Consider the following 105,250-nt stretch of genomic DNA (forward strand, 5'->3'; position numbering starts at 1 on the left):
AGACGGAGCCGGCTCCCGCGGGAGCACGGCAGCTCGCGTCGTGAGGCGTGCCCATTTCCCACAGTCCAGCTGAAGCCCCACAACCCCAAGAGCAGCTCCACCCCACCCGCTGATACCCGCTATGTCCGAGTCCACCTATCGATTGGCTGATCACACCTGCGTCGCACCACTCGTTCAGAGCTGGACCGCGTGGTGGATGAATGTGGCCCCCATTCCGGCCAGCCTGCACGTGCACAAGTCCCAGGTGCCGCTGCTCAAGGCCTACCTGCAGACGCCCGACTTCCACGCGCGAGCGGCGAAGGACCAGGCCCTCAGCGGCGGCACCTTCGTCGGCATCGCCCCTGAGCGAGCGGGCGAGGTGAAGGCCCTGCTGCAGCAGATGCAGGAGGCCCAGGCCGACCGGGCTCGGCTGGCCGAGGCCCTCGAGGAGTTCCAGGGCTGGCTGGTGGATGAAGCGAAGGGCCAGTCACTCGAGCCGCTCTACGAGAAGCTGCCCGAGCCGCTGCGCGGGCTGGTCGAGCTCTCGTACGACTACATCAACCGGCCCTTCGTCCGGGTGATGGAGGGCGCGCTGTACCGCAGCCCGTACCACAAGCCGCAGCTCCAATCGCTGCGCCTGCTCCCGCTGGCGTCGGACTCCAGCCGCCCCCACCTCTTCACGACGCCCTACCTGATGGAGCCCGGGCAGATTGACTGGGCGGTGCCCTTCTCCGAGGAGCGGGTCAGCCGCCTCTTCGAGACGGACCTGTCGCCCCGGCCGCTCGGCTACCTGCGCGATGTGCTGGGCCAGGCCGTCACCTCTGACGAGCAGCTGCTGCCGCTGCTCACCGAGGCGCCGCCCTCGCGGTACACGCCGTGGGAGGGCCCGGGGCCGCGCGTGCGCTACCTGGGGCACGCCTGCGCCCTGGTGGAGTGGAAGGGCATCACCATCCTCGTGGACCCGGTCGTCAGCGCGAAGCCGAGCGGCGGAGGCATGTCGCGGCTCACCTTCCACGAGCTGCCGCCGCGCATCGACTACGCGCTCATCACGCACAGCCACCCGGACCACCTCGCCATCGACACGCTGCTGCGGCTGCGCCACCGCATCGGCCACCTGGTGGTGCCGCGCTGCAATGGCTTCCTGGTGGGTGACTACTCCCCCAAGCTGCTGGCCCGCTCGCTGGGGTTCCAGAACGTCCTGGAGCTGGACACCTACGAGTCCATCCCCCTTCCGGACGGTGAGCTCATCGCCGTGCCCTTCCTCGGCGAGCACGGTGACATCGGCCACGCCAAGTCGTCGTACGTCGTGCGCACCGGCAAGGAGCAGCTCCTCTTCGCCGCCGACTCAATGTGCGTGGATGACGCCGTCTACCGGCACATGCGCCAGAACCTGGGCCCCGTCCAGACGGTGTTCATGAACACCGAAATCGAAGGCGCCCCGCACACCTGGACGCTCGAGGCGCTCTTCCCCAAGAAGCGCGACCGCAAGCTGGAGAAGAACCGGCGCTGCCGTGGCAGCAACACGGGCGAGGGCCTGCGAATCCTCGAGCTGTTGGGCTCCACGCGGCTCTACAACTACGCCATGGGGCTGGAGCCCTGGATGGAGCACATCATCGGGCCGGCCAGTCCTCCCGAGGCTCCGCGCATGAAGGAGTCGGAGCGGCTGCTCACCGAGGCCCGGGCCCGAGGCCTCACCGCGGAACGGCTCCACGGACCCACCGAGCTCCTGCTCGGGTCCTGAGGACGGCCAGGAAGAACGCCATGCCCTCCGCCACGCACGACAAGACGCCCCCGATTCAGGCGCTCAGTGGACTGCGCTTCGTGATGTCACTCGTCGTCCTGGGGTGCCACTACCTTCCAGTCCTTGCCGTCCCGCCCCTGGTGAAGACGCTGCTGTCGCAGGGCACGGCCGCCCTCAACTGCTTCTTCATGCTGAGCGGTTTCCTCCTCACCTATAACTACCGCGACGCTCTCGCATCCGGCCAGCTGCGGTGGCGCGACTTCATGCGGATGCGCCTGACGCGCATCTTCCCGGTCCACCTGGTCACCCTGCTGCTGGTGACGCCCATCACCCTCTACCTGCTGGACGTGTACCCGGCGCTGATGGCGCGCGACCTGGGCATGGAGGTCACCCAGGCGCAGGTTGCCGGCTCCTGGCTGTCCAACCTGCTGATGGTCCAGGTCTTCATCCCCCACCGGCTCTCGCACATCTGGAACGGGCCCTCCTGGAGCATGGGGGCCGAGCTGTTCTTCTATGTCCTCTTGCCCTTCTTCGCGCGGTACGTGCTGGCGCGCCTGCACGACGTGAGGAGCATGGCGCGGACGGCCGCCGTGCTCTTCGCCATCCAGGTGGTGGCGGTGATCGCCACTGCGCTGGCGATCTTTCTCCTCAGCCCTCCCGGCAAGGAGATGGAGAGCCGCATCTACCACATCGTCTGTATGTCGCCGCTGCTGAGGGTGTGGGAGTTCTTCCTGGGCTGCGTGCTCGGAGCGTTCTTCCTGCACCACCAGCGGCAGGGGGTGTCCCCCCGGCTGACCGCGGTGCTGACGCAGGCGAAGGCGCACTCGTGGGCCCTGGGCCTGGTGATGCTGGCGGCGCTGCTGCTGGCGCTGCCGTCGTCCCGATTCGCCGGCGGGGTGCTGCAGCTGTTCCGGTGGTACGTGCTCTACACGCCTTTGTGCGGGCTGTTGATACTGCTGCTGGCCTCGCGGCGAAGCTTCGTGAGCAGGCTGCTGGAGCACCGCTGGATGGTGTTCATGGGGGACGCGAGCTACTCGCTGTACATGATCCACTGGCTGCCGTGCATCCTGCTGGTGATGTACAAGCGCAGCGGGGGGGAGATGGTCGCCTGGTGGCCGTACGCCGCCATGGCGGGCACCCTCGTCGCCACGGTGGGCTTCTTCCAGTTCGTCGAGCGCCCGGCCCGCAAGCTGTTCAGGCCTGGCGTGCCGGCACCGGTGCCGGGCACGCTGCTGGCGGCAAGCGCGGCGGAGTAGGGCCCAGGCCGCGCGAGTGCGCGGCCCGGGCTGCCCGCCGGCACCAACGTGCCGGCCTACCCGGCCTTCTGCAGCGCATCCCCCGAGCGGGCCCGAGCCAGCAGGGCCCGCAACCGCGCGGCGAGGTGCTCCACGTGCGGCAGGGCCACGAGGCTGAAGTGGTCGCCCGGCACTTCGAACACCTCCACCCCACCCCGCGCGAGCCCGCGCCACCCGAGGTCCTCCTCCTGTCCCGGAGGGCCTTCCGCGGCGCGCAGCAACACCAGTGAGCCCTCGAGAGGCTGGGGCACGTACCCGCGAGATGCCCGCCGGTTCCGCGCGAACACCGTCCAGAGGGTCCGCAGCTCCGCGCACGCCTCCGCGTCCAGGGCGGAATCCGCGCCGGGCCGCTCCTCCAGCACCGCCGCCAATTCCGCCGCGTCCACGTGGTCCAGCACCTCCGCCGCCCTCGGGTGGAGGCTGGAGAGCCGGGTCAGGTGGCTGGCGAACTCCAGCACGACCTCCGCTTCCATCTCCTCGGCGGGGACTTCGTCGCGGCCTCGCGCGTCGATGACGACGAGCAGGCCCACGTCCTCTCCACGCTCCCGGAGCTGCCGCGCCATCTCGTACGCCAGCCGGCCGCCCATGGACCAGCCGCCGAGAAGGTACGGGCCTTCCGGCTGCACCGCGCGCACGGCCTCCAGGTAGCGCGCGGCCATCTGCTCCACCGTGTCGCCGGAGCCGCCCGTGGGGACCTGCAAGCCATAGAAGGGCTGGTCCGCGTCCATCCGCTTCGCCAGCTCCAGGTAGGCCAGCACGCCACCACCCACCGGGTGCACGCAGAAGAACGGCCTCGCGTCGCCGCCCTTCCTCAGCGTCACCAGCGGCGAGTCCGATGTGGTGCCCGCTTCGATTCGCGCGGCCAGCCCCTCCAGCGTCGGCGCCTCGAACAGGTCGATGACGGCGAGCTGCACGTCGAACAGCGAGCGGACGCGCGCCACCACCTGCGTGGCCAGCAGCGAGTGGCCACCCAGGTCGAAGAAGTCGTCGCGCACGCCCACGCGGGGCACGTTGAGCAGCTCCTTCCACAGCCCGGCCACCCGCTGCTCCGTCTCCGTGCGCGGCGCCATGTACTCCGCCTCCGAGCCCATCCGCGACGGCGCGGGGAGCGCCTTGCGGTCCACCTTTCCGTTGGACGTCAGGGGCAGCGCCTCCAGCACCACGAAGGCCGAGGGCACCATGTAGTCCGGCAGCCGCGTCCCCAGATGCTCGCGCAGCGCGGGCTCCTCCAGCGTCCGGCCCGCCCGGCCCACCGCGTACGCCACCAGGTGCTTGTCACCGGGCACATCCTCGCGAGCCACCACGACACACTCGCTGACGCCCGGATGCTGCGCGAGCGTGGCCTCCACCTCGCCCGGCTCCACGCGGTAGCCGCGAATCTTCAGCTGGTGGTCCACGCGGCCGAGGAACTCGATGCGCCCGTCCTCCAGCCAGCGCACCCTGTCTCCCGTACGGTACAGGCGCGCGCCGGCCTCACCGCTGAAGCCGTCCGGAAGGAAGCGCTCCGCTGTCCCGTCCGGCCGGCCCACGTAGCCACGGCCCACGCTCTGGCCGCCGACGAACAGCTCGCCCGGCACGCCCGGAGGCACCGGTTGCCCGTACCCGTCCAGCACGTACACGCGCACGTTGCCCAGCGGCCGGCCCAGCGGCACCGAGCGTGTCCCCGGCACGCGCTCGCCGCGCTCCACCTTCTGCGCGAGCACGCCCACTGTCGTCTCGGTGGGACCGTAGTGGTTGAACACCTCGCACTCTGGCGCCAGTGCGTGGACCCGCTCCACCAGCGACCACTCCGCCCGGTCTCCACCCAGCACCAGCCGGCGGCGTGGCAGCAAGTCACGCGCGCTCTCGTCCAGGAGCAGCGCCTCCAGGTGCGTGGGGACGATTTTCAGTCCCTCCACCCCGTGCTTCCGCCCGTAGGCCCACAGCCGAGCGGGGTCCGACGCCGCCGCGGTGCCCACCAGGTGCACCGTGCCTCCCGCGCACAGCGTGGGGAACAGCGCCGTGTGTCCCAGGTCCGCCGCCAGCGTGGACACCGAGGCGAAGCTCATGCCCTGGGGCAGCTCCAGCCGCCGGCTCACGCCCGCCACGTAGCAGGCGAGCTGTCCGTGCTCGATGCACACGCCCTTCGGCTGGCCGGTGCTCCCCGACGTGTAGATGACATACGCGGCATTGCCCGGCACCACGCCGCTGTCGGGCGCGTCCTCGGGCTGCGACTTCAGCAGCCCGTCTTCCGCGTCGAGGCTGACCAGGAACTCGCCCTGCGAGGGCAGCTCGCTGGCCAGTGCCTCCTCGGTGACGATGACCTGCACCCGCGCGTCCTTGAGGACGTGCCGCACGCGCTCGCTCATGTGCGCGTGCGCCGGGTCCAGCGCCACGTAGGCGCCGCCCGCCTTGAGGATGCCGAGCAGGCCCACCAGCGCATGCGCCCGGCGCTCCACGAACAGGCCCACCCGCGCCTCCGGCTCCACGCCCAGCGACTTCAGCCAGTGCGCGAGCTGGTTGGCCCGCCGCTCCAGCTCCGCGTAGGTGAGCCGCTCGTCGCCAGCCACCACGGCCACCGCGTCCGGCGTCCGTGCCGACTGCTCGGAGATGAGGTGGTGGATGCAGTGGCGCGCGTACGGCGCCGCGGTGTCGTTCCACTCCACCAGCACCCGCCGCCGCTCCGCGTCCGTCATCAGCGGCAGCGCGGACAGCCGCTGCCGGCCCTCTTCGGCCACCACGGCCTCCAGCACCCGCTGGAAGTGCAGCGACAGGCGCTCCATCGTGGAGGCCTCGAAGAGGTCCGTGCTGTACATCCACGAGCACACCAGCCCCTCGGGCATGGGGCTGACCAGCACCGTCAGGTCCAGCTTGGACGCGGCCGCTTCGGACTCTCCGACGTGCAGCTTCAGGCCGGGCAGCTCCGGCGGCTTCAGCGGCATGTTCTGCAGGACGAACTTCACCTGGAAGAGCGGCGCGTGCGCCAGGCTCCGCTCCGGGTTGAGCGCGCGCACCACCTCCTCGAAGGGCAGGTCCTGGTGCGCGTACGCGTCCAGCGACACGCGCTTCGCCTGCTCCAGCACGTCACGGAAGACGGGATTGCCCTCCAGCCGCAGGCGCAGCACGAGCTGGTTGATGAAGAAGCCGATGAGCCCCTCCGTCTCCCCGTGGTTGCGGTTGGCCACGTCCGTGCCGACCACCACGTCCGTCTGACCGCTGTAGCGGTGCAGCAGCGACTGGAAGCCCGCCATCAACACCATGAAGAGCGTGGCCCCTTCGCGCCGGGCCAGCGCCTCCAGCTTCTCCGCCAGCGCGGGGCTCAGCGTCGCGACATGCCGCGCGCCCCGGTACGTGCGCGCCGCGGGACGGGGTCTGTCGGCGGGCAGCTCCAGGACGGCGGGTGCGCCCTCCAGTTGCTGGCGCCAGTACGCGAGCTGCGCCTCCAGCACATCACCCTTCAGCCACTCCCGCTGCCAGGCGGCGTAGTCCGCGTACTGCACCGTGAGCTTCGGGAGCGGCGCGGGCCGGCCCTCGCGGTGCGCGGCGTAGAGCGTCACCACCTCGCGCACCAGCACGCCCATGGACCAGCCGTCCGAGGCGATGTGGTGCATGGTCAGCAGCAGGAGGTACTCCTCCTCCTGGAGCCGCAGCAGCGTCGCGCGCAGCAACGGCCCCCGGGCCAGGTCGAACGGGCGCAGCGCTTCCTCCGCCTCCAGCCGGCGCGTCTCCTGCTCGCGGGCCTCCACCGGGAGGATGCTCAGGTCCGCGCCCGCCAGCAGCAGCTCGACGTCGGAGACCACCGTCTGCGCGGGCCCCTCGGGTGTGTCGACGAAGATGGTCCGCAGGGCCTCGTGCCGCCGCACCACCTCCTGGAAGGCATGCTCCAGCGCCGGCACATCCAGCGCGCCCTCGATGCGCAGCGAGATGGGGATGTTGTACGTGGGGCTGCCGGGCTCGAGCTGGTCCAGGAACCACAGCCGCTGCTGCGCGAAGGACAGCGGCATGCGCTCCTGACGAGGCATGGGCCGGGGGTGCGCCGCCTGGAGCCGTGCGTCGTGCTGCGTGAGGGCCGCCACGCGCGCCGCCTGCTCCGCGAGGGTGCGCGCCTCGAAGACCGCCTGCAGCGGCAGGTCCACGGAGAAGGCAGCCCGGATGCGGGACAGCAACTGCGTGGCCAGCAGCGAGTGGCCGCCCAGCTCGAAGAAGTCGTCGTGAATGCCGACGCGCGGCGTGTGCAGCACCTCCATCCAGAGGGAGGCGAGCTGCGCCTCCACGGGCGTGCGCGGCGCGACGAAGCGCGCTTCATCGGAGACGGGGGCTTCCGGCGCGGGCAGGGCCTTGCGGTCCACCTTGCCGTTGGCGTTGAGGGGCAGCGCCTCCAGTCGCACCATCGCGGAGGGCACCATGAAGTCGGGCAGCTTCCGCCCGAGGAAGGTGCGCAGCGCACGGAAGTCCTCCGCCGCCGGACCCACGACGTACGCCACGAGGCGCTTGTCGCCAGGCACGTCCTCGCGCGCCAGGACGACGGCGTCCTCCACGCCGGGCGCCTGGCGCAGTGTGGCCTCCACCTCGCCCGGTTCGATGCGGAAGCCCCGCACCTTCACCTGGAAGTCGAAGCGGCCCAGGAACTCCAGCGTGCCGTCCGAGCGCCAGCGGGCCTTGTCGCCGGTGCGGTAGAGCCGCTCGCCGGGGATGGTGCTGAAGGGGTGCGGGATGAACGCCGAGGCCGTGAGGTCCGGGCGGTGGAGGTAGCCCCACGCCAGGCCGTCACCGCCGACATACAGCTCACCCGGGACGCCCACCGGCACGGGGCGCAGCGAGGCATCCAGGACGTAGGCCGTCGAGTTCCCGATGGGCCGTCCGATGGGCACCGAGACACCCACCGTGTCCCCGCGCCGCAGCGTGTGCGTGGTGGAGAAGGTGGTGTTCTCCGTGGGGCCGTAGCCGTTGACCAGCACCGCGCCCTCGCCCTCCGGCAGGCGCGCGAGGTGCTCGCGCACCGTCTGTGCCGGCAGCACGTCGCCACCGGCGAGGACCTGGGACACACGGGCCAGGGCCTCGCCCTGGTGCCGCGCCATCTGCTCGAACAGGGCCGCCGTCAGCCACAGCGTGTTGACGCGGTGCCGGGTGAGCAGTGCACCCAGTTCCTCCAGCGACAGCTCGCCGGGCGGTGCCAGCACCAGCCGTGCGCCGTGCAGCAGCGCGCCCCAGACCTCCAGCGTGGACGCGTCGAAGGCGACGGGCGCGAGCTGGAGGAAGACCTGCTCGCTACCGAAGTGGATGAACGGGTCGGACTTCACCAGTCGCACCACGCCCCGGTGGGGAATGCAGACGCCCTTGGGCTGGCCCGTGCTGCCCGAGGTGAACATGACGTAGGCCAGCGCCTCGCCACCGAAGTCGAGCGCGAGGTCCGTGTCCGGCCAGGTGGAGATGAGCGCGGCCTCCGCGTCCACCAGCACGAGCAGGCTGGAGACGGTGGGCAACGCATCCGCCAGCGCCTCGCGCGTGACGAGGACGCCGGCATCCGACTCCTGGAGCAGGAGCGCCGAGCGCTCCGCGGGCAGGCCCGGGTCGATGGGCACGTAGGCCGCGCCCGCCTTGAGGATGCCGAGCAGCGCCACCATCAGGTCGACGGAGCGCTCCAGGCAGACACCCACGCGCGCGCCGCGCCGCACGCCGCGAGAGCGCAGGTGCCAGGAGAGCTGATTGGCCCGACGCTCCAGCTCCGCGTAGGTGAGCTGGACGTCTCCCGAGACGAGCGCCACCGCGTCCGGTGTCCTGCCGGCCTGGGCGGAGAACAGCGCGTGGATGCTCGTCCCCACCGGGTGGGACGTCACGCGGGTGCTCCACCGTCCGAGGATGCGCTGCCGCTCCGCCTCGGTCATCAGCGAGAGCTGGGACAGGCGCTGGTCGGGCCGGGAGACGGCCTCCTCCAGGAGCACGCCCAGGTGCTCCACCATCCGCGAGACAGTGGCCGCGTCATACAAGTCGGTCCGGTACTCCAGCATTCCGCGCAGCCCGGCCGGCGTCTCGTTGAAGACGAGGGAGAGGTCGAACCGCGAGGAGCCGTTGCCCGTCTCCAGCTTCTCCATGCGCATCCCGGGCAGCTCCAGCTTCGCCTCGGGCATGCTGAGCATCGCCAGCACCACCTGGAAGTACGGCGTGCGGCCCGGTTGTCTCGGAGGCTGGAGCGCTTCCACCAGCTTCTCGAAAGGCAGGTCCTGGTGCGCATACGCGCCCAGTGTCACATCCCGCACGCGACCGAGCAGCTCGCGGAACGTCGGGTCTCCCTCCAGCCGCGTGCGCAGGACCAGCGTGTTGACGAAGAAGCCGATGAGCCCCTCCGTCTCCGCCTGCGTGCGGCCGGCGATGGGCGCGCCCACGCAGACGTCGTCCTGTCCCGAGTAGCGCGACAGCAGCACCTGAAGCCCCGCCAGCAGCCCCATGAAGAGCGTGGCGTCCTCGCGCTGGCAGAGCGTCGCCAGCGCCCGCGTCAGCCTCGGCGGCAGGTCGATGGGCAGCGAGGCCCCCGGGCTTGCCGTGTCCGCGGTGCGCGGCCGGTCCGTGGGCAGCTCCAGCGTGGGCGGTGCGCCTTCGAGGTGCTTCCGCCAGTAGCCGAGCTGCGTCTCCAGCACCTCGCCCTGGAGCCAATCGCGCTGCCACGTCGCGAAGTCCGCGTACTGGATGGGCAGCGGCGGCAGCGGCGAAGGCCGGCCGGCCACGAAAGAGTCATACAGCGCGGCCATCTCCCGGATGAGCACCGCCATGGACCAGCCATCCGTGACGATGTGGTGCATCGTCACCAGCAGCAGGTGCTTCTCTCCAGAGAGACGCAGCAGCCGCGTGCGCAGCAACGGGCCGCGAGCCAGGTCGAACGGCAGTCGCGCCTCCTCGCGCGCCCGCCTCAGTGCCTCCCCTTCCCGCTCCGCTTCCGGCAGGTGTCCCAAGTCTTCGAGGTCGAAGTGACGGGACGAGGCGGGAGCGATGACCTGGACCGCCCTCCCCTCGTGGGTGCGGAACGTGGTGCGCAGGGCCTGATGCCGGCGGACCAGCTCGGTGAAGGCCCGCTCCAGGGCCGCCACGTCGAGCACGCCCTCCAGGCGCAGCGCGGACGGCATGTTGTAGAGCGGCGTGCCCGGCTGCAGCTGGTCCAGGAACCACAGCCGCTGCTGCGCGAAGGACAGCTCCGCTTCCACGGTGCGCGGGACAATCACCGGGGCCGACATCCCCCGCGCCTCGGTGGAGACCTTGCCTTCGAGCCGGCGGGCCAGCGCCTCCACGGTGGGCGCCTCGAACAGCTCGCGCAGCGGCACCTCCAGCTTCAGCACGCCGCGCAGGCGCGAGACGACCTGCGTGGCCAGCAGCGAGTGGCCGCCCAGGGCGAAGAAGTTGTCGGTAACTCCGATGCGCGGGACGCCCAGCACGCTGGCGAAGACGTCCGCCAGCGACTGCTCCAGCGCGCTTCGCGGCGCGATGAAGGGGGCCTCGCCACGCAGGCTGTCGGCGTCCGGCGCGGGCAACTGGCGACGGGCGAGCTTGCCGCTCGGCGTCAGCGGCAACACGTCCAGCCGCACCAGCGCGGAGGGCACCATGTACTCGGGCAACCGGCTCCGCAGCGCTTCGCGCAGGGACTCGGGCGCCCAGGGGGCGTCGGGCGGGAGCACCACGTAGCCCACCAGCCGCTTGTCACCGGGCACGTCCTCGCGCACCACGGCGGCGGCGTCGCGCACTCCGGGCGCATCTCGCAGGGCCGCTTCCACCTCGCCCAGCTCGATGCGGAAGCCGCGCACCTTCACCTGTCCGTCCAGGCGGCCGAGGAACTCGAGGACGCCGTCCGCCTTCCACCGCACCCGGTCTCCGGTGCGGTAGAGGCGCGCTCCCGGATTGGAGGAGTACGGGTCCGGCACGAAGCGCTCGGCGGTCAGCTCGGGGCGTCCGGGGTAGCCATGCGCCAGCTGCTCACCGCCGATGAACAGCTCTCCCTGCACGCCGACGGCGCAGGGCTGGTCCTTCGCATCCAGCACGTAGAGCCGCGCGGCCGGCAGCGGCGCGCCAATGGGAGGCAGGCGCGGCCAGGAGGCTGGCGCCCCCTGCAACCGGTGCGCGCTCACCGCGTGTGTCTCGGACGGGCCGTACTGGTTCTCCAGCTCGCATCCGGGCAGCCGCTCGAAGAGGGACACCAGCGCGGGCGTCACCTGGAGCTGCTCGCCCGCCGTCAGCACTTCGCGCAGCTGTCGCGGCAGTGGCGCGCCCTGGGCCACCGCGTCCGCCAGGGCCTGGAGCGCGACGAACGGAAGGAACAGTCGTTCCACGCCCCGCCGCTCCATGAGCCCCAGCAGCGCGGGCATGTCCCGCCGCACCTCGGCCGTCGGCACCACCAGCGTGCCGCCGGCGCACCACGTGGAGAACAGCTCCTGGAAGGAGACGTCGAAGCTGAGCGCGGCGAACTGCAACGTGGTGGCGTCGGGCTTCACCGACTGCCCGAGCTGCCACGTCAGCAGATGGAACAGCGCGCGGTGGGGCATCGCCACACCCTTCGGCCGCCCCGTGCTTCCGGAGGTGTAGACGACGTAGCAGGCGGACTCGGGCGACACGTCGAGCGCCGGAGCCTCGGAAGGCTGGCGGGCAATGGCCGCCGCCTCCGTGTCCAGCAGCAGGCGAGCACCCGCCGGGAGCACGGGAGCCAGGCGCTCCTGCGTGACGACCACCGGCACGGCCGAGTCCTCCAGCATGAAGGCCAGCCGCTCCACGGGATAGGCCGGGTCCAACGGCAGGTAGGCGGCCCCCGTCTTCAGGATGCCCAGCACGCCCACCGCCAGCTCCAGCGAACGCTCCACGCACAGCCCTACCCTGTCTCCAGGGCGCACGCCCCGCGCGAGCAGGTGGTGCGCGAGCTGATTCGCCCGGCGCTCCAGCTCCGCGTAGGACAGCTGCTCCTCCTCGAAGACCACGGCTGTTGCATCTGGAGCCCGTGCCACCTGGGCCTCGACGAGCCCATGCACACAGGCCGCGCGAGCGGTGTCCGCTGCCGTGTCATTCCACTCCACCAGCACCTTGCGGCGTTCCGCCTCGGTGAGGAGCGACAGCTCGGACAGGCGGCGCTCGGGATGAGCCACCGCGTCCTGCAGCAGCGTGCGCAGGTGCTCCATCATCCGCGCGGCAGTGCGGTCCTCGTACAGGTCGGTGCGGTACTCCAGCGCGCCGCGCAGGCCCTCGGGCGTCTCGCTCACCGTGAAGGTGAAGTCGAACTTCGCGGTGCCGCTGTCCAGCTCCATCAGCTTCAGGGTGAGCCCGGGGACGGTGAGCTCCGTCGTGGGCGTGTTGAGCATCACCAGCGCCACCTGGAAGAAGGGCGTGCGCTCGGGCTGCCTCGGGGGCTGGAGCGCCTCCACCAGCTTCTCGAAGGGCACGTCCTGGTGCTCGTACGCTCCCAGCGTCACGTCCCGCACGCGGCCGAGCAGCTCGCGGAACGTCGGGTCCTTGTCGAGCCGCGTGCGCATCACCAGCGTGTTGACGAAGAAGCCGATGAGCCCCTCCGTCTCCCCCTGCGTGCGGCCGGCGATGGGCGCGCCCACGCAGACATCGTCCTGCCCCGAGTAGCGCGACAGCAGCGCCTGGAGTCCGGCCAGCAGGCCCATGAACAGCGTGGCGCCCTCGGCCTTGGAGAGCGCCGTCAGCGCCTGCGTGAGCTCCCGCGACAACTCCACCCGGAGCCACGTGCCCGGGTTGTTCGTCTCCGCGGTGCGATGCCAATCCGTGGGCAGCTCCAGCGCGGGCGGGGCCCCGTCGAGCTGCTTCCGCCAGTAGTCGACCTGCGAGCCCAGCACCTCGCCCTGGAGCCACTCGCGCTGCCACACCGTGTAGTCGGCGTACTGGATGGGCAGCGGAGGCAGCGGCGAGGGCCTGCGAGCCAGGGCCGCCTCGTACAGCGCCACCATGTCGTGCGTCAGCACGGCGATGGACCAACCATCCGAGATGATGTGGTGCATCGTCACCAGCAGCAGGTGGTGCTGCTCGGCCAGACGCAACAGCCGCGTGCGCAGCAGCGGCCCCACGGTGAGGTCGAAGGGACGGCGCGCCTCCTCGCGCGCCTGCGTCATCGCCTCCTCTTCCCGCTCCGACGCCGGCAGCCAGGACAGGTCCTCCACCTCCAGCGTCCAGTCCGGCGCGGAAGAGATGACCTGGACGGGGCGGTTGTCCCCGGCGTCGAAGGTGGTGCGCAACACCTCGTGCCGGCGGACCAATTCGGTGAAGGCCTGCTCAAGGGCCTTCACGTCGAGCACACCCTCCAGTCGCAGTGCGGCCGGCATGTTGTAGAGCGCACTGTCGGGCTGGAACTGGTCCAGGAACCACAGTCGCTGCTGGGCGAAGGACAGCTCCACGTCGCCGGTGTCCTTGCGAGGGACAATCCTCGGAGCGGACGCCTTGCGAGGCCCCGCCGGAATCCGCGCTTCGAGCCGCCGTGCCAACGACTCCACCGTGGGCGCCTCGAACATCTCCCGCAGCGCCACCTCCACGCCCAGCGCGGTGCGCACCCGCGCAACCACCTGTGTGGCCAGCAGCGAGTGCCCGCCCAGGGCGAAGAAGTTATCCGTGACGCCAACGTGCGAGAGGTTCAGCACGCTGGCGAAGGCCTCCGCCAGCGCCTGCTCCAGCGGGTTGCGCGGCGTGACGAGGGGCGCCTCGCCGCGCAGGCTCTCCACGTCCGGCGCTGGTAGCAGGCTCCGCACGAGCTTGCCGGTGGGCATCAGCGGCAGCGCGTCCAGCCGCACCAGCGCGGACGGAAGCATGTACTCGGGCATCCGGCGCGCGAGCGTCTGGCGCAGCGCCTCCGGCTCCCACGCGGTATCCGGCTGGAGCACCACGTAGGCCACCAGTCGCTTGTCGCCCGGCGTGTCCTCGCGGACCATCGCCGCGGCCTCGCGCACGCCCGGGGCGTCGCGCAGCGCGGCCTCCACCTCGCCCAATTCGATGCGGAAGCCCCGCACCTTCACCTGTCCGTCCAGCCGGCCGAAGTACTCGAGGACGCCGTCCGCCTTCCAGCGGGCACGGTCCCCCGTGCGGTAGAGCCGCGCGCCCGGCACGCCGGAGAGCGCGTCCGGGACGAACTTCTCCGCCGTCAGCTCCGGCCGGTCGTGGTAGCCGAGCGCCACCTGAACGCCGCCCACGTACACCTCGCCGGGCACGCCGATGGCGCAGGGACGGCCGTGCACGTCCAGCACGTACAACCGCGTGCCGGGCACCGCGCTGCCCACGGGCGGCAAGAGCGGCCACGTGGACGGCGCACCGCTCAGCCGGTACGCGCTCACCACGTGCGCTTCCGAAGGGCCGTACTGGTTCTCCAGCACGCACTCCGGCAGTCGTTCGAAGAAGGACACCAGCGCGGGCGTCACCTGGAGCTGCTCGCCCGCCGTCACCACCTCGCACAGGCGCGGAGGGAATTGTTTCGCGTGGGCCACCGCCTCCACCAACGCCCGGAGCGCGATGAACGGAAGGAACAGTCGTTCCACGTCATGGCGCACCATGAAGTCGAGCAGCGCCGGCATGTCCTGGCGCACCTGCTGCGTGGGCACCGCCAGCGTGCCGCCGACGGACCAGGTGGCGAACATCTCCTGGTAGGACACGTCGAAGTTGAGCGAGGCGAACTGCAGCGTCGTGGCCTTCGCACGCACGGAGCGCGCGCGCTGCCATGCCACCACCGTGGACAGCGTGCGGTGCGGCACCGCGATGCCCTTGGGCCGGCCCGTGCTGCCGGACGTGTAGATGATGTAGCAGAGGGCATCCGGCGACAGCGGCCAGTACGGGGCGTCGTCCGGCTGGCGGGCGAAGGCCTCCGCCTCCGTGTCCACGCAGACCACGCGCGCCTTCATGCCCTGCGGCAGCGACGGGAGCAGGTGCGACTGCGTGAGCACCAGCGGCGCGCTGGAGTCCTCCAACATGAAGGCCAGGCGCTCGGTGGGGTACTGCGGGTCCACGGGGACGAAGGCCGCGCCCATCTTCAGGACGGCCAGCACGGACACCAACATCTCCGACGAGCGCTCCAGGCACAGCGCGACGCGGTCCCCGGTGTGCACGCCCAGGGAGCGCAGATGCCAGGAGAGCTGGTTGGCGCGGCGCTCCAGCTCCGCGTAGGTGAGCTGGCCACCGTCGAAGACCGCCGCCACCGCGTCGGGCGTCCGCGCGGCCTGGGCATCGAAGGACTCGTGGACGCAGGGCTCGTCGTTGGAGTCTTCCGCCGCGGCGTTCCACTCCAACAGCACCCGGCGCCGCTCGGCCTCCGGCATCAGCGCCAGCTCGGACAGGCGCCGCTCCGGGTGGGCCACTGCGTCCTCCAGCAGCGTGCGCAGGTGCTCCATCATCCGCGCGGCCGTCGAGGCCTCGAACAAGTCGCTGCGGTACTCCAGCACGGTGCTCAGGCCCCGGGGCGTCTCGGTGCACACCAGGGTGAAATCGAACTTGGACGTGCCGCTGTCCACGTCCACCGGGCGGAAGGTGAGGCCGCGCGCGGCCAGCTCCGTCGAGGGCGTGTTGAGCAGCACCAGCGTCACCTGGAAGAAGGGCGTGTGCCCTGCCTGCCTCGGCGGCTGGAGCACCTCCACCAACTTCTCGAAGGGCACGTCCTGGTGCGCGTACGCGCCCAGCGTCACCTCGCGCACGCGTCGCAGCACGTCCAGGAAGCTCGGGTCTCCGTCCAGCTGCGTGCGCAGGACGAGGGTATTCACGAAGAAGCCGATGAGCGCTTCCGTCTGCGGCTGCGTGCGTCCGGCGATGGGCGAGCCCACGCACAGGTCTTCCTGCCCGGTGTAGCGGAACAGCAGCCCCTGGAGCCCTGCCAGCAGCCCCATGAACAGCGTGCTCTTCTCCCGCCGACCCAGCGCGCGCAGGCCCTGCATCAGCTCCAGCGGCAGCTGCACGCGGTGCGATGCACCGGGGCTGCTCGTGTCCGTGGTGCGGGGTCGGTCGGTGAACAGCTCCAGCGCGGGCGGCGCGCCTTCGAGCCGGCCCTTCCACCAGGAGAGCTGTTCCTCCAGCACCGGGCCCTTCAGCCAATCGCGCTGCCAAACTGCGTAGTCCGCGTACTGGATGGGCAACGCGGGCAGCGGCGACGGCCTGCCGGCCACGAAGGCCTCGTACAGCGCGACGACCTCGCGGATGAGCACGCCAATGGACCAGCCGTCCGAGACGATGTGGTGCATCGTCACCAGCAGCAGGTGCTCCGACTCCGACAGGCGCACCAGCCGTGCGCGGAGCAGCGGCCCCTTGGACAGGTCGAAGTGGCGGCTGGCCTCTTCACGCGCCAGCCTCAGGGCCTCCTGCTCGCGCGGCTCCGGCGGCAGGTGGTTCAGGTCCTCCAGCTCCAGCGTGGTCGCCACGCTGTCGGGAGCGAGCACCTGGATGGGCTCACCCTCCCGGGCCTGGAAGGTGGTGTGCAGCGCCTCGTGGCGGCGCATCAACTCGCCGAAGGCGCGCCCGAGCGCGTCCACGTCGAGCTTGCCCTCCAGCCGCATCGCGGAGGGGATGTTGTAGAGCGCGGTGCCCGGTTGGTACTGGTCCAGGAACCACAGCCGCTGCTGCGCGAAGGACAGCGGCAGCGCGCCGTCTCGCGGCACGCGGGGAATCAGCGCGTCCGCTCGCACGGGGGCGGCAGCGGGGCTGCTCGGTGCCGTCCGGGGGCGCGCGGTGGGGGTGAGGCTCCCCACGTTCCCATGCGCGGGGACGGGGGACGAACCGCTCCGGACCGACGCAGGCGTGCTCCGGCGGATGGTGGGCGTGAGGACCTCCACGGCCCCGTCCGCGCGGTAGCGAGCGGGCGTGCCCGTGCCGAACAACTGAACACCCGCGCTCTCGGGCGACACGCGCAGCCGTGCACGCGACACCTCCGGCGCCTTCCAGAAGCCCAGCGGCACGGCGTCTCCGCCGAGGAACAGCTCACCCACCACGCCCACCGGGACGCGGCGGCCGGCGCCGTCCAGGACGACGCGAGGCGCCTGCGTCGAACCCTCACGGGCTTCCGGGAACACGGACACAGGAGAGACCACGCGCGCCGACGTCGCGGCCTTCAGCGCGGCGGCGAGGTCCACGAGGAGCCGCTCCGCGTCCTCGAGCACCAGCGTGCGGACGGGCGCGAGCACCGTAGCCGCATCCGGCATCCCCGCGAGCGTCCAGGCCAGCGCGGCCGTGAGCCGCAGGTGGCTCGGAGTCTCGCTGCGAAGCGCCTCCTCCAGCGACGAAGCCGTGAGGCCATGGGCCGCGGTCCGCTCCAGTTCCTCCCGCGACGAAGCCGTGCGCACCTGCCCGCGCTGGCTCTCACGGCGCAGCACGTCCAGATGGCGCAGTCCCTCCATCGCGACCTCGTGGCCGAGCCCGAAGTCGACGAGGCAGGCCACCTCGTCCACGTCGCACTCGCGCAGCTGCTCCACACGCGCGGCGAGCGTCTCCGGCGTGCCGAAGAGTCCGCCCGCTTCCAGGTAGCGCGTGACGCCCTGCTCCAGCAGCACGTCCATGTCCGCGGGCGTGAGGCCGCGCACGTCGAAGCCCGGGCCCTGGCTCGCCACCAGGCTGTTGAACAGCTCCACCGAGCTGCGGAAGTAGCGGATGAGCGGCTCGCGCGCCTGCCGCTTCACCTCTTCCACGCTGTCAGCCACGAAGGTGTGCAGCATCAACACCACGTGGCCCCGGTCGTGTCCCGCCTTGCGACGGGCCTCGCGGTACAGCGCAATCTTGCGCGACAGCTCCTCGAAGTCCTGGCCAAGGCCGAGCACGTTGGTGAGCAGGCCCGCACCCAGCTCTCCGGCCAGCCGGAAGGTCTCCGGGTTGAAGGCGGCCGTGAGCCACATGGGCAGCTCGGGCTGCACGGGCCGGGGGCGGATGGAGATGTCCACCTCGGCGCCGTTGCCGTTGGTGCGGCGCACGGTGCCGCCCTTCCACAGCGCGCGCACTTCCTCTACTCCACGCCGCACAGCCTCGGGGCGCTGGTGGAAGTTCTCCGGCGCGAAGACGAAGTCGTTGACGTTCCAGCCCGTCGCGAAGGACACGCCCGCACGGCCGTTGGAGAGGTTGTCGACGACGGACCACTCCTCCGCCACGCGGATGGGGTCATGCAGTGGCAGCACCACGCTGCCGGCGCGGATGGCGATGCGCTCGGTCACCATGGCCAGCGCGGAGCTGGTGGCGACGGGGCTGGGGTACGGCCCGCCGAAGGCGTGGAAGTGCCGCTCGGGCGTCCACACCGCGCTGAAGCCATGGGTGTCCGCGAACTTCGCGCCCTCGATGAGGAGCTGGTAGCGACCCCGGCCGGACACCTCCGTGTCATTGGCGAAGTAGAAGAGGCTGAAGTCCAGCGGCCTCCGGGCGCTCTCCGCGCGCGGTGCCACGGTGAGCCCCGAGGACTTCGAGGAGAACACCACCGTGAGCCCTCGCGTGAGTGCCCACAGCAGCTCCAGGTCTTCCTCGGCCGCGCTGAGCCACGTCTCCCCCGCCTTCGCACCCACGCGCGAGTCCAGCGCGGCGAAGTGGTGCACGAGGTTGCGGTGGCTGAGCATCACCCGCGTGCGCTGTCCCGCCTCTCCTTGCGGCACCAGGCAGGCCAGCGTGTCCGCGTTCACGGAGGGAAGCGCGGAAGCCGGGCGTGGCTCACCGGAGAGGGCCAGCCGCAACACACGCGCCGCCTCCACGCCGGGAGGAACGGTCAGCGACTCGGAAGCAATCAGGAGCGAAGTGCCCAGCGCCGACAGCCCACTGAGGTCCTCCGTCGTGACGGGCGCGAAGGCGCCACCGGAGGCCAGCACGGCCCATAGGGCCACGGCCCGCTCGGGCGAGGACTCCAGGCACACGGCCACCGGGACACCGAGTCCCACGCTCCTGGCGCGCAGCTCCGTCGCCAATGCGTGCGCCCGCGCGCGCAGCTCGCGCCAGCTCAGGCTCCGAGCCCCCGCACGGAGTGCCACCGCGTCCGGCACCTCTTCCGCCCGCGCCGACAGCAGCGCCGGAGCGAAGCCACTGTCTGCCACAGCCGTGTAGGAGGACCGGCGGTCCTCGGCCGCGTCCTCAACGGAGCGCCGCGACGGCGACTCGCGCGACAAAGACCCTGCATCCGCCGCAGAGGACCGGCGCTCCTCGACCGTGCCCTCCAGCGAGAGCTGCGACAGCGGCCGGTCTGGCGAGGCCACCGCGTCCGACAGCAGCGCCTCCAACTGGGACAGCAGGCGCTCGATGGTGGAGACGTCGAACAGGTCGACGGCGTACTCCAGGGTGCCCGAGAAGCCGTGCTCGTCCTCGCGCATCAGCAGCGTGAGGTCCGCGAGCGAGGTGCCGTACTGCGCGGGCAACCCGGTGACGTCGAAGTAGCCCAGGCGCAGGCCGGGGAACTCCAGCATGGGCGCGGACACGTCCTGGGTGTGCAGCAGGAAGATGGCGTCGAAGAGGCGGGAGAGCCGGGACTCCTCGCCGGGCTCCAGCTCGCCCAGGAGCTGCTCGTAGGGCACGTCCGGGTTTGCGAAGGCGGACAGCGTGGTGTCGCGCACGCGCAGCCCCAGCTCGCAGAAGCCCGGGTCTCCCTCCAGGCTCGTGCGCAGTGCGAGCGCGTGGGCCACGTAGCCAATCTGCGGCTCCAACTCGGGCCGCGTGCGGTTGCCGATGGAGGTGCCGACGAGGATGTCCTCCTGCCCCGAGCAGCGGGCCAGCAGGGCCTTGAAGCCCGCCAGCAGCGTCATGTACGGCGTGAGCCCCTCACGCTGGCTGAACGCCTTCAGCGCCGCGCCCAGCTTCCGCGAGAAGGCGAACGAGTGCCGAGCACCGCGCCGCCGCGCACCCTCGACGCGAGGCCGGTCCAGCGGCAGCGGGAGCGGACCGGGACGCTGTGCGAGCCGCTGGCGCCAGTACGCTTGCTGCGTCGCCAGCGAGCCATCCGCGAGCGCCCGGCGCTGCCACACCGCGAAGTCGAGGTACTGCACGGACAGCTCCGGCAACGGCACGGAGACGCCGAGCGTGAAGCCCGTGTAGAGCGCCACCGCCTCGCGGATGAAGTTCACCAGCGAGAGGGTGTCCGCAACGATGTGGTGGATGGTGACGAGCAGGACGTACTCGGTCTCCGCCAGCCACAGCAGGCGCACCCGTGCCAGCGGGCCCCGGTCGAGCGAGAAGGGCTCGGCGGGCTCCAGCCGCGCGCGGCGCATCGCCTCGGCCTCGCGGTCTCCCTCGAAGTCGCGCAGGTCCACCACGGGGAGCGGGATGCGCACCTCCGACAGGATGCGCGGCGCGGCCCTGTCACCGGCCTGCTGGAAGACGGTGCGCAGCGACTCGTGCCGGCGGATGACGCCGTTGAAGGCGCGCTCCAGCTCCGCGACCTGGAGGGCGCCGGAGATGCGCACCGCCAGCGGCTCATTGAAGATGGAGCTGCCCGGCGCCTGGAGCTCCAGCTCCCAGACGCGCGCCTGAACGTAGGACAGGGGCAGCTCGCCCGTGCGCGGGACGGGCTGCATCGCCGTCACGGCGGCGCTGCTCCCGGGCCGCTCGGCCTGGAGCCGCAGCTCGATGCGCTCGGCGAGGCTGGCCACCGTGGGCGCCTCGAACAAGTCGCTGAGCGGAATCTGGACGCGGAACGCCTCGCGCAGCCGCGTGAGGAGCTGCGCCGCCATCAGCGAGTTGCCGCCCAGCTCCAGGAAGTTGTCGTCCAGTCCGATGTCCGCGACGCCCAGCCGGTCGCGCCACAGCTCCACCAGTCGCTGCTCGATGTCGCTCCGGGGCTCCACGTCCACCGGCGCCGCGACGGGGCGCTCCACCTCCTCGGCGGGAGCGACGGGCGCGGGAAGCTCCGAGGGCAGCAAGGGCCGCGCCGCCACGGGGAAGCTCCGCTCCTCGAAGGGGTAGCCCGGCAGCGAGATGCGGCGGCGCTGCTCGTGGGCGTAGAAGCCCTCCCAGTCGACGGCCGCGCCGGCACGCCACAGCGCGCCCAGCGACTCGAACAACGTCCTCCCGTCCGAGGTGGTGGACCCGCTCTTCGGGAGCGAGGCGACCACCAGTGCATGACGCTCGGTGCGCAGCCGGATGCGCGCCAGCGAGCTGAGGTGCTGGTCCGGGCCGGCCTCGATGAACCAGCCGCAGCCCCACTTCATCAGCGAGTCCATGCCCGCGGTGAAGCGGACGGGCTCGCGCATCTGCCGGGCCCAGTAGCGCGGCGACATCGCCTCGTCGGCGTGAATCCACGTCCCCGTGAGGCTGGAGACGTACGGGATGGACGGGGCCCGCAGCGTGAGGCCGGATACCGCCCGCTCCAGCTCGGGCATCAGCGGCTCCACCGCGCGCGAGTGGAAGGCATGGGCCGCGGAGAGCCGCAGCATGGCCACGCTGCGGCCGGCGAGCTCACGCTCCAGGTCCTCCAGCGGCGCCAACGGACCGGAGACCACGCAGCGGAACGGGCCATTGAAGGCGGCCACTTCCAGCTCGGGGGGAAGCTGCGGAATCAGCTCCTCCGAGGACAGCCCCACCGCGAGCATGCCGCCGGGCGGCAGCCGCGACATCAGCTCACCGCGAACCACGGCGAGCCGCAGCGCGTCCTCCAGGGACAACACCCCGGACAGACACGCCGCCGTGTACTCACCGAAGCTGTGCCCCAGCATCGCGGAGGGCCTGAAGCCGAAGACCATCCACATCCGCGCCAGCGCGTACTCCACCGACAGCAGCGCGGGCAGCGCGAAGCGGGGCTCGACGAGCTTCGCCTCCGCGAGCGCCTCCGCGCCCGGCGCGGGGAAGAGCACCAGCCGCAAATCTTCTTTCAGTCCCGCGCCCGGTAGGAGCGCGAGGCAGGCGTCCAGCTCCTGCTGGAAGGCGGGCTCGGACGTGTAGAGGCCCTGCGCCATGCGGACGGACTGCGCGCCCTGGCCGGGGAAGAGGAAGGCCACGCGCGCGGAGCGGGCCTCCTCCAGGTCCTTCACCTGGAAGACGGTGCCCGTCTTGCGCAGCGTCCGCGCCAGGCCGGCGGTGTCCCGGGCAATCACCGTGCGGCGGAACTCGAAGCCCTTGCGGCCCATGGCCCGGGTGAAGGCCAGGTCCGCGAGGTCCACCTCCGGGCGCGCCTCCACGTGGTCCGCGAGTTCGCGCGACATCGCCTCCAGCGCGGAGGCGGTGCGGGCGGACAGCGTGACAAGCTGACGCTCACGCGGGCTGTCCTTCCCCTTCGCGCGCAGTGGCGCCTCTTCCAGCACGAGGTGCGCATTGGTGCCGCCGATGCCGAAGGAGCTGACGCCCGCCCTGCGCGGCTCCGTGCCCCGCTGCCAGGGGCGCAGGGTGGTGTTCACGAAGAAGGGGCTCTTCTCGAAGTCGATCTCCGGGTTGGGCCGCTCGAAGTGGAGGCTCGGGGGCAGCTCGCCGTGGTGCAGCGCGAGCGCCGTCTTGATGAGGCCGGCGATGCCCGCCGCCGTGTCCAGGTGGCCGATGTTCGTCTTCACCGAACCGATGGCGCAGAAGCCCGTCCGGTCGGTGTGCGTGCGATAGGCGCGGGTCAGCGCGGCAATCTCTATCGGGTCCCCCAGCGGGGTGCCGGTGCCGTGCGCTTCCACGTAGCCGATGCTGGAGGCGTCCACGCCCGCGGCGGACAGCGCCCGGGCAATCACCTCGCGCTGCCCCTGCACGCTGGGCGCCGCGTAGCTGACCTTCGCGTCCGCGTCGTTGTTGAGCGCGGAGCCCTTGATGACCGCGTAGACGCGGTCCCCGTCGCGCAGCGCCTCGTCGAGCCGCTTGAGCACCACCACGCCCAGGCCGCTGCTCAGGACGGTGCCCCGGGCGCGCGCGTCGAAGGCGCGGCAGTGCCCGTCGGGAGAGAGAATCATCCCCTCCTGGTAGAGGTACCCGGTGCGCTGCGGCAGCGACGCCTTCACCGCGCCGGCCAGCGCCACGTCCGAGTCCCCCATGCGCAGGCTGCGGCAGGCCAGGTGCACGGCGACGAGGCCGGTGGAGCACGCGGTGTAGACGTTGAGGCTCTCACCGCCGAGCTTCAGCTTGTAGGCCGTCTTGGTGGCGGCATTCTCACCCAGCGTGGTGCCCAGCGCCTCGAACAGCGAGGCCGGGTCCTTCCGCGTCTGGCCGAGCAGCGACAGCATGTGCCCGCCCGACGAGCCCGCGCCGGCATACAGCGAGATGAGTCCCTCGGAGCGCTCCGGGTCATAGCCGGCGTCCTCCAGCGCATTCCACGCGCACTGGAGGAAGAGCCGCTGCTGCGGGTCCATCCACTGGGCCTCGCGCGGGGACACCTCGAAGAAGCGCGCATCGAAGCCGTCGGCGCCTTCGAGGATGCCGCCCGCGGGAACGAACTCCGGGTGGCTTCGCAGCGAGTCGGGGAACAGCGGTGACGACTCCAGCTCTTCAGGCGAGAAGCGGCGAATGGACTCCACGCCGCCGCGCAGGTTGCGCCAGAAGGCGTCCAGGTCCGCGGCCCCCGGGAAGCGGCCGGCCATGCCGATGATGGCGATGTCGCCGGAGCCCGCGTCCGTCAGGTCCTTGCGCTCGGGTGCCTTCGTGAGGACGGGCTCGGGGCGCTGCTCCCGCTCCAGGCGCGCGGCGAGCCCGTGCACGGTGGGGTGCTCGAAGAAGTGGGTGATGGGGATGTCCCGGCCCAGCGCCTCGCGCAGGTGCGTGCTGGCCTTCACCACCAGCAGCGAGCTGCCGCCCAGGTCATCGAAGAAGTGGTCGTGCAGCCCGACATGCTGCACCTGGAGCGCCCGCGCCCAGACCTCGGCGATGCGCTGCTCCAACTCCGAGTGGGGCTCGGCGGCGGCGGACTCGCGCGCCGGACGCACCGACTCGGGCGACGGCAGCGCCTGCCGGTCCACCTTGCCGCCCGGAGTGAGCGGCAGCGCGTCCAGCTTCACGTACGCGGAGGGCACCAGCACCTCCGGGAGCCGCTCCTTGAGGAAGCGCCTCAGTGCCGCGGGCTCCAGGGCCTCGGTGGTGACGACGTACGCCACCAGGCGCTCCTCGCGCGCCACCACGACGGACTGCTGCACGCCGGGGTACTGGGCCAGCGCGGCCTCTACCTCGCCGGGCTCCACCCGCACGCCGCGCACCTTCACCTGTGCATCACGCCGGCCGAGGAACTCCAGCCGTCCATCCGCCAGCGGGCGCACCAGGTCCCCGGTGCGGTAGAGCCTTGCTCCGGGCGTCGTGGAGAAAGGGTCCGGCACGAAGCGCTCGGCGGTGAGCGCGGGGCGGTGCAGGTAGCCCCGGGCCACTCCCGGGCCGCCCACGTACAGCTCGCCCAGCACGCCCGGAGGCACCGGCGCCATCCGCGCGTCCAGCACGTACACGCGGGCACCGGCAAGGGCGCGGCCGATGGAGGGCCGGAGCGGGTCCACGTCCAGGTCGATGGTGGCGCAGATGGAGACTTCGGTGGGGCCGTAGGCGTTGAGGAAGCGGCGGCCGGGCTTCCACCGTGCGGCCAGCGCGGGGGTGCACGCCTCTCCGACGGAGGCCACGACGGCCAGGCCGGGCAGCGCCTCCGGCTCCAGCGGGGCCAGCGACGTGGGCGTGGCTTGCAGCGTGGTGATGCCGCGCTCTGTGAGCACCTGCTGCAGCGGAGGCCCGGGCAACAGCGACTCGGGCGCGGCGAGGCACAGCTCCGCGCCGGAGAGCAGCGTGGCGAAGACCTCCGACACCGAGGCATCGAAGCCGATGGCCGCGATCTGCAACATGCGCTGACCGGCGCGCAGTCTCAGTGCGTCACGCATGGCGCAGGCGGTGTTGCTCAGCCCCTGGTGCGGAAGCAGCGTCCCCTTCGGCGTCCCCGTGGAGCCGGAGGTGAAGATGACGTAGGCGAGGTGCGCGGGCGTGACGTCCGGCGCGGGCGTCAATGCCGTCTCAGGCTGGCGCTCCAGCGCGGCGCGCTCCGAGTCCATCAGCACCAGCAGCTCGCCATGCGAGGGCAGCCGGTCGGCCAGCTCCTCGCGGGTGACGAGCACTGGCACGCGGGCCTCGCGCAGCATCAGCTCCAGCCGCGCGGGTGGATAACTTGTGTCCAGCGGCAGGAAGGCTCCGCCCGCCTTGAGCACTCCGAGCAGCGCCACCACCAGCTCCGGCGTGCGCTCCAGATGCACGCCCACCACCACGTCGGGGCCAACACCGGAGGCGCGCAGGTGCCACGCGAGCTGGTTGGCGCGGGCGTCCAGCTCCCGGTACGTCAGCGTGCGGTCTCCCGTCGAGACAGCGGAGGCGTCCGGCGTGCGGCGCACCTGTTCCTCGAAGAGGTGGTGCGCGCAGGCGTCAGGTATCGCAGGCGTGGTGTGGCTCCACTCCTCCAGCGCGCGGCGGCGCTCCGCCTCCGAGAGCAGCTGCAGCTCGGAGATGCGGCGCTCCGGCGCGGCGGCGGCCTCCGTGAGCAGGGCGCCCAGGTGTCCCAGCATGCGACCGACGGTGTCCGCGTCGAAGAGGTCGGTGGCGTACTCGCACAGCAGCTCCAGGCCGCTGGCGGTGTCGGTGACGGACAGCGTGAGGTCGAGCTTGGTGGCGCCCGTGTCCCCCAGCGCGCTGTCCAGTGACAGCCCTGGTAGCCGCAGCGGCGCGGGCGTGGCGTCCTGGAGCACCAGCTTCACCTGGAACACCGGCGCATGCGCGAGGCTGCGCTCGGGGTTGAGGCCGCGCACCAGCTCGTCGAAGGGCAGGTCCTGGTGCGCCCAGGCGTCCAGCGTCACGGGCCGCAGGCGCGCGAGCAGTTCGCGGAAGCTCGGGTCTCCGGAGAGGTCCCCACGCAGCGGGAGCTGGTTGACGAACAGTCCGATGAGGTCCGCGGTCTCCGCGCGGCTCCGGTGCGCGGTGTCCACGCCCACCACGAGGTCATCCTGGCCGGTGTAGCGGTGCAGCAGCACCTGGAAGCCGGCCAGAAGCGTGACAAACGGGGTGGTGCCCTCGCGCCAGGCCAGCGCCTTCACGCGCTCCCAGTCAGGCCCCTCCATCCGCCGCGACACGTGCGCGCCACGGTAGGACTGCGTCTTCGGACGGGGACGGTCCGTCGGAAGCTCCAGCACGGGGGGCGCGCCCGCCAGGTGCGTGCGCCACCAGCCGAGGAGGTCTTCGAGCCGCTCGCCGCGCAGCCACTCACGCTGCCACGCCGCATAGTCGGCGTACTGCAACGGAAGATCGGGCAGCGCGGGCGTGCGACCGGAGTTGAAGCCCTCGTAGAGCTCCGCCAGCTCGCGCACCAGGACGCGCATGGACCAGCCGTCCGCGATGATGTGGTGCAGCGTGAGCAGCAGCACGTGCCGCTCGTCGTCCTCGCGCAGCAGCACGGCCCGCAGCAGTGGCCCCTGGGCCAGGTCGAACGGACACCGGGCCTCTTCCGCGGAGAGCCGGAGCACCTCCGCCTCACGCAGCTTCCCAGACAGCGAGCGCAGGTCGACCAGCGCGAGCGGCAGGGACAGCGAGTCGCGAATGCGTTGAACGGGCTCGCCCTGCTCCTCGACGAACACGGTGCGAAGCGCTTCGTGCCGCTGCACCAGCGCCTGGAGGGCACGCTCCAGTGCCGGCGTGTCCAGCCGTCCCTCCAACCGCGAGACGACGGGCACGTTGTAGAAGGCGCTGGCCGGCTCCAGCCGGTCGAGGAACCAGAGCCGCTGCTGCGCGAAGGACAGCGGCAGGGCGCCGGTCCGTGACACGCGGGGAATGGGCGGAAGCATCCCCGCCGCCGAGCGCCGGGCGTCGAGCTCCCGCGCCAGCTCCGACGCGCTCGCGCCGCTCAGCAGCAACTCCACGGGCAGCGCCACGCCCAGGTCCTTCTCCAGGGCGTGCGCCAGCTCCACCGCGGCCAGTGAGTCCAGGCCGTAGCGGGTGAGCGGCGCCTCCGCATCCACCGTCTCCACGCGCACGCCCATGCGGGCCGCCACGCGCGCGAGGACCCGCGCCAGCAGCGCCTCCCGCGCGGCAGCAGGCGCCGGGTCCGAATGATTCGCGGGTGACACCTCGGCCGGCGCGGACACGGCACTCCCGGACGCCGCAGCCGTCGCGGCCTCCGGATGACTCGCAGGTGATGTCTCAACGGGAGCCGCTTCGGCGATCTCGACCGGGGCAGCAGTCGCCGAGCCCTCACGCGCCGAGACGGGCAGCTCGACCGAGACGTTCCGCACGGTGTCGGGCTCGTCGGAGGCCACCACGCGCTCCACCGGCACCTCGGGCGCGACCTCCTCCGAAGCCACGGCACGCGGAGCCGACTCACCGAGCGCCACGCTCCACGCGTACACCTCGCGCAGCTCCCCAGCGAGGAAGGCGGCCCGGCACGCGCGCCGCTGCACCTTGCCGCTGGACGTCTTGGGCAGGCTGCCGGGCTCGATGAGCGCCAGCGCGTGCGGCAGCACCTCGTGCGTCTCCGCCAGTCGCTGCCGGATGGAGCCCGCCACATCCTCCATCGACCCCGTCACCTTGCGCGCGTCCACCTCCTGCACCACCACCAGCCGCTCTTCACCGTCCACCTCGATGCTGAAGGTGGCTCCGCACCCGGGCCGCAGCGCCGGGTGGCTGCGCTCCACCGTCAGCTCCAGGTCGTGCGGATAGAGATTGCGCCCCCGGAGGATGAGCAACTCCTTGCGCCGTCCCGTGACGTACAGCTCGCCCTCGTCGAGGAAGCCCAGGTCTCCGGTGCGAAGGAAGGGCCCTTCGCCCTTGTTGGTCCGCGCCGCGAAGACGCTCTGCGACTCGAACGGCCGCTGCCAGTAGCCACCGGCCACACTGGGCCCACTTACCCAGATTTCGCCCACCTCCCCCTCCGCGCAGATGCGCTGCAGGTCGGGGTCCACCACGAGCAGGCGGTGCCCCGGCAGCGAGCCGCCGCAGCCGACCAGCGTCCGGGCCTCGCCCCTCGGCGGCTCCGCGCGTCCCTTCTCCAGCGCGGCGGTGTCCACCTCGCGCAGCCGGGGCGGCGCCTCCTTCGCGCCACCGGAGACGATGAGCGTGGCCTCGGCCAGTCCGTAGCAGGGATAGAAGGCCTCGCGCCGGAAGCCCCAGGGCCCGAAGGCGTCGGTGAAGCGCTCCAGCGTCTCGGCGCGGATGGGCTCCGCGCCGCAGAAGGCCACCTCCCAGCGGCTCAGGTCGAGCCCCTCGCGCTCGGCGGGGGGAATGCGGCGCACGCACAATTCGAAGGCGAAGTTGGGACCGCCGCTGATGGTGCCGCCAAACCGAGTCAGCGTCTCCAGCCAGAAGCGCGGCCGCTTGAGGAACTCCAGCGGCGACATCAGCGCGGTGTGGAAGCCTTGATACAGCGGCACCAGGATGCCGCCGATGAGCCCCATGTCATGGTAGGGCGGCAGCCAGATGACGCCCACGCTGTCATCCCGCGTGCCGAACGCGCCCCGAATCAGCTCCAGGTTGCTCAGCAGATTGGAGTGGCTCAGCACCACGCCCTTTGGTGAGCCGGTGGACCCCGACGTGTACTGGAGGAAGGCCAGCGAGTCCGCCGTCACCTCCGGCTTGCGCCACGCGGACTCGCTCCCCTCCTCCAGCGTGTCCGTGGCCACCCAGCGCAGCGACTTCAAGTCTGGCGCGCTCTCGAAGAGCACCTCCACCATGGAGGCGATGAAGGAGGTGGTGAGCACCACCGTGGCGCGCGAGTCGTCGATGATGGCGCGCAGTCGCGGCAGCGTGCGCTCCAGCCGCGCCGGGTCCGGCGGATAGGCGGGCACGGCCACCAGGCCGGAGAAGAGGCACCCGAAGAAGCCGGCGAGATACTCCGCGCCCGGCGGGTACAGCAACACCGCGCGCTCACCCGCGGGAGCCAGCGCCTGCAGGGCCGCGCCGATGCGCCGGGCCTGCGTGTACAGCGCGCCGCGCGTCAGCGTGGTGCCCTCCCCGGCTCCGTCCTCCAGGAATGTGTAGAGGGTGTGCTCGGCGCGCGAGAGGCTTCGCTCTTCAAGGAGATCGATGAGGGTTCGGGGCGCGTGCATGGTCGATGGCGTGGACAGGGAAAACCCGGAAGTTCCGCCCCTGTCAGAAGGTCAAGAATACGCCACAATGGGTCCGGCACCGCGAACCTGGCGGCCTGTCACCCGCCGTGAAGTCCGGGGGGGACGGCCCGCCCATCCTCGAACCTCCGACCAGGGTTGACCCCCATGGCAGCGAAGAAGTCCAAGGCCGCGAAGAAGTCCACTCCCGCCAGGAAGAAGCCGGCGGCCGCGAAGAAGAAGCCGGCGGCCGCGAAGAAGAAGCCGGCGGCCGCGAAGAAGAAGCCGGCCGCGAAGAAGAAGCCGGCCGCGAAGAAGAAGCCGGCCGCGAAGAAGAAGCCGGCCGCTCAAACGGAGATGGAGCGCCTGCTCGCGGCGGCTGACCGCCTCGAGGAGACCCTCCTCGACATGGACCCCGACGACTCGGAGCTCGACCTGACGCTCGAGGACCTCGAGCAGGTCCTCAGGGAAATCATCCGGCTCGATCCGAAGAACGTCGCGACGATGATCCGCCTCGGCGAGTTCTTCCTGGAGCGGGATGGGGCCGAGGACGTCGCGCTGGAGTCCTTCGAACAGGCCCTCGCGCTTCAGACTGGCAACAAGAAGCTCGCGAAGTTGATCGCGAAGGCCAGAGCGCAGCAAGAAGAGAACCAGGATTGATGACGTGTCGCTGGGCTGCCCTGGGAAACCAGGGCAGCTCCCTCCTCGGCACTGGGGCAGGCTCGCACCAACCGAGCGAGCGCACGCCGCTTCAGAACATGTCGCGGATGGTCGGCTGCGGGCCGGAGAACAGGGACACCGCCGCGCGCACCGTGGCGTCATCCGCCTCCAGCAGGCCCGCCATCCGCAGCGCCTCGGCGGACTGGTAGCCCGTGTAGAGCGGGGCCAGGCCGCTCACACCCAACCGCAGGCTCCCGTCCCCACCCTTCCGCACGCGCGCCGCGCCGTCCGAGACTTCCAGCACGAAGCGCCCTCGGTTCTCCGGGAAGAGGTCGTCCTCCACCTCCAGGTGCAGCGCCCCGGACAGCCCCGCCGGCCAGCCGCGCGCCTCCAGCGCCTTCGCCACGTCCAGCACCCGCACCATCCAGTGCATGTCCAGCTTCACCGTGTACGTCTGCTCGCGCACCATCATGAGCAACGGGTCATCCGTCCCGCCGTACCACACGGCCTCCGACACCAGGGAGCGGTGGTCGCCCAGGAAGCTCAGGATGCGCCGCGCCGCCGCGGGCGTGTTGGCCACGATGTCCGACAGGAACAGCTCCTGCTTCCACCCCGCGAGCGACTTGCGCACGACGAACAGATGCCCCTCCACACCGGACGCACCCTCCACGAGGTAGCCCGTCGCCGTCCCGTCGCGCGGGGCGTACACGCGGCTCCACACATAGGGGCCACGGGCCAGCCAGCCCTGCCGCGCCTGGGCGGAGCGCTGGTAGCCCGCGGCGATGGCCGCCTCGTCCTTGGCCTCGATGGGCCGCAAGGACAGGGTGCGCTCGCTCACGTTCAGCATGGGAACCTGGAGACGCACCTCGTACCGCGCGCCGGAGTGCTCGTAGCCCACGCGCCGGTAGAGCGGCTGCGTGGCGGGATAGAGCGTGGACAGCGGCGCCCCCGTCGCGCGGGCCTCGCGCAGCACGTTCTGCATCAGCCGGGTGGCGGTGCCCTGGCCGCGGTGCACCGGGGACACGCCCACTCCGCCGATGCCCACGATGGGCACGTTGCGCCCGCCGTACCACTGCCCCATGGGAATGAAGACGAGCGTCCCCGCGACACGGCCTCCCTCGCGTATCAGCCGCAGGCTCGACGCGCCCACTCGCTGCGTCCAGGTGGTCGCCGCCGCCGGCGCCATCGCATACGACTGCACCATGATGTCCGCGGCCGCCGCCAGCTCCTGCTCGTCTCGCGGAGACCCGTAGTCCCCAGGTGTCGTGTCCACGTTGCATCCCCTCCCGATGCGTTCCGTTGCGCTCTGGAGTGCGTAGCACGCTCAGGACGGCAGGGTCAGCCTGTCCAGCAGCAGCCCGAAGAAGTCACCCGCGCCTCGGAAGGCCCAGCCCAGGTGCGTGCCACAGGCGGCACAGTGCGCCACCTGCCAGGCGTATCCGGGGAACCACGTAGCCTCGGCCGTGGGCGGTCCGTCCACGGCGCAGCCCTCCGCCTGCGCGAAGCACCCGAAGTGGAAGACGATGCCGAACGGGTTGACGCGCGTGTGCTCGTGCCGGCTGTTGATGGGGATGCGGTGGCGCTCGCGTGTCACGGGATGGCCACAGCGCGCGCAGCACAGCGGTGCCTCGGGCTCGCGCGTCTCCAGGGCCTCCTCGGCCTTGGCCTCCGGTGCCCCGGGCTCTCCGGACGCCGGGCCCTTGAGCCACCAGGCGCCTGCGAGGTGCCGTGCCTCCCCGTGTCTGGCCGCCTGCATCATCCCTTCCGCTCCATGCTTCTCAGGTAGCCCCGATGCGCTGGGAACGGGAGGGGCCCCAGGCTCGGAGTCTCACAAAGCCAGGCGCTGCAGCTTCGCGTAGAAGGACGGCGCGAGCAGGTAGGCGAACGTCGCGTCGCCGAAGCCCAGCAGGTCGCCGTCCCGCACGTGCAGCTCGCCGCCCGGCGCCAGCTCCTTCGCATTGATGAAGGTGCCGTTGCTCGACTTGAGGTCCACCAGCGTGCAGCCCGCCGCGGGGCCGTGCCAGCACAGCTGCGCGTGGCGCTTGGAGACGGAAGGCTCGTTGACGACCAGGTCGCAGTCCGGCTGGCGGCCCACGGTGAGCACGTCCTGCCCGTCCACCGGCGGCAGCGTGGCCACGGTGAGCGCGTCGAAGTGCAGCCAGAGGGCCACCTGCTGGCGCTCCAGGCTGGGAATGTCTCGCGCCATCGTCGTGCGGGCCGCGCCCATCTTCAGCGCGAGCTGCGCCATCACCGGGCTGGGCGGCTTCTGCACCAGCACGAAGGGCCCCACCTGCCGGCAGAAGAACGGTTCAGTCAACCGCCTGCTCAGCGCTCGCAATTCCTGGACGGTCAGCATGGCCTGGTCCCCCACCCTCGTTTCGAGGCCGGCATCCTACCCGGCGTCCTGCTCCTCGTCGCGGGTGGACAGGATGTGGCGGTACGGCACCACGCGCACCAGCTCCGCGAGCGTCGTCTCGCGAGCGGACACCTTGTCCAGCGCGTCGTGCACCAGCGTGCGCAGTCCGTGCGCCCGCGCGTGGCGGCGCAGCTCCACGGTAGGCGCGCCCCGGGCGATGAGGTCCTGGAGGTCCGGGTCCACCAGCAACAGCTCGAAGATGCCCAGACGCCCCTTGTAGCCGGTGTGGTGGCACGCCTCGCAGCCGCGCCCCGCGTGCGGCAACACGCCCTTCAGCAGCCGGCCGAGGAGCGCCTCCTGCTCCGCGGTGGGCGGGACGGGCTCCACGCACTGCTCGCAGATGCGGCGCACCAGTCGCTGGGCCAGCACCGCCAGCAACGAGTCGCTGATGTCCACGTCGTCCAGCTTCAGCCCGCGCAGCCGCGCCACCGCGCCCACCGCGTCCGCGGTGTGCAGCGTGCCCAGCACCACGTGGCCGGTGGCCGCCGCGGTGAGGGCCATGCTGCCCGTCTCCAAATCACGGACCTCGCCCACCAGCATGACGTTGGGGTCCTGACGGAGCATGGCGCGCAGCAGCGTCGCGTGCGGCATCTGCTGCGTCACCTGCTTCTGGTTCACCTTGGGGACGTAGTACTCGATGGGGTCCTCGGCGGTGATGATCTTCCTGCGGCCGTCGTTGAGCCGGGCCAGCGCCGAGTACAGCGTCGTCGTCTTGCCGCTGCCCGTGGGCCCGGTGACGAGCACCAGTCCCTCCGGGTTGCACAGGAGCTGGAGGAAGAGCGTCTGCATGGCCGGGGCCATGCCCAGCTTCTCCACGGGGACCAGGCCCACGCTGGAGTCGAGGATGCGGATGACCACGTCCTCGCCCACGGGGCTGGGCACCACGCTGACGCGGTAGTCCACCAGCTTGCGCCCGTCAGCGCCCTCCAGGAGCGCGCGGAGGCGGCCGTCCTGCGGGCGGCGGCGCTCGGTGATGTCCAGCCCGGCGAGCAGCTTGATGCGGCTGACCACCTCCGGCAGAGAGCGCGGGTCGATGTCCGTGTACGACTGGTGGAGGATGCCGTCGATGCGATAGCGCAGGTCCACGTCGTCGAAGTAGCCCTCCACGTGGATGTCGGACGCCTTGAGCTCCACGGCGGTGGCGAGCACGTGCTCCACCAGCTCCACGGCGGACGGGTCCTCGGACAGCGGCACGCGGGCCTTGAGCGTGAGGTCCGCGGTGATGCGAGGCCCCGCGCCGAAGCCCACCTCCAGCGCGGACTCCACCTCGTAGTGGTTGAGGTGCACGGGCTGGAGCGGGCGCCGGAGGAAGTCGCCGATGAGCTCGAGGATGACGCGGTTGTCCGGCTGGACCATGCCCACCGTCACCGGCGTGGCGTGCGCGGCCGGGTCCACGCGGCCCAGCACCGCCACCTTGTTGCGCCGGCAGAAGGACTCCGGGAGCAGCCGGAGCGACGGCCGGTCCAACGTGAACTGGGAGAGCTCGGAGAAGGGAGGGACGTCCGCCATGTGCCTCCTGGATTATCAGCCCGGGCCGGGGGTGGGCTACGGGGGGCCGCGACTCACCGCTTCGCCGGCATCCCTTCCGGCCCCAGGTCCGGAGGCACCAACTGGAGCGTCACGCCGAGCCGTCGCGCGAGCCAGAGCCCCAGGTGCAGCGAGGCGCGCGGAGAGCCGGACGCGGTCTGCACACGCCGGTGCTCGTTGGCCGCACGAACCCAGAGGGTGAAGTCCACGGCTCCGTCGCTGTCCACGGTCCGCTCGACAGAGAGCTTCGGGAGTGCGTAGCGCGTGTGTCCGGTGTGGAAGAGGCCGTGAGTGATGCGGACGAGCGCGCCCTGCTGGACCCACCACTGCTCCCGCCCGTGCCTGCCACGCGAGGCCTTCACTCCCGCCAGCACCGCCAGCGTCCCCAGGCCCCAGGCGATGAGCGTGCCCGTCCGGTCGCCTCCATCGGCGAGCAGCCGCCACGCCAGAAGGACTGCGCCCACGCCCAGGTAGAGCGCGGCGGAGCCCCACCCCCACGTCGCCCGACTGCGAGCGCGGCGCGAGGGGCGAAGAACGGCAGCGCCCTCCGGGCCGCCTGCCAGCTCCCAGCCCGCGGGGGTGATGTTCGCGATGTCCCCCGGGTCCGCCGCGAGTCGGAACAGCTCTCTCAGCCGGTCCGCCAGCGCGCGGCGCTCCTCCACGGAGGCGTTCCGGACCAACTCCACCTGCTCGCCGCTGGTGAGGCTCGCCACCAGTGCGCCGCTCGGGCCCTCCGGCTCCAGGTCCACCAGCTCGTCGCGTCCCACCTGGCGCTCCGAGCGCCACGGCCCCAGCCTCCACCACCGCGTCAGGCCCTCGCGATTGAAGGCGAGTCGCTCCTCGCTGGAGACAATCCACAGGAACGCGCGCCAGGAGGACACTCCCGCCGCCGTCCACAGGAGCGCCCACGCGACGGTGACGAGCAGCGTCAGCACCGAGCTCAAGGGATGACCCCTGGCGACGCCCACCAGCGGGACGGGCAGCACCAGGTCGTGGACCATGACGCCCAGCGCGAACAGACCGAACAGCTCTGCCAGCGTCCAGCCGACGAGCCATACGCCCAGGAGCCCCGCCGAGACAGGGCGCCACCGCCCCGTGGGCCGGGCCCGGGCCGTCCATCCGTTCGCATCCTTCTCCAGCCTCATACCGCCTGCACTCCCGGCATGTTCGAGCCCCTGCTCGGAGGAATGCTACTCCGAGCATGGAGACAAGCCGCCCGGGCCGCTCCCGAAAGTGCGTCGCCTGCTATCCTTCGCGGCATGAAGCGCCCCTCCGAGCCCGACGCGCCGGCCATGCCGTCGCTGCTCGTCTTCGCCATCGCGGTGCTCGTCTTCGGCTCTCCGCTGCGCCGGCTGTGGCTGGCGGAGGGCGCGCCCGGCTACCTGCCCTTCCTCGTCTGGCTGGGCGTCATCGCCCTGGGAGGCTGGGTGGCCTGGCGGAGCGGCGACCATGACGCTTGAGCTGGGCCCGCTCGTCGCGGCGTCCGTCGCGTACCTGCTCGTCCTCTTCCTCGTGGCCTACGCGGCCGAGCGGGGCGTCATCCCCGCGCGCATCACCCAGCACCCGCTCGTCTACTCGCTGGCGCTGGGCGTGTACGCCACGTCGTGGTCCTACTTCGGCAGCGTGGGGTACGCGGCGCGGCACGGCTTCCGCTACCTGGGCATCTACCTGGGCGTCACGCTGGCGTGCCTGCTGAGCCCCGTGCTGTGGCGGCCGCTGCTGCGGCTGACGCGTGAGCTGCAGCTCACGTCGCTGGCGGACGTGCTGGCCTTCCGCTACCCGGGCCAGTCCACCGGCACGGCGGTGACGCTGTTCATGCTGGCCGGAAGCCTGCCGTACCTGGCGCTGCAGGTGCGCGCCGTCGTGGAGTCCGCGAAGGTGCTCAGCCCCTCCGCGTCGCCCACGCTGGTGGGCCTGGGCTTCTGCGCGGTGCTGACCGGATTCTCCGTCCTCTTCGGCGCGCGACACCTCACCCCGCGCGAGCGGCACGAGGGGCTGATGCTGGCCATCGCCTTCGAGTCCGCGGTGAAGGTGGTGGCGCTCATGGCAGTGGGCCTGTGGGCGGTGTCCTCCGTGTTCGGCGGCGTGGACGGGCTGATGGCGTGGCTGGACGCGCACCCGGAGGCGGTGGACGGGCTCCAGCGCCCGGCCCGGGACGCATCCTGGGCGCCGCTGCTGGTGCTGTCCTGCGCTGCGGCCTTCCTGACGCCGCGCAGCTACCACGTGGCCTTCACCGAGGCTCCAGAGAAGGACGGGTGGGCCACCGCCACCTGGGCGCTGCCCCTGCTGCTCCTGGTGATGAACCTGTTCGTGCCGGTGCTGCTGTGGAGCGGCGACGCGGTGGGGCTGCCCTGGCCCGCGGACTTCCACGTGCTGGGGGTGCCGGCGTCGCGCGGGGCCACGGGGCTCGCGCTGGTGGCCTTCCTGGGCGGCGTGTCCGCGGCGAGCGCCATGGTCATCGTCACCACACTCGCGCTGGCGCCCATGTGCCTCACGCACCTGGTGCTGCCCCTGGGCTACGCGCGCGGCCAGCCGCACCTGTATGGCTGGCTCTTGTGGGCGCGGCGGCTGCTCATCGCCATCATCATCCTGGCGGGCTACGGCTTCTACCGGCTGCTGGACACGCGCAGCACGGGGCTGGTGGACCTGGGGCTCGTGTCCTTCGTCGCGGTGGCGCAGTTCGCCCCGGGCGTGCTGGGGCTGCTCTTCTGGAAGCGCGGCACGCGGGCGGGGCTGCTCTCGGGGTTGAGCGTCGGCGCGGCCACGTGGGCGGTGACGCTGGTGGTGCCGCTGTGGGCCTCGCCCGGCGTGGTGGCGTGGACGCGGCGGGTGGCGGGGCTGCTCGGCTTCCCCTCGGACGAGCCGTGGGGGTTCTCCACCTTCGCGTCGCTGACGCTCAACGTGCTGGCCTTCGTGGCGGTGTCGCTGGCCACGCGGCAGTCGGCGCGGGAGGCGGAGGCAGCGCGGGCCTGCACGCGCGAGGCGCCCGCGCTGGCCTCGGGCGGCGTGGTGGCGGGCTCGCCGGAGGAGTTCCGCCGGAGCCTGGAGCCGCTGCTGGGCAAGGAAGCCGCGGCGGCGGAGGTGGACCGGGCGCTGGCCTCGCTGGGCCTGCCCCCTGACGAGCGGCGGCCCGCGGAGTTGCGCCGGCTGCGCGACGGCGTGGAGCGCAACCTGTCGGGGCTTCTCGGCCCGGTGCTGGCGCGACTGACGGTGGAGGAGGCGCTGCGGCTGGAGCCGGAGGCGCGCACCGCGCTGGCGGAGCAGCTGCGCTTCGTGGAGGAGCTGCTGCGGGACGCGCGAAGCATGCAGGGTGGACCCGTCCATGCGCTGGAGGCGGTGCGGCGCTACCTGCGGCGCATCCTCGAGGACCTGCCGCTGGGCGTGTGCGCGGTGGGGCCGGACGGCGAAGTGGTCATCTGGAACGCGGCGCTGGAGCAACTGGCGAGCGTGGAGGCGGGCGCGGTGCGGGGCCACCTGCTCGCGGCGCTGCCGGGGCCCTGGGGGCCGCTGCTGTCCGGCTTCGCGGCCGGCGCGGAGGAGGACACCGAGGCGCGTGTCACCGTGGCGGGAGGCGAGCGCGTGCTGCGCCTGCACCGCTCGCGGCTGTCGGCGGCGGAGGAGCGGGGCAGCGCGTCCGAGGGCATGGCGCTGCTGGTGGAGGACCTGACGGAGCGCAAGGCGGTGGACGCGCGGCTGGCGCACCAGGACCGGCTGGCTTCGCTGGGCCGGGTGGCGGCGGGTGTGGCGCACGAGATTGGCAACCCGCTGACGGCGATTGCCAGCCTCGCGCAGAACCTCAAGTACGAGTTGGACGACGCGGAGGCGGTGCGCGAGCGCGTGGGGCTCATTCTCCAGCAGTGCCGGCGCATCGACGCGATTGTCCGGGCGCTGGTGGGCTTCAGCCACGCTGGCACGGCGGGCGGCGAGGCGCGCCCCTTCACGCGAGTCTCGGTGGCGCCCCTGCTGACGGAGTCCGTGGAGCTGGCGAGGCTGGCACGCGGCACGCGGAAGGACCGGGGGCTGCGCTTCGAGCACCGCTGCCCGGAGGGGCTGGAGGTGCTGGGCGATGCGCAGCGGCTGGAGCAGGTGCTGGTGAATCTGCTGACCAACGCCATCGACGCCTCGCCCGACGGCGCGCTGGTGGAGCTGGTGGCGGAGGTTGACGGCGGGGGCGTCCACCTGCGGGTGCTGGACCGGGGCGCCGGCGTTCCGCGAGAGCTGACCCAGCGCATCTTCGAGCCCTTCTTCACGACGAAGCAGCCGGGCGAGGGCACGGGGCTGGGGCTGGCGCTGGTGGCGGGAATCGTGCGGGAGCATGGAGGGGCCATGCAGGTGGACAGCCGCCCCGGAGGAGGCACCAGCGTGACGGTGAGCCTGCCGGAGCCGCTGGGAGTCCAGACCGGACGGGGAGCCCTGGCATGAGTCGCATCCTGGTCATCGAGGACGAGCCCATCATCCGCACGGAGCTGCGCCGCCTGCTGGTGCGCGCGGGGCATGACGTGTCCGAGGCGGGCAGCGTGCAGGAGGCATCGGCCGACTACGCGCTGGACTCGTTCGACCTGGTGCTGTCGGACCTGCGGCTGCCGGGAGCGCCGGGGACGGAGGTGATTGCGCTGTGCCCGGGCGTGCCGGTGCTCATCATGACGAGCTACGCCACGGTGAAGTCCGCGGTGGACGCGATGAAGCTGGGCGCGGTGGACTACATCGCGAAGCCGTTCGACCACGACGAGTTGCTGATGCAGGTGGAGCGGGTGCTGCGCGAGGGGAAGCTGGCGCGGCAGAACGCGGCGCTGAAGCGCGAGGTGGAGCAGGCGCACCCGGTGAGCGGCATGGTGGGAAGCTGCGCGGCGATGCGCGAGGTCTTCGAGCGCGTGCGCAAGGTGGCGCCTTCCACCGCCACGGTGCTGGTGCTGGGCGAGTCCGGCACGGGCAAGGAATTGGTGGCCCGGGCGATTCACGCGCAGAGCCCGAGGACGGACGGGCCGCTGGTAGCGGTGAACTGCGCGGCGATTCCGGAGGGGCTGCTGGAGAGCGAGCTGTTCGGCCACGAGAAGGGCGCCTTCACGGGAGCGCAGGCGGCGCACGCGGGTCTGGTGGAGGCGGCACACGGGGGGACGCTCTTCCTGGACGAGATTGGCGAGCTGCCCGCGCCCGCGCAGGCGCGGCTCTTGCGGATGTTGCAGGACGGCGAGGTGCGCCGGGTGGGCTCGACGCGGCCGCGCCGGGTGGACGTGCGAATCGTGGCGGCGACGCACCGGGACCTGCCGCGCCGCGTGCAGGAGGGGACGTTCCGCCAGGACCTCTACTTCCGGCTGCGCGTGGTGGAGATACGGCTTCCACCGCTGCGGGAGCGCGGAGAGGACCTCCCCGCGCTGGCGAAGCACCTGCTGGAGAAGGCGTGCCGGCAGCTCGGGCGGCCCGTGGCGACGTTCTCAACGGAAGCGATGATGGCGATGACGTCGCATCCGTGGCCGGGCAACGTGCGCGAACTGGAGAACGCGATTGAGCGCGCGGTCATCCTCGCGGACGGGACGGTGGTGACGCCGGACCTGCTGGCGCTGGAGCTGCCGGGCGGCAGCGAGGCCGTGGCGCCGGACGTCGGCGAGAGCGGTGGTGAGGAAGCGGGCGACACGCCGGACTCGATGGAGGAGTACTTCCGCCGCTTCGTGCTGGAGCACCAGGAGCACATGGGCGAGACGGAACTGGCGAAGCGGCTGGGCATCAGCCGCAAGGCGCTGTGGGAGAAGCGCCAGAAGCTCGGCATTCCGCGCACCCGCGCTTAGGGGTCCCAGAATGCCTGGTACCGCGCCGGCCCCGATGGAACCTGGGCAAACCCGGGCGTCTTCACCTGCCGGCACATCCCAGGCCGGGTCATCTCGGTGGACCTGGCCACGAGCGACCCGTACACAAGGGGCGTCGACGGCGAAGCCCTCTCCGCGTTATCCCTGGCGCATGGTGAGCGCCGTACAGAAGTGGGGGCTGTCGTGTGTGCTGTTGGGGCTGATCTCTACGGGCTGTGGCTCGGCCACGGGTGGCGGCACCATCCGTCCCCCCGCCTCAGCGAAATGGGTCGGGCCTACGGTACCGGCTCCTGGCGGTGGCACCGTGCAGACGACCATCTACTACGGGCCGTGGCAGTGCAACGCCAGTGGGATGAGTCGCTGTGCGAGGCGCTGTGCGTCGGAAGCGCGCGTGCTGATGGGGTGCATCTGGTTGGCCGACGTCAAGGGAGACTGGCAGGGCCGCTTCGCGTTCCTCCCAGCAGAGGCCGGAGGCCGCCTTGCGCTGACTCACTGCTGTTGCGACTACCCCACGGTCAGCGACCTGAAGAGTCGGCGTGACACGTGGGACAACGCGCGCGAGGGCTTCCGCGACGCGTGGGCCGAAGAGTTCGGAGCCTGGCCGCAAAGCGGCGGGGATTTCTGGCCGGGACACCACATCTACGATTTATGGCACGGAGGCCACCCAACAGCGGTCGGGAACGTGCTGCCAATCCCTTCCGGCGTGCACTACGTCATCAACAAGGCGTATCCCATGTGCTACGCGGGCGATGCGCGGTGGAAAACCGTCGGGCCTGATAGGCCGTACTCGGACTAGCCATGGCGATGGAACAGCTGTTGGTTGAAATCTCGCGGGCTCACTTCCCGAACGCACCCGCAACGCTCGCTCAGGTCGCGGCATTCGAGGCTCAGGTGGGTTGGAAGCTCGACCCCGACTTGCGCGCCTTCTACCTGCACTGCGATGGAGCCACGCTGTTCCGGCCCCGACCGCACGCGAAGTATCGCATCCTACCGCTCGCGGAAATCCAGCGTGCACGGGTTGTCATGCGAGGGGAGGACGACGACTCAATGGGTGCGGCGTCCTGGTACACGCTCCTGTACCTCCAGGACTCCGACTACGTCCTCGTGGATGTGGCACGACAGGTTGCTGGCCGCTACCCACTGCTGGACGCCTACCATGAGACATACCCGCTGGAGGTCCGGCAGCTCGCCGCGTCGTTCAGTGAGTTCCTGGAGCGGGCACTCAGCAGCAGCAATCGGCTGTTCTGGCTCAGTGAATAGGTGACTTCCTTCCAGGACCCGCTCCATCGGGCACGTCCACAGCCCCAAAGTCCCGCCCAAGTGTCCATCACCCAAGACTGCCAGCCCGCATAGACCGGAATCAAAGACAGCCCGTTAGCATGGCCTCCACCAACCGGGGGGAAGTCATGGCGCAGAATCCACCTGTCGCAAACACAATCGCCGTCGGTGAGCCCAAGCCAGGAAGCACCGCGGTCATTCCCATTCCACACCTGGAGAACAGCCGCCTCGTCTTCCTCACGGGCGCGCTCCCGCTGATAGTCCTCGCCACCTCGTGGTTCGTGGCGCCTGGCTGGAGCTACGTCGCGACCACCGGCGCGCTGGCGCTGTTCCTCCTCGTGCTGGGACAGGCGATTTCAGGCACTCCCTTCGGCGTGCTCGTCAACGAGCGCAACATGATGAGCCTGTCGCGCGTGCAGGCCGTCGTGTGGACGGTGATTGTCGTCGGCGGCTACCTCACCATGGCCATCTCCCGCGTGAAGGCGGGCACGCCCGACGCGGTGGCCATCGGCATTCCCCAGGAGCTCTGGCTGGCGATGGGCATCTCCACCACGTCCCTGCTGGGCACGCCGCTCATCCTCAACGCCAAGCGCACCCGGAAGCCGGACGACAAGATGATGCAGAACACGTCGGTCCAGCTCGCCGAGGACATGAAGGACATCGAGCAGAACAGCCAGGGCACGCTCTACGCCAACACGAGCATTCAAGACGCCCGCGTCTCCGACATGTTCCAGGGTGACGAGGTCGGCAACACCGCCCACATCGACCTCGCCAAGGTGCAGATGTTCTACTTCACGCTCATCGCCGCGGTGAGCTACTTCATGGACGTCGCCTCGGCCGTCATGGCGGGCAACACGGGCGGCCTGCCGCCGCTCTCGCAGGGCTTCGTCGCGCTCCTCGCCATCAGCCACGGCGGCTACCTGCTGGGCAAGGCGAACGACCACTCCAACTCGAAGCCCACCGCCTGAACCCCGTGAAGGTGCCGCGTCACTGGCGCGGCACCTTCTCGTCATCGAAGCTGTCGCGCAGCGCCGCGTCGAAGCCGTCGCCATACACGTAGATGTCGACGCCGTCGCACTGGAAGCGGGTGCGCGGCTCGCCGAACCTGCTCGTGAAGGACGCCGGGTCCAGCCGCTGCATGATGATGAACGTGTAGTCCGAGCGCTCGCCGCGCCGGTCCAGGTACCAGTGGATGTTGTTGATCCACGGGTGCTTGCGTCCCTCATCCATCACCTGGTTCACCCACAGCCCGGTGCGTGAGAAGAGCGAGACGAACTTCGCGTTCCAGTAATCCCCCACGCCCCACCCCAGCCCGTGGCGCTCGCGGTTCTCATCCAGGCACGCGACGAGGCTCGGGTAGAACCCGGAGACGAGCGGCCCCTCGGTGCGCCACGGCTTGCGAGCAAACGCCACCCCCCAGGACACCGCGACCACCGCCAGGGCCCCCGCGCCGAGCGCCCGCTGCCACGTCTCGCGCGGCACGAGCCCGGCCGCGCAGGCCAGGCCGAGGAACGGGAACAGGATGGGCAGCAGGAGGTAGCGGATGCCCATCAGGTCTCCGAAGAGGCCCGTCAGCACCACCGCGCCCACGCTCGTCCCCAGCGCCAGCACCCCGAAGAGGCAGACGGCGTACAGCCCCCACCTCGGAGACCCGGGCACCGTCCACTGGCGGCGTCGCGCCACCAGCACCACCACCGCGGCCAGCGTCACGCCCACCCACAGCGCCGTCAGTCCCGGAGACTGCCGCGCCTGCTCCACCATTGCCGCCTGGAGCTGCCCGAGGCTCTCCAGCGCCACGTCGGCCTTCAGCCGCGTGTACCCGGAGCCCGAGCGCTTGCTCGTCAGCCACCGGGCCGCGCGGAAGCCCAGCAGCGTGGCCACTGCCATGGTGCCGAGGGGGATTCCCAGCCGCCGCCAGGGAACCGGGCGCACTGCCACCGCGAGCAGCACGAGGCACAGCCCCGCGGGCACGGTGAAGGCGACGACGAAGAGGCCGTCGGAGGCGCTCGCCAGGAAGCACATCGCGCCCAGCAGCCACGGGGCGAAGCGCGCCCCCCCACGGAAGGTCCGCAGCGCCAGCGCCAGCCCCACCAGCGACATCAACACCACGCTGAAGTGGATGGCATTGAGCACCGAGAACTGCATCGCGAAGAAGGTACCGGTGCCGTACGCCACCAGCAGCGCGGCCACCCCGCAGACGGCCACCACCTGCCCCAGCGCCGCCGCGCCGGGCGGCGCCACCGTGCGCACGAGGAACTGCGTGGCCAGCACCAGCAGCACCACCTGCGCCGCCGCGTACAGGAGGGTGGCGTACACGAAGGAGCCGGACAGCGCATGGAGCGCGAAGTACAGGGGCATGTCCGGGAAGAAGTACGGCGCCGGCGTCAGCCGCCACCCGGACCACCGGCCGCCCAGCTCGAAGAGGTCCCGGTACAGGGCCGCCAGATAGAGCTCGTCCGAGTTGAAGAGGTCCATGGGGTCCAGCGTCCCGTCGCTGAAGCGGAAGAAGACGTGCGCCAGCGCCACGCCCAGCAGCAGCCACGCGCCCGCATGGAGCCACCGGAACGAGGGGCCGCTCGGCGAGCTGACAGGCGGGAGGGGTGGGGACACGGGAGGCGGGCTCATGGAGAACCGCTGTCTATCCCCACCCGGGCGGTGCCCGGAAGCAGAAGCCACGGAAGGCACAACACGCCTCTGGTCAACGGGCGCCCGGTGGGCTTAGTCCAGAGGTGTGAGCCCGCCGTCTCCCCCAGCCGTCTCCGCCCCCACCGCCGGCCCGGGCCTGAAGGCCTGCCTCGCCGTGCTCGCGGTGTCGGCGGCGCTGCGGCTGGTGCTGGCGCTGGGCACGGACGTCTACTTCGACACCGCGTACTACTGGCAGTGGGCCCGGTACCTGGCGTGGGGCTACTACGACCATCCGCCCATGGCGGCGTGGCTCATCGCGGTGCTCGGCATCCATGCCACGGCGCTGGTGTGTGGCGCGGGCACGGTGGCCGCGGTGTGGGGCCTCGCGCGGGACGTGTACGGCAACCGCGAGGCGGCCTGGCGCGCGGCGGCGCTGTGGAGCGTGGTGCCCGCGGGCATGGTGGCCGGCGTGTGGGCCACGCCCGACTCGCCGCTGCTCCTCTTCTGGACGCTGGGGCTGTGGGCCCTCTGGAAGGAGCGCTGGGGGTGGGCGGGGCTGGCCTGCGGCCTGGCGCTGCTGTCCAAGTACCCGGCGGTGCTGCTGGGCCTGGCCTTCCTGCTCGCGGCGGCGCGCGCACGGAGGCTGCCGTGGGGCGCCTGGGGCACGGGCGCGCTGGCGCTGCTGTGCTTCGTCCCGGTGGTGCTGTGGAACGCGCGGCACGAGTGGGTGGGGTTCCTCTTCCAGCTCCACCACGGCTTCGAGGGGCGCGGCGGGTGGAACACCTTCGGCCAGTTCCTCGCGGGGCAGCTCGCGCTCGGCGGCCCGGTGCTGTTTCCCCTCGCGCTGGTGTACGCGGTGCGCGGCCCGCGCGAGCAGTTCCTGCTGCGCATGGCGGCGGTGGTGCCGCTGCTCTTCTTCGGCTACGCGTCGGCGCGCGCGCGGGGCGAGGCCAACTGGCCCGCGGCGGCCTACGTGGCCGCGTGCGTGGGCGTGGCCGGCATGCGCCCGGCGTGGCAGCGGGCCGTCGCGGCCTCGGGGCTGGCGGTGGTGCTGGCGGTGGGCTCGCACGCGCTCTTCCCCATGGTGCGCACCGAGCGGCGGGACACGGTGCTGTGGCGCACCCACGGCTGGAGCGTGCTGCGCGAGCTGGCGACGCCCCAGAAGCTGTTCCCCGGGATGGACGCACGCAACATGGCCGCCATCTACGCGCCCAACTACCAGCTCGCCTCCCACGTCGCGAGCTACACGGGCGCGGTGACGGACACCGGCGCCCCCGCGCGCTTCAGCCAGTATGACTTGTGGCCGGACCCGACCCTTGCGCCAGGGCAGGACGTGCTGTGGGTCGGCGAGGACGGCCCACCCCCACCGGACGACCTCGTCGCGCGCTTCACCTCGGTGGAGGGGCCGGTGGAGCTGGCCGGGGACTTCCGCGAGCGCAGGCTGCACACCTTCCTCGTGTGGCGGCTGCGCGCGTTGAAGCCCGCGGCGCCGTGAGCCCGCACGACCCGTTACGACGCATTGCATGAATCGTTACCGCGGTAACGCGCACGTCACCTTCCGTAACATCCTGACGCACCGGGCCAACCTGTAAGGTCCTGAATCTCCGAGCAAGGCCCGTTGGCAGAGGCGTTGCTCAGGGCGGTGGGCATGCGCCCTGCCCCCATTCGCCTGCTGTCGCTCCTGGCCCTCGTGGCCCTGCTGCCCGCCGGCCCCGCGGTCGCAGCCAAGATTCCCATTGGCGACGAAGCCGTCCTCAACGTCAGCCTCCTGCTCCAGCCGCAGCTGCAGCTCATCAAGGACGGCGCGCCCGTAGGAGACGTGGGCACCGACCTCTTCCTGCGGCGCGCCCGCATCCTCGTCTTCGGCAACGTCACCAAGCACCTGTCCTTCTTCGCCGAGACGGACCAGCCCAACTTCGGCAAGGACGGCAACTTCGACGTCGCCTTCTACATCCAGGACGCGTTCATCTCGTACGAGTTCGCGGACAAAATCTTCGTGGACGCGGGCTTCCTCATCGCCCCGCTCTCGCGCCACAACCTCCAGGGCGCCATCGCCCTCAACACGGTGGACTACCACTCCAACCTCATCCGCTTCACACCGGGCGTCGGCAAGGTCTGGCGGGACGTGGGCATCCAGCTCCGCGGCTTCGCGGGGCCGCTCGGCTTCCGCGCCGCCATCCTCAACGGCGCCGAGGGCGTGCGGAAGCCCGACGGCACCGTCGTCAACCCGGACGACATCCCGCGCGGCGTCGCGTCCGTCCGGTGGAACTTCCTCACCCGCGAGGAGGACCTCTTCTTCCAGGGCATCTACTTCGACGACAAGCCGCGCCTCTCGGTGGGCGCCGGCGTCGACTACCAGCCCTCCGCCGTCGCCACCGCGTCGGGCGTCCACGACTCGTTCGCCGCGTCCACGGACATCTTCCTCGACATCCCCCTCGCCGGGGACCAGGCCGTCATCTTCAACACGGGCGTCTACAACTACCGCCAGGGCTTCGACTCGCCCCAGAGCGGCACCGGCTTCTTCTCCGAGGTCGGCTGGCGCTTCGGCCAGCTCGAGCCCGTGCTCTCCGCCGAGTACTTCAACTCGCGCGTGCAGAACCAGGACCTGTTCGTCCTGAGGCCGGGCTTCAACCTCTGGTTCCAGAAGCACACCCTCAACCTCAAGTCGGAGGTCGCCATCTCCAAGGTGGGCGACATCTCCGAGGCCGACACCGGCATCACCGGCACGGCCCAACTCCAGCTCTTCTACTGACAAGGATGACGCCGCATGGCCCCGACCCAAGATGACCTCATCCCCCCGAAGGAGCAGTTCAGCCGCACCTCGCACGTGAAGAGCCTGGAGGACTACCAGCGCCTCTACAAGAAGAGCCTGGAAGAGCCCGAGGCCTTCTGGGGCGAGATGGCCCAGCAGCTCACCTGGTTCCACAAGCCGGACACCGTGCTCGACGTGGACGCGGAGCAGGTGGACTTCTCGTGGTTCGGCGGCGGCAAGCTCAACGTCGCCTTCAACTGCGTGGACCGCCACGCCAAGGCGCGCCCCGGCAAGCCCGCCATCATCTGGGCGAAGAACGAGCCCGGCGAGTACCAGGTCATCACCTTCCGAGACTTGCAGCACCACGTGGGCCGCGTGGCCAACGTGCTCAAGGCCCACGGCGTGCGCAAGGGCGACCGCGTCTGCATCTACCTGCCCATGGTGCCGGAGTTGGCGTACACCATGCTCGCCTGTGCCCGCATCGGCGCGGTGCACTCGGTGGTGTTCGCCGGCTTCTCGTCGGAGTCGCTGCGCGAGCGCATCCTCGACTCGGGCGCGAAGGTGCTCGTCACCGCCAACGAGGGCCCGCGCGGCCCCAAGTTCGTGCCCACCAAGGCCATCGCCGACGAGGCGGTGGAGGGCCTCACCCAGGTGGAGTCCATCCTCGTCGTGCGCCGCACCGCCAAGGAGGTGCCCATGCGCTCGGGCCGCGACGCCTGGCTGGACGTGGAGATGTCCAGGCACCGCGGCACCTGTCCCGCCGAGTGGATGGACGCCGAGGACCCGCTCTTCATCCTCTACACCTCCGGCTCCACCGGGAAGCCGAAGGGTGTGCTGCACACCACCGGCGGCTACCTCACCTACGCGGCCACCACGTTCCGCTACGTCTTCGACATCCAGCCGGACGACGTGCACTTCTGCGCCGCGGACCTGGGCTGGGTGACGGGCCACAGCTACATCCTCTACGGGCCGCTGGCGACGGGCACCACCACCGTCATGTTCGAGTCCACGCCCACGTACCCCAACGCGAGCCGGCTCTGGCAGGTGGTGGACGACCTCAAGGCCACCATCCTCTACACCGCGCCCACCGCGCTGCGCGCCCTCATCAAGGAGGGCGACGGCTTCGTGAAGAAGTCCTCGCGCAAGACGCTGCGCCTGCTCGGCTCGGTGGGCGAGCCCATCAACCCCGAGGTGTGGCGCTGGTACCACGACGTGGTGGGCGAGGGCCGCTGCCCCGTGGTGGACACCTGGTGGCAGACGGAGACGGGCGGCATCCTCATCGCCCCGCTGCCGGGTGCCACCCCGTGCAAGCCCGGCTCGGCCACCCTGCCCTTCTTCGGCGTGGAGCCGGTGCTGGTGGACGACGAGGGCCGCGTGATTGAAGGCAACGGCGTCAGCGGCAACCTGTGCCTGGCGCGCTCGTGGCCCGGGCAGGCGCGCACGCTGTACGGCCACCACCAGCGCTTCGTGGAGACGTACTACTCGCGCTTCCCCACGCTGTACTTCACGGGTGACGGCTGCCGGCGCGACGAGGACGGCTACTACTGGATTACGGGCCGCGTGGACGACGTGCTCAACGTGTCCGGCCACCGCCTGGGCACCGCCGAAGTGGAGAGCGCGCTGGTGGCCCACGAGTCCGTCGCCGAGGCCGCCGTGGTGGGCTTCCCGCATGACCTCAAGGGCACCGGCGTGTGCGCCTTCGTCACCATGAAGCCGGACTGGGCGGAGGCGTCGCCGGAGCAGATGGTGGGCGCGCTGAAGGAGCAGGTGCGCCACGTCATCGGCCCCATCGCCACGCCGGACCGTGTGGTGCTGGTCAATGGCCTGCCCAAGACGCGCTCCGGGAAGATTCTGCGGCGCATGCTGCGCAAGATTGCGTCCGGAGAGACGGACAACCTGGGCGACGCCAGCACCCTGGCGGACCCGGCCGTGCTCGATGAGCTGCTCACCAAGGGCGTCCCCCCGCAGGCCAAGCGATGAGTGGAGGAACTTCGATGCAGACGAATTCCCGAGAGGAAGCCCTGGAAGCGCTGGCCGCGTCACGCTGGCGCGTGGCGGCGGCGCTCACCGTGGCGATGCTGGTGGCCTACCTGGGCTTCATCCTGCTGGTGGCCTTCAACAAGCCGCTGATGGGGCAGCAAATCATCCCCGGCCTGTCCATCGGCATCGTGCTGGGGGTGCTCGTCATCCTCGCCGCGTGGCTCTTGACGGGCATCTACATCGTCTGGGCGAACGGGAAGTACGACCGGGCCCTCCACCAGTACCGGGGCAGGAAGTGAGGACGGCATGAATCCGACCACGACGGGCACGCAGCTGGGCCAGCCCAACACCACGGCCATCGTCTTCTTCCTCCTCTTCGTCGGCATCACCCTGGCGATTACCTACTGGGCGGCGCGCAAGACGAAGACGACGTCCGAGTTCTTCGCCGCGGGCGGCGGCGTCAGCGCCGTGCAGAACGGCTTCGCGCTGGCCGGCGACTTCATGAGCGCCGCCAGCTTCCTCGGCATCGCGGGGCTCGTGGCCATGTCTGGCTTCGACGGGCTCATCTACTCGGTGGGCTGGCTGGTGGGCTGGCCGGTGGTGACGTTCCTCATCGCCGAGCCCCTGCGCAACCTGGGCAAGTACACCTTCGCGGACGTGGTGGCGTACCGGCTGAAGCAGACGCCGGTGCGCCTGTCCGCGGCGCTGGGCACGCTCGCGGTGGTGAGCTTCTATCTGATTGCGCAGATGGTGGGCGCCGGCAACCTCATCCACCTGCTCTTCGGCCTCTCGTACGAGATGGCCGTCATCATCGTGGGCGCGGTGATGATTCTGTACGTGCTCTTCGGCGGGATGATTGCCACCACGTGGGTGCAGATCGTCAAGGCGGTGTTGCTGCTAGCGGGTGCGACGGCGCTGGCCGTGGCGGTGCTCTACAAGTTCGGCTTCAACCCGGTGAACCTCTTCAACGAGGCGGCCACGCAGTACGGCGCGGAGACGCTGGCACCCGGCAAGCTGGTGGCGAGCCCCCTGGAGGCCATCTCCCTGGGCCTGGCGCTGATGTTCGGCACCGCGGGCCTGCCGCACATCCTGATGCGCTTCTACACGGTGCCGGACGCGAAGGCGGCGCGCAGCAGCGTGTTCTACGCCACGGGGCTCATCGGCTACTTCTACCTCGTGACGTTCATCCTCGGCTTCGGCGCGTCGGTGCTGGTGGGCCGCACGGCGATTACCGGGGTGGACAAGGGCGGCAACATGGCGGCGCCCATGTTGGCGGAGGTGGTGGGCGGCACGGGCTTCCTGGGCTTCATCTCCGCGGTGGCCTTCGCCACGATTCTCGCGGTGGTGGCGGGCCTGACGTTGTCGGGCGCGGCGGCGCTGTCGCACGACTTGTGGTCCACCGTGGTGCGCAAGGGCAAGGCGCCCGAGCACGAGCAACTCAAGGTGGCGCGGCTCGCCAGCCTCCTCCTGGGAGTGCTCGCGGTGGTGCTCGGGGTCATCTTCAAGGGGCAGAACGTGGCCTTCATGGTGGGGCTGGCCTTCGCCATCGCCGCGAGCGGCAACTTCCCCGCGCTGCTCCTGTCCATGTCGTGGAAGAAGTTCACCACGAATGGCGCGGTGGCCAGCATGCTGGTGGGTACGTTCAGCGCGGTGGTGCTCATCTTCCTGTCGCCCACGGTGCAGGTGGACCTGCTGAAGAACACAGAGGCGTTCTTTCCGCTGAAGAACCCGGGCGTCATCACCATCCCCCTGTCCTTCGTGGTGGGCGTGGTGGTGTCGCTGCTCTTCCCGGAGCGCGAGGCCTCCGAGCGCTTCGACGAGGTGAGGCATCGGATGCACGTGGGCGCGCCCACGGAGGGCCTGCCCGCTCCGGAGGTGCCGGCTTCCACGGCCGTCGCCACGCCGCCGGCGGTGGTGCACCCGAGCAAGGCCTGACTCCGCTTCGCCCTCTCACTCCTCCTCGATGGGAGGGCAGGGACGGGGCCCGGGTCTCCAAGGGGCCCGGGTCCCGCGCCCGTCTTCGAATGAAGCTCAGGCCCGCGGTGCCACGGCACCGTGGAGCGCCTGCCGCACCGCCGCGCGCACGGGCGCGGGCACCTCGTCGCCGGGAATGCGGCGGCACAGGGAGACGGTGCGCTTGAGGGACTCGCAGGCCCCGGCGCAGCGCGGGCAGCGGCCCAGGTGGTCCTCGATTCGGACACAGGTGGCCTGGTCGATGTCCTGGCCGGCGTAGCCGGAGAGTTCCTGGACCAGCTCCGGGCATCCCTGGCCTCCCGCCGCCGCGTCCTCGCCGAGCAACGTGGAGAGGTGCTCGCGCAGCTGCATCCGAGCGCGGTGCAGCCGGCTCTTGAGCGCCCGCACCTCGATGCCCACCACGCGTGCGGCCTCCTCGGCGGACAGTCCCTCCACGTCCCGGAGGATGAGCGCCTCGCGGTACGTCTCGGGCAGCGCGAGGATGGCGGCCTGGAGGACCTCCCCCATCTGCCGTGCGTGCGCCTTCTCGTCGGGCGGTGGGGCTTCGACGGGCACTTCGGCCGCGCCCGGTGAGTCGAGGGGCAGGTGTTCCTCGGGCACGCCGGCCCTCCTGCGCCGCGCGCGGAAGCAGTGCGTCCTCGCGACCTGATAGAGCCATGTGGACAGCTCCGCGTCGCCACGGAAGGCGTGCAGGCCACGGAAGGCCGTCAGCAGCGTCTCCTGGAGCACCTCCTTCGCGTCCTCCTCCGAGCCGCACATGCGCAGGCCGAAGCGGTACACCTGACGCTCGTGCCGGGCGAGCAGCGCCTCCAGCGCCTCGCCATCCCCCTCCCGGGCCGCCGCCAACAGCTCCGCTTCACTTCTCGCCGCCATGGGAGTCCTTCTCTCAGCCGCCCGGTCCGGGGACCGCCTCGCGGGGGAGCAGGCGCCCTCTTCCGGCCGCCCCGATGAATCCTTTTTCCATCGGCCTGACTCTCACAGGAAGGAGGCCATGACGATGCTCTTCCGACAACTCTTCGATGCCACGTCGTCGACCTATACCTATCTCATCGCCGACCTGGCCAGCCGCAAGGCGCTCCTCATCGACCCGGTCGCCGAGCAGGCGGAGCGCGACCTCACCCTGGTGCGCCATCTCGGCCTCACGCTCAGCCATGTCCTCGACACGCACGTGCACGCCGACCACGTCACGGCGTCGGGACTCCTGCGCCAGCGCACGGGCGCCACGGTGGTGGGCGGCGCGGCGGGCGCGAGCTGCGCCGACGTCCACGTGAATCACGGTGACGTGGTGCGCGTGGGAGCGGTGGAACTCCGGGTGCTCGCCACGCCGGGCCACACCGATGACAGCGTGAGCTACCTCATGGGCGACCGCATCTTCACCGGGGATGCGCTGCTCATCCGGGGCAACGGGCGCACCGACCTCCAGAACGGGAGCGCGAGCGTGCTCTACGACTCCATCACCCGGGTGCTGTTCGCCCTTCCCGACGAGACGCTCGTCTACCCCGCGCATGACTACAAGGGCCTGACGGTGACGACGATTGGCGAGGAGAAGCGCCACAACCCGCGCGTCGCCGGCAGGAGCCGCGAGGAGTTCATCCGCATCATGGACCACCTCGGCCTGCCGAAGCCCAAGCAGCTAGACGTGGCCGTGCCAGCGAATCGCGCCTGCGGCCTCGTGCAGCCAGCCGCGCACGCGATGCAGTGAGCCCGCGTGCACGGTGAACCCATTCCTCCTTCCCCGCTCCGAGCCCGGCGCGGGCCTCTCCAGTAGGGTGACCTGGCGATGAACCCATTCCTCCTCTCACTCCTGGGCGGCGTCCTCATTGGCATCAGCGCCTCCCTGCTGCTCCTCTTCAACGGCCGCATCGCGGGCGTCAGCGGCATCACCGCGGGCATCGTCACGCCCGCGAGCGGTGACGTCGCCTGGCGCGCGGCCTTCGTCGGCGGCCTCGTCCTCGGAGGCGCGCTGCTGGCGGTATTCCTGCCCCGGGCGCTGGGAGCCCCGGTCGTCTCGGGTGTGGGAGTCCCCGTCCTCGCGGGTCTGTTCGTCGGCTTCGGCTCACGGCTGGGCGGAGGCTGCACCAGCGGCCACGGCGTCTGTGGCGTGGCACGCGGCGCCACGCGCTCGCTGGTGGCCACCTCCGTCTTCGTGGCCACCGGAATGGGCACCGTCTTCGTGATGCGCCACCTGATGGGAGGTGCGTGATGAAGGCGGTGTTGATGGCCGGGCTGGCCGGCCTGCTCTTCGCGGTGGGACTGGGCATTGGAGGGATGACGGACCCGGCCCGGGTCATGGGCTTCCTCGACGTCGCGGGCGCGTGGGACCCGAGCCTCCTCTTTCTCATGGCCGGTGCCGTTGGAACTCACGCCGTCCTGCGACGGTTCGTCCTGAGGCGGCCGCAGCCGGTGCTCGCGCCGGCCTTCCCCAAGCTGGCGCAGACGCGAGTGGACCGGAAGCTCGTCGGCGGCGCGGCCCTGTTCGGCATCGGCTGGGGGCTGGCGGGCTACTGCCCGGGGCCGGCCCTCGTCTCGGTCGCGAAGGGCGCGCCCACGGTGCTGCTCTTCGTGGCGGCCATGCTGGCGGGCATGAGCCTCTTCCGCGGGTGGGAGTCGGCCATGCTGCGGCGGAAGCCCCTCGGACCCGCGGCCGGTGGGCCTCCCATCGGCGGGCCGCGCGCTGGCGAAGGCGAACGCCAGCACGTGGGTTCCACTTCCTGAGCGTCACTCGCCGGCAGGCGCGCCCACCGTGTCGAGCTGCAGGTCGAACGAGACATCCGGAGAGTTGGGCCCGACTTGCTTCACCATCACCGCCACCGTGTTCTCCCCCGCAACGAACACCGAAGCGGGCAGCGCCACGTCCGCCACGGCGTTGTCCAGGGAGGTGCTGGCATAGGCCGCGTGCGCCAGCCCTCCATCCACCTCGCGGCTGAAGACGCGCGTGCCGTTCACCCACACGGCCACTCCATCATCGAAGCGGATGCGCAGGGTGGCGGAGGAGATGGGGCGCGCGAGCATCACCTTCTTGCGGAAGTAGATGCTGGGCTGCGCGGAGAACGTGCGCAGCAGCACCGTGCCCTCGTCACCGTCTCCGTAGCCCAGCTCGCCAGGCCCCGTGGCCCACGCGGAGTCGTCGAAGGAGGGCAGGAACCAGTCCGGCCCGGGGTCCACGCCGCTCGCGTCATAGCGCCACACGTCTCCGAAACGGACCACGCGGCCCAGCGCGGGCAGGAAGATGGAGAACGGCCCATCGCTCACGTCCGACATGCCGGGCGCCGCGGGATGCGACACGCGCAGCAAGCCGCGAGTGGTGAGCACCTCCGGCACCCTCCAGGTGTAGCGGCCCGTGTTCGGCACCCCCGAGGCAATGGGCCTCCACGTGCTCCCCAGGTCCGGAGACCACGCGAGGTCCACCGTGGCTTCCGAGCCGGTGTCGCTCCAGCGCAAGCCCATCGGAGCACCTTCGGACAGGCTCTCTCCGCCACGCGGTGACAGGACGGTGAGCGTCGAGGTGGACGCAGTGCCCGCATCCACCAGGCTGAAGTCATCCATGGAGAGCGTGCCCGTGGAGCGCAAGGCCAGCGCCACGCTGATGGCCACCGCGCCCGAGGGCACCGGTGGGGTGAGCCACTCGCCCTGTCTATAGCTGGTGCTCGTGGGCAGGTCCGGGCCCGCGCTCCAGGCCACCCAGCCCGAGGCCGTCCGGTAGAAGGCCCTGAAGCCGGAACGAGCCGTCGTCTTGTACCAGGCGGAGACGCGATAGCGGCGCCCCACCACGACGGAGGGAGGGCACGTGCCGAAGTCCTGGCGAATCTCCAGCCGCCGCTCGCCGCCGGTGGAGAGGCTGTTGATGGTCACCCGCTGCGCCCAGCTCCCGCTGTGCGCGTCCGTCGTCCGGTTCCAGCTTCCGGACTGCGTGCCAGCATTGGTGCGCTTCCAGCAGTCCGGGACGTTGTCGCCATCGGCGTCCACCTCCAGTGAGGGGTTCGGGAGCAGCTGCGGCCCACCGCCGTCCGGCGAACCTCCGTCCGGCACGCCCGCGTCGGGGATACCCGCGTCCGGCACGCCCGCATCGGGAGTCCCAGCGTCAGGCACGCCCGCATCGGGAATGCCCCCATCGACGACGCCACCATCCGAGCGGACGGGCGGCTTCACGGCCCCGCCCACCACCTCATGCGCGGTGCGGACGAAGGTGCCTCGGGACACGCGCGGCGCGAGCCACGCGAGGAACGAGTCCAGCAGGGACTCGGTGATGGCATAGGTGCCGCAGCCCGAGCAGATATCGTGGAGGGAAATCATGATCCACCCTCCACCGCCGTTCTCCGCCTGGAGCACGAGGCTCTGCAGATTGGCGAGCGTCCAGTCCGACTTGATGGAGGTGGGCGAGCGGATGCTGAACGGGTCCGCGGGAGGGACGCTCTCCGCCAGCGGACAGGAGTTGCAGCCCGTGGGGGAGCGGATGCGGCCCGTGCGGCGCGCGTTGTTGTAGTTGCAGGAGATGACCGTCTGCTTCGCCGTGGTGCTCTCCGAACCGAAGGGATAGGCGAACGAGGTGACGGGAAACCCGTAGCCCATCAGGGCCACGCGGCAGTCGCAGACCTGATGCCGCTGCTCCGCCAGGGGCAGCGGGTCCAGGTCCTCGTGGTCCAGGGTGTGTCCGCCAATCTCATGCCCTGCGGCCGCGAGCGCGCGCAGGTCGGCCAGCGTGAGGTAGCCGGCCCGGCCGATGCGCCCGGCGCTGATGTAGAACGTGGCGTGCATCCCATACTTCGCGAACAGCGGCCCGACGAGCACCTGGGTCTTCAGCGTGTCCGCGAAGGTGAAGGTGACCACCACCTGTCCCGGCTCGAGGTCCAGCGGTGGCGTCGCCTGCGACAGCGTCACGGCGGCCACGGGAGGAAGGCGGGGCAGGCCGTGCGCGGGTGAAGCGACGAGGAGGACGGCCAGCACGCAGCACGCGGCCAGGGCCCTCGACAGGGGCATGCGGCGGGTGGGGGTCTTCATGGTGGCCGCAAGGTCGAACCCCCCGGCCCTTCCGGCCATGACCCGCCAGCGCGGGCCCTGTTGCCACCGCCCAACGCGCGGCGGCCCTTCCGCCGTGGGTCAGCCACGAGGACATGCGGCGATGCGTCTCGCCCTCCAGGGCAGGTGAGTTGACGCGAAGCACACAGCAGCGCGCGTGAGTGGAGAACCTGGGGGCTGGCCCGGCCCGGGCGCGGTATGTCGGAGACTCGGATGATGGGGGACGGATGCGCCGCGCTGCCAACAGCCCGTTGGAGGTGGACGAGGAGAAGCTCGTCCGTCAGTTCCCCGGACTGAATCGCAAGGCGGTGGGTGCGTTCTTCACGCCCGCGCCGCTGGTGGAGCGCACGCTGGCGCTCGCGCTGGAGCACCTGGGCGAAGGCCCGCTCACCGTGGTGGACCCGGCCTGCGGCGCGGGCGCCTTCCTCGCGGCGGCGGCGAAGCGCCGACCCGCTGCGCGTCTATGCGGCCTGGAACTGGACCCGGAGGTGGCGCGCGTCTGCCAGGCCCGCGTGCCCGGCGCGGACATCCGCGTGGGAGACTCGCTGCGCGGCGGACTGGAGCCGCTGCTCGCCGCCACGCCGCCGGAGCACCGGGAGCTGTGGGTGGGCAATCCGCCCTACAACGGCACGTCACCGGTGCTGAAGGACGCGAGCACCTACGCGCGCCTGCGCGCCCTGCTGCCGCTGGCCCTGCCCCCGGGCACCAGCCTGCGCGACGACTTCGCTTTCTTCCTGCTGGTGGCGGCGCACCGGCTCGTCTCGCGACCCGGGGTGCTCGCCTTCATCACCCCGGCGACGCTGCTGGACGCGTTCCTCTACGCCCCGCTGCGCCAGTCGCTGCTGGCCACGCTGACCTTGCGCGAGGTGGTGGACCTGGGCCCCGGCGCCTTCTCCGGCACGCAGGTGCGCACGTGCATCACCGTGTGGTCCTCGCTGCCGGGTCCGCGCATGGCTCCGCGCTTCGAGCGTCGGGGCGTCTGGCAGGGCTTCACGCCCGAATCCCCGGAGTGGCGCCTGGCGCCCACGACCCGGGAGGCCGCGGACCTGGATGCGCGCTGGCGAGCGGAGGGCGAGCCGCTGAGCACGCTCGTCCCCGTGAGCCTGCCCGGCGTGAAGACGCGCTTCGACGAGCTGCTGGTGGACGCTGACGCGGAGCGGCTGCTGGCCCGCGTGCGAGCCTTCGCCGCGGCCCGGAAGGAGGAGCTGCCTGACTTCGCGCGGGCTCACGGGCTGCCGGAGACGCTGCTCCCCAAGCTGCGCGAGCTGAAGGCGGGCCCACCGCTGGAGGTAGACCCGAGCCACGTGCGTCCCTTCTTCCGCTACGGAGGCGCGCGCCACCGGGGCACGGTGCCGCACGAGGCGCGGGCATACTGCTACCTGGACCGGCGCCTCGTTCCCCGGGGAGACCACCGGCTGCGCGGGCCGTATGACCCGCACCTGGGCGCGGTGAAGCTCCTCTTCAACGTGCGCGAACTGCCGCTGTCGGCCGCGCTGCTGGAGGAAGAGGGCTGCGTACACGACCACCGGCACGCGCGCTTCGCGCCGCTGTACGTGCCCCAGCGCCTGCGGGACGAGGGGCTCGCCGTCACCCGCTCCGCGTCGACGCTGGAGGAGTTGGGGCCGCTGGTTCCCAACCTCTCGCCCCGGGGGCAGGTATGGGCGGAGACCCTGGGAGGCCCGCTGTCCGCCTTCCGGGCGCTGGTGGCGTTCCTCAACGGGCCCGAGGTCCAGGACGTCTGGGCGCCGGCCTTCGGCGCTTCGCGCGTGGTGCCGGTGCCGCTGGGGGCTGTCGCGAAGGAGTGAACGCTTCCGGCGCATCGTGCTCGAAAGCCCGCACGGTTTCTCCGCCAAGGTGTGCGGGCTGTGGCTAGTGTCGCCTCTTCTCTGTAGCGAACTACCCAGGAAGAAGGACCGACCCATGAAGATTCGAGCCCTGCTGACCGCCGCCGCCCTCACCGCCGCCATGCCCGCGCTGGCCCAGGCCCCGCAGGCCGCGCCGTCCGCCCAGGAAGAGGGAGGAAAGGGTAAGGGCAAGGGGGCCACGGGCGAGCACGCCCAGGGCAAGGGCAAGGAGGCCAGTGAGCAGCCTGAGAAGGGACAGGGCGCGCCCGCGGCTCCGACGACGACTCCTGCCGCGGCTCCGGAGAAGAAGGCGCCTCCGAAGGGTGAGATGGCGAAGGCGATGGTGAAGGACGCCCAGGGCAAGGACGTGGGGGAAATCACGTTCGAGCAGACGGCGAAGGGCGTGGTGGTGAAGGGCACGCTGAGCAACCTGCCGGCGGGCCAGCACGCGTTCCACATCCACGAGACGGGCAAGTGCGACGCTCCGGACTTCAAGACGGCGGGTGGCCACTTCAACCCGACGAAGAAGGCCCACGGCATCATGTCGCCCAAGGGCAAGCACGAGGGTGATTTGCCCAACCTCTACGTGGGCCAGGACGGCCGCGTGCAGTTCGACACCTTCGCCCAGAACGGCCTCAAGCTGAAGCAGCTGTTCGACAAGGACGGCTCGGCGGTGATGGTGCACACCAAGGAGGACGACTACTTCACCGACCCGACCGGCGACGCCGGTGGCCGCATCGCCTGCGGCGTGGTGGAGAAGGCGCAGTAGCAGGCAGCACGGCGGGTGCCTCTCCCCTACTCGGGAGGGCACTTGCGAAGAAGCGCGAGGGTGTGGTGTCAGGGGTACTCGGCCCGTGCAGTCAGGGCTCCGAATCCATCCCATGCAAACACGCCCTTCCGCCCGCCCCTGTTCCACGCGCTTCCTCGTGGCCGTGCTCGTGACGCTTGCCACCGGCTGCCGCAGCGCGCCAGCAACCGAAGTCGTCAACGAGGACTACGTCCAGGCGCGCGGCGGCTTCAAGACGAAGCTGCTCCGGCGCGGCCCCTCTCCCCAGGAGGGAGAGGCGGGCCTGAAACCCCAGGGCACCACCGTGGTGACGTATCGCTCGGGTGACCTGGACCTCACCGCCTTCGTGAGCCCTGTCCCTCAAGACGGGAAGAAGCATCCCGCGGTGCTCTTCCTCCATGGAGGCTTCGCCTTCGGCGCGGAGGACTGGGAGATGTCGAGCCCCCTCCGCGAAGCGGGCTTCGTCGTGATGATGCCCCTGCTGCGCGGAGAGAATGGGCAGCCGGGCACCTTCACCTTCTTCTATGATGAGGTGGACGACGTGCTCGCCGCGGCCACCGCGCTCGCCCGCCTTCCGGGAGTGGACGCGTCCCGCATCTACGTATCCGGGCACAGCGTGGGAGGAACGCTGGCCCTGCTCGCGGCCCAGACCTCCCGCACCTTCAGGGCGGCCACGTCGCTCTCGGGCTCTCCCGACCAGAAGGGCTTCATCGTCGGGCGTGAGGACATCGTCCCCTTCGCCGTGACGAATGCGCGCGAAATCACGATGCGCTCCCCGGGGGCCTTCGCCACCAGCTTCAAGTGCCCCACCCGGCTCTTCTTCGGCAGCGAGGAGCCCTACTTCAGCGCCGAGTCCCTCAAGACGGCCGAACGCGCGCGGAAGGCCGGGCTGGACGTGCAGGCCCACACGGTGCCCGGCGACCACTTCAGCGCGGTGCCGGAAGCGCTCCAGCAGAGCATCGCGTTCTTCCGCTCCAACTAGTGAACGGGGCGCGCAACGGCTCCGGATGCGTCGTCCTTCACGGGCGTGAAGAGCAGGTCCTGGAAGTCGTAGCTGAAGTCCGCCATCGGCGACACGGGCTGCATCCGCATCTCACCGATGGAGCCGTCGGGCTTCAGTGAGAAGGTCACATACGCATCCGCGTTCAGCGCGCGGTCCTTCCACTTCGCCACGAACGTGTCGTACTGCCAGTGCTCCAGCTCGCCGGTGAACGCGGGCGTGCGGCTGAAGCGGAGGACCAGCTTCTCCCCTTCCTTCGCGATGGCCACGTCCCCGTACCAGGCATCGCGGTACCTGCCCACGTAGGCCTCGACAGGAAGCGACGGCCGCGACTGTGCATTCCGTCCCGCGCTCGCCAGACCTATCGCCGCATACGCCTTGGCCTCCTTCTCCACCTCGTCCGCCTTGAACGCGGCGACCCAGTCCGTGGCGGGCGCGCCCAGGTACGCGTCCAGCAGCGTCCACGTGGGCGCCTCGTACCCGCCGCGAGCCTCCTGGTTCGTCAGCACGGCGATGCCCAGCCGCTGCTCTGGGACGAGCACCACGCGCGACACGTAGCCCGCCAGTCCACCCGTGTGCCCCACCAGCTTGAGACCCCGGTAGTCGCGCAGCGTCCAGCCCAGCCCGTACGCCGAGAAGTTCGCGCGCGTCCCGGCCAGCGCCTTCGACGGCTCCTTGATGGGCAGCACCGTCTGCGCGGACCACATCTCGCGCGACTGCTCCTCGCTGAAGAGCCGCTTCTTCCCCTCCGTGCCCGGAACCACGCCGCGCTCCAACTGCGCGAGCATCCACCGGGACAGCTCATTCACGCTGGTGTTGATGCCGCCCGCCGGCGCGTTGTTGTCGAAGGGCACCGGGGCAATGGCCTTCAGCACGCCATCCGCCTTCGCATGCGGCATCGCCACGTTGGCGCCGGGGCGGAAGGCCGTCACGCTGGTGTTGCTCGTGCGCATCCCGAGCGGCATGAAGATGCGCTCACGGATGAACGCGCTCCAGGTCTTCCCGCTCGCCTTCTCGATGACCTTCCCCGCGACGAGATACAGGATGTTGTCGTACGCGTACCGGCTGCGGAAGCTGCTCGCCGGAGGAATGCGCCGCAGCCGCGAGACAATCTCCTCCTCGGTGAACGTCGTCTGCGGGAAGTAGAGCAGATCCCCCGCGCCCAGCCCCAGACCGCTGCGGTGCACCAGCAGGTCCCGAATCGTCAGCTCGCGCGTGACGTACGGGTCGAACATCTGGAACGACGGCAGGTGGTCGATGACGCGGTCGTCCCACGCGAGCTTGCCCTCGTCCACGAGCATGGCCAACGCAGCCGCGGTGAAGGCCTTGGTGTTGGAGGCGATGCCAAACAGCGAGTCCGGCGTCACCGGCGCGCGCTCACCGAGCTTCCGCACCCCATAGCCCTTCGTGAGCACCACCTTCCCGTCCTTCACGACGGCGATGGCGATGCCGGGCACCTCGAAGGCTTCCATCGTCCGCTGAAGCGCGGCGTCGATGTCCGGCTGCGAGACCTGCTGGGCGAAGGGCGTGAGCGGAAGGACGAAGAGGAGAAGCGCGAGGGCGTATCGCACGGGAGCTCCGGGTGGGGGACAGGCGACTCTGTACCGCACCCGGGCACTCCGCTACAGCGGCGCCCCGCTCACACGTAGCCGAAGCGGCGCCGCGCGAACCACTCCGCGCCGAGCAGCGCAATCAGCGCGACCAGGTAGTACCAGCGGTCCCACAGCGGCTGGTCCTTGGCGCGGCCCACCTCCACCACCGGCGGGTCCAGCAGCGGCACATCCGGCAGCCCGTCCTGGGGCAGCTTGTACGCCTTGCCACCCGTCGTCTTCGCGATGGCCTCCATCAGCTCCGGCCGCACCGAGGCGTCCGACAGCTCCGGCCCCACGGCGCGCACGGCCACCGCGTCCTCGCCCGAGCCCAAATCGGTCTCACCCTTCTTCGCCGAGGCCAACAGCTTGTACGGCCCTGGCGCGGGCGGCGCGAACTCCAGCCGCACCACGCCATCCGTGCCCGTCGTCCCCGTCTGCACCGCCACGGGCTTCTGCGAGGCCACGGAGAACAGCTCCACGCGCACCTGCGCGTCCTGCGCGGGCTGGTAGTCCGCCATGCGCGCCTGCACCACCACGCCCACTGGCCGCCCCGGCTCCACGGACGGAGGGTCCGCCGTCACCTTCAGCGTCGTCAGGTCCGGGTCCCTCACCAGCCAGCGCAGCGCATTGCCCCAGAAGCGGTCATACGCGCGGCTCGGCGAGCCATCCCGGTGCGCCGCGAAGGACCAGTACCAGGACGCATCCGTCGCCATCACCAGCGCCCGGCCCCGGCCGTAGTCCCACACCGCCACCAGCGGCGCGTTCTTCCCGTCCGCCGTCATGTGCGGCACGTCCAGCAGCACCGTGGCCCCGGGACGCGCCGTCGTGAGATTCGCACCGGGAATGGGCGGCAGCTCGCCCCACGCGGCCTCGGTGCTCGCCGCCCCCGTGCCAATGGCCGTAATCGGGTGACGCAGGCCCTCCGGCGTGAGGCGGGCCTTGAAGGGCTCCGGGTTGGCGGGGCCGGCGGCGGCGACGGGCAGCGCCTCCATCAGCGTGGGCATCATCGCGCGGCCCTCGCCCAGCACGCTGTCGCCGCCAATCATCACGAAGGCGCCGCCGTTGTGGATGTAGCGCTCCAGGTTGCGCTCGTACTCGGCGATGGAGAGCGACGGGTCCGCGTGCCCGAAGTTCTGGAAGATGACGACGTCGAAGGTGTCCAGCTTCGTGTCGAAGATCTCCTCCATGGGGAAGGGAATCAGGGACAGCTCGCGCTCGCTCGACACGCCCGGGTCGTCCGACAGCGTGCGAAGGATGTAGAAGGACACCAGGTCCACGTTGGCATCCTGGCGCAACAGGCCGCGCAGGTAGCGCTCGTCCCACGAGGGCCGGCCCACCACGAGCAGCACGCGCACGCGGTCGCGAATCACCTTCAGCGTGAAGGAGCGCGTGTTGTTGTCCGCCACCGCCTCGTCCGGGAAGGTGGGCACCGTCACCGTGTAGACGAAGCGCCCCGTCTGGTCCGGCGTGAAGGTGAAGGACACCGGCTTCATGTCGTCGGACGACTCCAGGCGCACCGTCTTGCTCGCCACCGTCTTGCCTTCCTGGCTGAGCACCACCGGAATCTCGCGCCCGCTGAAGCCGCGGCCGTGAATCTCCACCTCCACGGTGAGCGAGTTGCGCACGAAGGCGAAGTCATCCACCTTCAGCCCCTCCACCGCGAGGTCCTTCAGCGCCTCCTGGCCCACGGTGAAGGTGGACACGGGGACGTTCAGGTCCGCCAGCGCCGCGCGAGCCCGGCCCACCACGCCCGCCTTCAGCTCCTGGTTGTCCGCGCCGTCGCTGAACAGCAGCATCCCCGACAGCTTGCGAGCGCCCTGCCCCGCCCCCGCCGCCGCGCGCACCGCGGCGAGCAGGTCCGTGGTGCCCGCGCGCGCCGGCTCCTTCGCCAGCGACGCGGGCGTCACCGGCGCCAGCTCCGGGTCGAAGCCATACATCTCCACCGTGAAGCGGTCCTGCAGGGCGGCCAGCTGCGGCGCGGCCTTCTCCAGGAAGGAGGCCACCTGCGCGGTGCGCGTGGGGCCGCCGGGCTCGGAGGGGAAGCTCATGGAGGCGGAGCGGTCCACCAGCACGGCGACGCGGTTCTTCATCCGCGCCACCTGCAGGTGACGGATGCCGGGCTCCAGGAGGAAGAAGAGCGCGGCCACACCCGCGCCCACGCGCAGGGTCCACAGGAGCACCCGGCGCATGCGCGACGGCTCGCGGCGCACGCCCCAGGCGGCCAGCGCCACGCCCAGCACCAGTCCGAGGGCGAGCAGCACCAGCACCCACTGCGGGAGCGGGGAGAGGCTGACGAGCTTCCAGGCGTTGAAGGTGGGGGAGTTCATCCGGGCTTTCGGAGTCAGGCCGGTGCTTCAGCGCCGCTTGTTGAGGATGAGCGGCAGGTGGACGGCGTCGTCCTTGTAGTCGAGGCAGAGGGCATACATGCAGATGTTGATGCCCAGGCGCACGGCCAGCTCCCGCTGGGGTTCACCGCCAGGAGACACGTCGAACTCGTAGTCGCCGGACTCGCTGCGGTTCCACGCCCCGGCCAGGTCGTTCTGCGAGTACAGCACCGCGGCGCGCTTGCCCAGCATGCACGCCGCCAGCTGGGGCTTGTTGAGCAGCCGCCCCGGCGCCGCGTCCAGCAGGAAGAAGGACTTGAACACCACGTGCCCGGACGGCACCTCGGCCAGCGGGCTCTGCGGCAGCACCCGCGCCATCTCCCGGCGGAAGGACGCGTCGAAGCCGTCCCCGTCGCTGCCGTCGTTGGCGTCCGCCAGCATGAAGCCGCCGTACGTCAGGTAGCGCCGGAGGTTGGCCACCTCCGCGTCGGTGAGCGCGGGGAAGGAGCCGTCGCCGCCCATGTAGAGGAAGGGGTACTCGAAGAGGTCCGGCGAGCTGAGCTGGAAGCCGCGCGCGTCCGGCACCACCTCCACCGAGGTGCGGCGCTGCAGCTCCCAGGCGATGCGGCGCAGCCCGGACATGCGCAAGTCCCAGTTGCCTCCGTGGCGGGCCACCGCGGGGATGAAGCGGCTCTTCTCACCGAAGGCGTCCGCTCGCCGGGACAGCAGCGGGGCGAGCGCGGCGGTGCCGAGCAGGAGGTTTCGACGCGTCAATCGCCGGGAGGACATGGAGCGTTCCTATATACCGTCGACGGGTACTCGCATTCCCCGGTATAGAAGGCCCCCATGGCAAAAGGCGGACAGACGTCACCGGAGCCAGGGTCGCCCGGGGCGGCGGATGTGAGGGCCGCCTGGGCCCGCAAGGAGGCCGGCGACGTGGCCGGAGCCCGGCGGGACGCCGAGCGCATCCTGGCCCAGAACCCCTCCTCCGAGGACCGGGCCGAGGCCGAGGAGCTGCTCCGGCGCACCTCCACGCCCCGCCACCTGTTCGGCTTCGCCCTGCTGGGCGCCGCCATCCTCGTCGTGCTGGTGGTGCTCGCGCTGTCCCGTTACGCGTAAGCTCATCAGCGCGCGTCCCGTTCCGGACGCGCACCGCTTCGCATCGCAGAAGCAAGGAGACCCAAGTCATGGAAGGCCTTCTCCAGGCCCTCAGGGCGTACGAGACGTTCAACCCCTCGGGCTGGGTGGGCATCTACCGGCTGCTGCCCATGTGGGCCGGCATCATCTGCTGTGTCGTCGGGGTGACGTTGCTGCTGGCCGGCGGCGGGCGGATGTTCCGCGTGCTCGCGGGGCCCATCGGCGCGCTGCTGGGCGTGTGGTGCACGGGCATCGTCACCACGAAGCTCGGCATGCCGGAGGTGGTGCCCAGGCTGCCCACCATCGTCGCGGCGGTGCTGCTGGCGCTGGGCTTCCTCTTCCCCCCGGCCATCACCTTCGTGGGCCTGGGCGTGCCGCTGGGCCTGGTCGCCGGGCAGATTGCCGGGCCCCAGGACTTCCTGCTGGGCTTTGCGCCGGGCTTCATCATCGGCGGGCTGGTGGGCGCGCTGCTGCACCGGGTGGTGAGCACGCTCGTCGCGTCGGCGGTGGGCGCGTGGGTGCTCGTCATCGGCGCGCTCGCGGCGCTGCACCAGTTCGGCGGGCTGGTGGCCGCCGTGGCCGGCCGCCCTTGGGGCGTCATCGTCGCGGCGGGCCTCTTCGCCATCGCCGGCGCGGTGTACCAGCTCGCCGTTCGCCCCACTCCCGAGGATGCGGACAAGCAGAGCGCCGAGCGCGAGCGGCTGAAGCAGCGCCAGGCGGAGCAGCGGGCGCTCGAGAAGCGCTGGGGGGTCAAGTAACCCCGACCGCGGCGCGCTTTACGTCCACCTCCCTGGCGCGTACATTCCGCCGCCTTTCCCCCCGGAATCCCCCCGTAAAGGACTGATGGGCCAGGTCAGGCGCAAGGATAAGGACAAGGAGAAGCCGCAGGAGTCCCCCCCGGAGCCCGCGCCCGGACCGGAAGCTCCCGTGTCTTCGGACGTGTGGGTGAAGCCGCAGGGGATGTCCCGCCGTGGCTGGACCCTGCTCGCCGGCATCATCCTCCTCATCCAGTTCCCCCTCATCCACCACGCCCTCATCCGGGGCCGCGCCGACGTGACGGCCGCGGTGCCCTACTCCCAGGACTTCTCGGACCCGGCCGTGGTGAAGCATGACTTCTTCTCCACCGGCGGCTTCTGGCGCACCGTGGACGGCGAGTTGCTCGCCCCGGGCGTGAAGAACAACCCGCTCTGGCTCCAGGCCCCGCTGCCGGACGACGTGGCCGTCGAGTTCGACGTCCGCTCCGAGTTCCCGGAGGGCGACGTCCGGCTGGAGATCTTCGGCGACGGCATGGACCCGGCCTCCGGCTACGTGCTGGTGCACGGCGGGTGGAACAACTCGCTGTCCGTCATCGCCCGCAAGGACGTGGGCGCCCCCAGCATGGACGCGCTCAAGCGCCGCGCCAGCCGCGGCGACGGGACGGAAGACCTGGTAGGCTCCGGCGTCTACGACGCGGACACCCGGGTGCGCGTGGAGGCGCGCGGCACGCCGGTGCAGTCGGGCCGCACGTACCACTGGCGCGTCGAGCGGCGCGGCCAGAAGCTCAAGTGGAGCATCGACGGCCAGCCCTTCCTGGAGCTGGACGACCCGCTGCCCCTCAAGGGCCCCGGCAATGACAGGCTGGGCCTGTCCGGCAACGAGTCGCAGATCTTCTTCGACAACCTGCGCGTGGACACGCCGGACCGGCTGGCCGCCACCGCCCCCGTGGCCGCCGCGCCCCTGCCGCCGCCCGGCCCCTTCGCGGACGACTTCAACCGCGACACGCTGGGCGATGCGTGGAACGTCACCAACCCCTCCGCGACGAAGCTGGAGGATGGCGCGCTGGTGGTGGAGCTCATCCACAACCGCCCCGTGTGGCTGAAGCAGCCCATCCCCACCAACGCCACGATTGAGTTCGACGCCTGGTCGGAGAGCCCCGAGGGCGACGTCAAGGTGGAGGCCTGGGGCGACGGCCGCTCCTTCTACGCGGGCGACCTGCGCCTGCAGTACACGGCCACCGGCTACGTCTTCATCCTCGGCGGCTGGCGCAACACCCAGTCCGCCATCGCCCGCCAGCACGAGCACACCCCGGACCGCGCGGTGCGCGACGGCCAGGTGGTGGTGCCGGGCAAGCATCACCACTTCAAGATTACCCGCCGCGGCGGCCACATCGCGTGGGAGCTGGATGGCCAGCCCTTCCTCACCCTCCAGGACTCCGCCCCGCTGGAGGGCGCGCGCAACCAGTTCTTCGGGTTCTCGGGTTGGAAGACCCGCGTCCACTTCGACAATCTGAAAATCGAGCCGCTCTCCCCCTAGCGGCAAGGAAAGCCTCACGTGCGCAGAGTTGGCATCTTCGGCTGGGGCGTCGTCGCCCCCAAGTCCAGGAACATCGAAGCTTTCGAGCGCAACCTCGCGTCCTCGGAAAGCTGGCTGACCCCCTTCAACGGCTTCGGGCCGGACAACTTCCTCGTCGGCATGCCGGAGTTCGAGCTGGCCGACTACAAGCCGTGGATTGACGCGCGCTTCCCCGGCAGCCGCTTCTCCCAGCTCGAGCGGAAGATGGGCCAGCCGACGCAGTTCGCCATCGGCGCGTTCATCCAGTCGCTCCAGCAGAACCCGGGGCTGGAGCAGGAGCTGCAGGCGCTGGGGCCCCGCGCCCACGTCTACGTGGGCACCGGCCTCGGTGACTTGCCCACCATCCAGTCCATCTCCCTCGACTTGTACCGCGCGCAGCGCCGGTGGGACCGCTTCTGGGCCGCCCCGGAGCGCAACGCCTCCCTGCGCCAGTGGATGGAGACGCGCGAGCCGCTGCCCGGCCTGCCGCCCGAGCCGTCTACCGTCGAAGAGGCCACGCGCGACGAGGCCGAGGACGCGTGGTGGCACTTCTGGGCCGGCCGCTCCCCCGAGCTGCGCGAGTACCTGTCGGAGCTGCGCGACATCGAGGCCATCGGCGTGCCGGACGAGGGCGACGTCGAGTCCGCCAAGCTGGCCGTCATCAAGGAGAAGCGCACCCGCAACGCCCGGCTGCAGAAGAAGTGGATGTCGCCGGAGCCGCCGTGGAACGCCGTCTCCTCCAACGTGCTGTGGAACATCCACAACACGCCCGCCTCACAGATTTCGATGATGGGGCGCATCACCGGCATGACGTTCGCGCCGGTGGCCGCGTGCTCGTCCTTCGGCTACGGCCTGCGGCTGGCCATCAACGCGATTCAGCTGGGCCAGGCCAAGGCCGTCGTCATGGGCATGACGGACCCGCCGCCCACCCCGCTCGTCGTGGGCGGCTTCTACAACGCCCGCGTCATCTCCGCGGACGCCGCTGTCTCCAAGCCCCTCACCGCGCTGCGCGGCACGCACATCGCCGGCGGCTCCGTCGTCTGGGTGCTGGGCGACTTGGAGCACTTCACGGCGAAGGGCTTCAAGCCGCTGGGCATGGAGCCCGTCGCCGTGGGCGTCACCGCGGACGCGGACCACATCATCACCCCGTCCAAGGAAGGCCCCACGTTGGCCATCCGCGAGGCGCTGGCCGGCGCCGGCCTCACGCCCGCGGACGTGGGCAGCTGGGACTTGCACGCCACCGCCACCCCGGGTGACTTCCTGGAGGTGCAGAACCTGCGCGACGTGATGCCCGAGACGGTGCTGATCACCGCGCGCAAGGGCACCTTCGGCCACGGCATGTCCGCGGGCGGCGGCTGGGAGCTGACGGCCCAGTACCTGGGCTACGGCAACGGCAAGGTGTTCCCCACGCCGCTGAAGCAGGCGGAGCTCAACAAGCAGATTTCCCGCGTCCACGGCCGCTTCGTCTTCGACGAGGCGGTGGCCACGCCCGCGGGCTGCGCGGGCAAGCTGTCCATGGGCGTGGGCGGCATCAACGCCTGCGTGATTTCGCGGCCCTGGAAGAAGTAGCCGCCGCTCAGGGGTGGGCAGCCTTCGCGTCCGCCTCCAGCTTCGCCGCCCCCTCCGGGTCGATGCGCTGGAGCAATTCCAGCTCCAGCTCCAAGTCCCTGGAGGAGCGGTTCTCCGTGGGCAGCGTGCCGCTGGCGGTGCTGCCGTTGGCGGCCGCGGCCCTGTCCCGGCTGTTTCGCACCAGGCCATCCGTGTAGCCCACGCCAATGGACTGCGAGGTGCGGTCCAGCCGCGTCACCCGCAGGCTGACGCCGCCATTGGCCTGCCGGAGTCCCTCCACGAGGAAGCGCGAGGAGGTGGTGGGGCCCAGGGTGCCGCCCCCCGACTCCCGCCACTCCGTCTCCAGCACGAAGAGGCCCGGGTTCTCCCGCCACGAGAGGCCCCGCTCCTTCAGCACCGCGTGCACCGCCGGCCAGATTTCCACCAGCTCCTTCCGGTAGACGTGGTGCGACGCCTCGTCGCGCATGTAGTTGTGACGGAGCGTGTTGGAGCAGCCGGCGAGTGCCAGCGTGGCGACGGCGAGACACAGTCCCGCGGTGCGGGTGAAGCGGTGCATGAGGGGCCCCCTGGGGTCGAAGATGAACGGTGCCGGACGGCCAGCATATCGCCGCCGTCCGGCCGTGTATCCCCGGGGCTCCCGGCTTTCGGGTAACGCCCGTCAGGCCTCCGAGCCTCGGCCTTCCGCCGGGCCCGTCAGGCCTTGGGCGTCGCAACCAGGTCGAAGTCGGGGATGTGCTCGCGCATGAACTCGCGCATCCGGTTGATGAGGGCGGCCTCAATCTGCCGGGCGCGCTCTCGGCTGACGCCGTACTTGTCGCCGATGTCCTGGAGGGTGAGGGGCTCGTCGGAGGTGAGCCGGTTCTCGAAGATGTAGCGCTCCTTGCCCTCCAGCGTGCGGGCGAACTCGGCCAGCTTGTCGCGGAAGAGGGCCTTGAGCTGCTCGGCGCCGAGCCGCTCGTCGACGGCCATGGCCCCCGAGGGCAGGTAGCGGTCCGCGCGCGTCGTGCCGGAGTCCTCGTCCCCGCGCAGCGGCGCGTCGATGGACATCTCGTCGTGCCCCAGCCGCTGGTCCATCTCCACCACGTCCTGCTCGGAGACGTTGAGCCGCTCCGCCAGCAGCTTGGGGCTGGCCTCGAAGCCCTGGGAGATGAGCTTCTCCTGCTCCTGGCGCAGCTTGAAGAAGAGCTTCCGCTGGGCCTCGGTGGTCCCCAGCTTCACCATCTTCCAGTTGTCCATGATGTAGCGGAGGATGTAGGCCCGAATCCACCACGCGGCGTAGCTGCTGAGCTTCACGCCCCGCTCCGGGTCGTACTTCTTCACCGCCTGCATCAACCCGATGTTGCCCTCCTGGACCAGGTCCAGCAGGGAGAGCGGGTTGCGGTGGTACTCGTGCGCCAGCTTGACCACCAGGCGCAGGTTGGAGGCCACCAGCCGGTAGGCCGCCCCCACGTCCGCCGTGTCCCGGTACTTCCGGGCGAGGGAGACCTCCTCTTCCCGCGTCAGCAGGGGGTGGCGCTGCACCTCCGCCATGTAGGCCTGGAGGGGGTCCCTCGTCGTCAGGCTGGACGACTCCGCCCGGGCCAGGGCCCGGGCGGGCACGAGGGGGGCGCTCACGTCCACCTCGGGCTCCACCTCGGCCAGCTCGGCCGGGTCCGGCTCCACGGCGTCCGGGTCCAGCTGGGCCTCGGCCTCCTCGGGCTGGGCGTCGACCACTTCCGCGTCGACCACCTTCGGGGTGGACGGGCGCTTCGCGCGAGAGCGGGGGGTCGCCTCTTTGGTTCTCTTCCTCCCATTCGCCATGGGCGCTCCATACAGCAAAGTGCTGCGATTGTTGCCAGAGGGTAATGCAGGGGCTATGCCCATGCTTGATGAGCGACAACCAAGAGCCCATGCCGGGAAGCCCGGCACCTGACGAAGCCCCGACCCGTCCCGCCGAGTACGTCGCGGACATCGGCTTCGACGAGATGAACCTCTCCGAGCCCCTCCGCCGCGCGCTGGCGGATGTCGGCTATACCAACCCCACCCCCGTTCAGGCCCGCGCCTTCAAGCCGGCCATGGAAGGACGAGACCTCATCGTCCGCAGCAAGACGGGAACCGGCAAGACGGCCGCCTTCGGCCTTCCCCTGCTGGAGAAGATTCCCGCGGATGAGAAGCGCGTGCGCGCCCTCATCCTCTGCCCCACCCGCGAGCTGGCCATCCAGGTGGCGGAAGAGTTGAGGACGCTGTCCAAGTACAAGGGCGTGAAGGTGGCGGCCATCTACGGCGGCGCCTCCATGAAGCAGCAGGAGGACGCGCTCGAGGAAGGCACCCCCATCATCGTCGGCACCCCGGGCCGCGTCTTCGACCACATCAACCGCGGCAACCTGAAGCTGGACGGGTGCGACCACGCCGTCCTGGACGAAGCGGACGAGATGCTCAACCAGGGCTTCTACGAGGAAGTCACCCGCATCCTCGACCGTCTTCCGAAGAACCGGCAGGTGCTGCTCTTCAGCGCCACCGTCCCCACCGACATCCAGAACCTCATCGCCCGCTACACGACGAACGCGGAGACGCTGCTGCTGTCCGGCGACGTCTTCACGGTGGAGCACATCCACCACATCCGCTACGACGTGTCGGACGCCTTCCCCAAGCCGCGCAACCTCATCTACGTGCTGGAGAAGGAAGAGCCGCAGAACGCCATCATCTTCTGCAACACCCGCGACGACACGGCGCTGGTGACGGCGGTGCTCAACCGCAACGGCTTCGACGCGGAATTGCTCAACGGAGACCTGCCGCAGAAGGAGCGCGAGCGGGTGATGGGCAAGGTGAAGCGCGGCGAGGTGGCCTTCATGGTCGCCACGGACATCGCGGCGCGCGGCATCGACATCTCCGGCCTCGAGTACGTCATCAACTACTCGCTGCCCGAGGACGCGGCGGTGTACCTGCACCGCGTGGGCCGCACCGGCCGCATCGGCAACAAGGGCACCGCCATCAACCTCTTCTCCGGACGTGAGCTGGCCACGTTCACCACGCTGGAGAAGAAGTACGGCATCAAGTTCGAGATGCGCGAGATGCCGGCGCCCGAGGAGGCGATGCGGCTGTGGACCGAGCGCCACGTGCGCGAAATCCACGAGGCGGCGGGCTCCTCCATCTTCGAGGGCTTCCTGCCGCTGGCCTCGCAGCTCAAGACGCGCACGGACGCCGATGACCTCATCGCCTTCCTGCTGAAGTACTTCTTCAGCCACCTGCGCATGGAGAAGGCGGCGGCGCAATTCGCGGCCGAGGGGCGCGAGCCTCCCCAGGAGCGCAAGTTCGAGAGCCGCGACAGCGGTCGCGGCGGCCGTGGCGACAAGCGCGGCGGAGAGCGGCGCGAGCGTGGAGACCGCGAGGAGCGCCGGGAGCGTCCGCCCCGCGCCGAGCGCACGGAGCGGCCGGAGCGCACCGAGCGGCCGGAGCGCGCGGAAGCGGCCCCGGAGCGCGAGCGGCGCCCCCGTCGGGACGAGCCCCGGCGTGAGCGCGGCGAGGGTGCTCGCGGCGCGGCGGCGCTGGAGGCCGGCCCCGGCGAGGTGAAGCTGTGGGTCAACCTGGGCACCGCGGATGGCCTCGGGCCGGGCAGCATCGCCACGGCGATGGAGGACGCGGGCGCCCCGCTGGGGAAGATGGTGCGCGCCGAGCTGCGCCCCACCTTCGCGTACGTCTTCGTCGCGGAAGAGGACGTGGCGGGCTTCGAGGCCCTCAACGGCAAGCAGCACGGCTCCAAGGTGCTGCGCGTGGAGCGCAGCAAGCCACGCACCGAGCGCGACTCCGCACCCCGCCCGCCCCCGTCCCCGGACGCGGCCCCTGGCGAGGCGAAGCTGTGGACGAACCTGGGCACCGATGACGGCATGGACGAGGCGAAGCTGCCCGCCGCGCTGGAGGCCCTGGGTGCGCCCGCCGGCAAGGTGCTCAAGGTCGTGATGCGGCCCACCTACGGCTACGCCTACGTGGCCGAGGCGGACGCACCCGCCTTCGAGGCACTCAACGGCAAGCCGCACGGCGAGAAGCCGCTGAAGGTGGAGCGCCACCGCCCGCGCGGCTCCCGCGAGGAGCGCCGCCCGAGGAGCGATGCCCTGCCGGACGTGCCGGGCCAGACGCGCCTGTGGGTGGGCCTCGGCCGCCAGGACGGGCTGGACGAAGCGGCCGTCACCGCCGCGCTCGAGGCAGCGGGGGCTCCCGCCGGCAAGGTGGTGCGCATGGATTTGCGCCCCACGTACGCGTACGTCTTCGTCGCCGACGAGGACGTGGCGGGCTTCGAGACCACGCACGGCAAGCCGCACGGCGACCGGACGCTGAAGGTGGAGCGCGCGAAGAAGAAGTAGCGCGCGGGCCGTCAGCCCCCGGTGCCCGCTCCGGCCGCCTTCCTGCGCCGCTCCCGGTGGTAGTGGGCGGTGCACAGGCTCCGGGCGAGCACCGGTCTGCCGCACCCGGGCTCGCCGCAGCGGGCGGGCTCGGGGCGGGCCCCCGTCAATTGGGGGGCCGCGTCGTCGCTGAACAGCACCTCCGCCACCGCCAGCAGCCGGTCCAGGTCCGTCCGCGTCAGGCAGCGGGCCCGGGCGAAGGCCTCCAGCCGGTGCAGGCCCACGTCCTGCGTGTCATCCAGCCGGAGCAGCTCCCACAGGGGCAGCTCCAGCGCGGAGGCCACCTGGAGGAGCGTCTCGTAGCTGGGGCTGCGCTCGCCGCGCTCCAGCAGGGACGCGAAGGAGACGGAGATGCCGCACCGGGCGGCGAAGTCTTCTTGAGTGAGTCCACGCCGCTCGCGCAGCGCGCGGATGCGCCGGGCCAGTTCCTTCAGGTATCCGCTCGCGGAGGCGAGGTCTGGCGGGCCGGCCGGCATGGCAGTTTCCTATGGTAGCGCACCCCTTCTGTTAAGGTCTCGCGCGAGGAGCATTCGAGCCATGAGCGCCGTCGACGGCACCAACTATTTCTTCCGCAAGGCCGCGCGGATCATGGACGTCGGCACCCCCATCGAGACGCTGCTCGCCACGCCCCTGCGCGAGGTGAAGGTGCAGGTCTCGATTGAGATGGACTCGGGGGAGATTCGCACGTTCCTTGGCTACCGCATCCAGCACGACAACAGCCGCGGCCCCATGAAGGGCGGCCTGCGCTACCACCCGCTGCTGGACCAGGACGAGTGCGCGTCGCTCGCGTCGCTGATGACGTGGAAGACGGCCGTGGTGAATGTCCCCTACGGCGGCGCCAAGGGCGGCATCGCCTGCGACCCGTCGCAGCTGTCCATCAAGGAGCTGGAGCGGCTCACCCGGAAGTTCGTGGACCAGATACAGGACGTCATCGGCCCCACGCGTGACATCCCCGCCCCCGACGTCAACACCAACCCCCAGGTGATGGCGTGGATCATGGACCAGTACTCGCGCTACCACGGCCACTCGCCGGCGGTGGTGACGGGCAAGCCGCTGGAGCTCTACGGCTCCAAGGGCCGCGAGGCGGCCACCGGGCGCGGCCTGCTCTACGTGTGCCGTGAAATCATGAGGGACCTGGGGCTCCCCGTGAAAGGCACGCGCTTCGCGCTGCAGGGCTTTGGCAACGTGGGCAGCCACACCGCGCAGCTCATCTGGGAGGACGGCGGCGTGGTGGTGGCGGTGGCGGACGTGCTGGGCGGCGTGCGCAACCCGCAGGGCCTGGACGTCCCCTCCCTCTTCGAGCACGTGAAGCGCACCGGCACGGTGACGGGCTTCACGGGCGGCACGCCGTGCACCAACGAGGAGGTGCTCACCGCGGACTGCGAGGTGCTCATCCCCGCCGCGCTGGGCCACGTGCTGACGCGCGACAACGCGAATGCGGTGCGCGCCAAGCTCATCATCGAGGGCGCCAACGGCCCCACCCAGCCGGAGGCGGACGAAATCTTCGAGAAGCGCGGCATCTTCGTGGTGCCGGACGTGCTCGCCAGCGCGGGCGGCGTGACGGTGAGCTACTTCGAGTGGGTGCAGAACCTCCAGCACCTGTCGTGGGAAGAAGAGCGCGTCAACGCGGAGCTGGAGAAGACGATGAAGGAGGCCTACGAGCGCGTGGCGCAGATTGCCCGCTCGCGGAAGGTCTCCATGCGGACGGCCGCCTACATCCTGGCCATCGGCCGGGTGGGCAAGGCCACGGTGCTGCGCGGCATCTGACGCGGCCCGGCACGGCGCCGCCGGATGTCCTCCGGTGGACGTGCCGCATCGCAGCGGGACGCTCGACAGGACGGCTGCCCGGCGCGTGTCTCTTCCGCCCGGGGCCCGCATCCGGTACACGCGCCCCACATGGTTACGCTCCAGGACATCCTTGCCGCGCGCGAGCGCCTGCGCTCGGTCATCCGCCCCACCCCGTGCCCGCAGTCCGACTACTTCACGGAGAAGACGGAATGCGCGGCGGTGTACTTCAAGATGGAGAACCTCCAGCGCACGGGGGCCTTCAAGGAGCGCGGCGCGCTCAACAAGCTCCTGACGCTGTCGCCGGACGAGCGGAACCGGGGCGTCATCGCCGCGTCGGCGGGCAACCACGCGCAGGGCGTGGCGTACAACGCGCTGAGGCTCGGAATCAAAGCCACCATCGTGATGCCGGAGCGCACGCCGCTCATCAAGGTGTCGCGCACGCGTGACGAGTACAAGGCGCGCGTGGTGCTCAAGGGCTCCAACTTCGACGAGGCCTACGCGGAGGCGCTGCGCATCCAGAAGGAGGAGGGCTCCGTCTTCGTCCACCCCTTCAACGACCCGCACGTCATCGCCGGCCAGGGCACCATCGGCCTGGAGCTGCTGGAGCAGTGTCCTGATTTGGAGGTGGTGCTCGTCCCCATCGGCGGCGGCGGGCTCATCTCCGGCATCTCCTGCGCGCTGAAGGAGAAGAAGCCCGGCATCCGGGTGGTGGGCGTGCAGACGTCCACCATCGCCAGCATGAAGGCGTCCATCGAGGCCGGCCGGCTGGTGGACCTCACCGCCGCGGGCACCACGATTGCGGACGGCATCGCCGTGAAGCGCGTGGGTGAGCTCACCTTCCCCATGGTGCAGAAGTACGTGGATGACGTGGTGGCGGTGGACGAGGAGGAAATCGCCGCCGCCATCCTCACGCTGCTGGAGCAGGAGAAGAGCGTGGTGGAGGGCGCGGGCGCGGTGGGCCTGGCCGCGCTGCTCAGCGGCGACGTGCCGCAGGCGAAGGGCAAGCGCACCGCCATCATCCTCAGCGGCGGCAACATCGACATGAACGTCATCAGCCGCATCATCGAGCGCGGCCTGGTGAAGACGGGGCGCCTGGTGCAGCTGGAGGTGCGGCTGCCGGACCGGCCCGGCATGCTCGCGAAGCTCACCACCCAGGTGGCGGATTTGCGCGCCAACGTGGTGGAAATCCATCACGAGCGCGCCTTCTCCAAGGCGGGCCTGGGCGAGGCCATGGTGGAGGTGACGCTGGAGACCACCGGCCCCGGCCACATCGAGGAGCTGATGCAGGCCCTGCACCAGCTCGGCTGGCAGGTGGCGCGCAAGTAACACTGGAACGGCAAGGGGGTCTTGCGTGACTGCGCGGGGGCTCGGCCATACTGGCGGGCATGCGTGCCCTGCTCGTCGCCCTCGTCCTCGCCGCCGCGCCCCCTCCGTCCGCCCAGAAGGCGAAGGAGCTGGCCGCGAGCCGCGCCTGGGAGGAGCTGTACCTCGCCTTCGCCTCCGGTGAGGTGAAGGACGTGCCGGATGCGCAGCGCCGCACCATCTCCGGCGCGCTCCTCAAGGGGTGCGAGGCCCTGTTGGAGGAGGACGCGGTGATGGCGTACTCGCTGGGCGAGCGCGCCGCCGTGTACGACGAGTCCGCCGGTGCGCTGCGGTGCCTGGCCCGCTCGGCGCGCAAGACGGACCAGCGGGCCTCCGCCGAGGCCGCCCTGCGCAAGGGCCTGGAGAAGCACCCCAAGGACGGCTCCTTCCCGCTGGAATTGGGCCGGCTGCTGCTGGAGGAGCAGGACGCCGCGGGGGCCCTGGCGGTGCTGGAGAAGGTGCCGCCCCGCTCGCGCGAGGCCGCCGAGGCGAAGCGGCTGGTGCAGCAGGCCCGCGCGAAGACGAATGAAGAGGGCGCGGCGCGCAAGGAAGCCGAGCGGCTCGAGCAGCTCATGAATGGCAAGACGGGCCGGCGGCCGGCCGGGACGGACCTGGAGGTCGCCCCGGCGGGGGGACGGGGTGGCGACAAGGGCGAGACGCGCTCGGTCAGCCTCTCCTACGAGTCCGGCACGGACCCGGGGGGCATGCGCACGCGCTCCAACAGCCGCTTCGTCATCCGCTACTTCAACAACCAGCGCGACTTCGGCCAGCGCGCCGACTACGAGGGCCGCGTCGTCGCCGCCCTGGACGAGGCCTACGACTTCACCCTGCGCGAGATTGGCGAGACGCGTGACAGGCCGGTGGACGTCATCCTCTACACCCGCGAGGAGTTCAGCCTCCACTTCGGCAAGCAGCGGGCCCAGATGATCGCGGGGCTCTACTCGGACGACGCCATCCGCATCAACGACGCGGCGGAGATGAGCCAGGAGACGCGGGCCACGCTGGTGCACGAGTACGTCCACGCCGTGCTCGACAGCTACACCCAGGGCGCCCGGGACACCCTGCCCGTCTGGCTCAACGAGGGGCTGGCCGAGTACGTGGAGTGGCGCTACCTGGGGGAGGAGTCCCCGCCGAACCGGCTCGTCCGCAACACGGTGACCAGCGCGGCCAAGGCCGGAAAGCTGCCCCGCCTGGCGGAAATGGCGGATCAGTCCCTCATCTTCTCCAGGAACCCGAGCGTTGCCTATGCGACGTCCGCCATCGCCGTGAGGGAGCTGGTGCGGCGGGGTGGGGCCGAGCGGCTCATCACCTTCATCCGCGAGGTGGGAGGGGGGAAACCCATCGAGGAGGCCCTGCGGGACCACTACGGGGAGACCCTGGCGTCCCTCGACGAGGACGTGCGGGCTGCTCTCCAGTAGGGGAGGCTGCCAGCCGAGCCCGGTCCAATTGGTTTACCCCTCCCCGGGAGTCCCCTACACTCGCAGCCCCCCATTCACGCTGCGGCAGTACCCTGCGAAGTACGCTGTCCGCAGCAAGGTGACGGATGTCGGACACGCGCGCGGCGATGAGAGAATTCCGCTTCTTGGACGAGAAGCGGAAGCTGGGAAGCCTGTCTCCGGTGGAGGAGGCTCGATGGAATGAGCTGCGCGGGCTCCTGGGCGTCCAGGACGCGGCACCCGTGTCTGAGGCCTCCTGGCAGCAGCAGGCGGCGCCCCAGGGCTACTACGGCGCCGATGGCCAGTGGTACGCCTACCCCGCTGGCTACGCCGAGCAGCAGCCCCAGGGCTACTACGGCGCTGATGGCCAGTGGTACGCCTACCCCGCTGGCTACGCCGAGCAGCAGCCCCAGGGCTACTACGGCGCCGACGGCCAGTGGTACGCCTACCCCGCCCAGGGCTATGCGCAGCCGGGGTACGACCCGAACGCGCAGGGCTATGCGCAGCCGGGGTACGACCCGAACCAGGGCTATGCGCAGCCGGGGTACGACCCGAACGCGCAGGCCTACGCCCAGCCGGGCTACGACCCGAACCAGGGTTATGCGCAGCCGGGGTACGACCCGAACGCGCAGGGCTACGCGGGCTACCCGCAGCAGGGCGGGTACGACCCGAATCAGCAGGCGTATGACCCGAACGCGCAGGGCGGATACGACCCGAACCAGGGCTATGCGCAGCCGGGCTATGACCCGAACGCGCCGCAGGCCTATGCCGGCTGGGAGGCTGATCCGAACGCGCAGCAGGGCTATGCCGCGGACCCCGCGCAGCAGCAGGCCTACGCGGGCCAGGCGCAGCCCTACCCCGGCTATGCGCCGCAGGACCCGAACGCCTACGCGCCGCAGGCTCCCGCCGAGCAGGATCCGCTGGCCCTCAGCGCGGACGACATCGACATCCCCGCGCTGAGCGAGCCCGCGCCGTGGATGAACCCGGGCGCCGCGGAGACGTCGGCCGCCGCGGAGCAGGAGACGCAGTACGCCGAGGAGCAGCCCGCGGTCGAGGCCGCGGCCCCTGTCGAGGACGTGCTCGAGGTGACGGAAGGGGACGTGTCGGTCGACACCACTCCGGACCCGTCCGCCTCGTTCGCGGACGTCAGCGCGGACCTGATGGAGTCGGACACGGCGGCCGCGAGCGCGGAGCCGCTGTCCCAGGCCTTGAGCGCGACGGTCGCGGAGGACGACTTCTCCTCGGTCGGCGAGCCGGAGCAGCCCCAGGCCGCTTCCGCCACCGAGCCCGAGGCGTCGCTGGAGGCGTCGTTCGCCGACCTGTCGATGGAGGTCGAGTCGGCGCCGGACGCTCCCGCCGACGTGGAGGTGGCTTCCGCCGAGCTGGAGGTGGCGTCCTCCGAGGTCGAGCTGGTCGACGCGACGGCCGAGAGCGAGCCGCTGCTGGCCGAGGAGCGCACGCCCGCGCCCATGGACGAGGCGTGGGCGTCCGCCCCGCTCGCGGTGGATGACGAGCAGGGAGAGGTGGCGGACGCGGGTGACATCATCGACGTCGCGGCGATGGAGGATGCCACTCCGGCCGCGGATGCCGACGTCGAGTTCGTGGCCCAGGACATGGGCGCGACGACTTCGGGTGCTGCCGAGGAGACCGGCGCTACGGATGCGGCGCAGGAGGGCGGGGAGATCGCGCTCGATGCCTCCGACATGATCGAGGCCGCGTCTCCGGACGAGGCGGCTCCGGTCGCGGAGAATGCGGCGGGTGAGTGGAGCTCGGTCGATGAGGCTCCGGTCGCGGAGGCGTCGTCGAACGAGTGGAGCGCGGTTGACGCGACGCCGGTCGCGGAGAGCGCGGCGGACCCGTGGGGCACTCCGGGCGAGACGGCCTCGTTGGCGGAGAGCGCGGCGGACGAATGGAACACTCCGGCCGAGGCGACTCCGGTTGCCGAGGCTGCGGCAAGCACCTGGGATTCGGGTACGCCGTCCGAGACGGGCGCGTTCGCCGAGAGCGCGGAGAGCACCTGGGACTCCGGCACGCCGGCCGAGGCGACGCCCGTCGCGGACGCTGCCGCGAATGCATGGGACTCGGGCACGCCTGCCGAGACGACGTCGCACGCGGAGAACAGCTGGGACGCGAGCGCGTCCGGCGAGACGACTCCGGTCGCCGAGAACGCGGCCGGCGAATGGGATGCGAGCGCGTCGGGTGAGACGGGCTCGTTCACCGAGAATGCGGCCGGTGAGTGGGACACCAACGCTTCGGGCGAGGCAGCTCCGGTCGCGGCGGGCGAGTGGAACGCGAGCGCTGCGAGCGAGGCGGCACCGGTCGCTGAGCACGCGGCGAGCGAGTGGAGCACGCCTGGCGAGTCGGCCTCGTTCGAGGAGAACACCGCGGCCGAGTGGAACGCGGGCGCTTCGGGTGAGCCGGCTTCGTTCGAGGAGAACGCGGCAGGCGCCTGGGACTCGGGCACTGCGGTCGAGGCCCAGACGTCCGCGGAGTTCGATGCGTCCACCGAGAGCACGACGTCTTCCGCGAGCGTGGAGGCCGAGACCTCTTCGGTGCACCTCACCCAGTCCGCCGAGAGCGCTCCGGAGGACCTGTCGGGCACGGCGGAGATCGCACTCGACGCATCCGACGTGAGCGAGGCCGCCCCGGCCGAGATTGCGCTCGACGCCTCCGATGTCAGCGAGGCCGCCCCGGCCGAGATTGCCCTCGATGCGTCCGACGTGAGCGAAGCCGCTCCGACGGAGATTGCCCTCGACGCCTCCGACGTGAGCGAAGCCGCTCCGGCGGAGATTGCCCTCGACGCCTCCGATGTGAGCGAGGTCGAGCCCTACGCGGACGCACAGGGAGTCGCGGCTTCGGACGAGGCGGGCGCGACCTGGGAACAGGGCGAGCAGGCAGCGGCCGAGGAGATTGCGCTCGACGCCTCCGACGTGAGCGAGGAGTTCACCCCTGCCCCGTCCGTTGGCGCCGAGGAGAGCGTGCCCACGATGGAGCTGGGTGCCGCCGATGCGACGGACTTCGCCACGATGGAGGCCCCGGCCCCCGGCGCGGAGGAGCCGTCGCTCGATGTCATGGACATCGAGTCGGCCCCCGAGAGCTCGGAGCCGCCCACGTTCGACGCGGCTGACCTCGGCACCGAGGTGGAGCCCGCGCCGCAGGCCGGGTCTCCTTTCGCGGCGTCTGACGTGCCGTCGATTGAGCTTCGCTCGGTGCAGGTGGGCCCGGACCTCCAGGCCGACACGCTCGAGGTCGCCGGTGGGCCTGCCACCCCCGCCCCGCGCGAGTACGCGGGCCCGCCTTCCGCGCAGGAGATGTTCGACCTGAGCGGCAACCCCGAGGAGGCGGTGCCGCTCGCCGCCGCGGGCGAGTTCGTCGAGTACCGCAGCTACACGTCCACCGATGACCGGGGCCTGGAGCTCCGGAGCGAGGGACAGTCCACGGTTGCCGGCTGGAGCGAGGGCTCGGCGGATGCGATGCCGCTCATGAGCGAGGAGCCCGCGGCCGCCAGCACCGAGTGGAGCGGGAGCGCGGCGGACGCCGTGCCGCTCGCGAGCAACGCCGACTTCGTGTCGGAGATGGGCACGACTGGCGAGGCCTGGAACAACACTGCCGACACCTCGGCGGTGGAGCTCCAGTCAGAGTGGTCGCCGGACACCGCGACGTCCAACGCCTCCGAGGAGCCAGCGGCCATCGAGCTGCAGCCCGAGTGGGTGTCGGCCGAGACGCCCGCGACCGACCCCGGCGCCGCCACGGCGTCTGAGTGGGCCAGCGCGGAGACGGGCGACACGTCCGCCAACGCCCAGCAGGCCGAATGGGCGACTCCCGCCACCGACGCCAGCGCGCACGAGCCGCAGGCCGAGGAAGCCGCCATCGAGCTGCAGCCCGAGTGGGCTTCCGCCTCCGAGCCGGACTCCATGACCGGGGACGCCGCGCCGACTTCCGAGTGGACGCCGTCCGAGGGCGAAGTGCCGGCCACCGAGAGCGCGTCGTCCTGGACCGGCACCAGCACCGAGGCCGCGCCGTCCGAGTGGACCGCCGCCCCTGGCGAAGAGGCCGCCCCCGTCGAGCTCCAGGCCGAGTGGGCCACGCCCGCCGAAGACGCCGCGCCCGAGAGCGCCCAGCCCGAGTGGGCCGCGCCGATGACGGAGGCCGCTCCCGAGGCCGCGCAGCCCGAGTGGGCCACGCCAGTTGAAGAGGTCGCCGCGGACGCGGTGCAGCCCGAGTGGGCCACGCCCGTCGAAGCCACGCCCGAGACCGCCCAGCCCGAGTGGGCTACGGCCGCTGAAGAGGTCGCCGCGGACGAGGTGCAGCCCGAGTGGGCCACGCCCGTCGAGGAGCTCGCTCCCGAGACCGCCCAGCCCGAGTGGGCCACGCCCGCCGAGGAAGTTCCGGCCGAAGCCGTCCAGGCCGAGTGGGCCTCGCCCGTCGAGGAGCTCGCGCCCGAGGCCGCTCAGCCCGAGTGGGCAACGCCCGCCACCGAAGCCGCTCCCCAGGCCGAGTGGAGCGCGGCCGAAGAAGTCGCCACCGAGGATGTGCAGACCGAGTGGGCCTCGCCCACCGCCGAGGCCGCTCCCACCGAGGCACAGCCCGAGTGGGCCACGCCTGTCGAAGAGCTGGCTCCCGAGGCCGTCCAGGCCGAGTGGGCCACCGACGCCGCTCCGCAGGCCGCGCAGCCCGAGTGGGCCACGCCCGTCGAGGAGCTCGCGCCCGAGGACGTCCAGGCCGAGTGGTCCGAGCCCGCGGTCGACGGCGCCCAGAACGCCCAGCCCGCGTGGGCCGCCGCCACGCCCGCGCAGCCCGAGTGGAGCACGCCTTCCGCCGAAGCCGCTCCTGAGAGCGCCCAGGCCGAGTGGGCCTCCCCCATGGAGGAGCTCCCCGCCGACGCCGTCCAGGAAGAGTGGGCCACGCACGAATCCGCTCCCGCCGCCGAGGCCGCTCCCGAGGAGCTCCAGCCCGAGTGGGTGACGCCGGAGGCCGAGCCCGCTCCCGAGTGGAGCGCGCAGCAGCCCGCCGCCGCGCAGTGGAGCGAGACGCCCGCCGAGGAAATCTCCCTCACCGACGCCCCCGCCGAGGCCGCCCAGTCCGAGTGGAGCGACGCGCCGGTGGAAGTCGAGCCGGAGTGGAACTCCACGCCCGCGCAGACGGACTCACCCTTCGGCGCGCCCGCCCAGGCGGTGCCGTGGGAGCAGGAGCCCGCCGCTCCCGCGCAGCCGTGGGCCGCTCAGCCCCCGGCGGCTCCGGCCTGGCAGTCCGGCAGCAGCCCCTTCGCCGCCCAGGCCCAGGACTTCTCCGCGGCGGAACACGACGCCGTGGACGTCGGCCTCGACGCCCCGCCCGCCGAGGAAGAAGTCCCGCTGGAAATCGAGCCCGAGCAGGAGCTCGCGGAAATCGACCTCGTGGAGGAGTCCGTGGAGCCGCCGCCCGCGGCCTTCACGCCTCCGCCCTCGCCGCCCGCCGCCGTCATGGCCGTGGCCGGCGTGGCCGCGGTGGCCGCCTCCGCCTTCCGGACGCCCGCCAGCGCCGCCCCGGCGCCCAGGGTCTCCGCCGCGAGCCCCCCGGTCGTCATCCCGCCCACGCCCGTGGTGGCGGCTGCTCCGAACACCCGGGCTTCCGTCTCCGTGCCGGCCGTGGCCCCCGCCGTCGCCGAGCCCACGCCGCCCGCCAACCAGCTCCGCGCCGCGCGCGAGCCGTTCTTCACCCAGCCGGCGGTGGTGGACTCGGCGCCCATCACCTCCTTCGTGGAGGGCGAGCACCGCGTCATCATCCACACCGTCGAGGGTCAGGTGAAGCGCGGCACCATCCGCGACGCGGACCTGCTCGACGAGGTCATCTCCCTGGAGCAGCAGAGCGGCTACGCGCCCGAGCAGATTCCCGGCAAGCGCGTGAAGGCCATCTTCTTCATGCTCACCGCCGGCGCGCGCCAGCCGCAGGCCGAGGGGCAGAAGATTCGCGTCACCTTCAACGACGGCCGCCAGGTCGCGGGCTTCTCGCAGGACTTCAAGGGCGCCACCCCGGGCTTCTTCGTCATCCCCGCGGACCAGCGCACCAACACCGCCCGCATCTTCATCTACCGCTCCAGCGTGCAGGCGGTGGCCGAGGGCTGAGGCCCGCCTCGGAAGGGGCGCGCTCCACTCCGGGCGCGCCCTCCTCCCGTCACACAGCCCGCAAATGAAAGAGGGGCCCCCACTACCGTGGGAAGCCCCTCCGTCATTCAGCGTGGGCTGTGCTTCGGACTACTTCTTGTCCGTCGCCGTGGCCTTCTCCGTCGCCGGAGCCGGGGCCGGGGCCGGCTTGGCAGCGGCCGCGTCGGCAGCGGCCTTCTTCACCAGCTCGAGCTCCAGGTTCACGGTGACTTCCTCACCCACCGCCACGCCGCCCGTCTCGAGCGCCTGGTTGTAGGCCAGGCCGAAGTCCTTGCGGTTCAGCTTGGTGGTCGCCGCCACGCCGGTGCGGGTATTGCCCCAGGGGTCCTTGGCCTCCTTGGAAGGGCCCACGACGTCCAGGACGACGGCCTTGGTGACGCCGTGCATGGTCAGGTCGCCGGTGACCTTCAGCTTGCCCTGGCCGGCCTTCGCCACCTTCGTCGACTTGAAGGTGATGGTCGGGTACTTGGCCACGTCGAAGAAGTCGGGGGCCTTCAGGTGCTCATCGCGCTTGGCGTTGCCGGTGTTGATGCTGGTCACGTCGATGGTCGCCTCGACGGTGGACTTGGTGACGTCCTTGTCGTCCAGGTTGACGGCGCCCTTCACGTCGCCGAACGAGCCCTTCACGTTGGACACCATCATGTGCCGCACGGAAAAGCCGGCGGCGGAGTGCGCGCTGTCCACCTCCCAGGTGGAGGCCAGGGCCAGCGACGGGAGGGCGAACATCAGGGCAACAGCGCTCTTCAGAGACGTCTTCATGGGGTGTGTGCTCCTTGGGGTACAGCGGTTTCAGGCGCGCAGCGCGAAGCTGCGCATCGACAAGGTTCCGTGATGGAAGCCCTCGAATACGGGGGTGAGGCGGTCCTCGGGGAGGGCTGCACCGAGGGCGAAATACAGCGGCATCAGGTGCTCGGCTCTCGGATGCGCGAGCCGGGCATTCGGTGCATCCAACCACTGCTGGAGGCCGGAGAAATCCCGCGCCGCCAGCTTCTGCGCGACCCAACCGTCGAAGGCCTGGGCCCACGGCTCCACGGACGCGTTCTTCTCGTGGAAATTCAGCCGGCGCAAGTTGTGGACGATGCCGCCGCTGCCCATGAGTACCACGCCCTGCGCGCGCAGCGGCCGCAGCACCTCGCCCATCCGCGCCACGTCCGCGGGGCTCGCGCCGAGCGGCATCGACACCTGCACCACCGGCAGCTTCGCGGCCGGGAAGGCGTGCAGCAGCGGCACCCAGGCGCCGTGGTCCAGCCCGCGCTCCGCGTCCGCCACCGCCGGCAGGCCAGCCTCCTTCAGCCGTGCCACCACGTCGCCGGCCAGCTCGGGCGCTCCCGGCGCCGCGTACTTCAGCCGGTAGAGCGGCTCCGGAAAGCCATAGAAGTCATAGATGAGCGGAGGCGTGGCGCTCGTGGTGACGCGCACCTCGCCTTCCGTCTCCCAGTGCGCCGACACCACTACCAGCGCCCGCGCCGCCGCCGCGCCATCGCCAAAGACCTTCAACGCCTTCGGGTAGTCGTCCGAGTCCAGCGCCACCATGGGCGAGCCGTGGGACACGAACACCGCCGGCGCCCGGCTCCCCGCCTGGCCTGCACCCAACACGCCCGACACTCCCATGGCCGCCGCCCCTTGCAGTACCTCGCGCCTGTCCAGTCCGTCGCCCATGTCGGGTGCCTTCTACTGCAACCCCAGGACCAGGGCACGGAACATGACAACCCCCTGGATTTGCTCCAGTCCTTTGTCACCCCGTGCAACGGACCTCTCATAACGATAGATAGACAACTCACTCTGGAAGGGAGTCGTACACCGTGGCTGGCGGATTCGAGCTGGGCTTGAACGAGCTGTTGTCCTTCGAGCCGGGAGGCGGGCTCATCCACTTCGCGGGGCAGCGGGCGGTGCTGATGGACCCGGTGGCGCTGGGCCTCCTGCGCAAGGAGCTCATCGACCTGGTGGGGATGACGGCGGCGCGCGGCATCTTCACGCGGCTGGGCTACGCGCACGGTTGGCGGACGGCGGAAGCGCTCAAGACGGCGGTGCCCTGGCCGGACGAGTCCGTGTGGCGCCGGGCCGGTGGCCGCCTGCACACCCTCCAGGGACAGGTCCGCGTGGAGCGCGTGGAGCGCCGTCCCGACGAGGGCCCCGAGCCCTTCGCCGAGGCGCAGTGGCGCGACTCCTACGAGGCCGAGCAGCACCTGCTGCACCTGGGCCGGGCGGATCAGCCGGTGTGCTGGAGCCTCACCGGCTTCGCGTCCGGCTACATGAGCTACGTCAACGGCAAGCCCATCTACGGCACGGAGTTGCGGTGCGTGGGCCAGGGCGACGCGGCCTGCCACTTCGTCGGCCGCCCCGCCGAGGAGTGGAGCACCGAGTGCACCGAGGTACTCCGCTTCTACGAGACGCAGTGCATGGAGGGCGTGCTGGCGCAGGTGACGGACGCGCTGAAGCAGGCCGAGCGCAAGCTGCGCGCGAAGCGCCAGTCGCTCGCGCGCGCGGGCGTGACGGAGGACCCGGCGGGCATGGTGGCGCGCTCGGAGGCCATGCTGCGCGTCATCAACCTGGCGCGCCGCGCGGCGAAGGTGGACTCCACGGTGCTCGTCACCGGCGAGAGCGGCGTGGGCAAGGAGCGCATCGCCCGCCTCATCCACGACGAGTCCACCCGCGCGCACAAGGCCTTCGTCGCCGTCAACTGCGCGGCCGTCACGGAGAGCCTGCTGGAGAGCGAGCTGTTCGGCCACGCGCGCGGCGCCTTCACCGGCGCCACGCATGACCGCGCCGGCCTCTTCGAGGCGGCCCACGGCGGCACCCTCTTCCTGGACGAGGTGGGCGAGGTGCCCGCGTCCATGCAGGCCAAGCTCTTGCGCGTGCTGCAGGAGCGGGAGGTGCGGCGCGTGGGGGAGAACACCAGCCGCAAGGTGGACGTGCGCGTGGTGGCCGCCACCAACCGGGAGCTCACCGAGGAGGTGCGCCTGGGCCGCTTCCGCCAGGACCTCTACTACCGCCTGCGCGTCATCGAGCTGAAGATTCCCCCGCTGCGCGAGCGGCGCGAGGACATCCTCCCCCTGGCGCGGCTGCTGCTCGCCGAGGCATCGGAGCGGCTGGGCCGCAAGGTGGCGGCGCTCGCCCCCGAGGCCGTGGATCAGCTCCTGCGCTACGACTGGCCCGGCAACGTGCGCGAATTGGGCAACGCGGTGGAGCGCGCGGTGGCCCTGTGCGAGGGCCAGCGCGTGGAGCGCGAAGATTTGCCCGAGGAGGTCCGGGCCGCGCCGCCCAACCTCGTGCCCAGCGGCAACCCGCGCCGGCTGGAGGACATGGAGAAGGAGTACATCCTCGCGGTGCTCGCGCAGAACGGCGGCAACCGCGCGCGCACCGCCGAGCAGCTCGACATCGGCGTGGCCACGCTCTACCGCAAGCTCAAGCAGTACGGGCACCCCGAGGCAGCCCACTGAAGGGCTGCCCCGAGCCAGGCCCGGCCTAGTTGAGGAACTGGTCCCGGTCCGGCCGGCTCTGGTTCTTCGGCACCACGCGCAGGTGCTTGGAGCGGTCGCGGAGCTGACGCTGCAGGCGCCAGTGCTGGAAGTGCAACATCAGCTTGCGCGGGTTGGCGCCGCGCACGTAGGCGAACACCATGCCCAGCGCGAGCAGGTCCGGCACCTGGGCCTGCCACGGGCCGATGATGGCCATCAGCACCACGAAGCCCGCGCCCACGCCGGCCAGCGCGTTGCCCGAAAGCGGGATGCCCCAGAAGTTCGTCTCACCGCGGCCGATGCTCAGGCCGTACGCCACCCACAGCACCGACGTCATCACGTTGCCACCGGTGTACGCCTGCACCGTTGCGCCGGGCACCAGCATGGCCAGCAGCGACGTGAGGACGCCCGCGAGCACGGTGACACCCACCCCCACCATCAGCAGGCGCTTGCCGCCCCAGATTGACTCCAGGTAGCCGCCGATGGACCAGGTGATGATGGCGCCGAAGATGATGCCCATGGGGCTCGACTCGATGAACCCGTAGGTGATGGGCTGCCAGAGGAAGAGCCGGCTGAAGACGAAGTCCGGCAGCAGCAGCAGCAGGCCACCCTGCCCGCCCTTGGTGAGGTGGTACAGGATGGAACCCGCCACCAGCGCGGCGGCCAGCTTGGACGCCGTCGTTTCCAGGCCGGGCAGCCCGCCTCCACCCCTACCGCCGAAGCTGCGCATCGGTCGCATTCAGTACTCCTCCACTCGCCGCTCTAAAGAGCCGACCAAAGGTGGTGGAACCCCGCCCGCTTCGCAACCCCAAACGACGAAGAGCGCCCATCCCCGTCATCAGGGAGAGCGCCCTCGCAGACCGACTCTTCTCTCGACCGCCGTGGGGCCGCTCAGGCCTTCGGCTTGTAGAAGAGCGTGATGGTCAGACAGTGGAACTCCTTGTCGGAGGACTGCGTCACCACTCTGTCCACCACTTCGACGTTGGGGTTTTCCTTGAGCCACTTGGTGATGTTCTCACCCATGTTCTCGCGATCTCTCGCGAGAGTGGTGGAGAACACCTTGACTCCCGTGAAGCTGATAACGCCCATTCCGACCCTCGTCTAAACCAGAGATTCTGGACGTTTACCCCGAGACGATTCCGCCATCAAGAAACGGGGCCGACAATCCGGCCCCCGCGCGCCCGGGCCGGGGCCCTGCCTACCCCTGAACAGAGGGCCCGCAGTTCTTCGTCGGACAGTAGGCCGGGGCTGGCCCGGGCCTTCACCGCCCGCCGGCGGCCTTGCGAGACAGGCAGGCAACTTCGTCCTTGCAGGCGGGACCGATGCCCTCGGGGTGGGCGTGGAACGGCGTCTTGTCGCTCTCCTCCACCCCACACACCACGCACTTGCGCTTGCGGTTGCGGCGCTCCGCGCGGCGCTGCTCGGCGATGGCCTTGGCCCGCTCACGGGCCGTCTTCGCGTCCACCTCGTTGCTCATCTCGCGTCCCGTGTCTTGTGCGGCCATCAGAGCGCCTCGACCAGTACCGCGATGCCCTGGCCGCCGCCGATGCAGGCCGACCCGATACCATAGCGAGCGCCGCGGCGCTTCAGCTCGTACACCAGCGTCGTGGTGATGCGAGCCCCGGACGCCCCCAGCGGGTGGCCCACGGCGATGGCGCCGCCATTGACGTTCGTCCTGTCTCGCGGCAGGCCCAGCTCCTTCTCCACCGCGAGGTACTGCGGCGCGAAGGCCTCGTTGACCTCGAAGAGGTCCACGTCGGACAGCTTGCACTGCGCGCGCTCCAGCAGCTGGCGGATGGCCGGCGCGGGGCCGATACCCATGATTTTCGGGTCGCACCCGGAGATGCCCCAGTTGACCAGCCGGGCGATGGGCTTCACGCCGTGCTTCTCCACGAAGCCGCGGGTCGCCATCACCATGGAGCCCGCGCCGTCGCAGATGCCGCTGGCCGCGCCCGCGTGCACCACGCCGTCCTTCTTGAAGACCTTGGGCAGCTTGCGCAGGCCCTCCACCGTGGTCTCCGGGCGGTTGTGCTCGTCGCGCGAGACGACGGTGTCGCCCTTCTTCCCCTTGAGGGTGACGGGGGCAATCTCGTCGTTGAAGCGGCCCGCCTCCTGCGCGGCGGCGAAGCGCTTCTGGGTGAGGACGGCGTACTCGTCCACCTGGTCCTGCGTGAGCGAGTAGTCCACCGCGAGTTGCTCGGCGGTGAGCGCCATGGGCTGGCCGGTGTAGCTGTCGGTGAGGGCCGTCCAGAGCATGTCCTCGAGCCCCCCCTTGCCCAGCGGCAGGCCCCAGCGGGCGCCGCGGATGACGTGGGGGGCCTGGCTCATGGACTCGGTGCCGCCGGCCAGCACACAGCTCGCCTGCTCGGTGAGCATCAGCTCGGCCGCGGTGACGAAGGCCTGGAAGCCGGAGCCACACAGCCGGTTGACGCCGAGGGCGGGCACGGGGACGGGCACGCCGGTGCGCAGGCCCACGTGGCGCGGCAGGTAGATGGCATCCGAGCTGGTCTGCACCACGTTCCCGTACACGACGTGCTGGACGTCGCCGGGGGACACGTTCGCCTGGGCGAAGGCGGCCTTCGCGGACTCCACGGCGAGGTCGGTGGCGCTGAGGTCCTTCAGGCTGCCCCCATAGGTTCCGAATGGGGTGCGCTTGCCGGACAGGAAGTAGATCTCCTCGGTCTTGGACACGCTCTTCATGGTGGTCGTCTACCTACTCTCAACGCGCGCGCTGTGCACGCACGCCGTGACGTCGTGAGGTGTGGGGGTGGGTCGTCAGGGCACCCGCCGGCCCAGGAAGGCGCTGGCGACGATGGCCAGGGCCATGACCGTCCACAACAAACCCTGCAGGTTCTGCCGCCGAATCTCCTTGCGGCCGAGCCCCTGGTACCAGGAACGCCCGGCCTCCACCCGGCCTTCCCAGGTGAAGTCGCCCGTGGGGGTGAAGCCCTCCAGGCGGCGGAGGTGGGCGCGCAGCAGGCGCTCGGGGGAAGCGTCGTCCAGTGAACCGGAGCGGTAGACGCCGGGGATTTCCAGCGCGGGGCGGCGGTAGCCGGCGGTGATGACGAAGCCGTGGGGCGCCACCGGGGTGAGGAGGTACAGCCGGGGCGAGTCATCCTGGCCCAGGTGGAGCGTGGCGAAGACGCGCTCACCCGGGTGGGCCCAGTCATAGGAGCGCGAGGCCTTCTGGAGGCGCGGCTTCTCGTCGTGGCTGCCGAGCGGCACGAAGCCGAGCGCCTGGAGCTGGGTGGCCAGGGGCTCCAGCTCCATGGGGAGGTCCATCTGGTCGGCGGGGGCCTCGGGCTCCACGCGGACGCTGGCGGGGAAGAGGAAGAGGATGGCGCGCCAGAGGTTGAGCGACAGCAGGACGAAGGCGAGCACGAGGCCGGCGACGGCGATGCCCAGCTCGACGAGGACGTTCATGCGGGGAGGACCTCGAAGAGGTGGCGGCGGTCCGGGCACCCTAGCGGAAAGCGGCGGCTCCGTGCGCCGGCTCTTCAGCGACGGGACGCGGTGGAGGGCAGGTCGCGCCAGCGCTCGAGGTCCACATGGGAGAGGGGGTCCTCGCCACGCAGGAACCGCTCCAGGTGACCGAGCGAGTCCACGCCGAAGAACATCTCCCCATCCACGAGCACGGAAGGCACGCCGAACGCGCCCGCGGCGAGCGCCTCCTCCGTGTTGCGGCGCACGCGGTCCTTGACCTCCGGCGTCTGCGCGGCGGCGAGCAGCGCGGGCGCATCCAGCCCGGCGGCCTGGATGGCGGCGGACACGGCCTCGGGTGTCTCTGCACCCTTCCCTCCTCCCCAGGTGGACGCGAAGAGGGCGGACACCAGCCGGCTCCGGGCCTCCAGGTCCTCCACGGCCGCCGTCACGCGCAGCGCGAGCAGCGGGTTGAACGGATGCGACGGCGGCGGCACCAGCGGCACGCCGAACTCATGGGCGATGCGGGACGTGTGCTTGAAGACGTAGACGCGCTTGGGAGGAATCTCCGCCGGCCCCACGGTGCCGAGCGCGTTGAGCAGCCCCGCCAGCAGCACCGGCACGGGCTCCAGGACACGGCCATGGCGCGCGGCGAGGGCGGGCATGCGCGTCCACGCGAGGTAGGCGTAGGGGGACAGGTAGTCCAGACAGAAGCGCAGGGGAGCTTGGGCCATACGGGCACTCTAACGCGCGCACGGTGCCGGAAAGTGGCACAGCGAGAGCGTCGCACGGTCGCCACGCACCACCGCGAGCAAGGCCCTGGACGAGCCCGCGAAAGACCTCGGCCCACGGGCGCGGCCAGCCGCTACCCGCGCCGCGAGCTACGCGCTCTGCCGGACACTCGCGCGCCGCTGCAGGGCGCCTCGCACGGAGCTCGCCAGCGACAGCAGGCTGCTGGCGCGCGCCTCGGTGAAGAGCGCCTCCGCGGTCTCCAATTCCGCCACCGAGGCCTCGCTCACGGGCTCGCGCTCCGCCAGCGCCAGGTGCACGAGCCCCATCTGCAGGACGTTGCCCGTCAGCTCCGCCAGCGCCAGCGCGCGCCGCAGGTGCACGGTGCCCTCGTCGCCGGGCAGCAGCGCCGCCACCGCGCGGCGGGCCACGATTTCATCCCACGGGTTGGCGAGCACCGGGTCCAACGCCCGCGTGAGCGCGGCCTCCGCCGCCTCCGAGGCCGCCAGGAAGTTCCCCTGCTCCCGCTCGAACCGCGACTGGTACACGCGCAGCAGCGTCTCCACGCGCAGGCCGCCCTCGCGGGCCGCCTCCAGCGCCTTCGGGAGCGACTTGCGCGCCGCCGCCGCGTCCTCGAAGAGCACGTCCCGGCACGCCTGGTACACCTGCGCGTGGCACTGCAGCCACCTGTCCCCGGGCAGCACGCCGGCCAGCGTCTCCGCGCGCGCCACCACCGCGGCCACGTGCTCGTGCTCGCCGCGCTCCAGGTAGTAGGGCGGCGTGAAGATGGCCAGGTTGCGCTCCATCAGCCGGGGGTTGCCCAGCCGCCGCACCAGGTCCGTCTTCTCCGTGAAGGCCGGGACGAAGGCCGCGGCGTCTCCCGTGAAGGCCGCGCGCGTCACCACCGAGAACAGGTGGAACGCCCGCACGTCCGTGAACCCGTGGGCCTCCGCCACCGCGTACCCGTCGCGCGTGGCCTGCGCGTCCAGCGGCTCGCCGCGCAGCGCCAGGTTCATGTTCATCATGTAGCCGCCCATGCCCAGCGCCCAGGCCAGGCGCCGGGGGAGGCGGCCCATCGCCTCGCGCAGCCCGCGCAGGCGCGCCAGCTGCTCGTACTGCGTCTCCAGCACGCCCGCGAAGCGGCCCGTGTACGCGCACAGCACCGCCGGCGACAGCAGCACCCCGGCCCGGTAGGGCGACACCTCCGGCTGCTCGGCCTGCACGCGCGCCAGCAGCGCCGACAGGTCCGCCGTGCGCCCGACGATGGCCAGCGCCATGGCCTGGAGAATCTGCAGCTCCGCCTGCTTCCAGAAGACGTCCGCGGGCGACGCGTACGCATCCGCCTCGCGCTCGCGGAACAGCTCCCGCAGCCGCGCGGGGCGCTCCGCCTCGGGCGCGGCACACGCCGCCTCCAGCGCTTCAAGCGCCTGCCGCCGTCCCTCCTCCACGTCCACCGTGGCCGACCAGTGCGCGAAGAGCTTCTCCGCGAAGGCCAGCGAGGTGGGCGGGTCGCTCGCGTAGCCCACCTCCACCATCGTCACCCAGATGCGCAGGAGCAGCCTGTCTCGCCCCGGGAAGTCCGGCGCCGACTCCAGCAGCGCCGCCGCCTCCTTCAGCAGCAGCGTGGCCTCCAGCAGCGCCTGCGCTTCAATCGCCGCCCGGCCCGCGTCCAGCAGCGGGCCGATGGCCAGCTCCGGCTCCGACGAGCGCAGGTAGTGCCAGCCCACCGTGCGCGACAAGTCCGGCCGCTGCGAGTGCAGCGTCTGCAGCGCCAGCGCCACCTGGCCGTGCGCCACCCGCCGTTCGGACTCCGGCGTGCTGTCGTAGACGGCCTGGTGCACGGTGTCGTGCGTGAAGACGTAGCGCCCCTCCACCTCCTGGAGGAACTGCCGCTCGACGATGCCGTCCAGCACCGCGAACAGCTCCACCTCGGGCAGGTCCGCCAGCGCGCGCACCATGGGCAGGTCCAGGCTGCGTCCCGCGGGCGCCAGCCGCCGCAAGAGCGCCACCTGCTCCGGCGGCGCGGTGGCCAGCCTGGCCAGCACCGCGTCCTGGATGCTGGCCGGCAACGGCCGCGTGTCGAGCCCCTCCGCCGCGCTCCACCGCCCGCCCACGCGCTTGAGCGCGTCCGCTTCCACCAGCGCGCGCAGGCACTCGGTGGCGAAGAAGGCGTTGCCGCCCGTGGTGGCGTGCAGCCGCGCCACGAAGTCCTCCGGCACCGACAGCCCCGGCAGCACCAGCTCCACCAGCGTGCGCACGTGCTCGGCGGCCAGCGGCTCCAGGTCCATGCGCGTGGTGAGCTTCTCGTCCACCGTCTGGAAGGCCAGGCTCAGCCGGCTCAGCTCGCCGGAGCGGAACGTGCCCACCACCATGCCGCGCGTGCCGTGCAGCGTGCGGATGAGGACGTTGAGCACCTCCAGCGTGGCGCTGTCCGCCCAGTGCAGGTCCTCGAAGCACAGCACCAGCGTCATCTGGCGCCCGAGCGCCTGCACCCACTCGGCGAGCGCGCCGAAGAAGGCCAGCTTCTCCTCGCCCACCGCCTGCGGCGCCGGGACGCCCTCCGTCCCGCCCAGCCCGGGCAACAGCCGCCCCAGCTTCGGCGTCAGCCGCTCCATCATCTCCACCGGCGTGTGCGGCACGAGGCTGCGCAGCGCCTGGGAAATGGGCACCAGCGGCGCCTGCCCCTCCGCACGGCACTGCCCGCGTCCGAAGGGCAGCTCCGCCAGCTTCGCCTGCAGCTCGAACTCCTGGAGCAACCGCGTCTTGCCCACGCCCGCGGGCGCGCCGATGAGCACCGCGCGTGACTGGCCCCAGTCCGCCTCGGCCAGCCCGTTCATCAGCGCCTCCAGCTCCGCGCCGCGCCCCACCACCTCCGGCACGTGCAGGTAGCTGGCGCGCGCCGACAGCGGCTCCTCCGGCAGCGGCTCACCGCTGGCGTGGCAGAGCGCCTCCAGCAACTCACCAGCGTCCTGGAAGCGCTCGCGCGGGTCCTTCGCCAGCAGCAGGAGAATCAGCTCCTCCAGCTGCGGCTCCACGGGGCAAATCGTCGAGGGCCTCGGCGGCGGACGTGTCAGGTGGTCCGCGAGCAGCGCCGCTGGCGTGTTGCGCTTGAAGGGCAGCCGCCGGGTGACGAGGTAGTAGGCCATCACCCCCAGCGAGTAGAGGTCCGCGCGCCCGTCGATGCTCGCGCCGCGCTGCCACTCCGGGGCCAGGTACTCCAGCGTGCCCTTGAGCCGTCCGGGGCTGGGCGTGCCCAGCTGGTGCATCACCCCGAAGTCCATCAGCTTCACCGCGCCGGAGCGGGTGATGCGCACGTTGCTGGCCTTGATGTCGCAGTGCACGTACAGCCGCGAGTGCAGGAAGGCCAGCACCTGCGCCATCTGGATGAGCACCCGGTACAGCGTGCGAGTGTCGAGCGGCGCGTCGCCCACCAGCGAGCTCAGGTCCGTCCCGTCCACCACCTCCATGGTGATGAAGCGGTTGCCCGCCTCCGTCATCCCCCAGTCGAAGACCTTCAGGGTGCCGGGGTGCTGCAGCTTCTTCATCGCGAAGAACTCGTGCCGGAACATCAGCACCAGTTCCTCCGTCTTCGCCGCCGTCAGCCCCGCGGGGACCTGCATCTCCTTGAGCGCCACGCGGCGCTTCTCGTGCAGGTCTGACGCGAGCCAGATGCGGCCCATGCCCCCCTCACCGAGCAGCCCCTCCACCTGGTAGCGCCCCGTCACCACCATGCCCACATCCAGCGAGCGGCGCTCTCCCGTGGCTCCCGGAAGGGTGATGGGCGTGCGGATGCGGTCCCCCCACGAGCTTGGAGGACGGCTGCGCTCGTCCAGGACGGTTGTCTTCTCCTCGTCGCTCACGGAGGTGCGGTGGGACCCGGGGGTTAGCGGAATCCAGAGGTCAATGGAATATCACGTTTCCACGGTACGAGCACGTTCGATGGGGCTGATGCGGGTAACAGCGGACCTCACCGTGTCGTGCCCAGGCAAGCGACAACCGGCGCGCGCCCTGGCCGCGCGCCTGCCGGACAGCCCTTCCTGAGGGGTGCGCACGGTGGGTGCGCATCCTCCCGTCAGGGGCGCCAGCGCTGAGTGGCGCACCCGCGACGGAGGTGGATGATGCGCGCGGGCTCGAGGCGATGGCTGGCATGCGCGGGAGCGCTGGGTGTCCTGGTGCTGGCGGCCTGCGACGGAGGCGCTCCCGCGGAGGACACTCCGCCGGACGTGGAGGACGTAGCGGCGGCCACGGTGACGTTGGTGCCGGGCCACTGCGCGGGCGTGGTGGTGGAGGACGGGTACCATGCCCTCACGGCAGCGCACTGCGTCCAGCCGCGCGAGACGCGCGTGGACCTGTCCTTCATCGACGGACAGCGACTCGGTGGCACCTATGTCCACGTGGACCGGGGCCGGGACGTGGCCGTCATCCAGTTGGATTCCCGGGCACCGGTGCGGGCGCTGGAGGTGGCGGACGCGCTGCCTATGCCAGGTGAGCCGCTGGTCTTCACGGGCCGGAACGACAGGCCCGGTGACGCGCAGGAGGCCGTGCTGGAGCGGCTGGGGCGCTGCCCGTCGCTGCCGGAGGTCCCGGCCGCCCTCTTCACCACGATGCGGGGCCGGCCGGGGGACTCGGGCGCGCCGCTGGTGGACTCGCGGATGCAGGTGGTGGGGCTCGTCCACGGGGGCGCGGCGTGCCGCATCGCCACGCCCACCGCGGGGCTGGGCCCGCTCGTGGAGGAGCTGTCCCGGGGCGGCCCTGCGCTGGCGCACCAGGGCACGGCGCCGTCCCGCTAGCCCACCACCCGGACGGCCGGCCGGGCCGTGCTTGCCCGGTGCGTCGCCGCTTCCGAACTTGAGTCGGACAGCAGAGGCACGCACGGAGGCGACACCATGGCGGGCAACACCAAGGACTTCCAGCCGCGCAACCGGGGCCAGGTCGAGGACGCGCAGGACCGGGGCGCGGCCGAGACGGCCCGGCAGCTGAACCGGGAGCGCGACGCCAGCCCCACCGAGGACACCGACTGGGAGGCCCGCGTGGAGCGCGGCGAAGAGTGGACCACGGAGAAGGTGCCCGAGCGCGAGGCGCGCGGCGACGAGGAGCCCGACTCCGAGGTGTCCCGCCGGGGCCTCGTGAATCCCCCACCCGAGGAGTAGTCCACCGGGGTCCCCACGCGCACCCATGTGGCATGGGAGCCCCGGGGTCTGTCTGCCCCGACCGGGGGCGTTGCGGACCCCTTGCTCGCCGTTCGCGGTGCGGTGATGCTGGAGGTGTTGTTCGGTCAACGCGGGAGCGCGGGGAGAGACCCGCCGCCTCCCCACCCTGGGAGTCGGTGTGCCGTGAAGCCAAAGGTTCTCATCGTCGAGAACTCGTGGACGATGCGCGAGACGCTGCGTCTCCTGCTGTCCGGCGAGTTCGACTGCACCACGGCAGCCGACGGTGAGTCGGGGCTCGCACAGGCGCTCGCCCACCCTCCGGACGTGCTGCTGTCCGATGTGAACATGGACGGAATGGACGGCTACGAGCTGTGCCGCCGCTTCCGCGCCGAGCCGACGCTGAAGGACATCCCTGTCGTCTTCGTCAGCGGCTACCCGCCCCGCGAGCTAGGCCCCCCGGACCAGCCCCGGCCGGACGTGTACCTCGTCAAGCCGGTGAAGCCGCCGCTCCTCATCGCCCAGCTCCACGCCCTGCTGCGCAGGGACGGGGGTTTCCCTCCTCCCGCCCAGGCCATGGGCCGCAAGGTCTGACGCGAAGGCCGTTTCAGCTGCCCCGGTAGGTGGAGTAGCCGAAGGGGCTGAGCAGCAGCGGCACGTGGTAGTGCTCCTCCGGCGCGGTGAGCTCGAACACCACCGTCACCGACGGGTAGAAGCCCTTCACTCCCTGCGCGCGGAAGTACACGCCCGTGTCGAAGGACATGCGGTAGACGCCCGGCTCCACGCGGGCGCCCTGCGGCAGGAAGTCGCGCACGCGGCCGTCGTCGTTGGTGACTCCGCGCGCCAGCTCCTTCCAGGTGCCGCCGGGGCCCTGGAGCTCCAGTGAGATGGGGACGCCGGAGGCCGGGCGACCCCGGTGCGTGTCGAGGACGTGGGTGGAAAGAGTGCTCATGACGCCAGCAGCTTCTCCAGTCGGATGCGGGTGATTTTCGCCTGCTCTTCGGCGGCGATGCGCAGCTCCTCGTCCGGCGCGTTGTCCAGGCGTGCGCGCAGCAGGCCCAGCATCTCCGCCGCGCTCTTCCCGGTGGCGCACACCAGGAAGATGAAGCCGAAGCGCTTCTCGTACTCGGCGTTGCCCTCGGCCAGCCCCTGCAGCACCGCCTCGTCCGCGCCACTCACTCCGCCCTGCTCCTGCGAGGACCAGTTGGCGGTGGCGGCGAACTTCGCCCGGAGCTGAGACACGTCACCGATGCGCGGGTGGTGCGTGAAGGCCTCGCGCCAGTCCTCCGGCCCCGTCTGCTTCCAGAGCCACGCGGCCTCCGCGAACAGGTGCTCCGCGTCCCGGAAGGGCCGCGACCGCACCATGCCGTCCGCCCAGCGCGAGGAACCGCAACAGCGCATCAGCTCCGCGCGGGCCTCCGACGCCAGCAGCTTGTTGAGCCGCTCGAGCGCGCTCATGCCGGCCGCCCGTGCACGCGCAGCCGGCTGACGCCGCCGTCGGGGAAGATCTTCAGGCGCACGTGGGTGAAGGGCCCCTGCGCGCGCAGCTCGGACTCGTAGAAGTGCCGGTGGTCCGCCTGCAGCTTCGTGCGCGGCAGCAGCTCCGTCCACGTGATGTCGTGCGCGTTGGCGAAGTCCACCACCGGCTCGCGCAGGTAGCAGCCCTCCAGCGACGCGGACTCCGGGAAGTTGCCCTTGTAGTGCGCGGTGTCCACCTCCACCTTCTGCACGGTGCCCGGCACGGCGAGCTTCACCACAATCCAGTCGAAGCCGGGCAGCGTCCGCTTGCGGCGCGTCTCCCAGCCCTCGCCCATGTTGGCCGCGCGGCCCGGGAGGATGAGGTTGTCCTTGCCGCCGAAGAAGGCGTCGTTGAAAGCCACCACCGTGCCGCCGTGCTCCGCCGCCGCCAGGTCCACCGTGCCATTCGCGCGCGTGAGGCGCTCGAAGTCCGGCCGCACCTCGCCGTGCACGCGCAAGCGCGCCACGCCGCCGTCCGGGTAGATGTTGAGGCGCAGGTGCGTCCACCGCTGCTCGCTCGCAATCGGGAACAGGTTGCGCGAGCCGCCCTGCAGCCGCAGCTGCGGGAGGATGCGCGTCCACTTCGCGTCCACCAGCGACTCGGCCGTGGGCGAGCCTTCCACCTCCAGCGCGTCCACCGAGGCGAACTCGGGGAAGTTGCCGAGGAAGTGGTTGGTGTCGATGTCCACGCCGCGCACCACGCCCGGCAGGCCGAGCTGGAGGATGCACCAGTCATGGCCCGGCACGCGCTTGCGGCGCGACTCCCAGCCGTCCATCCACTTGCCCTGCTCGGTGTACTTGCCGGGGATGAAGACGCCCCGGCCGGGCTTCAGGAGGTTCTCCTTGCCCGCGAAGAACTCATCACTGGCCAGCAGGGCCCGGCCGCCGACGTGCTCGGCCGCGAGGTCGATGAGCTCGGTGAAGCCAATGCGCAGTTTGCCCTCTTCGGGTGCGTGCATGGTGTGTCTGTCTCCAGGTGTCCTGAGTGTTTCAGGCAGTGACACGCGCCGCGACGGGGCGGCGCACCCAGCGTCCAACCGGGCGCGGCAACGGCTGGCCGCGCTCGTGAATCTTCATCCCCCGCAGGAACGTCATCTCCACCACGCCCATCAACGACCGGCCCGCGTAGGGGGTTATCGGATGACGGTGTAGCAGGCGCGAGGGCTCCACGGTGAAGGAAGCCTCCGGGTCGAACACCACGAGGTCCGCGTCCGCCCCGGGGGCCAGCGTGCCCTTCACGCCGGCCAGTCCCACCAGCTTCGCGGGGGCCTCGCACATCCACCGCGCCAGGTGCTCCAGCCCCAGGCCGCGCTTGCGCGCCTCCGTCCACACCGCCGGCAGGCTGAGCTGCAGGGAAGCAATGCCGCCCCACGCCGCGCCGAAGTCCCCCTTCTCCAGGTGCTTCAGTGCCGGCGTGCAGGGCGAGTGGTCCGACACCACCAGCTCGATGTCCCCCTGCGCCAGCCCGGCCCACAGCTTCTCGCGGTTCTCCGACTCGCGGATGGGTGGCGCGCACTTGAAGTGGGTGGCGCCGTCCTCGATTTCCTCCGCCGTGAAGGAGAGGTAGTGCGGGCAGGTCTCCACCGACATGTCCAGCCCCTCGCGGCGGGCGTCGCGAAGAATGGGCACCGCGTCCGCGGAGGACAGGTGGACGATGTGCACGCGGCCGCCGTGCTTGCGCGTCAGCTCCACCATCATCCGGATGGCGTCGTTCTCCCAGCGCTTCGGCCGGGAGTCCAGGTAGCCGCGGTACGTGCGCGGATTCGCGTCCGGCGGGGCCCGGCGCACCGGCGACTCCAGCTCCGCGTGGACGATGAGCGGCACGCCCCGCCGCGCCAGCACCGGCATGGCCACATCCAGCACCGCGCGGTCCGCGTGGGGAAACTCATCCACGCCCGAGGGGCACAGGAAGCACTTGAAGCCGGCGACGCCCGCGTCGATGAGCGCCTCCAGCTGGTCCGCGTTGCCCGGAATCACCCCGCCCCAGAAGGCGTGGTCCACCTGGCAGCGCCCCTCCGCGGTGCGCGCCTTGAGCAGCAGCGCGTCCAGCGTGGTGGTGGGCGGCAGCGAGTTGAGCGGCATGTCCACCACGGTGGTGATGCCGCCGGCCGCCGCCGCGCGCGTGGCCGTCTCGAAGCCCTCCCACTCGGTGCGGCCGGGCTCGTTGATGTGCGCGTGGCTGTCCACCACGCCGGGCATCACCACCTTGTCACCCACGTCCGTCACCGGCAGGCCCGCGGGAATCTCCGAGGGAGACACCACCGCAGCCACCTTCCCGTCCTTCACCACCACCGCCGCCTCGCGCAGGCCTCCCGGTGCCAGCACCCGCCGGCTGCGCAGCACGAACTGCTCTCCACTCATGGCTCGAATTCCTTCTCGTCGTAGCGTTCCAGGGACTCGAAGAACGCGTCCCGGTCATCCAGGTAGAGCTGCCGCGTCACCCCGCCCACCAACCGGGGCAGGCCGTACTTCATCCCGGAGATGCTGGCCCCGCCGAAGCCCAGCGACAGCAGGCAACCGAAGGTGAAGTTGAAGATGGACGACAGGTGCGGCGCGCGGCCCGGCTGCTTCTCCTGCAATTCGAAGTGCTCGCCCAGGTACGGGTGGCGCAGCAGGTCCGCGTGCTCCTGTCCCTTCGGCGGGGTGAAGCGGTCCTTCCACAGCGCGATGTCCTGGTGCAGCAGCGCCAGTTCCGGGCGCAGCGACAAATCCGTCACCGTGCCGCTGCCGACGATGAGCTTGTCGAAGGTGAACTGCCCCTGGGGCGTGCGGACGAGGGCCCGGCCGCCGGCTTCTTCGGCGGAGAGCCACGGGCTGCCGCCGTGCAGGTGGAACTGGGGGAAGGTGCGGGCGCGGCGGAACGTGTCCGCGGGCGGTAACTGCCCCATCTCCATGATGCGGTGGATGAAGCGCCAGCGGTCCGCGTCCGGCAGGTCCGCGTGGTGCTTGAGGAAGCCCACGAACTCCGCCCAGCGGTACGGATTCACGTTGGGCAGCGACTTGCGGCGGTAGAACAGGCGCACCTCGGCGGCGCCGTGCTCCAGCGCCACCGCCGCGTTGTCGAAGGCGGACGCGCCCGCGCCCAGCACGCCCACGCTCTTGCCACGCAGGGCCTCGAAGTCGATGTCGTCGCGCGTGTGGGCGTACAAGTCACGCGGCAGGCCGGCCACCACCGACGGCACCTCCCAGCGGCCCGAGCCGTCGATGCCGGTGGCCAGAACGACCTTGCGCGCATACAGCACGCCCGCGTCGCCCTCTCGGGTGTGGTGGAGGGGAGCGACGAAGCACTCCTCCTCCGCGCGCCAGGCCAGCGCGCCCACCCGCGTGCGGCAGCGCACCGGAATCTCCAGCGTGCGGCGGTACCAGTTGAGGTAGTCCGCCCACATCTCCTTGGGGACGCGCTCCACCTCCTGCCACGCGGCCTCGCCGTGCTGCGCCTCGTACCAGGACTGGAAGCAGAGGTTGGGGAGGTTGTGGTCCGGCCCGGTGAGGTGCTTGGGCGTGCGCAGCGTGTGCATGCGCGCGAAGGTCTTCCACGGCCCCGCGAGGTCCGGCTCGCTGTCGTCCACCACGAGCAGGTTGGTGACGCGCTCGCGCATCAGGCCGAAGGCGGCGGTGAGGCCGCTCTGCCCGCCGCCGATGACGAGCACGTCCAGCACCGGCTGCCCGGCCCGCGTGCAGCGGGGCAGCACCCACGGCCGGCGGGGGTACTCCAGCCGCTCCAGGTCCTTGCGAATCGCGTCCTCCAGCGCGGACAGGCCGGGGGCCGACGGAAGCTCGGGGCTGCGGGGCAGGATGCGCATGCCGCACATCGTACCCGTGCATAGAGTCCATCAGCCAATGTCACCCGTACGACAGGGGGCTCCTGGAAAATCCAGGGGTTCCCGACACAGCCCGCCTGCTTCCCCGCTGCCCTGGCCGGGTGGGTTGGTTATGCTCCCCTGCCCTTAGTTTCCGCCCCGAGGTTCGCCCGCGTGATCAACGCCACCACCCGCGTCCCGGCTCCGAAGAACGAGCCCGTCCTTTCCCACGCGCCCGGCTCGCCCGAGCGCCGCGAGCTGCAGGCCACGCTCAAGCGCATGAGCGCCGAGCAGATCGAGATTCCCGTCCTCATCGGTGGCAAGCACGTGCGCACCGGGAAGACGGACACCGTGCGCATGCCGCACAAGCACTCGCACGTGCTCGCCACGCTGCACGAGGCCGACGCCGGCACCGTGGAGCAGGCCATCCAGAACTCGCTCTCCGTGAAGGAGGACTGGGCGCGCATGCCGTTCCAGTCGCGCGCCGCCATCTTCCTGCGCGCCGCGGAGCTGCTGGCCACGCGCTACCGCCCCATCATCAACGCGGCCACCATGCTGGGTCAGTCCAAGACTGCCCACCAGGCGGAAATCGACGCCACCTGCGAGGCGGTGGACTTCCTCCGCTACAACGTCCACTTCGCCGAGCAGATTCTGGCCATGCAGCCGGAGAACGCGCCGCAGACGTGGAACATGACGGACTACCGCCCGCTGGACGGGTTCGTCTTCTCCGTCGCGCCGTTCAACTTCACGTCCATCGCCATGAACCTGGCGGTGGCCCCGGCGCTGATGGGCAACGTGGTGCTCTTCAAGCCGTCCAACACCGCCGCCTACAGCGCCTGGTACATCATGGAGCTGCTGCGCGAGGCGGGCCTGCCCGACGGCGTCATCAACATGCTGCCGGGTGACGGCCCCACGGTGGGCAACCCCGTGCTGGCCAGCCCGCACCTGGGCGGCATCCACTTCACCGGCTCCACGCCCACGTTCAACGCGATGTGGAAGACGGTGGGAGAGAACATCTCCAAGTACAAGCAGTACCCCCGGCTGGTGGGTGAGACGGGCGGCAAGGACTTCATCGTCGCCCACGCGTCCGCGGCGGACGACGTGGAGGCGCTCGCGGTGGCCATCGTCCGCGGCGGCTTCGAGTACCAGGGCCAGAAGTGCTCCGCGCCCAGCCGCATCTTCGTCCCCGAGTCCATGTGGCCGAAGCTCAAGCCCCGCCTCCAGGCGCTCATCAGCGAGATTCGCATGGGCGACGTGACGGACTTCCGCAACTTCATGGGCGCCGTCATCGACGAGCGCTCCTTCAAGAAGACCTCCGGCTACATCGACCTGGCCAAGAGTGACAAGGACGCCACCGTCGTCGCCGGTGGCGAGGTGGACCGCAAGGAGGGCTGGTTCATCAAGCCCACGCTGGTGCAGCTCGCGGACCCGAAGCACCGCATCATGCGCGAGGAAATCTTCGCGCCCGTCGTCGGCCTGCACGTCTACCCGGATGCGAAGTACGTGGAGACGCTGCGCGAGGTCGACCAGGCCGCCTCCTACGCCCTCACCGGCGCCGTCTTCGCTCGGGACCGGAAGGCCATCGACACGGCGCTGAGCGAGCTGCGCCAGGCGGCGGGCAACTTCTACATCAACGACAAGCCCACGGGCGCGGTGGTGGGCCAGCAGCCCTTCGGCGGCTCGCGTGCGTCCGGCACCAACGACAAGGCGGGCTCGGCGCTCAACCTGCTGCGCTGGACGAGCCCCCGCACCATCAAGGAGAACTTCGTGCCGCCCACGAAGGTGACCTATCCCTTCATGGACAGCGACCCACACGAGGGTGCCATCTGAGGAGCGTATGAGCGGTCCATTCCCCGGCATCGCCGGCCTGGACATGTACGCGCTGGTGGACGGCGGGTGCCGCGTGGAGGTCATCCCCTCGCGCGGCGCCCTCGTCACGCGGATGACGGTGGATGGCGACGAGGTGCTCTACCTCGACGAGGCCACCGTCGCCGACCCGGCGAAGAACGTGCGCGGCGGCATCCCCGTCCTCTTCCCCATCGCCGGACCCCTGCCGGGGGACACGTACCCCGCGGAGCGCCAGACGTACTCGATGCCGCAGCACGGCTTCGCGCGACGGCTGCCGTGGAAGGTGCGGCAGGCGGAGGAGTCGCTGCTCGTGGTGGGCCTCTCTTCCAGTGAAGAGACGCTGCGCCAGTTCCCCTGGGAGTTCGACGCGCAGCTCACCTTCTCGCTGGTGGGCACGCGGCTGACGCTCGACTTCGACGTGGAGAACCGGGACAGGCGGCCGCTGCCGCTGCACCTGGGCTACCACCCCTACTTCCGGGTGGCGGAGGCGATGAAGGCGCGCGCGACTGTTGAGACGAACGCCACGCACGCCTGGGACAACCGCCTCAAGCGCGAGGTGCCCTTCACCGGGCTGGACCTCACGCGCGACGAGGTGGACCTGCACCTGAGGGACCACTCGGGCCCGGGGACGAAGCTGGAGCGCGGGCCGGGGAGCCGGCCGGTGCACCTGTCCTGGAGCCCGGAGTTCCGCCTGCTCGTGGTGTGGACGCTGAAGGGCAAGGACTTCGTCTGCGTGGAGCCCTGGACGGCGGCGGCGGGTGCGCTCGCTACCGGTGAAGGGTTGCTGCACGTGCAGCCCGGTGAGCGGGCGTCGCTCGCGTTCGATATCGAGGCGTAAGCGCTGGCCCCCCGGTGTGTCGACCGGGGGGCGCGCCGGGCGCTGGAGCCTCCACCCGCCCGTCTCGGCTTGCTCCTGGGAGTGGGCGTCCCCAGCGGTTGCCTTGAAGGCCACCAGCACGGGAGCGCGCCATGTCCACGGTCAGGTCCATGCAGTCACACGGAGGGGGACGGGTGCCGGTCGCCTGGGTGCTCGCCATGCTCGTGCTGGGCGTGGCGTTCCCCGGCGTCGCGCGGGCCGCGGACCTGCGCACCGGGGACAAGGTGGTGGTGGGCGCACAGGAGGTCATCAACGATGACCTGTATGTCTTTGCCAAGGAGGTGGATATCCAGGGCACGGTGCGCGGCGACGTGGTGACGGCGGCGCGGAAGGTCACGCTCCAGGGCAACGTGGAGGGCGACGTGTTCTCGGCCGCGGCGGAGACGGTGGCGAAGGGCCAGGTGGGCGGCAGCCTCCGGAGCGCCACGAATGACCTGCTGCTGGGCGCCACGGTGGGCAAGGACGCGCTGCTCGCCGGCAACCGGCTGCGCCTGCTGCCCGAGGGGAACATCCCGGGAGACCTCCTCATCGCCGGGAACTCGGTGGACGTCCGCACGGCCGTGGGAGGCGACATGCGGGTCGCCTCGCAGACAGTCACACTGGGCGCGCCGGTGCGAGGCACCGTGAATGCCGAGGTGAACACGCTGAGCTTCGCCGAGGGAGCCAGCATCGGCGGAGACCTGAGCGTCACCTCCGAGCATGCGGTGCAGGTCCCTCCTGGCGCGGTGGCGGGCAAGGTGGAGCGGATACCGGCCCACGGTCAGAGCGCGGGGAGCACCGCGCTCGCCGTGCTGTACCTGTGGGTGCGCTCCATCGTCGGGTTGTTCGCGCTGGGGCTGTTGCTGGCGCTCCTGGCGCCCCGGCTCGCGAGGAGCGCACCGGCGGTGCTGCGCGAGAGGCCCTGGCAGAGCCTGAGCTGGGGACTGGTGGCCTTCCTGGCCGCGCCCATCGCCGCGTCCCTCCTCTTCGCGGTGGGCCTGGTGGTGGGAGGCTGGTGGCTCGGCGTGTTCGTGCTGGCGCTCTACGCGTTGGCGCTGCTGACGAGCTTCCCCGTGGTGGGGATGCTCATCGGCAGGCAATTGCTGGAGCGCTTCGGCAAGCACGGCCCTTCGCTGGTGCTGGCCCTGCTCACGGGCCTCGTCCTGCTGACACTCCTGCGGCGAGTGCCCTTCCTGGGTGGGGTCGTCGCCCTGGTCACCATGTTCTTCGGGCTGGGGGCACTGCTGCTGGCCATCCGGCGCCAGCGCGGCCCCGCCACACCGGTCAGCGCTCCCGCCTGAGTCAGGATGCAGGAAGAAACGTGCGGCCCCGGCTCCACGTGGCCCAAGAGGAGTGCCACCTCCACGAGGCCCGTCGGAGTCATCCACCAACGGCTGTGGCGCTGGCTGCGCGGGGCCGGGAGGAGTGCCGTGCACACGAGGCTCTGAGAGGTCATCCACCAACAACTCTGACTCTGGCTGCAGGAGGCCGGAAGGAGCGCCGTGCCCACAAGGCTCGGCGGAGTCGTCCACCAACGACTCTGACTCTGGCTGGGCGGCGCCAGGAGGAGTGCCGCCCCCGATGGAGCCACCGGAGTCTTCCGCCTTCGCCAGCGCGCGCCAGAGGGCTTCGGCCGACTCGCGGAGCTCCTCGCGGTACACCTCCTCGTTTCTCTCCGTCAGCACGCGCACCCACTCCGCCAGCGTGCCCCACACCAGGGCTTCGCCCACCCGGGCACAGCCCGGCACCAGCGCCCCGTCCTGCTCTCCCTTCAGCAGCACCTCGCGCACCAGGGCCCGCGCCGCACTGCCGGGCGCCAGCTGCCCTTCGACGTCCGGGTGCCGGTGCAGGAAGGCGAAGGCGAAAGGGC

Annotated in this window: 66 protein-coding genes (1 of these 66 only partly in view); 37 read left to right on the top strand and 29 right to left on the bottom strand. The window is 71.1% G+C overall.

The annotated features are described in order from the left end of the window. The 3 genes from G4D86_RS19485 to G4D86_RS19495 form a co-directional block, all read left to right on the top strand. Positions 1-44, top strand: partial view of a cyclic peptide export ABC transporter gene (locus G4D86_RS19485; protein ID WP_163995475.1) — the 3' end only. 1,612 nt of this gene lie to the left of the window's left edge; 44 of the gene's 1,656 nt are visible here — the last part of the coding sequence; its start codon lies off the left edge, out of view; the stop codon is at positions 42-44. Positions 45-121: 77 nt separating this feature from the next. After that, positions 122-1,720 carry an MBL fold metallo-hydrolase gene (locus tag G4D86_RS19490; RefSeq protein WP_163995476.1) on the top strand — a complete coding sequence of 533 codons (1,599 nt, stop codon included), beginning with the start codon at positions 122-124 and terminating at the stop codon, positions 1,718-1,720. A gap of 20 nt (positions 1,721-1,740) precedes the next feature. Next, positions 1,741-2,976 carry an acyltransferase family protein gene (locus G4D86_RS19495; RefSeq protein WP_163995477.1) on the top strand — a complete coding sequence of 412 codons (1,236 nt, stop codon included), beginning with the start codon at positions 1,741-1,743 and terminating at the stop codon, positions 2,974-2,976. Positions 2,977-3,032: 56 nt separating this feature from the next. Here G4D86_RS19495 and G4D86_RS19500 read toward each other — a convergent pair whose 3' ends face one another. Further along, entirely contained in the window at positions 3,033-28,910 is a 25,878-nt protein-coding gene (locus tag G4D86_RS19500; protein WP_163995478.1) for a non-ribosomal peptide synthase/polyketide synthase, read from the bottom strand. A 165-nt stretch (positions 28,911-29,075) separates the two neighbouring features. Between G4D86_RS19500 and G4D86_RS52155 the strand changes: the two genes are divergently transcribed. Beyond that, on the top strand, positions 29,076-29,567 hold the full coding sequence (locus tag G4D86_RS52155) for a hypothetical protein (protein ID WP_205519637.1): 492 nt from the start codon (positions 29,076-29,078) through the stop codon (positions 29,565-29,567). A 91-nt stretch (positions 29,568-29,658) separates the two neighbouring features. Here G4D86_RS52155 and G4D86_RS19510 read toward each other — a convergent pair whose 3' ends face one another. From G4D86_RS19510 to G4D86_RS19530, 5 genes are all read right to left on the bottom strand, one after another. Then, positions 29,659-30,840, bottom strand: coding sequence for a GNAT family N-acetyltransferase (locus G4D86_RS19510; protein WP_163995479.1), 1,182 nt, complete (start codon positions 30,838-30,840; stop codon positions 29,659-29,661). 51 nt (positions 30,841-30,891) lie between these two features. Continuing rightward, positions 30,892-31,326 (bottom strand): cereblon family protein, encoded by a 435-nt coding sequence (locus tag G4D86_RS19515; protein ID WP_163995480.1) that lies wholly within the window; start codon positions 31,324-31,326, stop codon positions 30,892-30,894. 69 nt (positions 31,327-31,395) lie between these two features. After that, complete coding sequence (locus G4D86_RS19520) at positions 31,396-31,923, bottom strand: FHA domain-containing protein (protein WP_163995481.1); 528 nt, start codon at positions 31,921-31,923, stop codon at positions 31,396-31,398. A 36-nt stretch (positions 31,924-31,959) separates the two neighbouring features. Continuing rightward, a complete protein-coding gene (locus G4D86_RS19525) occupies positions 31,960-33,492 on the bottom strand; it encodes a GspE/PulE family protein (protein WP_163995482.1) in 1,533 nt (510 codons plus the stop codon). 53 nt (positions 33,493-33,545) lie between these two features. After that, a complete protein-coding gene (locus tag G4D86_RS19530) occupies positions 33,546-34,655 on the bottom strand; it encodes a hypothetical protein (protein ID WP_163995483.1) in 1,110 nt (369 codons plus the stop codon). Positions 34,656-34,769: 114 nt separating this feature from the next. On the opposite strand from G4D86_RS19530, the gene G4D86_RS19535 reads away from it, so the two are divergent. The 6 genes from G4D86_RS19535 to G4D86_RS19560 all read left to right on the top strand — a co-directional run bounded on the left by G4D86_RS19535 (position 34,770) and on the right by G4D86_RS19560 (position 41,557). Continuing rightward, positions 34,770-34,970: a hypothetical protein gene (locus tag G4D86_RS19535; protein WP_163995484.1), complete on the top strand. Its 201-nt coding sequence runs from the start codon at positions 34,770-34,772 to the stop codon at positions 34,968-34,970. Continuing rightward, on the top strand, positions 34,960-37,932 hold the full coding sequence (locus G4D86_RS19540; RefSeq protein ID WP_163995485.1) for an ATP-binding protein: 2,973 nt from the start codon (positions 34,960-34,962) through the stop codon (positions 37,930-37,932). Before G4D86_RS19535 ends, G4D86_RS19540 begins: the two co-directional genes overlap by 11 nt. Further along, on the top strand, positions 37,929-39,293 hold the full coding sequence (locus G4D86_RS19545; protein WP_163995486.1) for a sigma-54-dependent transcriptional regulator: 1,365 nt from the start codon (positions 37,929-37,931) through the stop codon (positions 39,291-39,293). Before G4D86_RS19540 ends, G4D86_RS19545 begins: the two co-directional genes overlap by 4 nt. A gap of 322 nt (positions 39,294-39,615) precedes the next feature. Next, positions 39,616-40,107 carry a hypothetical protein gene (locus G4D86_RS19550; RefSeq protein ID WP_240360346.1) on the top strand — a complete coding sequence of 164 codons (492 nt, stop codon included), beginning with the start codon at positions 39,616-39,618 and terminating at the stop codon, positions 40,105-40,107. Between the two features lie 2 nt (positions 40,108-40,109). Continuing rightward, a complete protein-coding gene (locus G4D86_RS19555; protein ID WP_205519638.1) occupies positions 40,110-40,571 on the top strand; it encodes an SMI1/KNR4 family protein in 462 nt (153 codons plus the stop codon). Positions 40,572-40,717: 146 nt separating this feature from the next. Then, the gene (locus tag G4D86_RS19560) at positions 40,718-41,557 is read left to right on the top strand and encodes a hypothetical protein (RefSeq protein WP_205519639.1); all 840 of its coding nucleotides are present in this window, start codon (positions 40,718-40,720) and stop codon (positions 41,555-41,557) included. A gap of 19 nt (positions 41,558-41,576) precedes the next feature. On the opposite strand, the gene G4D86_RS53820 is transcribed toward G4D86_RS19560, so the two are convergent. Beyond that, on the bottom strand, positions 41,577-43,199 hold the full coding sequence (locus G4D86_RS53820) for a hypothetical protein (RefSeq protein WP_163995489.1): 1,623 nt from the start codon (positions 43,197-43,199) through the stop codon (positions 41,577-41,579). A 121-nt stretch (positions 43,200-43,320) separates the two neighbouring features. On the opposite strand from G4D86_RS53820, the gene G4D86_RS19570 reads away from it, so the two are divergent. The 5 genes from G4D86_RS19570 to G4D86_RS19590 all read left to right on the top strand — a co-directional run bounded on the left by G4D86_RS19570 (position 43,321) and on the right by G4D86_RS19590 (position 49,881). Beyond that, a complete protein-coding gene (locus G4D86_RS19570; RefSeq protein ID WP_240360347.1) occupies positions 43,321-44,709 on the top strand; it encodes an ArnT family glycosyltransferase in 1,389 nt (462 codons plus the stop codon). A 153-nt stretch (positions 44,710-44,862) separates the two neighbouring features. After that, positions 44,863-45,966, top strand: a complete 1,104-nt coding sequence (locus G4D86_RS19575) for a porin family protein (RefSeq protein WP_163995490.1) — start codon at positions 44,863-44,865, stop codon at positions 45,964-45,966. 15 nt (positions 45,967-45,981) lie between these two features. Continuing rightward, positions 45,982-47,946, top strand: coding sequence for an acetate--CoA ligase (acs, locus tag G4D86_RS19580; RefSeq protein ID WP_163995491.1), 1,965 nt, complete (start codon positions 45,982-45,984; stop codon positions 47,944-47,946). Positions 47,947-47,960: 14 nt separating this feature from the next. Further along, entirely contained in the window at positions 47,961-48,245 is a 285-nt protein-coding gene (locus tag G4D86_RS19585) for a DUF485 domain-containing protein (RefSeq protein ID WP_163995492.1), read from the top strand. Positions 48,246-48,252: 7 nt separating this feature from the next. Beyond that, on the top strand, positions 48,253-49,881 hold the full coding sequence (locus G4D86_RS19590) for a solute symporter family protein (protein WP_240360348.1): 1,629 nt from the start codon (positions 48,253-48,255) through the stop codon (positions 49,879-49,881). A 96-nt stretch (positions 49,882-49,977) separates the two neighbouring features. Here G4D86_RS19590 and G4D86_RS19595 read toward each other — a convergent pair whose 3' ends face one another. After that, entirely contained in the window at positions 49,978-50,793 is an 816-nt protein-coding gene (locus G4D86_RS19595; protein ID WP_163995493.1) for a sigma-70 family RNA polymerase sigma factor, read from the bottom strand. Between the two features lie 124 nt (positions 50,794-50,917). Between G4D86_RS19595 and G4D86_RS19600 the strand changes: the two genes are divergently transcribed. The 3 genes from G4D86_RS19600 (at position 50,918) to G4D86_RS19610 (ending at position 52,635) form a co-directional block, all read left to right on the top strand. Then, positions 50,918-51,622: an MBL fold metallo-hydrolase gene (locus G4D86_RS19600; protein ID WP_163995557.1), complete on the top strand. Its 705-nt coding sequence runs from the start codon at positions 50,918-50,920 to the stop codon at positions 51,620-51,622. Between the two features lie 78 nt (positions 51,623-51,700). Further along, positions 51,701-52,123, top strand: a complete 423-nt coding sequence (locus tag G4D86_RS19605; protein WP_163995494.1) for a YeeE/YedE family protein — start codon at positions 51,701-51,703, stop codon at positions 52,121-52,123. Then, positions 52,123-52,635, top strand: a complete 513-nt coding sequence (locus tag G4D86_RS19610; RefSeq protein ID WP_163995495.1) for a DUF6691 family protein — start codon at positions 52,123-52,125, stop codon at positions 52,633-52,635. The genes G4D86_RS19605 and G4D86_RS19610 overlap by 1 nt, the downstream gene beginning before the upstream one ends. Before the next feature lie 3 nt (positions 52,636-52,638). On the opposite strand, the gene G4D86_RS19615 is transcribed toward G4D86_RS19610, so the two are convergent. Continuing rightward, positions 52,639-54,918 (bottom strand): polysaccharide deacetylase family protein, encoded by a 2,280-nt coding sequence (locus G4D86_RS19615; protein ID WP_240360349.1) that lies wholly within the window; start codon positions 54,916-54,918, stop codon positions 52,639-52,641. A 245-nt stretch (positions 54,919-55,163) separates the two neighbouring features. On the opposite strand from G4D86_RS19615, the gene G4D86_RS19620 reads away from it, so the two are divergent. The 3 genes from G4D86_RS19620 (at position 55,164) to G4D86_RS19630 (ending at position 58,549) form a co-directional block, all read left to right on the top strand. Then, the gene (locus G4D86_RS19620) at positions 55,164-56,741 is read left to right on the top strand and encodes an N-6 DNA methylase (RefSeq protein WP_163995496.1); all 1,578 of its coding nucleotides are present in this window, start codon (positions 55,164-55,166) and stop codon (positions 56,739-56,741) included. A 115-nt stretch (positions 56,742-56,856) separates the two neighbouring features. Further along, positions 56,857-57,549, top strand: a complete 693-nt coding sequence (locus G4D86_RS19625) for a superoxide dismutase family protein (RefSeq protein ID WP_163995497.1) — start codon at positions 56,857-56,859, stop codon at positions 57,547-57,549. A gap of 112 nt (positions 57,550-57,661) precedes the next feature. Next, a complete protein-coding gene (locus G4D86_RS19630) occupies positions 57,662-58,549 on the top strand; it encodes an alpha/beta hydrolase family protein (protein WP_163995498.1) in 888 nt (295 codons plus the stop codon). On the opposite strand, the gene G4D86_RS19635 is transcribed toward G4D86_RS19630, so the two are convergent. The 3 genes from G4D86_RS19635 to G4D86_RS19645 all read right to left on the bottom strand — a co-directional run bounded on the left by G4D86_RS19635 (position 58,546) and on the right by G4D86_RS19645 (position 63,272). Beyond that, complete coding sequence (locus G4D86_RS19635; protein ID WP_163995499.1) at positions 58,546-60,138, bottom strand: serine hydrolase; 1,593 nt, start codon at positions 60,136-60,138, stop codon at positions 58,546-58,548. The genes G4D86_RS19630 and G4D86_RS19635 overlap by 4 nt on opposite strands. A gap of 68 nt (positions 60,139-60,206) precedes the next feature. Continuing rightward, positions 60,207-62,486, bottom strand: coding sequence for a glutamine amidotransferase (locus tag G4D86_RS19640; RefSeq protein WP_163995500.1), 2,280 nt, complete (start codon positions 62,484-62,486; stop codon positions 60,207-60,209). Between the two features lie 27 nt (positions 62,487-62,513). Then, positions 62,514-63,272 (bottom strand): DUF4159 domain-containing protein, encoded by a 759-nt coding sequence (locus tag G4D86_RS19645; protein ID WP_163995501.1) that lies wholly within the window; start codon positions 63,270-63,272, stop codon positions 62,514-62,516. Positions 63,273-63,329: 57 nt separating this feature from the next. Between G4D86_RS19645 and G4D86_RS19650 the strand changes: the two genes are divergently transcribed. The 4 genes from G4D86_RS19650 to G4D86_RS19665 all read left to right on the top strand — a co-directional run bounded on the left by G4D86_RS19650 (position 63,330) and on the right by G4D86_RS19665 (position 67,499). After that, positions 63,330-63,602: a molecular chaperone DnaJ gene (locus tag G4D86_RS19650; RefSeq protein ID WP_163995502.1), complete on the top strand. Its 273-nt coding sequence runs from the start codon at positions 63,330-63,332 to the stop codon at positions 63,600-63,602. 68 nt (positions 63,603-63,670) lie between these two features. Then, positions 63,671-64,378 carry a hypothetical protein gene (locus G4D86_RS19655; protein WP_163995503.1) on the top strand — a complete coding sequence of 236 codons (708 nt, stop codon included), beginning with the start codon at positions 63,671-63,673 and terminating at the stop codon, positions 64,376-64,378. 85 nt (positions 64,379-64,463) lie between these two features. Then, on the top strand, positions 64,464-65,912 hold the full coding sequence (locus G4D86_RS19660) for a DUF6250 domain-containing protein (protein ID WP_163995504.1): 1,449 nt from the start codon (positions 64,464-64,466) through the stop codon (positions 65,910-65,912). Between the two features lie 18 nt (positions 65,913-65,930). Next, a complete protein-coding gene (locus G4D86_RS19665) occupies positions 65,931-67,499 on the top strand; it encodes a beta-ketoacyl synthase N-terminal-like domain-containing protein (RefSeq protein WP_163995505.1) in 1,569 nt (522 codons plus the stop codon). A gap of 7 nt (positions 67,500-67,506) precedes the next feature. Here the strand turns inward: G4D86_RS19665 and G4D86_RS19670 are convergent, their stop codons facing one another. Together G4D86_RS19670 and G4D86_RS19675 are read right to left on the bottom strand one after the other, a co-directional pair. Continuing rightward, positions 67,507-68,055, bottom strand: coding sequence for a hypothetical protein (locus tag G4D86_RS19670; protein ID WP_163995506.1), 549 nt, complete (start codon positions 68,053-68,055; stop codon positions 67,507-67,509). A 137-nt stretch (positions 68,056-68,192) separates the two neighbouring features. Further along, positions 68,193-69,299, bottom strand: a complete 1,107-nt coding sequence (locus tag G4D86_RS19675) for an RNA polymerase factor sigma-32 (RefSeq protein WP_163995507.1) — start codon at positions 69,297-69,299, stop codon at positions 68,193-68,195. A gap of 68 nt (positions 69,300-69,367) precedes the next feature. Here G4D86_RS19675 and G4D86_RS19680 point away from each other — a divergent pair, with 68 nt between their 5' ends. Next, complete coding sequence (locus G4D86_RS19680; RefSeq protein ID WP_163995508.1) at positions 69,368-71,836, top strand: DEAD/DEAH box helicase; 2,469 nt, start codon at positions 69,368-69,370, stop codon at positions 71,834-71,836. 11 nt (positions 71,837-71,847) lie between these two features. Here the strand turns inward: G4D86_RS19680 and G4D86_RS19685 are convergent, their stop codons facing one another. Continuing rightward, positions 71,848-72,351, bottom strand: a complete 504-nt coding sequence (locus G4D86_RS19685) for a helix-turn-helix domain-containing protein (protein ID WP_163995509.1) — start codon at positions 72,349-72,351, stop codon at positions 71,848-71,850. 61 nt (positions 72,352-72,412) lie between these two features. Here G4D86_RS19685 and G4D86_RS19690 point away from each other — a divergent pair, with 61 nt between their 5' ends. The 4 genes from G4D86_RS19690 (at position 72,413) to G4D86_RS19705 (ending at position 82,565) form a co-directional block, all read left to right on the top strand. Beyond that, positions 72,413-73,642: a Glu/Leu/Phe/Val family dehydrogenase gene (locus tag G4D86_RS19690; RefSeq protein ID WP_163995510.1), complete on the top strand. Its 1,230-nt coding sequence runs from the start codon at positions 72,413-72,415 to the stop codon at positions 73,640-73,642. A gap of 129 nt (positions 73,643-73,771) precedes the next feature. Continuing rightward, positions 73,772-74,989: a threonine ammonia-lyase gene (gene ilvA / locus G4D86_RS19695; protein WP_163995511.1), complete on the top strand. Its 1,218-nt coding sequence runs from the start codon at positions 73,772-73,774 to the stop codon at positions 74,987-74,989. Positions 74,990-75,048: 59 nt separating this feature from the next. After that, positions 75,049-76,443, top strand: coding sequence for a peptidase MA family metallohydrolase (locus G4D86_RS19700; RefSeq protein ID WP_163995512.1), 1,395 nt, complete (start codon positions 75,049-75,051; stop codon positions 76,441-76,443). A 125-nt stretch (positions 76,444-76,568) separates the two neighbouring features. Further along, positions 76,569-82,565, top strand: coding sequence for a DUF6982 domain-containing protein (locus G4D86_RS19705; protein WP_163995513.1), 5,997 nt, complete (start codon positions 76,569-76,571; stop codon positions 82,563-82,565). Between the two features lie 129 nt (positions 82,566-82,694). On the opposite strand, the gene G4D86_RS19710 is transcribed toward G4D86_RS19705, so the two are convergent. Both G4D86_RS19710 and G4D86_RS19715 read right to left on the bottom strand, forming a co-directional pair. Next, on the bottom strand, positions 82,695-83,363 hold the full coding sequence (locus G4D86_RS19710; protein WP_163995514.1) for a YceI family protein: 669 nt from the start codon (positions 83,361-83,363) through the stop codon (positions 82,695-82,697). A 30-nt stretch (positions 83,364-83,393) separates the two neighbouring features. After that, the gene (locus tag G4D86_RS19715; protein WP_163995515.1) at positions 83,394-84,263 is read right to left on the bottom strand and encodes a dioxygenase family protein; all 870 of its coding nucleotides are present in this window, start codon (positions 84,261-84,263) and stop codon (positions 83,394-83,396) included. A gap of 143 nt (positions 84,264-84,406) precedes the next feature. On the opposite strand from G4D86_RS19715, the gene G4D86_RS19720 reads away from it, so the two are divergent. Further along, complete coding sequence (locus G4D86_RS19720; protein WP_163995516.1) at positions 84,407-86,044, top strand: sigma-54-dependent Fis family transcriptional regulator; 1,638 nt, start codon at positions 84,407-84,409, stop codon at positions 86,042-86,044. 25 nt (positions 86,045-86,069) lie between these two features. Here the strand turns inward: G4D86_RS19720 and G4D86_RS19725 are convergent, their stop codons facing one another. From G4D86_RS19725 to G4D86_RS19755, 7 genes are all read right to left on the bottom strand, one after another. Beyond that, positions 86,070-86,801, bottom strand: coding sequence for a DUF1751 domain-containing protein (locus G4D86_RS19725; RefSeq protein ID WP_163995517.1), 732 nt, complete (start codon positions 86,799-86,801; stop codon positions 86,070-86,072). 152 nt (positions 86,802-86,953) lie between these two features. Then, the gene (locus G4D86_RS19730; RefSeq protein ID WP_163995518.1) at positions 86,954-87,151 is read right to left on the bottom strand and encodes a hypothetical protein; all 198 of its coding nucleotides are present in this window, start codon (positions 87,149-87,151) and stop codon (positions 86,954-86,956) included. Between the two features lie 172 nt (positions 87,152-87,323). Beyond that, the gene (locus G4D86_RS19735; RefSeq protein WP_163995559.1) at positions 87,324-87,539 is read right to left on the bottom strand and encodes a hypothetical protein; all 216 of its coding nucleotides are present in this window, start codon (positions 87,537-87,539) and stop codon (positions 87,324-87,326) included. A gap of 26 nt (positions 87,540-87,565) precedes the next feature. Beyond that, complete coding sequence (locus tag G4D86_RS19740) at positions 87,566-88,762, bottom strand: acetyl-CoA C-acetyltransferase (protein ID WP_163995519.1); 1,197 nt, start codon at positions 88,760-88,762, stop codon at positions 87,566-87,568. A gap of 75 nt (positions 88,763-88,837) precedes the next feature. After that, positions 88,838-89,485 carry a hypothetical protein gene (locus G4D86_RS19745; RefSeq protein WP_163995520.1) on the bottom strand — a complete coding sequence of 216 codons (648 nt, stop codon included), beginning with the start codon at positions 89,483-89,485 and terminating at the stop codon, positions 88,838-88,840. A 74-nt stretch (positions 89,486-89,559) separates the two neighbouring features. Continuing rightward, a complete protein-coding gene (locus tag G4D86_RS19750) occupies positions 89,560-90,216 on the bottom strand; it encodes a 2-hydroxychromene-2-carboxylate isomerase (RefSeq protein ID WP_163995521.1) in 657 nt (218 codons plus the stop codon). Between the two features lie 147 nt (positions 90,217-90,363). Further along, positions 90,364-93,942 (bottom strand): protein kinase domain-containing protein, encoded by a 3,579-nt coding sequence (locus tag G4D86_RS19755; protein WP_240360359.1) that lies wholly within the window; start codon positions 93,940-93,942, stop codon positions 90,364-90,366. Positions 93,943-94,326: 384 nt separating this feature from the next. Here G4D86_RS19755 and G4D86_RS19760 point away from each other — a divergent pair, with 384 nt between their 5' ends. The 3 genes from G4D86_RS19760 (at position 94,327) to G4D86_RS19770 (ending at position 95,952) form a co-directional block, all read left to right on the top strand. Then, complete coding sequence (locus G4D86_RS19760) at positions 94,327-95,001, top strand: S1 family peptidase (protein ID WP_240360351.1); 675 nt, start codon at positions 94,327-94,329, stop codon at positions 94,999-95,001. Positions 95,002-95,097: 96 nt separating this feature from the next. Beyond that, entirely contained in the window at positions 95,098-95,361 is a 264-nt protein-coding gene (locus G4D86_RS19765) for a hypothetical protein (RefSeq protein WP_240360352.1), read from the top strand. Between the two features lie 183 nt (positions 95,362-95,544). Then, positions 95,545-95,952, top strand: coding sequence for a response regulator transcription factor (locus tag G4D86_RS19770; RefSeq protein WP_205519640.1), 408 nt, complete (start codon positions 95,545-95,547; stop codon positions 95,950-95,952). Positions 95,953-95,965: 13 nt separating this feature from the next. On the opposite strand, the gene uraH is transcribed toward G4D86_RS19770, so the two are convergent. Genes uraH through G4D86_RS19795 form a run of 5 tightly spaced genes read right to left on the bottom strand, consistent with a single transcriptional unit; the run spans position 95,966 to position 100,679 of the window. Then, positions 95,966-96,310: a hydroxyisourate hydrolase gene (uraH, locus tag G4D86_RS19775; RefSeq protein WP_163995523.1), complete on the bottom strand. Its 345-nt coding sequence runs from the start codon at positions 96,308-96,310 to the stop codon at positions 95,966-95,968. Further along, positions 96,307-96,816: a 2-oxo-4-hydroxy-4-carboxy-5-ureidoimidazoline decarboxylase gene (gene uraD / locus G4D86_RS19780; RefSeq protein WP_163995524.1), complete on the bottom strand. Its 510-nt coding sequence runs from the start codon at positions 96,814-96,816 to the stop codon at positions 96,307-96,309. The genes uraH and uraD overlap by 4 nt, the downstream gene beginning before the upstream one ends. Further along, a complete protein-coding gene (gene alc / locus G4D86_RS19785; RefSeq protein WP_163995525.1) occupies positions 96,813-97,835 on the bottom strand; it encodes an allantoicase in 1,023 nt (340 codons plus the stop codon). Before alc ends, uraD begins: the two co-directional genes overlap by 4 nt. Positions 97,836-97,866: 31 nt before the next feature. Next, a complete protein-coding gene (allB, locus tag G4D86_RS19790) occupies positions 97,867-99,237 on the bottom strand; it encodes an allantoinase AllB (protein WP_163995526.1) in 1,371 nt (456 codons plus the stop codon). Further along, positions 99,234-100,679 carry an FAD/NAD(P)-binding protein gene (locus G4D86_RS19795; RefSeq protein WP_163995527.1) on the bottom strand — a complete coding sequence of 482 codons (1,446 nt, stop codon included), beginning with the start codon at positions 100,677-100,679 and terminating at the stop codon, positions 99,234-99,236. The genes allB and G4D86_RS19795 overlap by 4 nt, the downstream gene beginning before the upstream one ends. A 171-nt stretch (positions 100,680-100,850) precedes the next feature. On the opposite strand from G4D86_RS19795, the gene pruA reads away from it, so the two are divergent. The 3 genes from pruA (at position 100,851) to G4D86_RS19810 (ending at position 104,681) form a co-directional block, all read left to right on the top strand. Further along, complete coding sequence (gene pruA, locus G4D86_RS19800; RefSeq protein WP_163995528.1) at positions 100,851-102,506, top strand: L-glutamate gamma-semialdehyde dehydrogenase; 1,656 nt, start codon at positions 100,851-100,853, stop codon at positions 102,504-102,506. Positions 102,507-102,513: 7 nt separating this feature from the next. Further along, positions 102,514-103,362: an aldose epimerase family protein gene (locus G4D86_RS19805; RefSeq protein WP_163995529.1), complete on the top strand. Its 849-nt coding sequence runs from the start codon at positions 102,514-102,516 to the stop codon at positions 103,360-103,362. A 131-nt stretch (positions 103,363-103,493) separates the two neighbouring features. Next, positions 103,494-104,681 carry a DUF8173 domain-containing protein gene (locus tag G4D86_RS19810; RefSeq protein WP_163995530.1) on the top strand — a complete coding sequence of 396 codons (1,188 nt, stop codon included), beginning with the start codon at positions 103,494-103,496 and terminating at the stop codon, positions 104,679-104,681. Positions 104,682-105,250: the final 569 nt, after the last annotated feature.

The sequence above is a fragment of the Pyxidicoccus caerfyrddinensis genome (genome assembly GCF_010894405.1).
Classification (GTDB): domain Bacteria; phylum Myxococcota; class Myxococcia; order Myxococcales; family Myxococcaceae; genus Myxococcus; species Myxococcus caerfyrddinensis.

Coding starts and splice junctions, on each gene's coding strand:
- G4D86_RS19600 (WP_163995557.1), top strand. CDS start 50,918: ATGCTCTTCCGACAACTCTTCGATGCCACGTCGTCGACCTATACCTAT.
- G4D86_RS19690 (WP_163995510.1), top strand. CDS start 72,413: ATGAGCGCCGTCGACGGCACCAACTATTTCTTCCGCAAGGCCGCGCGG.
- G4D86_RS19700 (WP_163995512.1), top strand. CDS start 75,049: ATGCGTGCCCTGCTCGTCGCCCTCGTCCTCGCCGCCGCGCCCCCTCCG.
- G4D86_RS19730 (WP_163995518.1), bottom strand. CDS start 87,151: ATGGGCGTTATCAGCTTCACGGGAGTCAAGGTGTTCTCCACCACTCTC.
- acs (WP_163995491.1), top strand. CDS start 45,982: ATGGCCCCGACCCAAGATGACCTCATCCCCCCGAAGGAGCAGTTCAGC.
- G4D86_RS19515 (WP_163995480.1), bottom strand. CDS start 31,326: ATGATGCAGGCGGCCAGACACGGGGAGGCACGGCACCTCGCAGGCGCC.
- ilvA (WP_163995511.1), top strand. CDS start 73,772: ATGGTTACGCTCCAGGACATCCTTGCCGCGCGCGAGCGCCTGCGCTCG.
- G4D86_RS19670 (WP_163995506.1), bottom strand. CDS start 68,055: ATGCACCGCTTCACCCGCACCGCGGGACTGTGTCTCGCCGTCGCCACG.
- G4D86_RS19650 (WP_163995502.1), top strand. CDS start 63,330: ATGGCAAAAGGCGGACAGACGTCACCGGAGCCAGGGTCGCCCGGGGCG.
- G4D86_RS19500 (WP_163995478.1), bottom strand. CDS start 28,910: ATGCACGCGCCCCGAACCCTCATCGATCTCCTTGAAGAGCGAAGCCTC.
- G4D86_RS19610 (WP_163995495.1), top strand. CDS start 52,123: ATGAAGGCGGTGTTGATGGCCGGGCTGGCCGGCCTGCTCTTCGCGGTG.
- allB (WP_163995526.1), bottom strand. CDS start 99,237: ATGAGTGGAGAGCAGTTCGTGCTGCGCAGCCGGCGGGTGCTGGCACCG.
- G4D86_RS19555 (WP_205519638.1), top strand. CDS start 40,110: ATGGCGATGGAACAGCTGTTGGTTGAAATCTCGCGGGCTCACTTCCCG.
- G4D86_RS19760 (WP_240360351.1), top strand. CDS start 94,327: ATGATGCGCGCGGGCTCGAGGCGATGGCTGGCATGCGCGGGAGCGCTG.
- G4D86_RS19685 (WP_163995509.1), bottom strand. CDS start 72,351: ATGCCGGCCGGCCCGCCAGACCTCGCCTCCGCGAGCGGATACCTGAAG.
- uraH (WP_163995523.1), bottom strand. CDS start 96,310: ATGAGCACTCTTTCCACCCACGTCCTCGACACGCACCGGGGTCGCCCG.
- G4D86_RS19725 (WP_163995517.1), bottom strand. CDS start 86,801: ATGCGACCGATGCGCAGCTTCGGCGGTAGGGGTGGAGGCGGGCTGCCC.
- G4D86_RS19795 (WP_163995527.1), bottom strand. CDS start 100,679: ATGCGCATCCTGCCCCGCAGCCCCGAGCTTCCGTCGGCCCCCGGCCTG.
- G4D86_RS19715 (WP_163995515.1), bottom strand. CDS start 84,263: ATGGGCGACGGACTGGACAGGCGCGAGGTACTGCAAGGGGCGGCGGCC.
- G4D86_RS19765 (WP_240360352.1), top strand. CDS start 95,098: ATGGCGGGCAACACCAAGGACTTCCAGCCGCGCAACCGGGGCCAGGTC.
- G4D86_RS19750 (WP_163995521.1), bottom strand. CDS start 90,216: ATGGCCCAAGCTCCCCTGCGCTTCTGTCTGGACTACCTGTCCCCCTAC.
- G4D86_RS19545 (WP_163995486.1), top strand. CDS start 37,929: ATGAGTCGCATCCTGGTCATCGAGGACGAGCCCATCATCCGCACGGAG.
- G4D86_RS19680 (WP_163995508.1), top strand. CDS start 69,368: ATGAGCGACAACCAAGAGCCCATGCCGGGAAGCCCGGCACCTGACGAA.
- G4D86_RS52155 (WP_205519637.1), top strand. CDS start 29,076: ATGGCAGCGAAGAAGTCCAAGGCCGCGAAGAAGTCCACTCCCGCCAGG.
- G4D86_RS19560 (WP_205519639.1), top strand. CDS start 40,718: ATGGCGCAGAATCCACCTGTCGCAAACACAATCGCCGTCGGTGAGCCC.
- G4D86_RS19540 (WP_163995485.1), top strand. CDS start 34,960: ATGACGCTTGAGCTGGGCCCGCTCGTCGCGGCGTCCGTCGCGTACCTG.
- G4D86_RS19645 (WP_163995501.1), bottom strand. CDS start 63,272: ATGTCCTCCCGGCGATTGACGCGTCGAAACCTCCTGCTCGGCACCGCC.
- G4D86_RS19535 (WP_163995484.1), top strand. CDS start 34,770: ATGAAGCGCCCCTCCGAGCCCGACGCGCCGGCCATGCCGTCGCTGCTC.
- alc (WP_163995525.1), bottom strand. CDS start 97,835: ATGCACGCACCCGAAGAGGGCAAACTGCGCATTGGCTTCACCGAGCTC.
- G4D86_RS19490 (WP_163995476.1), top strand. CDS start 122: ATGTCCGAGTCCACCTATCGATTGGCTGATCACACCTGCGTCGCACCA.
- G4D86_RS19590 (WP_240360348.1), top strand. CDS start 48,253: ATGAATCCGACCACGACGGGCACGCAGCTGGGCCAGCCCAACACCACG.
- G4D86_RS19735 (WP_163995559.1), bottom strand. CDS start 87,539: ATGAGCAACGAGGTGGACGCGAAGACGGCCCGTGAGCGGGCCAAGGCC.
- G4D86_RS19810 (WP_163995530.1), top strand. CDS start 103,494: ATGTCCACGGTCAGGTCCATGCAGTCACACGGAGGGGGACGGGTGCCG.
- G4D86_RS19520 (WP_163995481.1), bottom strand. CDS start 31,923: ATGCTGACCGTCCAGGAATTGCGAGCGCTGAGCAGGCGGTTGACTGAA.
- G4D86_RS19525 (WP_163995482.1), bottom strand. CDS start 33,492: ATGGCGGACGTCCCTCCCTTCTCCGAGCTCTCCCAGTTCACGTTGGAC.
- uraD (WP_163995524.1), bottom strand. CDS start 96,816: ATGAGCGCGCTCGAGCGGCTCAACAAGCTGCTGGCGTCGGAGGCCCGC.
- G4D86_RS19605 (WP_163995494.1), top strand. CDS start 51,701: ATGAACCCATTCCTCCTCTCACTCCTGGGCGGCGTCCTCATTGGCATC.
- G4D86_RS19595 (WP_163995493.1), bottom strand. CDS start 50,793: ATGGCGGCGAGAAGTGAAGCGGAGCTGTTGGCGGCGGCCCGGGAGGGG.
- G4D86_RS19705 (WP_163995513.1), top strand. CDS start 76,569: ATGTCGGACACGCGCGCGGCGATGAGAGAATTCCGCTTCTTGGACGAG.
- G4D86_RS19675 (WP_163995507.1), bottom strand. CDS start 69,299: ATGGCGAATGGGAGGAAGAGAACCAAAGAGGCGACCCCCCGCTCTCGC.
- G4D86_RS19620 (WP_163995496.1), top strand. CDS start 55,164: ATGCGCCGCGCTGCCAACAGCCCGTTGGAGGTGGACGAGGAGAAGCTC.
- G4D86_RS19710 (WP_163995514.1), bottom strand. CDS start 83,363: ATGAAGACGTCTCTGAAGAGCGCTGTTGCCCTGATGTTCGCCCTCCCG.
- G4D86_RS19530 (WP_163995483.1), bottom strand. CDS start 34,655: ATGAGGCTGGAGAAGGATGCGAACGGATGGACGGCCCGGGCCCGGCCC.
- G4D86_RS19655 (WP_163995503.1), top strand. CDS start 63,671: ATGGAAGGCCTTCTCCAGGCCCTCAGGGCGTACGAGACGTTCAACCCC.
- G4D86_RS19755 (WP_240360359.1), bottom strand. CDS start 93,942: ATGGTGGTGACGGGGCGCTACCAGGTGGAGGGGCTGCTCGGTGAGGGG.
- G4D86_RS19740 (WP_163995519.1), bottom strand. CDS start 88,762: ATGAAGAGCGTGTCCAAGACCGAGGAGATCTACTTCCTGTCCGGCAAG.
- G4D86_RS19585 (WP_163995492.1), top strand. CDS start 47,961: ATGCAGACGAATTCCCGAGAGGAAGCCCTGGAAGCGCTGGCCGCGTCA.
- G4D86_RS19640 (WP_163995500.1), bottom strand. CDS start 62,486: ATGAACTCCCCCACCTTCAACGCCTGGAAGCTCGTCAGCCTCTCCCCG.
- G4D86_RS19745 (WP_163995520.1), bottom strand. CDS start 89,485: ATGAACGTCCTCGTCGAGCTGGGCATCGCCGTCGCCGGCCTCGTGCTC.
- G4D86_RS19625 (WP_163995497.1), top strand. CDS start 56,857: ATGAAGATTCGAGCCCTGCTGACCGCCGCCGCCCTCACCGCCGCCATG.
- G4D86_RS19630 (WP_163995498.1), top strand. CDS start 57,662: ATGCAAACACGCCCTTCCGCCCGCCCCTGTTCCACGCGCTTCCTCGTG.
- G4D86_RS19495 (WP_163995477.1), top strand. CDS start 1,741: ATGCCCTCCGCCACGCACGACAAGACGCCCCCGATTCAGGCGCTCAGT.
- G4D86_RS19615 (WP_240360349.1), bottom strand. CDS start 54,918: ATGAAGACCCCCACCCGCCGCATGCCCCTGTCGAGGGCCCTGGCCGCG.
- G4D86_RS19660 (WP_163995504.1), top strand. CDS start 64,464: ATGGGCCAGGTCAGGCGCAAGGATAAGGACAAGGAGAAGCCGCAGGAG.
- G4D86_RS19805 (WP_163995529.1), top strand. CDS start 102,514: ATGAGCGGTCCATTCCCCGGCATCGCCGGCCTGGACATGTACGCGCTG.
- G4D86_RS19575 (WP_163995490.1), top strand. CDS start 44,863: ATGCGCCCTGCCCCCATTCGCCTGCTGTCGCTCCTGGCCCTCGTGGCC.